This window comes from Cupriavidus agavae (assembly GCF_004217045.1).
Taxonomy (GTDB): domain Bacteria; phylum Pseudomonadota; class Gammaproteobacteria; order Burkholderiales; family Burkholderiaceae; genus Cupriavidus; species Cupriavidus agavae.
In genome coordinates this window covers 1-115,343 of sequence record NZ_SGXM01000003.1, presented here as the reverse complement: position 1 = coordinate 115,343, position 115,343 = coordinate 1, and the positions used below count along the sequence as shown (strand labels likewise).

Sequence of the window (115,343 nt, the reverse complement as noted above, 5' to 3'; positions counted from 1 at the left end):
CGGCGCTGTCGTGCACCTCGCCAAGCAGGACGTAGGATTTGCCCGCGAAACGCTGGCTCATGGCGTCGGGCGACGGTGCGGTTGACGCGCAGGCGCCCAGCAGGGCAGCCGCCGCGAGGCAGGCGAGGGTACGGATCATGGCTTGGGGGACTCCGGTTGCGATGGGGCCTGAGTGGCGGAATGGTTGGGGACGGCGGCGCCGCCGGCACCGGTCTCGGGCACGTACACCATCGACCCGTCCTTCATGCGATACGCGACGCCGGCCTTGATGCCGTCGCCCGAACCCACCTGCCCGCTGGCCTGGTAGCGCACGATCTTCTCGCCCTGGCGCGACACGATTTCCATGTTCGGCTTGCCGGGGTTCGTGATGATCGTCACGTCCTGGTGCGTGAACGGGTTCAGCGGGTTCTGCGCAATGGTGACGAGCAGCGCGGCGATCACCACCAGGAACACGTCGATCAGGTTGACCACCGACAGGATGGGATCGTCGCCCTCGCTTTCGTCGAGGAACTTCATGCGTCGGCCTCCCACGTCGGGCGCGTCTGGCCGAGCCAGACCAGTTCCTCGGCCAGCCAGCGGCGGCGCACGTTGACGACCCAGAACGTGATGCTGGCGGCGATCAGCGCCAGGATCACCGCCGAGAACGCGATGGTCAGGTTCTCGCCCACGTTGGCGAGGTTGCCGCCGGACAGGCTCTTGAGCGCCGGGCCCATCGGGATCATCGTTGCCACCAGCCCGAGCATCGGCGCCACGCGCGTGGCGATGCGCGGCCGTTCCAGCAGCTTGTGCGCGGCCACGTCGAGCGCATCCGCATGGCTGACCTTGTGGCGGCGCGCCCACGCCACCAGCACGTAGCCGCGTCCGGACGCGATCGGATGGCGTCCGCGCAGCCACGCCTGCATCGCAAATTCGCCAAGCGCCCAGAACGCGTAAAGGAACAGCAGGCCAATCAGCGCCAGCGTCGGGTACAGGAACATCTGGCCGACGTCATACATCAGCGTTTCAAGCAGGGTAGGTGTCATGGTCGAGGCAAATCCATACTATATCGATACGATCAATAAATATAGGAATAAAATCAACTTAAGAATCCGTCATATCAATGTCGGCGCAGTCAGCCTGACAGCCGCCGTCGCGCGCTCAGGGCGCCGCCGATCAGCGCGGCAGCCAGGGCAACACCGCCGGCCAGCCAAGATAGCACCGGCACCAGCGCCGCGGCAGGCGACTTTCGCTCCACAAGCTCCATGCCGGTCACCGGCTGCGGCTGAGGCTGTGGCGCGGAAGGGGACGGCGGCGGCGCCTGCGCGGCGGGCGGCCGGGCAGCCGGTGGCGCAGCGGCGGGCGCAGGCGGCGCCGCACGCGGCCGGAGCGGCACGGCAGGGGCCTGCAGCCCGTAGCCGGCCGGCGCCGCCGCCATCGATTGGCGGTAGGTATCGAACTGCCGGTTGCTGCTGCGGATGTCGTGGCGCCGGGCCAGCGTGTCGTAGCGCTGCGCCAGCGTCTTCAGCAGGTCGGCGTCGGCACGCCAGTAGCCCTTGCGCGCCGCCTCCAGCATCCGCTCGATAACCTGCGCCTGGGCCTGCGGCGCGTGGCGCTCGAACCATGCGTCGAGGCCAAGCTGGTGCTTGTCCCTGACGTAGACCTCGGCGAACTCGGTCCACTGGTCGTCGCGCACGATTTCGGGCGCGGTGGCCGTCCAGCCCCAGAAGTTGTTGACCGTATCGAGCACATTCAGCGCACCGCTGTAGCCCTCGGCCTTCATGCCCTCGATCCAGCCCGGGTGGAAGTAGCGCGTGCGCAGTTCGGTCGCCAGGAAGCTGGCGGCGGTTTCGGTCTTCGCGTGGCTCGCGTCGCGGAGGTTCGAGATCAGCAACTCGGGCGCCTTGCCGGTCAGGTGCCGCACCGCCAGGCCGATCCCCCCGAGATACTGGAACGGATCGTCCGTGGTCAGCATGCCGTAGAGGTTCGAACTGCGCGCCAGCAGCGCCCCGTCCACGCCCTTGAGGTTCTCGGCGTAGAGGTTGGCCTGTGGCAGCTTCTCGCCCCAGTGCGCCTCGTCCGGGCCGTACGCGTACTGCATGCGCGACAGGTAGAGGTTGGCCAGCTTCGCGTCGGCGGCCTTGCCGCTGCCGAACGTATCGGTTTCCAGCGCGGCGTCGTTCAGGCCCGTGCCGTAGTTGCCCGACTCGCTGGCGAAGATGCGCGTCACGGCCAGTTCGTCGAGCCGGTCCGGTGCCACGCCGGCCTTCGCCAGCCGCGTGCGCAGCGTGCGCGTGCTGGCCGCCACCGCGTTGTCGGGCTCGGGCTGCGCCGCCGCCAGCTTCACGGCCTCGGCCAGCCACTTCATCAGGTTCGGGAAGTGATCGCGGTACAGGCCCGTGGCCGACAGCACCACATCCACGCGCGGACGGCCCAGCTCGCGGGACGGCATCGCCTCCACGCCCACCACGCGGCCGCCGTTGTCCCACTTCGGCCGGATGCCGAGCGCGGCCAGCGCCTGCGCTTCGAGCATGCCCTGGTGCCGCATCGTCTCCACGCTCCATAGCGAAAACGCCAATTTCTTCGGCCACGCGCCATGGCGCTTGCGCCAGTCGGCGATCATCGCCTCGGCGGCGGCCTGTCCGGCCTGCCATGCCTCGCGGCTCGGCACCTTCGACGGATCGAAGCCATAGAGGTTGCGGCCCGTGGGCAGCGCGTCGGGGTTGCGCACGGGGTCGCCGCCGGTGCCCGTCGCCACATGCCGGCCGGCCAGCGCCGCCAGCAGACCTTCGGTCTCGGGCTGGGCGTCGAGGCTGGCGTAAAGCTGCCGCGCACGCTGCATGTCCTCCCGCTGCCTTGCATCGGGCAGGCCATCGAGCGGCGCGTTCTCCACCACGTAGCGATGCACCATCCGGTAAGGCGCGGTCTGCGAGAGCTGCGCGAAGTCCACCGCGAACAGTTCCTCGGGCTCCTCGGGAAACACGCGCGCGAGCCAGTCGCGGCCGAGCATCGCCATGGTCGTGAACAGCCGCAGGCCATCGTCCTGCGAGCGGCCGAAGGTGTGCAGGCCATACGGCTGCAGCGCGCCGCCCAGGTCGTGCAGGTGGGTATGCAGCGCGCCGAGGTAGCCGACGAAATCCTCGCGGGCGCGCGCCTCGGTCCAGTCCATGTCCTCGAAGACGTGCATCGCCCGGCTGCGCGCCAGGATGTCGGCGCCGAGCCGGTCCTTGACGGCGCCCTCGTCCTGGGTCAGGTAGGCATGCAGCTGGTCGTGCAGGTGCGTGAGTTCGGTATGCAGCCCCGCGGGCCGGAACGGCGGCGTCTGGTGGCTGACGATCACGGCACGGCCGCGCCGCTTGGCCTGGATGGCCTCGCCGACGTCATCGACGATGTACGGATAGACCACGGGCACGTCGCCGAGCACCAGATACGGCGGATCGGTGACGGCCAGCGCGCGTTCCTTGCCGGGCGTCCACTCCTGCGTGCCGTGGGTGCCGTAATGCACCAGCGCGTCGCGATCCTGGCGCGCCCAGAGATAGGCGGCCAGATAGAAGTGGTTCAGCGGCGTCCTGGTCGAGTGGTAGAGCGCCTTCTCGTCCGTGGCGCTGCGCTCGCCGCGTGGCGGCACCGGCATCAGCGTCACGTTGCCCACCTGCAGGCGCGGGATCACGAAGCCCGCCTCGCCGTGCCGCGTGGTGGCCATCGACGATTGCCCGGGCTGTCCCCAGCGCTGCGTCACCGCCGCGCGCAGGTCGCCCGGCAGTGCATCGAACCAGGCGCGGTAGGCCGGCATCGGCAGCCACACCGCCCGATCGGCATCGAGCAGCGCCTGCAGCCGGTCCGTGCGATAGAACGGCGCGAGCAGGGCGCCCAGATCGTGTTGCAGCGTGGTCTCGTCCAATGCCCCGGTGCGGTAGCCCGCCGCCTGCAGCGCGGACAGCGTGCCGGCCAGGCTGCGCGGCAGGTTCAGGAACGAGGCCGACAGGTTCTTCTCGCCGGCCGGATAGTTGTAGAACAGGATGGCCACGCGCTTGTCGGCGTTGGGCGCACGCTGCAGCCGGGTCAGCGCCACGGCCTTGCCGGCCACTGCATCGACCTGCGCCGGGATACCCACGATGGCCCCGTCGCGCTTCGAGGTGGCAGCGGCCAGTACCGGGTCCACCACACCGGCCAGTTCGGGTTGCACGAGATAGAAGGGTGTATCGGTCAGGCTGATGCCGTGCGGATCGGCGGCCCAGTCGTCGGCGTCGCCCTTGCGGTAGGGCATGACCTGCAGCACCGGCACGCCAAGCGCCTCGAACTCGGCCTTGCGGCCCTGCGGGTTCAGCATGATCTGGCCGTTGACGAGCACGTCGACCAGGCGCCTGCCGCCGGGCGCCGCCATGCGCGTGATGCCGTCAGCCTCCATGACCGGGCCGTAGAACACCAGCGCCCGCGCGTGACGCGCCTCGATGCGCGCGATCAGTTCGTCGACGAACGCACTGTCGAGGCCCGATACGTACGCCTGATGGATGGCGACGCCGATCACCGGCGTGCCCTCGGCGCCCGACACCCGCAGCGCCTCGGCCGGCGTGGTCGTGATGACGTCGGGCAGCCGCGGGTGATAGTAGGCGGCCTTCGGAAACAGTACCGGCGCAGGAATCGACGGGTCGCTGCGCAGCCGGAACTGTTCGGCGGCCAGCGTGCGCAGCATCGCGTCGAAGTTGGCGCGCCCGCCGTTCGCGTAGTAGCGCTGCAGCCGCTGCGCCAGCCCATCGTCCACCCCATGCGCCTCGTAGCGCTCGGTGGCCAGCAGCACGCGCGGCGTGTTCGATGCGGTCCACAGCGGCCCCAGTTGCGCGAGCATCGCCGCGACGATGTGGTCGCGCGGCGCGTCGACGATCAGCAGGTCCGCCTGCGTCGTAAAAACGCCAATTTCCTGCGGCGACAACTTCTCGATATAGCGCGCTTCCAGCGCCATGCCGAACCGCTGCGCCATCTCGCGCAGCGGTTCGAACTTGCCGGCCGGCACCGGGGACGTGGTCAGCACGTGCACGGTCGGCGCAGCGTGTGCCGCGTGCGACATCTGCGCGAGCAGCATGGCCAGCAACAGCCCCAGCCAGGCCAGCCATCGCGCCTGCCTCGCCATCGTCGTCGTGATGGTTGTCGTTATGGTTGTCGCTGCCGATTGTGGGGACATCGTAGTTTTCCTAATCCCTCAGAACGCGACCGTGACGCCGGCCGATACCGTGCGCCCCGGCTGCGTATAGAAGTCGACACCGGCCTCCGTGGCACTGACGCCCGTCTTGCGGACATCGCCCCAAAGCCAGTACTTCTTGTCGAACAGGTTGTTGACCGCAAGCGTCAGCGTGGCGCGCTTGCCAAAGCGCCACCACGCCTGCAGGTCGACCACGCCATAGCCACCGGGGCGGAAGTACGTGATGCGCGTGTCGTCGGTGCGCGTCACGGCCCGGGCGCCGCGCCAGCGCAACGCAGCCCCCGGCCCATCGGCGCGTGCCGGCTCCCACGTCAGGCCGGCCGACGCGCGCAGCGGCGAGACGCTGTTGAGCGGCTGGTCGTTCTGCTCGTTGGTGCCGTGCGCATAGGCCACCGCCCCGTCGACGCGCCAGGCGGGCGCCAGTTGCCATGACCCGCGCCACTCGGCGCCGTAGATGCGTACCTTCGACAGATTGCGGTACTGGTATGTCCCGCGCAGCCCCGCAAGGCAGGACGGATCGGACGGGCAGTTCAGCCGCGCCTGCTCGATGAAGTCGGTGTAGCGGTTGTCGAAGATCGCCACGCTGCTCTGCACTGTCTGGCCGGTGTAGCGCACGCCCACCTCGAACGAGCGGCTTTTCTCGGGGTCGAGGTCGGCGTTCGGCGCCGCTCCGTAGCCCTGCACCGGGTTGCGGAAGCCGCCATTGATCTCGCGGTAGTTCGGCGCGCGATAGCCGAAAACATACTGCGCCCAGAGGTTGACGTGCTCCGTGGCCTGCCACAGCGCCGACAGCTTGGGCGACAGGTTGCCGTCGCGCTTGCTGACCGCCGTCTGTCCGGCCGCGTTGCTGTAGAGCGGGTCGTTCTCGGGGCCGAGCGAATAGTGGTCGTAGCGCAGCCCCGGGGTCAGCGTGAAGCGGCCGTCGAGCAAGCGCAGTTCGTCCTGCACGAACACGCCCACCTGGCGCGTCTCGCCCTTCGGGAAGTCGTGCAGCGGGAAGTTCTCGCCCGCCAGCGATTTCGACACCGCGCCCGTGGTGGTGTTGAACGTGGTGACGTCGCGCCCTTCCTCCGAGGTGGTGTTGACGACATCGACCCCGCCGATCACGCGATGCCCGACGCTGCCGGTCTGGAACGCCTTGTCGGCCTGCAGGTTGAAGCCGGCCTGCGCCTGCTCGAAATCGAAGGCGAGCGCCACGTTGCAGGTGTTCGGCCCGCCGCGCGTGCCCGAGCAGCCGCTGCTGGTACGGCTGCGCACCTGGTTGGTGTGCGTGTTCGAGAGGCTTTTCTGGTAGTAGACCGCGGCGGTCAGGCGGTCGAGCAGGCCGTTGCCGGGGCGCCATTCGTAGTCCAGCGAGACACGGTTGCGCTCCATGTCCTCGGTGCCGTCGGCGAAGGGCACGCGCGGCAGGGCGGGCGAGAGCCGCAGCATGTCGGTGCTGCTGCTGGCGTCCCGGTGCTCGAAGGCCAGCCGCAGGCGCTGGCGCGGCGTGACGTCGAACACGAGCTTGCCCAGGTAGGCGTTGCTTTCCGCGTCCTGCGGATTGGGCGTGCTGCGCGCCACCGAGACCGAATCGTCGCCGCCCATGTTCTTCATTGCATGGGCCGTGCGGTGCGCGTACATGAACAGGCCCCTGAGCCGCGCGGTGCCGCCGGCCACGCCCGCGGTCTGGCGGAACCCGTCATCGATGCCGTTCCATTCGAGCCCGACCTCGGCGCCGGCGGACTTGCCGCCCATCAGGTCCTCGGGGTCCCTGGTCGCGTACGACACCACGCCGCCGATGGCGTCGGAGCCGTACAGGCTCGACGCCGGCCCGCGCAACACTTCGACCCGCTTCAGGAACGAGAACTCGGGCGCCTCGCGCGTGGCGGTAGAGATGTTCGACGGCCCGCCGCCGCTGTAGTAGTCGGGCAGCCGGACGCCATCGACCATCTGCAGCACGCGGTTGTCTTCGATGCCGCGGATGTTGATGCTGCCGGCGCCAAAGCGCCGGCGGTCGCGCGGCACGTCGATGTCGGGTTCGTCGGCGAACAGGCCGGTCTCGTCAACGGGCATGGCCTGCCTGATCCTGCGCGCGTCCTCGACGGTGATGGTCGAGGCCACCGCGTCGGCCCGTTCCTCGGTACGCGTGGCCGTGACCACCACCTCCGCAAGCTCGCGCGCCTCCCCCGCCCAGAGCGGCGCGCTCAGCATGGCGCAGACGGCGGCGACCGGTGTCGCCCGGACAGCGGCGCACGAACGCGCCCCCAGCAAACTGCGTGTCATCGGATTTTCCCCCTGATGGAAAGCGATAGCGCTGGCTGGCTGGGATGCCGCGCGGCAGGTGACTGCCGGACGTCAGGGGGCGGATGGCTGGCATGCGTGCACGGCGGGCCCTGTGGTTGAGGTGGGCCATCCGCCGCAAACGAGAATTATTCTCGTTTGTTTCCGAGTCGACAAGCCCCATGGCCGGGGCCTGCCGAAGCGCGATACGGAGGTGTTGCCGGGGAGAGACAGGCCGGGCGGCTCCAGAGGCGAAGCGGCCCGGCCATCCATGCATTACTGCATCAATGTGTGACAGCCGCGGGCTGCTTGACGGCCACCGGGTTGCCCTCGGCGTCGATCTGCAGCGGGCCGGTGCCCGAGTACTTGTCCAGCGCCAGGTAGATCACCGGCGTGATGAACAGCGTGATGACCTGCGAGAACAGCAGGCCGCCCACCACGGCCAGGCCGAGCGGCTGGCGCAGCTCGGCGCCGGCGCCAAGCCCGAGCGCCAGCGGCAGGGCGCCCATCACGGCGGCGAACGTGGTCATCATGATCGGGCGGAAGCGCAGCAGGCACGCCTGCCGGATGGCCCGGGCCGGGTGCATGCCCTGCTCGCGCTGCGCCGCCAGCGCGAAGTCGATCATCATGATCGCGTTCTTCTTGACGATGCCGATCAGCATCAGCACGCCGATTGTTGCAATCAGAGACAGTTCGACGTTGAACAGGTACAACGTAGCCAAAGCGCCAATTGCAGCGGATGGCAGGCCGGCCAGGATCGTCAGCGGGTGGATGTAGCTCTCGTACAGCACGCCCAGCAGGGTGTAGATCACCGCGATGGCCGCCACCAGCAGCACCACCTGCGTGGCCTGCGACGACTGGAACACGGCCGCGTCGCCGCCCCAGCTCGTGAAGATCGACGGCGGCACCTCCAGCTCCTGCTTGTACTTCTCCATCAGCTTCGAGGCGTCCCCGAGCGGGGCGCCCGGCGCCAGGTTGAACGACACCGTGACCGATGGCAGTTGCCCCTGGTGGTTCACGGCAATCGGCCCCACGCGGCGCTCGGTGGTGGCGAAGGCCGAGACCGGCACCATCTGCCCGGTCTTGCTGCGCACGTAGAGCTTGGAGAACGCGGTCTCGTCGACGCGGTCCACATCGGCGGCGGTCAGGATCACGTAGTAGTTGTCGATCGGCGTATAGATCGTGGAGACCTGCCGCTCGCCAAACGCCGTGTACAGCGCGGTGCGCACGTCCTGGATCTGCACGCCCAGCGCGTTGGCCTTGTCGCGGTCGATGGTCAGGTGCGCTTCCAGCCCCGACTGCTGCGAATCGCTGGTCACGTCGCGGAACATCGGCTCGGCGCGCATCCTGGCCATGAGCTTGTCGCTGAACTCCTGCAACTGTCCGGCCTTCACGCTCTGCAGCGTGTACTGGTAGCGGCTCTTGCTCTGGCGGCCGCCCAGGCGCAGGTTCTGCACCGGCGAGAAATACACCTGCAGCCCCGGCACGCCCGCCACGTCGCGGCGCAGCGATTCCACCACCTGCGGCATCTTCGGGCGCTCGTCCAGCGGCTTGAGCTCCACGAACATCCGGCCCGTGTTGATGGCCGGCGACGGCCCGCCGCCAATCGACGCCACCACGCTCTTGACCGATGGATTGGCGCGGATGCGCTCGGCGGCGTCGCGCAGGCGGTCGGACATGGCCTCGAACGAGATGTCCTGCGGCCCCTCGGCATTGACCTGGATCTGGCCAATGTCTTCCTCGGGGAAGAATCCCTTCGGAATCTTGACGAACATCACCGCCGTCAGCACGAAGGTCAGCCCGGCAACGCCGAGTACGACGCGGCGGTGCGCCAGGCACCAGTCCAGCCCGCGTGCGTACTTGTGGAGCGTCCACTCGAAGAGGTCTTCGAACCACTGCGTGGAGCGCATGCCGATGGTCGGCTTCTGCACCACGCGATGCGCGGGCGCGCCGGCGGGGTGGTCGCCGTAGGCGTGCTGGGACTCGTCCACGGGCACGTTCTCGGCCGACAGGAAGCGCGCGCAGAGCATCGGGATCAGCGTCAGCGAGACCAGCGCCGACACCAGGATCGACAGCGACACCACGGCTGCGAACTCGTGGAACAGCAGCCCGATCACGCCCGGCATGAAGAAGATCGGGATGAACACGGCCACCAGCGAGATCGAGATCGACAGGATCGTGAAGCCCATCTCGCGCGAGCCCACCAGCGCGGCCTTGAGCGGCGGCACGCCCTCCTCGATGTGGCGCACGATGTTTTCCAGCATCACGATGGCGTCGTCCACCACCAGGCCCACGGCCAGCGTGATGGCCAGCAGCGACACGTTGTCGAGGCTGTAGCCGAACGCCTTCATCAGCGCCACGGTGCCGATCAGCGAGATCGGCAGCGACACCGTGGGAATCAGCGTGGCCGCCGCGCGGCGCAGGAACAGGAAGATCACCAGCACCACCAGCGCCACGGTCAGCGCCAGCGTGAACTGCACGTCGTGGATCGATTCGCGGATCGACCGGGAGCGGTCGTTGACCACGGCCACGTTGACCGAATCGGGCATCTGCTGGCGCAGGCGCGGCAGCGCATCGCGCACCGCGTCGACCACCGCCACGGTGTTGGCGTCGGGCTGGCGCTGCACGGCCAGCACGATCGAGCGCTCGTTATTGAGCCAGCTGCCGGTCTTGATCGTCTCGACGCTGTCTTCCACCTCGGCCACGTCCGAGAGCCGCACCACCGCGCCGCTGGGCTGGCTGGCCACGATGATGTTGCGGAACGCCTCGGCGCTGGTCATCTGGCGGTTGGCCTGGATCGTCAGCGTCTGGCGGGCGCCGTCGAGCGTGCCGACCGGCGTGTTGGCGTTGGCGCGGTTCAGCGCCACGGCCAGTTCGTCGAGCGTCAGGCCGCGCGCGGCCAGCGCGTCGGGGTGGGCGCGCACGCGCACCGAAAAGCGCTTCTGGCCGTAGATCTGTACCTGGGCCACGCCGGGCAGCGTGGCCAGCGTGGGCGAGATCAGGTTGTCGCCAAAGGCGTTCAGTTCGCCCAGGCTCATCGACGGCGAGTTGATCGCCAGCAGGATCACGGGCGCGTCGGCCGGGTTCACCTTGCGGTACGACGGCGGCACCGTCATCTCGATCGGCAGCGAGCGCTGGGCGCGGAACAGCGCCGCCTGCACGTCCACGGCCGCGTCGTCGATGTTGCGGTCGCTGTTGAATTCGATCGTGATGCTGGAGTTGCCGAGCGTGTTCGACGAACTGATCACGGTCACGCCCGGAATCGTCGCGAACTGCTTCTCCAGCTGCGTGGCCACCGAGGCGGCCATGGTCTCGGGGCTCGCCCCGGGCAGCGTGGCGGTGACCTGGATCACCGGCGAGTTGAAGCTGGGCAGCGCGGCGATCGGAATCGTCGGATACAGCACGATGCCGGTGACGATGACGGCCAGGCACAGCAGCACCGTCATCACGGGCCGGCGGATACAGAGCTCGGACAGCGTCATGGCTTCAGTGTCCGTTGCCGTTGGCGGCCGGGGCGGCCGGCGCCGAGGCACCGCGCGCCGGCGCCTCGCGCACCGGGCTGCCCGGGCGCAGGTTCTGCGCGCCTTCGGTCACCACGCGGGCGCCGGGCTGCACGCCCTCGACCACGGCGGCGGCGGCCGTGGTCACCACCACCTTGACCGGTACGCGGGCCACCTTGCTGTCGGGCTGCACCACATAGACGAAGCGGCCCTCGGGACCAGTCACCACGGCTTGCGGCGGCACGCTCAGCGCACCCTTGAGGGTCTGCACCGTGGCGTTGACGTTGGCATAGGTGCCCGGCCAGAGCCGGTTCTCGGCGTTGTCGAACGTCGCCTTGACGCGGATGCTGCCGTATTGCGGGTCCACCGTGTTGTCGACGAACGTGATCCTGCCCGTGACCGGCGCCTTGTTGCCGTCGTTGGGCTGGGCCGTGACCGCCACCGGGCCGGCGCGCAGCGCATCGCGCAGCGCGGCCAGTTGCCGCTCCGGCAGCGTGAACGTGACCGTGATCGGCGCGATCTGGGCCACGATGACCATCGGCACGGCGTTGGCCGGCGTCACCAGCGAACCCGGGAAGACGTTGATCACGCCGGTCCGCCCGCCAATCGTCGCGCGGATGGTGCCGTAGCTGATAGCCACCTGGCTGGCCTCGATGGCGGCCTGGTCGGCACGCAGCGTGGCCTCGAAGCCGTCCACGCGGGCCTGGGCCGTATCCACGGCGCTGCGCGAGATGAAATTGCGCTGGAGCAGCTCCTGGCTGCGCGAGAGGTTGCGGCGCGCGTCGGAGAGGTCGGCCTGGTCGCGCATCAGCTGGGCGCGCGCCTTGGCCAGGTTGGCCTCGTCCATGCGGGTGTCGAGCGTGAACAGCAGGTCGCCCGGCTTCACGGTCTGGCCTTCCTTGATGTGCACGGTACGCACCGTGCTGGACACCTGCGGGCGCACCTCCACGGTCTGCATGGCCGTGACGGTGCCGTTGGCGTTGACCTCCACCGGCACGTCGCCCTGCTGCACCAGCGCCGTGGTCACGGCGGCGGCGGTCGGGCCCTTGGCCACCGGCTTCGGCGCCAGCCACGTCTTCCAGCCGAACCAGCCGGCGGCAAGCACCGCCAGCACCACGACTGCCACCACCCATGGCGATGTCCGGCCACGGCCCGTGCTGGCGGCCGCGCTCCAGTTCCCATCGACGAAGCCTTTCGGCCGGTCGATCCCGTCTGATTTCATGTGAGGACCCTCGAATGCCGCATGGCGCGCTCCCCAAAACGTGGCACCGGCGTCATGGCACCGGTTTTTGCCCGCGCAAACCGCTACTAGTACCGCGCCTCGCCCTGGCTGGCAAAGCGCGTTGTATTACAAGCCATTACAGCATCGATGGGGACGGATGGCGGGCCAACGGGAAGGCAGGTCCTGAAATGGCCAGAATGCTTGTATCTGACCTAAAACATTAGCAGAAAAGCCTGCGCCAGCCACTGGGGATTAACGAGGGAAATACCGGTTTGGGCGGCGGTGGGCGGCTCTGGCGCGCCCGGATCAGGCGTTTTCGCAGCGGTTCAGGCTGGCCAGCGACACCGTGCGCGGGCCGGGCTGCAGCACCAGGCTGTCGCCGGCGCGGATGACGCCGGGGCGCGCCACGCCCAGGTACACGCCCGAAAAGCCACTGCGCATCATGTCGCGCACGGCCTGCGCGTAGCCCAACGCGGCATTGAACTTGTAGCAGGGTCGACGTGGCGATTTCACCACAAACTCGACATCGCCGATGCACAGGCGGTCGTCCACCCATAGCGCGGTTTCCAGCAGGCCCTGGGTGGTCAGGTTCTCGCCCATCGCCCCGAACGCCAGCGGACGCTCGGATTCCTCCACGCCGGCCTCGCGCCGCCGGGCATTCCACCAGGTGTAATGCTCGATCGGATAGGCATAGACCGCGCGGTCCGGGCCGCCGTGGACGCTGCGGTCCACCTGTTCGTCGCCGGCCATGCCAAGGCGGTGCACGCCGACCGCGATCGGATGGTGCTGGGTACTGAGGGGGTGCTTGCGGATGGCCGACATCACCACGGCCTCGGTGCCGGCGCCGGCCACCACCAGCGGCAGCGCGGTGCCAACGTTGACAGCCAGCACGCGGCCGACGGCTGCGCCGCCGGCGCCCATCGGACTCGGACGCGGATCGGATTCGGCCACGGTACGCCCTCCTTGCGTGTGCGGGGCCCGCGCGGGTGCCCCTTCACGGGTGCCACGCGCTGACGTTGTGAACCGAGTGTACCGGCTCGTCCACGCGTTTGAGGATGGGTAATGTGGGGAAACAGACGCTCCCCGAGCCCCGCACGCGCGCCGCAGAAGGCGCGCCGGGGCAGGGTGCCTCAGCGCGAGAGCGCCGGCGTCAGGGCTTTCGGATTGACGATGCTGTCGTGCTTGCCGCCCAGCACGTCGAGGATGTTCTGGAACGCGGTGCGGAAGTACAGCTCGTAGCTGTCGCGCTCCACATAGCCCAGGTGCGGCGTGCAGATGCAGTTCTCCATGCGCAGCAGCGCGTGGCCCTGCAGGATCGGCTCCGATTCGAACACGTCCACGGCGGCCATGCCGGGCCGCCCCCGGTTCAGCGCCGCCACCAGCGCGTTTTCCTCGATCAGCTCGGCGCGGCTCGTGTTGACGAACAGCGCCGTGGGCTTCATGCGCTGCAGGTCGGCCAGCTTGACGATGCCGCGTGTCTCGTCGTTCAGGCGCAGGTGCAGCGTCAGTACGTCGCTGTCGGCAAACAGCTGGTCAACCGATTCGGCCACGTTCAGGCCGTCCTCGCGCGCGCCCTGCTGCGACGCCTCGCGGCCCCAGACCAGCACGTTCATGCCGAACGCGCGGCCGTAGCCGGCCAGCAGCCTGCCGATCTTGCCGTAGCCCCAGATGCCCAGCGTCTGCCCGCGCAGCACCTGGCCCAGGCCGAAGTTGGGCGGCATCGTGGTCGATTTGAGCCCCGACTGCTGCCACGCGCCATGCTTGAGGCTGGCCACGTACTGCGGAATGCGGCGCTGGGCCGCCATGATCAGCGCCCAGGTCAGTTCGGCCGGCGCCACCGGCGACCCCACGCCCTGCAGCACGGCCACGCCGCGCTCGGTACAGGCGTCGAGGTCCACATGGCTGCCGGCGCGGCCGGTCTGGCTGATGATCTTGAGCTTGGGCAGCTTCTCGAGCAACTGCCGCGTCACACGCGTGCGTTCGCGGATCAGGACCAGTGCTTCCACATCTCCCAGGCGGGCGGCCAACTGGCCCACGCCCTTGACGGTGTTGTTGAACACCTTGACGTCGTGCCCTTCCAGCAGGGAAAAGCAGGGCAGCTTGCGCACGGCGTCCTGGTAATCGTCGAGAACGGCAATCTTCATTGGTGACTCTTTGAACTCGGGGGCTTGGTGCGGGCGGCCACAGAATCAGCGCGCGCCGGACAGTATTGTTGGCTTCCCTGGTGCAACATCGGCCGCAGACAGGACGGCGCGGCAGGCCCGCGCCAACAGCGGCGCGCAGGGATCTCGGACAGCCATTCTGACAGGGGCGACAATGCTGCGCAGCAAAAAACAGGGGGGCCGTACAGTGGTATTCTTGCCCGCTCCCGCGACGCGACAGCGCGGTCGAGCCATGCTCCCGCCTGCTGTCCGCCGCCGGACAATGCCCGACCGGCCCCTGCCGCCCGTCAGAAACGGACGAAGCGCAACTGTATCGCAGCCGCAGGCGCCCCCGCGACCCTTTGCACCCGATTGGTCGCCGCCGAGTTGTAACGGGATGTGACCCGCCCCCCCGCGTACTGCCTTCGCGCAGCGGCGCTGGCCCGGACTTCCCCCCGCGCACTCCGCATCTGGCCCTGCCGGCCGGGCATCGCACGAATTCTTTTTCGCTTTGGAGCACTAGATGAACCACCCCACAATGCAAGGCACCCCCGCACTGAACGTGCCGGCCTGGGTCAAGAACCAGAAACTGGTGGCCTGGGTCGCAGAGATCGCCGCGCTGACCAAGCCCGACCAGATCTACTGGTGCGACGGCTCGCAGGAAGAGTACGACCGCCTGTGCGAGCAGATGGTCGCCGCGGGCACCATGCAGCGCCTGAACCCGGCCAAGCGCAAGAACTCGTTCCTGGCGCTGTCGGACCCCTCCGATGTGGCGCGTGTCGAGGACCGCACCTTCATCTGCTCCGAGAAGAAGGAAGACGCCGGCCCCACCAACAACTGGACGGCCCCGGCCGAGATGCGCCAGACGCTGTCGGGCCTGTTCGACGGCTGCATGCGCGGCCGCACCATGTACGTGGTGCCGTTCTCGATGGGCCCGCTGGGTTCGCCGATCGCGCATATCGGCGTGGAACTGTCCGATTCGCCCTACGTGGCCGTGAACATGCGCATCATGACCCGCATGGGCCGCGCCGTGTATGACGTGCTCGGCGCCGATGGCGAGTTCGTGCCGTGCGTGCACACCGTGGGCAAGCCGCTGGCCGCTGGCGAGCAGGACGTGCCGTGGCCGTGCAACAAGACCAAGTACATCGTCCACTTCCCGGAATCGCGTGAGATCTGGTCGTTCGGCTCGGGCTACGGCGGCAACGCGCTGCTGGGCAAGAAGTGCTTTGCACTGCGCATCGCATCGACCATGGGCCGCGACGAGGGCTGGCTGGCCGAGCACATGCTGATCCTGGGCGTGACCTCGCCCGAGGGCAAGAAGTACCACGTGGCCGCCGCCTTCCCGTCGGCCTGCGGCAAGACCAACTTCGCCATGCTGATTCCGCCCAAGGGCTTCGAGGGCTGGAAGGTCACCACGATCGGCGACGACATCGCCTGGATCAAGCCGGGCCAGGACGGCCGCCTGTATGCGATCAACCCCGAGGCCGGCTACTTCGGCGTGGCCCCGGGCACGAGCGAGAAGACCAACTACAACGCGATGGCGACGCTCAGGGAAAATGTCATCTTCACCAACGTGGCGCTGACCGATGACGGCGACGTGTGGTGGGAAGGCATGACCAAGGAAGCCCCGGCACACCTGATCGACTGGCAAGGCAAGGACTGGACGCCGGCCATCGCGAAGGAAACCGGCGCCAAGGCCGCGCACCCGAACGCCCGCTTCACCGCGCCGGCCTCGCAGTGCCCGTCGATCGACGACAACTGGGACAACCCCGCCGGCGTGGCCATCGATGCATTCATCTTCGGCGGCCGCCGCAGCACCACGGTGCCGCTGGTGACCGAGGCCCGCAACTGGACCGAAGGCGTCTACATGGCTGCCACGATGGGTTCGGAAACCACCGCCGCCGCCGCCGGCCAGCAAGGCGTGGTGCGCCGCGACCCGTTCGCCATGCTGCCGTTCTGCGGCTACAACATGAGCGACTACTTCGGCCACTGGCTGGCCCTCGGCAAGAAGCTGGAGGCATCGGGCGCCCGGCTGCCGAAGTTCTACTGCGTGAACTGGTTCCGCAAGGACGCCGACGGCAACTTCGTCTGGCCGGGCTTCGGCGAGAACATGCGCGTGCTGTCGTGGATGATCGACCGCGTGGAAGGCCGTGGCGAAGGCGTGGATCACGTGTTCGGCACGTCGCCGCGCTACGACGACCTGAACTGGGACGACCTGGCCTTCACGGCCGAGCAGTTCGAACAGGTCACGTCGATCGACCACGCCGCCTGGCAACAGGAACTGGCCCTGCACGACGAACTGTTCACCCAGCTCAAGCACAACCTGCCGCAGGCCCTGGTGGAAACCAAGGACACGCTGGCCAAGCGCCTGGGCTGAGCTTCGCTGCTTGCCTGACAGGAAAGCCGACCGGTGAAAGCCGGTCGGCTTTTTTGTTTGACGCGCTCAGCCTTTCACGGCCTCGCGCTGCCGCTTGAACAGCTTCAGGTCGGCGGCGCCGAACAGCTGGCTGCGTCCCACCTCGGCGCGCGGCGCAACCTTCCCGTCGCGCACCAGACGCCGAAATGTCGCTATCGAAACCTCCAGGCCGGCATCAAGCCGGCCTGAGTGGTGGGGCGGAGGTCATCGCTACCGATACAACACCTGCGGCAGCCACAGCCCGATTCCCGGGAAGATGTACAGCAGCGCCAGCGCCACGATCTGTATCGCCATGAACGGCAGCATGCCGGCGAAGATCTGGTTCAGCGTGACGTGGGGCGGAGCCACGCCCTTGAGGTAGAACGCGGCCATGGCCACGGGTGGGGAGAGGAAGGCCGTCTGCAGGTTCAGCGCCACCAGCAGGCCGAAGAACAGCGGGTCGATGCCGAAGTTGTCGAGCAGGGGGATGAAGATCGGCATGAAGATGATGATGATCTCGGTCCATTCCAGCGGCCAGCCGAGCAGGAAGATGATGACCTGCGCCAGGATCATGAACTGTATCGGCGAGAGGTCCATCGACAGCACCCATTCCTCGACCAGCGCCTGGCCGCCCAGCAGCGCGAACGCGGCCGAGAAGATCGACGAGCCGACGAACAGCCAGCAGACCATGGCGCTGGTCTTCACGGTCAGGAAGACCGAATCGCGCACCACGGTGTAGTTGAGCTGCCCGTACGCCGCGGCCAGCAGCGCGCCGCCGAGCGAACCTACCGCTGCGGCCTCGGTTGGCGTGGCCAGCCCGAACACGATCGAGCCGAGCACGGCCAGGATCATCACCGCGAGCGGGAAGAACGACGCCAGCAGCATCTTGAACACTTCGAGCCGCGCGAAGTTGAAGAACCAGTAGAACACCGCCAGGATGGCGACAAGCACGGCCAGCGTGATCCAGAACCACGCCGGGGCGGGACGGCTGCCCGCTTCGGCCACCTCGGGCACCGCTGGCGCGGCGGTCTGCGCGGCCGGCGCGACATCCTGCGGCGCGGCCGGCTTTGGCGTGACGTTGTCGGCGGGCGGCGGCTGCAGGCTGTCGGTGCTGGCTTCCGAAGGCGGCGCCTGCAGATCGTCGAAGCTGGATTCCGTGCTCTCGGCCACCGCGCCCATTTCCACCAGCCCCGGCCCCTGCGCGGCGCGCGGCGCGGTCACTGCCGCGTACATCAGGCTCATCACCAGCGCGACGAAGATCGCCGGCATCAGCACCACGCCCAGTTGCCGCGCGATGTAGCCGGCCGGCACGCTGGCGTTGCGGCGGCCCTTGATGGCCAGCAGCAGCGCGGGCAGGGCGCGTTCGCTGAAGTTCTCGCGCAGCGTGGTGGCGAAGCCCGACAGCGGGATGCGGCGCTCCTCGGCCGACAGCGGCGGCGCCATCGAGGGCTTCAGCTTGGCGATGATGATCGCGTAGAGGATGTAGAGCCCGGCCAGCATCAGCCCCGGGAAGAACGCGCCGGCATAGAGCTGCACCACCGACACGCCTGCCGTGGCGCCGTAGACGATCAGCAGCACCGAGGGCGGGATCAGGATGCCCAGGCACCCGCCCGCCGTGACGGCGCCGGCCGACAACTGCGTGCTGTACCCGGCGCGCAGCATCGCCGGGAAGGCCAGCAGCCCCATCAGCGTGACCACGGCGCCCACGATGCCGGTGGCCGTGGCAAACACCGCGCACGTGATCAGCGTGGCCACCGCCAGCGAGCCCGGCAGCCAGGCCAGCGCCAGGTGCAGGCTGCGGAACAGCTTCTCGATCAGGTTGGCGCGCTCGACCAGATAGCCCATGAATACGAACAGCGGGATCGAGATCAGCACGTCGTTGGTCATCACCGCGTAGGCGCGCTGCACCATCAGGTCCAGCGTCTGCGCCACGGCGATCTCGGGGTTCGCGTGCCGGTAGGCCAGCCACGAGAACAGCACCCCCATGCCCATCAGCGTGAAGGCCGTGGGAAAGCCGAGCATGATCGCCACGACGATCAGCGCCAGCATCAGCAGCCCGAGATGGCCGTTTGTCCAATCGGCAGGCGAGGGCATGAAAAAGGCCACGGCGCCGACGATCAGGATCATCAGCGATACGCCAAACCACAGTTCCTTTCTCATCGCGCCGGGTCTCCCGCCTTGGTCGGATGGGTGGGGGCCGCGCCGGGGTCTGCCAGCGCGGGGTCCTGTCCCACCATCTGCTTGAGCTTGTCGACGTCCACTTCCTCCACGTCGTCCTCGCGCGCCGGCCAGTGCCCGTTACGCAGGCACAGCACGCAGCGCGCGGCCTCGGCCACGCCCTGCAGCAGCAGCAACGCACCCGCCACCGGGATCACGGCCTTGAACGGGTAGATGGGCGGCCCGTCGGCGGCAATCGACGAGTGCTCGTTCTGCGCGAGCGACACCTCGAAGAAATCGATGCCGGCCCACGCCAGTGCGATCACGCCCGGGAAGAAGAACAGCAGGTACAGCACGAGGTCGATGCCCGCCTGGGCGCGCGGCGCCAGGAAGCCATAGAGGATGTCGCCGCGCACGTGGCCGCGCTTGGCCAGCGTGTAGGCGCCGCCGAGCATGAACAACGCCCCGTAGAGCATGTTGCTGGCGTCGAATACCCAGGCGTGCGGCGCGTCCAGAACGTAGCGCGAGAACACCTCGTAGCTGATCATCAGGGTGAGCCCGATGATCAGCCACGCGGCGGCCTGCCCCACGAACGTGCTGATCCGGTCAATGCCGAGCAGCAGTCTTTGCACAGGAAGGCTCCGTCGAAGTCCTGCCGTGGATTACGCTTTCTTCGCGCCGAAGTAGTGCTGCGAGGCCATGCGGTACTCGACGTTGGTATCGTTCTGCCAGCGCGTGGTGCGCTGGGCGAACGTCCGCATCGAGTCGTTGACCTTCTTGAACATCGGATTCTCCTTCTCCTTGCGCGCCACGATCTCGTCCCAGATCTTGAGCTGCGCCTGGAGCACGCTGTTCGGCGTGGCGTAGAACTTCACGCCCTGCTGCTGCAGCGCCTGGTAATCCTTGGAGTAGCGGTCGATGGCCTTGATCGACATCTCGGCCGAGCTGGCGTCCACCGCGTTGGCGATCAGCGCGCGCAGCTTGGGCGAGAGCGCGTCGTAGCGCTTCTTGTTGAACAGGATCTCGAACTGCTCCGAGCTCTGGTGGAAGCTGCGCAGCATGCAGACCTTCGACACATCCTGGAAGCCCAGCGCGCGGTCCGAGCTGGCATTGTTGAACTCGGCCGCGTCGAGCAGGCCCCGGTCCAGCGCCGGCACGATCTCGGCGCCCGGCAGCGCGTTCACCGCCGCGCCCAGCCCCGTGAAGATGTCGATCGACAAACCCACGGTGCGGAACTTGAGGCCCTTGAAGTCCTCGGGCTTGGTGATCGGCTTCTTGAACCAGCCCAGCGGCTGGGTGGGCATCGGGCCGTACAGGAACGACACCACGTCGAGGTTCAGGCTGCGGTAGATCTCTTCCTGCAGCTCCTTGCCGCCACCGTACTTGTGCCAGGCCAGCACCATGTTCGGGTCCATGCCGAAGCCCGGGCCCGACCCCCACAGCGCCAGCGCCGAGTTCTTGCCGTACCAGTAGGCAATCACGCCGTGGCCGCCGTCGAGCGTGCCCTTGCTGACCGCGTCGATCAGGTCGAACGCCTTGACCACGGCGCCGGCGGGCAGCAGCTCGATCTTGAGCTCGCCGCCGGACATGTCGTTGACCTTCTTGACGAAATCGCCCGCGAACTCGTGAAAGATGTCCTTGGTCGGCCACGTGCTCTGCCACCGCATCGTGACCGGACCCTGGGCCTTCACGATTGACGGAAAGCCCATCGTCGCCGCACCTGCGGCCGCCGCCGTGGCACCGCCGATGAATCCCCGCCGCGAAACCGTCTCCCCGGCACCACTGGTGCCGTCCTTGCGCCTTGCTGCCATGACCGTCTCCCCTTGTGTGTTGGACGAACAACCACTGCGCGGCTGCCGCGCCGGCCGCGCGGGCAGGGGCCCGCAAGGCTGGTGCGACGACTCGATGGAAATGGAGATGCAGTGCGAGGCCAGGGACGCGTCGTATTTTTCTTAATTCCGCACGGACTGCGTGAAGCCTGTCTCAGCAGACAGACATCGGGCCTTCGGTTGTCTTGATCTTAGGCAGTGGAAATCACGTTAACAATGTAGGGAATACCCGATTCGAACCTGTGTTCGCTACGCAGACGGTCCGCCGTCGCCTTCCACGCCCAGTTGCTGCACCGCATACCGCACCAGTCCGGCGCGGCCCTCGATGGCGAGCTTGCGCTTCAGATTGAGCCGGTGCGTCTCGACGGTACGCACCGACACGCCCAGTTGGGCGGCAATTTCCTTGTTGGCCAGGCCCTGCCCGATGCGGTGCAGGATGTCGCGCTCGCGCGGCGTCAGCGCGTCCACCGGGCTGGCGGCCAGTTCCGCCATGCCCCGGGCGATGCGCGCGCTGTAGAACACGCGCCCCGCCAGCACGGCCTGGATGGCGGCCATCAGCTCGTCGGCCGGCGCGTCCTTGAGCACATAGCCGCGCGCACCGGCCCGCACGGCCTGGCGCACGTACTCGAGGTTGTCGTGCATCGACACCACCAGCACGGCCAGTTCCGGATACCGGTCGTGCAACGCCCCGGCCAGCGCAATGCCGCCCATGCCGCGCATGCCGATGTCGGTGATCACGAGTTCGGGCAGGCTGCCCGGCGGCGCGCTGGCCAGCCACGCCAGCGCCCCCTCGCCATCGTCGGCCTCGCCCACCACCTCCAGTCCGGGCTGCAGGGACAGGTGCATGCGCATGCCGTCGCGCACCAGCGCGTGGTCGTCGATCAGCAGCACGCGGGCCGGGGCGCCGGAGGAAACGGTGGCGAGGTCTTCGTGGTGCGAATCGGTCATGACAGCGAAAGTTCGGGCATACGGGAATTCAGGGGCAGCGCGGCCACGAGCCGCGTGCCGGCGGGCGTCGATACCACGTCGAACTGGCCGCCCAGCGCGGCCATGCGTTCGCGCAGGTTGCGCAGGCCGATGCCGCGCAGCGGATCGTGCTGCATGCGGGCGACATCGAAACCGGTGCCGTTGTCGCGCACGGTGAGCCGCGTGGCGGACGCTCCGTATTCGAGCTGCACCGCGACATGCGTGGCGTGGGCGTGCCGCTCCACGTTGGTCAGCGCCTCCTGCGCGATGCGGAACAGCGCCGTGGCTTGCTCGTCGCCAAGCGGGCGCGGCGCGCCGTCCTGCGTGACCGCCACGGTCAGCGTGCTGCCGGCCTGCATCTCGCGCGCCAGATGCTCCAGCGCGGCGAACAGGCCCAGGTCATCGAGCAGGGCAGGGCGGAGGTTGTGCGCCACACGTCGTACTTCATTGAAAACGGAGTCCAGCCGGTTCAGTGCCATGCCGAGGATCGGCGCCACCGCCGCGCCTTCGGACGGCGCCGTGCGGATGCGGTTGGTGGCCGCCTCCAGCACGAGCTTCACCGACACCAGCAACTGGCTGATGCCATCGTGCAGTTCGCGCGAGAGCCGCGCCCGCTCCTCCTCCTGCGACTGCACCACGCGCTGCGCCAGTTGCCGCAGCTTGGCGTCGGCCTCGCGGTGCTCGCTGATATTGAGGGCCAGCCCGCTGGCCGCCACCAGCAGGATGCTGATGGCCGCGATCACGCCGATCCACGCCATGGTTTCGCGGATATCGGTCTCGGCGCGCGCGTCGAGCCGGCGCAGCGTCTGCTCCACATCGTCGAGGTAGATGCCGGTGCCGAGCATCCAGTTCCAGCCCGGCACCGCCACCACGTAGCCGAGCTTGGGCGCCAGTTGCTGCGACGACGGCTTCTGCCACATGTAGCGCACCGAGCCGCCGCCGGCACGGGCCGCCGCAATCAGTTTCTGGATCGTCAGCGCACCCTCGGGGTCGCGCATCAGCCACAGGTCCTGGCCCACCAGTTCGGGCTGGCGCGGGTGCATCAGGTTGCGGCCCTGCAGGTCGTAGAGGAAGAAATAGCCGTCGGGGCCATAGTCGAGCCGGGCCAGCGCCGCCATGGCCGCCGCACGCGTGGCGGCGTCCGTGCGGCCCGATTCCACCATTGGCGCAATCGCGCTCCTGGCCAGGTCAACGTAGTGGCGCAGTTCGGTTTCCTTGCTCTGCAGATAGGCAGATTCCACCAGCGCGCGCTCGTGGCGCGCCAGCGCCGTGGCCTGGAATTTCACGGCCAGCGCGATGCCCATCATCGCAACAGCCAGCGGCGCGACGGCGAGCAAAAGGATCTTTTGGCGGAGTTTCATCTGTACCGGGGGTAAACACCGATGCCGGGAGGCCGCTTGACTTCGTCGGTGTACGTACTACTACGCAAGCTTGTTGCGTAGTTTCGCGCTTGTGCCGACATGGGCGGGTGTCAATACTACACGCCGGTTCGCGCCCGGGCTTGCCCGTTGCGCAAATCGACGCAGTAGGTGCACCGCGGCCCGGGCGACTTCGCCGATCCCGGATGCACTGCCTGCCTGCACGACCAGATCCGGGACCAGACGAGTACAGACCGGGCGCCGCAGACATCCAGGAGACCTCCCTTTTCCGCGCGATCGTCGGCGGCCGCATCCGGCACCGCCCCCGCTGCCCCGAAACGTCTGTCGACGCAGGTACTTTTCAGCCGGTCTGAGGAGACCCTTCAATATGAATCGCATCGGACAACACCTGTTGTGGCTGGCCGTCGCCGTACTCGGCGCGTTTGCCTTCGCCACTGTCGCGCTGGGGCGCGGTGAAGCCGTCAGCGCACTGTGGATCGTGGTTGCCGCGCTCTGCATCTACCTGATCGCCTACCGCTACTACAGCCGCTTCATCGCCGACAAGGTGATGCAGCTCGACCCCAAACGCATGACGCCCGCGTGGCGCCACAACGACGGCCTGGACTACGTGCCGACCAACAAGGCGGTGCTGTTCGGCCACCACTTCGCTGCCATCGCAGGCGCCGGGCCGCTGGTGGGCCCCGTGCTGGCCGCGCAGATGGGCTACCTGCCCGGCATGCTGTGGCTGCTGGCCGGCGTGGTGTTTGCCGGCGCGGTGCAGGACTTCATGGTCCTGTTCATCTCCACGCGCCGCGACGGCCGCAGCCTGGGCGACCTGGTCAAGTCCGAAATGGGCACCGTGCCCGGCATGATCGCGCTGTTCGGCTGCTTCATGATCATGATCATCATCCTGGCGGTGCTGGCATTGATCGTGGTGAAGGCGCTGGCCGATTCGCCGTGGGGCACGTTCACCGTGGCCGTGACGATCCCGATCGCCATCTTCATGGGCATCTACACGCGCTACATCCGCCCGGGCCGCATCGGCGAGGTGTCGGTGATCGGCTTCGTGCTGCTGATGCTGGCCATCATCGGCGGCCAGTACGTGCACGAGAGCGCCACGCTGGCGCCGCTGTTCACGTACGACGGCAAGGCGCTGACCTGGATGCTGATCGGCTACGGTTTCGTGGCCGCCGTGCTGCCGGTGTGGCTGCTGCTCGCGCCGCGTGACTATCTCTCCACCTTCCTGAAGATCGGCACGATCATCGCGCTGGCCATCGGCATCCTGATCGTGGCCCCCGAACTGAAGATGCCGGCGCTGACCCAGTTCGCGGCGGGCGGCGGTCCGGTGTGGTCGGGCAACCTGTTCCCGTTCCTGTTCATCACGATCGCCTGCGGCGCCGTGTCGGGCTTCCACGCCCTGATCTCGTCGGGCACCACGCCCAAGCTGCTGGAGAACGAAACCCACGCGCGCTTCATCGGCTACGGCGCGATGCTGGCCGAGTCGTTCGTCGCCATCATGGCGCTGGTGGCCGCCTCGGTCATCGAGCCGGGCGTCTACTTCGCCATGAACAGCCCGGCCGCCGTGATCGGCACCTCGCCCGAAGCCGTGGCCGCCACGGTCTCTACGTGGGGTTTCGTGATCACGCCTGACGTGCTGATCCAGACCGCCAAGGATGTTGGCGAAAATACGATCATCTCGCGCGCCGGCGGCGCCCCGACGCTGGCCGTGGGCATCGCGCACATCCTGCACCAGGTGGTGGGCGGCCAGGCCATGATGGCGTTCTGGTACCACTTCGCCATCCTGTTCGAGGCGCTGTTCATCCTGACCGCCGTCGACGCAGGCACCCGTGCCGGCCGCTTCATGCTGCAGGATCTGCTGGGCAGCTTCGTGCCGGCGCTCAAGAAGACCGAGTCGCTGACCGCCAACCTGATCGCCACCGGCCTGACCGTGGCGGCCTGGGGCTACTTCCTCTATCAGGGCGTGGTCGATCCGCTGGGCGGCATCAACACGCTGTGGCCGCTGTTCGGTATCTCCAACCAGATGCTGGCCGCCGTGGCGCTGGTGCTGGGCACGTGCGTGCTGGTCAAGATGAAGCGCGGCCAGTACGCGTGGGTGACGCTGGTGCCGACGTGCTGGCTGCTGATCTGCACGCTGACGGCCGGCTGGCAGAAGCTGTTCCATCCGGATCCGAAGGTCAGCTTCCTGACGCACGCCGAGAAGTTCAGCGCAGCCATTGCCGAAGGCAAGGTGCTGGCCCCGGCCAAGTCGATGGAGCAGATGCACCGCATCGTGTTCAACGACTACCTGGACGCCGGCCTGTGCGCGCTGTTCATGTTCGTGGTGCTGTCGATCGTGTTCTACGGCTTCAAGACCGCGCTGCAGGCGCGCGGCGCCTCGAAGCGCACAGACCGCGAGACCCCGTTCGAACCGCTGCCGGCGCAGGCGTCGGCGCAGTCCTGATCCATCCTGACCAAAGGCTCACGGAGGCCACCATCATGCTCGAACAGATCGGAACCATGGGACGTTACCTGGGACAGTCGCTGCGGCTGATGGTCGGCCTGCCCGACTACCAGACCTACGTGGCCCACATGGAGGCCACCCACCCCGACCGGGCACCCATGACGTACGAGGAATTCTTCCGCGAACGCCAGGAAGCCCGCTACGGCGGCGGGCAAGGGAAGTGCTGCTGACGCTGGCGGCCCTTGCCACCATGGAAACGGCTCCCATGCGGGAGCCGTTTTTTTTACCTGGGTCGGCCGGTCAATTTGTGACGCCAGATTGCACCGTGTGGCGCCGTAGCATCAACTTTTAACGCGCCGATACCGTTTCCGGAGCGGGTTACAGGGCCTCACATCTGGTTACAGCAACAGCAGGGCTCCTTCTCTACACTCCGGTTCCAGATACACACCAAATAAGGAAAATACGATGTCGCGTCATCTCCGCAACCTGACTCTGGCCCTTGCGCTCTCGGCAGCAGCTCTGCCGGCGTTCGCAGGCGGCGATCTGAACAACGCACTGGGCGGTGGCCTGGGTGGCGTGGCAGGTGCAGCCGTGGGCGGCGCACTGGGCGGCAGCACCGGCGCCATCCTCGGCGGTGCCGTAGGCGGCGGCGCCGGCGGCGCCCTGACGTCGAGCAAGCGCGAACGCACGGGCGCCATCATCGGCGGCGCGCTCGGCGGCGGCGCCGGCACGGCAGCGGGCAACGCCATGGGCGGCCGCACCGGCGGCCTGATCGGCGCCGGCCTTGGCGGCGCGGCAGGCTCCGCCCTGGGCGGCAACGTCTCGCGCAGCAACTCCTACGACGACGACCGCCGCTACTACAAGCGCAGCAAGCACAAGCACCGTCATCGCCACTACCGTGACTGATTTGCGCGGTGAGGCATGAAAACGGGCTCTTCGGAGCCCGTTTTCGTTTTTGAGAGTCGTCTCATAGCGTAGGCAGAGATCTTCCATTAGACTAGCTAAGTGTATTAGCTAGGAGAAGTGGGATGCTGACCGTCAACATGCACGACGCCAAGACCCAGTTGTCGAAGCTGGTTGAAGCAATCGAGTCCGGAAGTCAGGAAGAAATCATCATCGCCCGGAATGGCAAGCCGGCTGCGCGGCTCATTCCCATGCCGGTGGGTACAGTCTCGCAGCGGATCGGTGGAGGCCGGGCATTGCTCGGATCCCAAGTGGATGACCTTACGTTGGAGCAGTTCAACGAGAGCGATGACGAGATTGCGGCCAGGTTCCTGGGGGATGGACGTTGAAGCTCCTGTTGGATACTCACATTGCGCTATGGGCGGCAAAGGGATCGGCGAATCTTCCGTCCGCCGCGGCCGCGCTGATCGGCGATGCAAGCAATGAGATTTATGTTTCTGTCATTAGTCTCTGGGAAATCGGGGTCAAGGCATCGAACGGCAAGCTAGACGTGACCGCCACGCAAGCGTCGACCGTTTTCGATATTTGCGGATACCGTACGCTGGACATCAACAGATTCCATATACGGACGCTGGACGGCTTGGCCATGTGCCCTGGCCATAAGGACCCGTTCGACCGAATGCTCGTGGCGCAAGCACTGACCGAGGGCATGACCCTCGTGACGGCCGATGCGAAGATGACCGCGTACCGTCCAACAACTCGCGTCGTTTGACCCCAAAAAACAAAAAGCCCGCACCAACCGGTACGGGCTTCTTCTGTCCTGCGGGGGGAAAGCTTACAGCTTGGCGCCGTCCGTGAACACGTCGAACGGGGCCTTGGCGCCGTCGGTGAACGTATCGAACTTGCCCGACTTCGCACCATCGGTGAACGGGTCGAACTTGCCGACCTTGGCGCCGTCCGTGTACGGGTCGAACTTCGTGGCCTTGGCGCCGTCGGTGTAGGGGTCGAAGTTACCGGCCTTGGCAAAGGCGGGCGCAGCCGACAGGGCAACGGTCAGGGCGGCAATCAGGGCAATCTGGCGCTTCATGATATCTTTCCTTCACTTTCACTGTGGATGCCGGATTCACGTGCTGTTGCTGCGCTGCGGCATCGAATGAAGGGATATTAGGCATTTCCCTGATATGCATAAATAGCCCGATCCACAATGATTGATTGTTGTTTCGACAATAAATCATCCCTATCGGGGAAAAGTTCAGGGCGAAGACGGGGGACTGTGCCATGGATCGGTTGCAATCGATGCGCGTGTTCGCCAAGGTCGTGGAGCTGGGAAGCTTTGCCCGTGCGGCGCAGCAACTCGAAATGTCCAATGCCGTGGTCACCCGCTACGTGGCCGATCTCGAAAGCCACCTGGGCACCCGCCTGCTGAACCGCACCACCCGCAGCCTGTCGCTGACCGACGCCGGCGAGACCTACCTCCAGCGCTGCGCCCAGATCCTCGAAGACGTCGAGGAGGCCGAATCGATCGTCACCGCGCGCAGCCAGTCGCTGTCCGGCACGTTACGGCTCATCACCCCGGTGATGTTCGGCTTGCATCTGCTGCCGCAGATCCTGGAACGCTTCCACCGCCTGTACCCCGAGATCGTGTTCGACGTGCAGTTGTCGGACCGCATGGTCGATATCGTCGAAGAAGGGCGCGACGTGGGCGTGATGCTGTCCGACCTCGGCCTCGGCTCCCACCTGGTGGCGCGGCCGCTGATTTCGGCTGAGATCGTGCTCTGCGCGTCGCCGGGATACCTGCGCGAGCACCCGCCGCTGCGCACCGCCCACGACCTGACCAGCCATCGTGCCATTGCCATGCGGCTGCCGACTGCCGAGCACGAGTGGACGCTGTCGGGCCCCGAAGGCGAGGTCACCGTGCCGATCCGGCCCGGCCTGCTCTGCAGCAACGCCGAACTGGCGCACCAGGCGGCGCTGGCCGACATGGGCATTGCGATGCTGTCGTCCTACCTGGCGCGCCCCAACATCGAGGCGGGGCGCCTGATGCACATCCTGCCGCAGTACCAACTGCCGCGCCGCGACGTCAGCGTGGTCTACCCGAGCCGGAAATTCCTGCCGACCAAGGTGCGCGCATTCATCGACTTCCTGCTCGAAGAAGGCAAGCAGCGCGCCGGCGACGCCGAACCCGAGCCGCCCGGCCGGCAATGACTGGCACCCGGAATGGCGAAACGGCGAGGTTCACACCTCGCCGTTCCGTTTTCCGCCACCGGTGAAGGTGAGCGGTTACTCTTCCGCGTCCGCCGTCTGCTTGCTCGATGCGCGCGCCTTCTTGGCGGCAGGCGCCTTGGCGGCGGCAGTCTTCGCAGCCGTCTTGGTCGCAGCCGTCTTGGTCGCCGCCGTCTTGGCCGCGGCCTTCTTCGCAGGCGCCTTCTTGGCCGGCACCTTCCTGGCAGCCGCGGTCTTCACCGGCGCCGCCTCGGCTGCCTCGTCGTGGTCCGCGCCCTTCGTGGCGGCCTTGGCTGCCGTCTTCGCGCCGGGCTTGCCCGCCTTGGGTTCGCGGGCCTCGAACTCGAAGCCGATCTTGCCGTCCGGCTGCTTGACCAGGAACGCCTTGAAGTTGCGACCGGTCCGCGACGACTTGAACCCCGTCAGCAGGTCGGTCCGGCCGGCCGACAGCAGCTTGCCGATCTGCTCGGGCGACACCTCCTGCTGCAGGATGATCTTGCCCGTGGTGAAGTCGCAGGTCTTCTCCGGCCCCACCGCGTGCTCGCAGACGTACTTCATGCCGTGCTCGTAGACCGAGCCATTGCACTTGGGGCAGTGGCCCAGCGGCGTCTGCGCGCTGAAATCGACCGGCTCGCCATCGCTGTCGTCGTCGTTCTGGCCGAAGTCGAACTCCATCTTCCAGTTGCCGTCGTCGTCATGAGCCAGCTTCAGGATGGCGGCGAACGGGCGCCCCATCTTGCTGCGGAAGCCCTGCAGCGGACCGATTTCCTTCTTCAGCAGCAGTTCCTCGACTTCCTCGATCTCGAACTGGCGCCCGCCCGGAATCTTGCTGATCGAGAACTCGCAGTTCGTGCAGGCAAAGCGGCGGTAGTTCTCCTTGACCTGCCCGCCGCACTGCGGGCACGGCGTGTCCAGCGTGGCGTAGTCGCCGGGAATGGTGTCGCTGTCGTATTCCTTGGCGCGCTTGACGATCTGCTGCGTCATCTGCGCGATCTCGCGCATGAACTCGTCGCGCTTGAGCCGGCCGCGCTCGATCTGAGACAGCTTGTGCTCCCACTCGCCGGTCAGCTCGGCCTGCGTCAGTTCCAGCACGCCCAGCCCGCGCAGCAGCGTCATCAGCTGGAACGCCTTGGCCGTCGGAATCAGCTCGCGGCCCTCGCGCACCAGGTATTTCTCGGTCAGCAGCCCTTCGATGATGGCCGCACGCGTGGCCGGCGTGCCCAGGCCCTTGCCGGCCATGGCCTCGCGCAGCGCGTCGTCGTCCACCAGCTTGCCGGCGCCTTCCATGGCCGACAGCAGTGTCGCTTCGTTATAGCGGGCCGGCGGGCGCGTGGTCAGGCCCACGGCGTCCACCTTGTCGGTCTTGACCTTCTCGTCCTTCTGCACCGGAACAAGGTTGGCGTCCTTGTCGTCCTTGCCCTGCGCCTCGCGGCCGTAGATCACTAGCCAGCCGGGATTGACCAGCACCTTGCCCTCGGTCTTGAAGTGGTGGCCGGCCACCTCGGTGATACGCGTGGTGACCTGGAACTCGGCAGCCGGGAAGAACACGGCCAGGAAGCGGCGCACCACCAGGTCGTACAGCTTCTGCTCGGGCTCCGACAGGTTCTTCGGTGCCTGCAGCGTCGGGATGATGGCGAAGTGATCGCTGATCTTGCTGTTGTCGAAGATCTTCTTGTTCGGCTTGACCCAGCCGCTCGACAGGATCTTCTTGGCGTGCGGCAGGTAGTTCGGCGAGCTGTCGGCCAGCATTTCCATGGTCTGCTTGACCGTGTCCAGGTAGTCCTCGGGCAGCGCGCGGGCATCGGTACGCGGGTAGGTCAGCACCTTGTGCTTCTCGTACAGCGCCTGGGCCAGGCCCAGCGTGTTCTTGGCCGAGAAGCCGAAGCGCGAGTTGGCCTCGCGCTGCAGCGTGGTCAGGTCGAACAGCGCCGGCGACTGCTGCGTGGACGGTTTCGATTCCTCGCTGACCGTGCCCGGCTTGTCGCGGCACGCGGCCACGATGCTCTTGGCCTCGGCCTCGCTCCACAGGCGCGATTCGCGCGCCTCGGGGTCGAACTCGTTCTTCTTGAACTTCGGATCGAACCAGCGGCCCTCGTACAGGCCCGCCGCGGCGATGAACTCGGCACGGACCTCCCAGTAGTCGCGCGGCACGAAGTGCTTGATCTTCTCTTCGCGCTCCACCACGATCGACAGCGTCGGGGTCTGCACCCGGCCCACCGTGGTCAGGAAGAACCCGCCGCCCTTGCTGTTGAACGCGGTCATCGCCCGCGTGCCGTTGATGCCCACGAGCCAGTCGGCCTCGGAGCGGCAGCGCGCGGCGTCGGCCAGCGGCATCATTTCCTCGTCGGCGCGCAGCGCGGCAAACCCGTCGCGAATGGCCTGCGGCGTCATCGACTGCAGCCAGAGCCGGCGCACCGGCTGCTTGGCCTTGGCCTGCTGCGCAATCAGGCGGAAGATCAGCTCGCCTTCGCGCCCCGCGTCGCAGGCATTGATCAGACCTGTCACGTCCTTGCGCTTGATCAAGCGGTTCAGCACCTTGAGGCGCGACTCGGTCTTGGCGATCGGGCGCAGGTCGAAGTGCGGCGGAATCACCGGCAGGTTGGCGAAGCTCCACTTGCCGCGCTTGACTTCATATTCGTCAGGCGCCGCGATCTCGACGAGGTGGCCCACGGCCGAGGACAGCACGAAGTCGTCGCTCTCGAAATATTCGTCGTGCTTGGCAAAGCCCCCGAGGGCGCGCGCGATATCGGCGGCAACCGATGGCTTTTCCGCGATGATGAGGGCTTTAGACATTCAACGGGTCCTTGTGGCGCGGCGCTCCGAAATGAGCAGCCTGCACCTCTTGAAATTCACGGCAAACTATGTAAACAGCACGCCTGGGCTTTGAGGCGCCAATAATAAGCGCGGTTTCGACGGGCGTGCAAGCCGCCCCCCTCGCCGCATGGCTCCCGGCCTCAGCCGTTTCCGGTGCCTTGGCCAAGTAGCCAGGGCAGCACTTCAGGAAATTGCGATGCCGCCGCCGGCATGGCGGCGCCTCTGGCGAGCATCCGGTCCAGCACGTCGAGGTGTGGCAACACCGTTCCGTAAAAATGCGGTGCCCCGCCTGCAACAGGCTGAATCAATACAGTAGGAAAATTTTCGATGTCGATGTCCTCACCGAGCGTGTCGGAGTGGGTTTCGACGTCGATCCAGACAAAACAGTCGTTCGGGTAGCGCGCCGCCAGCACGGCAAAGCCATCCTGGTATTGCTTGCAGGTGCCGCACCAGTCGGCGCACAGACAGGCCACCAGCCGGCCGCCGGGGCGCTCGGCCAGCGCCCGGCTGACGGCGCCGGGGTCCTGTTCGGGGTAGTAAACGGCCATTGCAAGAGAAGTATGAGGCGAACGCAATACCGCGGATCATGCCAGACGCCGGTAACGGTTGCCCGGCAGCCGCTCCGCCGCGCCCTCCAGCTCCAACTGGAGAAGTGCCGCAGACACCGCTTCGGCGTCGATCCCACTGCGCTCGCAGAGGGTGTCGAACGTGACAGGATCATAGGACAGCGCGCCGCCGAACAGGTCGGCCGCCGTCTCCGGCGCGGCGCAGGCCCGCGCCGGCATGGCCGGAGCCGGCCGCGTACCCAGATCGGCGAACTCCTCGAACACGTCCTCGGGCGCTTCCACGAGCTTGGCGCCCTGGCGGATCAGCCTGTGGCACCCGCGCGAAAGCTCGGCGTGGATCGATCCCGGAATCGCAAAGACCTCCCGCCCGATCTCGGACGCCAGCCGCGCCGTGATCAGCGACCCCGACCGCTCGGCCGCCTCCACCACCAGCACGCCCCGGGCGAGCGCCGCGATAATGCGGTTGCGGCGCGGAAAGTGGTTCGCCCGCCCCGGCGTACCCAGCGGAAACTCGCTGACGATGGCGCCGCCCGCATCGACGATGCGGTGCGCCAGACCGTGATGCCGGGCCGGATAGACGATATCCACGCCGGTCCCCACCACGGCCACGGTATTGCCCGGCCCTTCGAGCGCCGCGGCGTGGGCGGCCGCGTCGATGCCGAGCGCCAGCCCCGAGACCACGGCCAGGCCAGCCCGCGAAAACGCCTGCGCAAACCCCTGCGCGTTGCGCACGCCCTGTGCCGTGGCGTGCCGTGCGCCGACGATGCCGAGCGCGTGTGCCTGCAGCCTTGCCACATTCCCATTGATATAGAGCGCCAGCGGCGGGTCGGCCAGGTCGAGCAGCCGCGCGGGGTAGCCGGCATCGGCCATCGTCACGAAAGCGTGGTCTGGCGCGTCAAGCCATTGGCAGGTGCGGGCGATGCGGGCAGCCATCGCGTCGTCAGGCGGGCCCAGCAGGGCGCGCACGGCAGCAGGCTCGGCCACTTCGCGCAGGCGCGCGGCGTCCTGGGCCAGCACGGCCTGGGGCAGGCCGAACGCCGCCAGCAGGTTGCGGGCGGTGCGGGCCGGAACGCCGGGGGTCGTGGTCAGGCGGACCCAGGCGGCGACGTCAGCGGGGTCGCAGGTCGATACGGTCATCGGCAAGCGGCAGGACGGCGCACGGGGCGCCATCCCGGCCGGTCACTGCGGCGTCGTGGCGAGGTCGCCCACCTTCATCACGTTGGTGGCATCGGTCACCAGCGCGTAGGCAATGCCCGGGAAGACGCGGTAGACATAGGCCAGCCCGTAGCGGTCATCGGGCAGCGTGATCGTGCGGTTGCGGTCGGTGGAATCCTTGACCTTGCCGCCCGAACGCGACAGCGCCAGCACGTGGCCCGGCTCCAGCCCGGCATTGGCACCCACGTTCAGCACCACCACCTGCTTGGCGCCGCCGTACTCCACGCCGCCATAGACCGCCGCGATGCGGGCCTGGACGTTGGTGTCCGGCGCGTGCGGCACATAGCGCACGGCCTCGCGCGCCGGCTGCGGCAGCAGCAGCGAGCCCGCGCCCATTTCCTGCGGGGACTGCGTGACCTGCACGGTAGACACCGCATCGGGGCCCTCGGGCCCGCGCGTCAGCCGTACGTTGCCCTGGTACTGCGCCTCGTAGCCGAGGACGGCCCTGCTCACCGGGTCGTAGACGGGCTGGGCCGGCTTGAAGGCCTGCCAGTCGCTGCCCACGCTGTCGGTCGGCGCAATGCCGCGCACGTAGCCGGTATCGCCACGGCCCATGTAGACACGGGCGTCGGGCAGCGCCACGATGCGGGCCGAAGTGGCCACGGTCTGCTGGTCCACCACGAGCGGACGCATCAGGAACGGCTCGATATCGGACGCCGGTATGCTCGGAATCGCGTTGCCGCTGTCGCCATCGCCCCGCACGCGCGGCGACAGGCGGACATCGCCGCCCGCCACGCCGCCGGGCGCGGTGGTCGAGAGATAGGCGCGGCCATCGCGCTGGACCAGATACAGGATCTGGCCCGGATAGATCAGGTGCGGATTGCGGATCTGCTGGCGGTTCATGCCCCACAGCGCCGGCCAGCGCCACGGCTGGCGCAGGTATTTGCCCGAAATGCCCCAGAGCGTGTCGCCCGAGCGCACCGTGTACTGGCTCGGCGCGCCGGATGCCAGTTCCGAAACGGGGATACCCTGCTGGGCAGTGACGTCGGCCTCGGCGCGCTGCGCGGGCGAGACGGCCAGTTCCGCAGCCTGGACGGCTGCGGCGGCGCCTGCTGTGACGCATGCAGCACTCAACATGACGAGGGTGAACGCGTGCAGCCTGCGGCCCGACGCCGCCTGTTGTTTGGTAAGATCGCGCATTTTCCTGAACCGGTCGGGAGACCAACCGGATTGACCCTAGGTAGAGCGTGCCTGCTGCGGCGCGCCTTGAATTTTTGTACTAGCGCCCCGATTCTGCATGTAAACCCCGCACGCCGCAACGGCGGCCGGGCAGTGAACAGCACCCGGCGTTGCGCCCGAGCATCATGGCCAAACTCGATATCCTCACCTATCCCGATCCTCGCCTGCACAAGGTGGCAAAGCCCGTGGCGGTGGTGGACGACCGCATCCGCCAACTGGTCGGCGACATGGCGGAAACCATGTACGAAGCGCCCGGCATCGGCCTGGCGGCCACGCAGGTGGACGTGCACGAACGCGTCATCGTGATCGACGTTTCCGAGTCGCGCGACGCGCTGATGGTCTTCATCAATCCCGAGATCGTCTGGGCCAGCGACAACCGCAAGGTCTGGGAAGAGGGCTGCCTGTCGGTGCCCGAGGTCTACGACCGCGTGGAGCGCCCGGACCGCGTCAAGGTGCGCGCGCTCAACGAGCGCGGCGAGACCTGGGAGATCGATGCCGACGACCTGCTCGCCGTATGTATACAGCACGAGATCGACCATCTCGACGGCAAGGTGTTCGTCGAGTACCTGTCGCCGCTCAAGGTCAACCGCATCAAGAGCAAGCTCCAGAAGCGCGTGCGCTCGCGGATGTAAGGATGTAACAGTGGGGCCGCCTCCGCGCGGGCTCTGCTATCGTTACACCGATCCTGAAGACCCCCACGTACCGGCCGCCCTGCGGCCGGTGTCGTTTTTATTTCCGGTTCATTTGCCATGACTCAAGTCCAGCCGCTGCGCGTTGCGTTTGCGGGCACGCCCGAATTTGCGCGCGTCGCCCTCGAGGCCATCCACGCCGCCGGTTTTCCGGTGGTGGCCGTCCTGTCCCAGCCCGACCGTCCGGCCGGACGCGGCATGCAGGTGCAGGCCAGCCCGGTCAAGCAGTTCGCCGTCGAGGCGGGCCTCGGGCCGATCCTGCAGCCGCGCTCGCTGCGCCGCCAGGGCAAGTATCCCGAGGAAGCCGGCGCGGCCGTCGATACCCTCGCGCAAATCGCCCCCGATGTCATGGTGGTGGCCGCCTACGGCCTGATCCTGCCGCGGGAAGTGCTGGAACTGCCGCGCCTGGGGTGCCTGAACATCCACGGTTCGCTGCTGCCGCGCTGGCGCGGCGCCGCTCCGATCCACCGTGCCATCGAGGCCGGCGACACCGAGACCGGCATCACGCTGATGCAGATGGACGAGGGCCTCGACACCGGCGACATGCTCACGCGCGAAGCGGTGCCGATCGGCCCGCAGGACACCACGGCCAGCCTGCATGACACGCTGGCTGCGCTGGGCGGGCGGATGGTGGTGGAGGCGCTGCGCGAGCTGGCCGCCGGCCGCGCGCTGCCCGCCACCGCGCAGCCCGACGCCGGCGTGACCTATGCCGAGAAGATCGCCAAGGACGAGGCGCCGCTCGATCTCACGCGCCCGGCGGAGGAACTTTCCCGCCAGGTACGGGCGTTCAACCCATTCCCGGGCGCCACGATCCAGGTGGGCGAGACCGTCATCAAGTGCTGGCAGGCCATGCCGCTGGCCGCCGCCACGAGCCTGCCCCACCCGCCGGGCACGGTGCTGGCCGCCGACGGCGCCGGCGTGATCATCGCCTGCGGGGGCGGCAGCGCGCTCCAGGTGACCGAGCTGCAGAAGCCGGGCGGACGCCGCCAGCCCGCCCAGCAGTTCCTGCAGGGCCTGCCGCTGCCGGCCGGCACCCGCTGCCGGGTAGACGGCGCCCTCTGAGCGCCGCATCGTCCACATTTAGAGACCGTGGCCCGGCGCCGTAAAACCCTGCGAACAGCATTGAATTTCTGCGCTCCTGCCCCTATCTAACCGTCATCGCGTCCCGCAGGGGCGGGTTACGCGCACTGGACGATTCGGAGACCAACGCCATGTTCAACTGGGTCAAGACCTTCATGCTGATGGCCGCCATCACGGCGCTGTTCATCGTCATCGGCGGCATGATCGGGGGGCGCAGCGGCATGATGTTCGCGCTGCTGATTGCGCTCGGGATGAATTTCTTCTCCTACTGGTTCTCGGACAAGATGGTCCTGCGCATGTACAACGCGCAGGAGGTGGACGCCAGCACCGCGCCGCAGTTCTACAACATGGTGCGTGACCTGGCGCAGCGGGCCGATCTGCCGATGCCGCGCGTGTACCTGATCAACGAGGACGCGCCGAACGCCTTTGCCACGGGCCGCAACCCCGAGCACGCCGCCGTGGCGGCCACCACGGGCATCCTGCGCGTGCTGTCGGACCGCGAACTGCGCGGCGTGATGGCGCACGAACTGGCGCACGTGAAGCACCGTGACATCCTGACCTCGACGATCGCCGCCACCATGGCCGGCGCCATCTCGGCGCTGGCCAACATGGCGATGTTCTTCGGCGGCCGCGACGAGCACGGCAACCGCACCAACCCGATCGCGAGCATCGCCGTGGCCATCCTGGCGCCGCTGGCGGCATCGCTGATCCAGATGGCGATCTCGCGCGCCCGCGAGTTCGAGGCCGACCGGGGTGGCGCCGAGATCAGCGGCGACCCGCAGGCGCTGGCCGCGGCGCTCGACAAGATCCACCGCTACGCGCAGGGCATTCCGTTCCAGGCGGCCGAGCAGCACCCGGCCACCGCGCAGATGATGATCATGAACCCGCTGGCCGGCGGCGGCATTGCCAACCTGTTCTCGACCCATCCGGCCACCGAGGAGCGCATTGCCCGCCTCATGCACATGGCCCAGACCGGCAGCTACCCGGCCTGACGCGCGGGTTTGCCGGTTCCGCCGGCCACAACAGGTAAACTGCCCGCTGTGTTCCCTGCGGAACCGGCGGGCTTTTTCGTATCCGCCGATCCTTGACGTCGTTTTTTCACCGCTTTCCGGTATTTCCCCAATGCGCCTGCCTCATGATTCCCTTGCCTTCCAGATGCTCGGTGCCGCCGCGGCTGTTCGCGGCGTGCACGAAGGCACGGCCTTGCCGCAGGCCATCGAGGACGTGGCCACGCACCTGCGCCTGGACCGCGTGCGCGACGCCGCCACGCGCGGCGCCATCCAGGACCTGGCCTACCGCTCGGTGCGCCAGTTCGGCACCACGCGCGCGCTGGTCACGCAGCTGGTGACGCGTCCGCCCGGCGCGCTGGTCGACTCCCTGCTGGCCGTGGCGCTGGCGCTGCTGCTCGAAGGCGACGATGGCGACGGCAGCAAGGTCGGCCGGGGCGGCTATTCCGCGTTCACCGTGGTGGACCAGGCCGTGAGCGCCGCCGCCTCGGAGCCCAAGACCGCGCATGCGCGCGGCCTCGTCAACGCCGTGCTGCGCCGGTTCCTGCGCGAGCAGAAATCGCTGCTGCCCGCCACGCTCAGGGACGACGAAGCGCGCTGGAACCTGCCGCACTGGTGGCTGGAGCAACTGCGCCGCGCGTACCCGGACCAATGGACCACGCTCGCCGAGACGGTCAATGCGCGCCCGCCCATGACCCTGCGCGTCAACACGCGCCGCATTGCCGTGAAGGACTACCTGACGGCGCTGGCCAATGCCGGCATGGCGGGCACAGCGGTGGGCGACCAGGCCGTGCGGCTGGTGCGCGCGTTCCCGGTCTCGCAGATCCCCGGCTTCGCCGAGGGCGATGTCTCGGTACAGGATGCCGGCGCGCAACTGGCCGCGCCGCTCTGCGAGGTGGCAGACGGCATGCGCGTGCTCGACGCCTGCGCGGCGCCCGGCGGCAAGACCGGCCATCTGCTGGAACTGGCCGATATCCAAGTAACCGCCGTGGAGAGCGACGCCACGCGCGCCGCCCGCATCCATGACAACCTGGCCCGGCTGGCACAGCGCGCCGAGGTCATCGTCGGCGACGCCAGCCGGCCCGCCGACTGGTGGGACGGCCAGCCGTTCGACCGCATCCTGGCCGACGTGCCATGCTCGGCGTCGGGCATCGTGCGCCGCCATCCCGATATCCGCTGGCTGCGCCGCGAATCCGACATCGCCCGGCTGATGACCGAGCAGCGGCGCATCGTCTCGCAGCTCTGGCCGCTGCTGAAGCCGGGCGGCATCCTGGTCTATGTGACCTGTTCTATTTTCCCAACGGAAGGCGAGGAGCAGGCGCTCTGGTTTGGTGCGCAGCTGCCAGATGCGATACGATTGCAGGCGCCGGAGCAGCTCCTGCCCGGCATCGAGGCGCCTGACACGGCCGGCAGCGGGCTGGCCGGCAAGGCAAGCCTGCCATCCGATCACGATGGCTTCTACTACGCCCGCTTCCAGAAACGCGCCTGAATCTTCCACGGATTCTTCCACTGATGCCCAGCCTGCTGCGCCTGTTCGTCCTACGTGCCCCGGGCCGCGCGGTGCGCGGATGCCCGGTGGCGCGCCGGAACGGTGCGCTGCGCCTCTGGGCGATGGCTGCGCTGCTGGTGCTCGCCCTGTTCGCGCAACCGCCGCAGGCCCGCGCCCAGCTGATCGACACCAACGAGGCGCGCATCGAGTACCAGGACGGCGCCTTCGAGCTGGCCGCATCGTTCGATTTCGACCTGCCGCCGGCACTCGAAGACGCGCTCCACAAGGGCATCTCGCTCTATTTCGTGGTCGATTTCCAGCTCTCGCGGCCGCGCTGGTACTGGTTCGACGAGAAGCCGGTCAACACCATGCGCGCAGTGCGTTTGTCGTACCAGCCGCTGACGCGCCAGTACCGGGTGTCCACCGGCGGACTCCAGCTACCGTTCGCCCGCCTCAAGGGCGCGCTGCAGTTCATCCAGCAGGTACGCGGCTGGCGCGTGTTCGAACGCCGCGACGTCAAGCCCGGCGAGACCTACCAGGCCGAGACGCGCATGCGGCTTGACCTCTCGCAACTGCCCAAGCCGTTCCAGGTCAATGCCGTGAATACGCGCGACTGGAACCTGTCGTCCGAGTGGCGGCGTTTCCAGTACACCGTGCCGACCAGCTTCGACGCGCCGCAGCCGCTGCCGGCCCCCGTGGCGCCGCCGCCGGTTGCGCCGCCGGCACCGCCGGCCATGCCGGGATCGGCGCCCGCCGCCGCCTCGGCGCCATCGGCCGAGGCCCGCACGCCGTTCTCGCAGACCGTGTCGAACGTGCTGTCGCCGAACCAACTGGTCCAGCCGGCCAGCCAGCCATGAACGGCAACCCGTGGGACAGCAGATTCCGCCGCGTGCTCTATCGCGTGGTGGTCGGCATCATCGTCTTCCTGGCGCTGGTGCTGGTGGGGCTGCTGGCCGGCGCATCGGCCAACACCGAGTTCTTCGACCGCTATTTCACGCTGCTCTTCAAGGTCAACCTCGTCGTCGGGGTGCTGCTGGTCCTGACTGTGGGGGCGTTGGCGCTGACGCTCTACATCCGCTACCGCCGGGGCAAGTTCGGCACGCGGCTGATGAGCAAGCTCGCCGTGTTCTTCGGCGTGGTGGGCGTGCTGCCCGGCGTGCTGATCTACCTGGTGTCGCTGCAGTTCGTCTCGCGCAGCATCGAGTCGTGGTTCGACGTGCGCGTGGAAACCGCGCTCGAAGCCGGCCTGAACCTGGGCCGCTCGACCATCGACAGCCAGCTGGCCGATCTGCAGGGCAAGGCCCGGCTGATGGCCGACCAGCTGACCGGCGCCTCGGGCATGGCCACGTCGCTGCAGCTGAACCGGCTGCGCGAGCAATACGGCGTGCAGGAAGCGGCCATCTTCACCGGCAGCGGACGCGTGCTGGCCACGGCGTCGAGCAGCTATGCCTCGCTGGTGCCCGACATTCCATCGGGCGTGCTGGCCGAACAGGCGCGCATGGCGGGCGGGTATGCCGCCGTGGAGGGCGGCACCGACCCCTCGGCCGGCGAAAAGCCCGTCAATATCGACAGCAGCCACCTGTACCGCATCCGCGTCATCATCCCGCTCGGCCCGGCGCCGGCCACGGCCGACGAGCCCGCGCCGGCGGCGCCCGGCGCCACGGGTCCTTCCCGGTCGCGCTCGCAGGGATCGATGGGCAGCCGCTGGGCGGGCTCGGGCCTGTCCGTCGAGCGCCGGCCCGAGGACGCGCCGGCAACCGGCTTCGGCCTGATCGGCGACACGGTGCGCGAGGAGCGCTACCTGCAGGTGCTGCACCCGGTGCCGGCCGTGCTGGCGCGCAATGCCGACGAGGTGCAGCGGGCGTACCAGGAGTACCAGGAAAAGGCGCTGGGCCGCACCGGCCTGCGCAAGATGTATATCGGCACGCTCACGCTGACGCTGTTCCTGGCGGTCTTCATCGCCGTGATGCTGGCGCTGCTGCTCGGCGGCCAGCTCGCGCGGCCGCTGCTGATGCTGCTGCAGGGCACGAAGGAGGTGGCCGAGGGCGACCTCTCGCCCAAGCGCGAGCTCAAGAGCCGCGACGAACTGGGCCAGTTGACGCAGCAGTTCAACCAGATGACGCGGCAGCTTTCGGAGGCGCGTATCGCGGTGGAGGAGAACCGCGTGGCGCTGGAGCAATCGAAGGCCTACCTTGAAAGCGTGCTGCAGAATCTGACCGCCGGGGTGCTGGTGTTCGACCGCCGCTTCACGCTGATCACGGCCAATCCGGGCGCGGAACGGATCTTCCGGCAGCCGTTCGCGGGCGTGCTGGGCCAGCCGGTGGAGCAGATTCCGGGCATGGGCGAGTTCGCCGAGATCGTGCGCCAGGCGTTCTCCGAGCAGACCACCAGCGAGGTGCTGGGCGGCGCGCAGCACTGGCAGAAGCAGATCGAACTGCCCCAGGGCGACGAGGAACAGGCGCTGACGCTGCTCGTGCGCGGCGCCCACCTGCCCGGCGCGAGCCGCGACGAGCCCGGCTACGTGGTCGTGTTCGACGATATTTCCGACGTGATCTCGGCCCAGCGCTCGGTAGCCTGGGGCGAGGTGGCGCGCCGCCTGGCCCACGAAATCAAGAATCCGCTGACCCCGATCCAGCTTTCGGCCGAGCGGCTGCAGATGAAACTGTCGCCCAAACTGGAGCATCCGGACGCGGAAGTGCTAAAGCGCGGGGCCGCGACGATCGTTAACCAGGTAGCGGCAATGAAACGCATGGTGGACGATTTCCGCGATTACGCGCGGACACCGCCGGCCGTGATGCAGTCGCTGGCGCTCAACGGGCTGGTGGCGGAGGTGCTGCACCTGTACGGAATCGACGATCCGAACGTGCACGAGCACCCGGTGATTCATCCGACGCTGGCCACGGGGCTGCCTGAAATCAAGGGCGATCCGACGCAGTTGCGGCAGGTCATCCACAACCTGTTGCAGAATGCGCAGGACGCGGCGGCAGACAACGTGGCGGCCGGTAGGGCGGCGCCCCATATCACTCTGCACACCGAGACTGTAGAATACAAAGATTCTGCCGGCGAAGACCGGCGAGCCGTCAAGCTGTCCATTACGGACAATGGTCCCGGATTCGCACCACGCATCCTGAGCCGTGCGTTCGAACCGTACGTGACCACGAAAGCCAAGGGTACGGGTCTCGGACTGGCGATGGTAAAAAAAATCATTGACGAACACGGTGCGCGGATCGAACTGCGCAACCGCATGAACGGCACCGAGATCACCGGAGCGCAGATCTCGATTCTGTTCGTTAAGCTGGCTTAGTCAATCATGCGCGCCGGCGCCTCCGGCAGCGCTGCGGTGGGGTTAAGAGGGGAAGTATGGCAACGATCCTCGTAGTCGATGACGAAATGGGTATCCGGGAACTGCTCTCGGAAATCCTCAGTGACGAAGGACATGTGGTGGAGCTGGCCGAGAACGCCCAGCAGGCCCGCGAGTTTCGCGCGTCCGCCACGCCTGACCTGGTACTGCTCGATATCTGGATGCCGGATACCGATGGCGTGACGCTGCTCAAGGAGTGGTCCGCGCAGGGCTACCTGTCGATGCCGGTCATCATGATGTCCGGGCACGCCACGATCGATACGGCCGTCGAGGCCACCAAGATCGGCGCGCTGAACTTCCTGGAAAAGCCGATCGCGCTGCAGAAGCTGCTGTCGGCCGTGGAAGCCGGCCTGGCCAAGGGCGTCGACCGCCCGCGCACCGCGCCGTCCGCACCCGCCGTCCCGGCCACTCCGACGCACGCGCCGGACGTCGCCGCGCTGGCCGCATCCGCCCCCACGGAAGCCCCGGCCGAGACCTCGGCCAACGGCAACGTGGCACGCGGCATGCCCGAAGGCGAGATGCAGTTCTCGTTCGACATGCCCCTGCGCGAGGCCCGCGACCTCTTCGAGCGCGCCTACTTCGAGTACCACCTGGTGCGCGAACACGGCAGCATGACGCGCGTCGCCGAAAAAACCGGCCTCGAACGTACCCACCTCTACCGCAAGCTCAAGCAGCTCGGCGTGGAACTGGGCCGCAACAAGCCGGAACCCACCGAGCAGTAAGCCGGGCCACAAAACGCTTGACGAGGCCGAATCCCGCAGTTATAGTTTCGCTTCTTTGGCCCGGTAGCTCAGTCGGTAGAGCAGAGGATTGAAAATCCTTGTGTCGGCGGTTCGATTCCGTCCCAGGCCACCAGAATGTCAAGAAAGCCCAAGATCTAATCAGATCTTGGGCTTTTCTATTTTCTGGTCTCTATCCGTTCTGGACCATTTCTGGACCGGGCCACCCCAACGCGGGGTACATCCGCACTTCGAGAGCATCGGGACTATCCGTTAGTCGCTCCGCCGGGCGATATCTACGCGACGAGCCAGGCTTCTCACAAACCTCGCTCAACGGCGGCCGATAGGGGCTCGCCACGACGTTGTCGGCACAGATGCAATACCCCTTGGCCGACCGACCCCAAATCGCCAAACCCTGGGTGTCCTCGCGCAGTTCAGGTCAATTTGCGTCGAAGAATCCTGCACCCCATCCCTGTCACGCGGCTTACGCGGAGAGCGCGGCTTTCAGCCATCTGCGACCGACCTACGTCGAGCAGGCCTACGCACGTCCATCAAACTACGAGGCAAACCACCTTGGAAAGCAATACCAACCTGGTTCGGCGCGCTCATGGATGACCGGGGCCCACTCCCGTCCAACGCGATAGGCTGTAGCCAACCCATCACGACCGTCCGCGCTCTGCTCTGCGAACGGCCGATGTCGACTGTGGATTCAACCGGTCAACACAACGCCTGTTTGCCGCATAGCCGGATGCGATGTCTACTCGTTTCGGTTGCCTGGGAGGACGGATCTGTGGCGGGCTTCGGGCGAGCGCAACGTCTTAGATGGACTGGTCGAGCGACTGGTAAACTCGCAGCCAAAGATTCCGTCTAACTATCCCAGTTCAGAAGTCTGCTACGAGGTGTCACACGTAGCTAGGTCTGCATGCCTATGAGAGACGAATTTTCCCCACGTACCAAAGAGACGCTGGCAAAGCGAGTTGGGCAGCGTTGTTCTAACCCGGATTGTCGACGCGCGACATCTGGACCTCACGAAGAATCTTGCCGGGCGGTGAACATTGGCGTGGCAAGCCATATCACGGCAGCCGCCGTTTGCGGCCCTCGTTACGAAAATTCTCTTTCGCCATCACAGCGTGCGGGAATCTCGAATGGCATTTGGTTGTGCCAGGTATGTGCAAAACTCGTTGATAGCGATGTTATGCGATACACGTCGGAGGTTCTGTACAGTTGGAAGCGAGAGGCTGAGTTCCACGCAAATGCGGAGCTCATGGGACGCCTGGTGACCGACTACTTGCCTCAGCCCGCGTCGGCGCTCCATGCGCCAATTCCCCGAATGGCCGGCCTCACATATCACGAAGCTAGGGCGAGGCTTATCGAGGCAGGCTGGCAACCCAGGATGAGTCATTGGTCTCACGGGAATGATCCGAATCTCCGCACAGGAAACGGCTCGGAATTCTGGTCTGCTGGCTGCTGGGAAATCATCAATGCGTGCCCGACAGGTCTTGCCCAGTGCATGTTCGCGCTCCACGATGCATATGGAAACCACCTTACCGTGTTGACGGAGGGCGAAGAGAACAACGAACAAGGGTGGCGCGCGCGGGTGAGCAACTGGTTCTTTTCAAAAGATAGTTGACTTAGTCATTTACTGGGAAAGATTCTCGATAAATTTGACACTATGGTTCTTGACCAGCGGTTAGAACGTCGCTGGTCCGAAATGATATCCGTATTCCACACGCTTCAGGAGAATTCGATTAATGCATAGAATTTCTACGGTCGCTGTCAGGACGGGCCTTCCGAATAAGGCGAGATTTGGGATAGCCTTTGACTCCTCATGGTCCTGCAGGGATTGAACTCGTCGATGAGATATTCCATACGTTGTCTGAAACGGCATTATTCCGAGTCGAATTAAGCTAAAATATGACGGATAAATTATGCCGTCATAGCCAGCGTTACGCGCTCCGAGTGCAATCTCGCGGATGATCTCATATGCGTGCTTTCCCGCAAGGAACAGCATGTGGATGGCCATATCAAGGCTCTCAAATTCTGTTGTGTCCTCTTCTCGAAGAAGCGCCGCCAAATTCAATAACTTGAGTTCCCGAGTTGGGCGCATCGTTGCAACGAAAGTTTCGTCGTCGGCTGTGATGCGACACTCATGTAGGCATGTCTCGAGATCTGGCGATCCATATAAAATGGGGAGTGCGGCTGAATCGATGCGACCCGTACCCAAAAACTGTTCCGGCGGGCTGTCGTACTGCAACGGATCATCTGGCACTTTCGGCGCTAACCTTACGCGATAAAACGCCTTATCCTGAGCATATGTGACTGATGGATACTCACGAATAATCCGATCGATAATCGTAGATCTCGTACTAGGCTCCTGCAAATCCTTTAATGGAGTTACCTCGCCAATCATCCAAAGTCTCGGCCCATAATGAAAGAATCCGATACCCAAGAGGCGCTCGAATAGCGCAACATCGCTTTTTAGCCAAGACGAAGGATTGATGCTCGTTGATTGCTTATCGTTGAATTGGATTCGCGGAGCGCCGCCGTACTCCGTTCGCCACAAGGATCCCCAAACAAAGAATCGATGTGCGAGGGCTTCCAGCGCCTCTTTGGGAAGCTTCTTGCCTCCCGTAGCATTGCAGTTTGGGCAGGGAAGATCTGCCGTATATTCCGGCTCGAAGCTTTGCGCATCTAGTTGTAAGCCGTGATCGGAAAAACAAAGAGAACACGCTAAAGGTGGGTGTTCGACTGGGTCTAGCAGATTCGGCTTTTTATTATAGGTGATCGTCCAAGTCATATCTGTGCTCAAGGATTTTTGGAGAGCTAACAGTTACGGAAGCGCTCGTCATTCGCAATTCTGGTTGGGAGGTTGGCCTCGCGCTCGCTCATTGGGTCCCTAGCGTCGTGGCTATTGTCCACCCAAACGCCCGCAGAGGACGTTGCGCGTAACGCTGCTAGCCGAATAAGCGGCCTGTTCTGGAAGTCAGTCACTCAAGCACCCGCTATCCGATGACGACGAACCTGATCAGACAATCTCTACGTCCAAGTGAATGGCCGCTCATGGCGCAGCAGGCGACGGACAGGCGAGGTATCGCCGGTCCGCCGGGTTAGAATGAGCCCGCTCGACAACATCTGAACTTCGACATCTCTACGGTGGAGGCTCCTGTGGCTAACGCACCGGTCTTCCATGCGATCGAAACCTGATATACCGTGGCGGCGACGCCAAGAGAAGCTCGAAAAGAGAAGGGCGTCCCGTAGATGGTGGGCGAGGCTATGGGCGTCGCGGCCCGCGTGGTTGCTAGTCGGGGGGGCTTTATCTTTCATTCTGACCCATGGCGTAGAGAGCCTTAATACATTGCGCAAGCTGCCATCGGAGGTTGAGCAAACCTATCGAGTCTTCCAGAGTTGGTACTATGAGGACTCCGAATGGACAGGCACCTGGTCTAGTCGAGAAGAGGGGCATATCGAGGACTACCGTCAGTCCGAGACTCCGATCAAACTCAGCCTTAGCACTGAACAAGGGCGAGTTCGGGGCGAGATGTTCAACCTGTCTGTCTGCAAGCTAAATCCATTGCTACTTCCAGTACTAGTGGAAGGCGAGATATCTCGGGGTAGGCTGCTTGCATTCGCCTTTGCATATGTACAAGGGGAAAAGCGGCGGCTCTACTCTTTTCAGTTGATGCGCAGCCAAGAAGAACCCGTGATCACGTTGACACCGATTCAGGATCCAGGCGGGCTTCTACCGCCAGCGGCACGCTTGGTTCATCGCGTCGAAGCCAATGGCGTCAGCGAAGGCATTCGCGCAAATGAAACGGTGGAGCATCCAGATTTGGAGTGCGAAGAAGACGCGCTAGAATTTCTAAAACGCCTACGCAGCGAAGGGCACGAAAATCAGCAATCAGCGGAACGACCCAAGTAGGATAGATGCAGGATATTCTGAAAGGCGTATCTTCATCACTGAACTCAAATATCGGTACGCGATGCAAAAAGTAGCGCTGTACGGCTGAACGCAAAAGATGTTCGCTTTTGCTGAGATCGCTTGATCATGACCGCGAACGTCAAATGCTTATCCCAAGGTCCCAAGGAAAGCCTTCGATGTTCGAAGTGCTGGACACTGCAGCCCAGTTAATCTTGATTTCTTGCGGTTGACTGATGAGTTCATCCTTCTCCTTATCCCATTCGAAGTCAACAGAAAGTAGAGGCCCTGGGATATGAGGACTTAGCACACCGAAGGCAATGTAATGCCAGGCCCCTCTTGGTCCTTCTCTTCCGGTAATCCGCAGTTCACTATGGCGCAAGGAATCATTGAATTCCAGAGACAGATGATCTGCGGCCAATAGATCTCTAAGTGTCATCTTGCCGAGGGGCGGGCAGTTAAAGTGCCAGGCCGGAAACTCGAATGTCGTTGCTGGATCGACAAGTGCGACAGCGATGCTTTCCACCGAATCGTTCGCGCTAAAGCTCAGTGAGACCAGAGAATCGGAGAATCTGTATCCCCACCACTTCTCTCCCACTTTCGTGGGCGCACCGAGTTGCTGCTGTACCCACTGCGCGGGAGCGCCAAGTTCGATCCCTGTGAAGATGTTCTCCGGCGTCATCCGCCGCTCAATACGCACGCGCGGCCTTTCTAGCTTTGATCGGAGAGAGCGGATTCCGCGAGAACCTATCGCGAGCCACAAAAGCGCGAGGCCACCCAAAAATCCACCTATCCCATTTACAACGATGTCCTTGAACGGGATCAGTGATATAAGTTCAGTCATATTGACAGCCACGGTCATTGGAGTAGCCGGTTGGGTCGAATGCATTTGAACCTGGTGCCGTCGGATTTTACTCTAATGAAGCCGATCCTTCGCCTTCGTGCAAAAGATCAGATGAGAGATGGAGGCTCAAGGTCCCATCGTCGCTCCTGCGTTTGCGATGCTTGGGATGTGGCTTGAAGTGAATAGAGCGTCGGGTCCAGGCTAGCGTTGACAATTGCCGAGCGAGAAGAGATTTCGCGCGCAGTCGTCGCCGGCCGGTCGATTCGCTCAGTAGCGGCGCGATTAGGCCGCGCTCCTTCTACTATCAGCCGCGAGCTCCAGCGAAATGGTGGCCGACGGGACTATCTGGCGAACCAGGCCGACCAACTCGCATGGGAGCGCGCACGGCGCCCAAATACATGTAAGCTCGTCTGGAATCGGACACTCCCCCAAGTGGTAGCGAGCAGGCTTCGATGGCATCGTGTATCCGTCGTACATTAGCCTGCTGCGTACGGGGGCAATTCCCTCCGAATCCGCATATGGGCTCTCGGGTCGGGTGATTGTTGTTCCCGACCTTGCGTTGTTTGGGTACCCGATGGCGGACGGGGCGGTCAACGTCAAAAGCATTAGCCGGGTGCTCAAGACGCGGGTTCAGTACGATCTCAAGTTCGGTTCGGCTGGGGTCGCCTCATGTACGTGGCCTCTGCATCGTGAGGGAATAGCCTGTGAATGACATCTCCAAAATTAGACCTCGGATTTCGGCAGAGGTGCGACGCGCCGTCTTAGTTGAAGCAGGCCACAAATGCGCAATTCCTAGGTGCGGGCACGGTGACGTAGACATCCACCACATCGTCCCATGGGAAATCTGTAGGAAACACGAATACGAGAACCTAATCGCACTTTGCCCCAACTGTCATCGTCGGGCGCACAAGGACGAGATCGATCGGAAATCGCTTCTGCTCTACAAAGCCGCACTAGTTGCCACCTTCCGAGACTCGGGTGAACCGTTTTTTTCGGCACCAGCAATAGAGATCAAACGTCGAATCTACGAGATTGAGCCAGCAAGTTCGGAATGCTCCTTTGACTTCGAGTTTCCAGATTTCGTTGATCCAATGACGCGCATCGTGTCGAAAAACATTGAAGCGTGGGGATTCGAATTGCTAACGGCCTTTCATTGGTCGCAAGACGCTGAGCATCGAAATCATCCCATCAAACCAGACTACCCTATTTGCTGGCTTACTGGCTCGTACCAGGTAATTAGGCGGGACGAGCGGGTGGTCAGCGTTCGCTATGACATCGAAAGGATGGCTTTCGGTGCCGCGCATCGATCGCGCGAAACACGTGTGCAAAACTTCGTTGTTTGCCCTTTTTCACCTATCACTCTTGATAATCTACTTCTTTCTGCCGAGGCAATTGAATCACTGGCAGAGGTCGTGCGTATTAGGCTACTTCGGTCAGATGAAACGCTGGATCCCACGCATGTCAAGCACGGCACCGCTCCTGAGTTGGAACGCTTCGCGCGATTCGTCGTCGAGCGATCTGGCTTCACCTTCATGTTTGATGAGTATGAGGTCGCGTCCTACGCACAGGGCCGGCAACATGTCTACCTATCTTTTTCCGAGCTGAGTGGGATATTCAGGCAAGAATTGCTTGATCTTTTGATGGAGTCGGACTGATCAAGACTATTCAGGGGCGAAGGTCGGCAGCCGACCCCACAGCAGTCTTTAGTCCCATTCGAGGACTACGGTAGGTTGCAATCGGGAACAGCCGTTCGCGCGTCGTCTCAGCTGGCGAGTAGTCGGTCTTTTCTATCATCCGCACCGGCTAGCGGCCACTCAGCGTCCGAGCAGACGGCATCGTATGATGCGGATCTTCTCCCCCATTAGCTGGCAGCAATGCTTCCTAGCGCCTGCGTCTCTCGATGGGCTCCCACCAGTTGGAGTAGGTGACAACATACTCATCGCTTTCGAAATCGGACTTACTCAGATTCAGACGTTGTCCGCATGCAAGCGGCATGACCACAAGGGGATGCACAATTTCGCCCGCGTACGTACGCTGAAAGGCAGGGTTCAAGACCTGCCGGCGACCATGCTCGAACGAAAGTTCGAGGCGCCGTTCGTCGAATGTACATTCCTCTATCTGAAAACGCCGCTTCGTGTCGCTATATCCGTCCGATATTTCACCGCTGCCGCCCACGAAATCCGAGAGGTGGCGTGGCGGTGTGGGGCGATCAATGGAAAGCGTCAAGGTGACTTCGTTGTCCTGGCCTCGGGTTCCATCAAGACATGCATATAGTTTATAGATCATGGTTTGAACCAGTTTATTCTTCCAATGACGTCTCGCTTACGATCCGCGGCTCTCCCCTTAAAGCGCAGACTGCCGAGCGGGTAATGTGAGGCATGGACCTTATATCAGTAGTCTTCGCAATCGGTCTAGCGAAATGCTACCCCAGCATGACTATTTTTTCTGTACGCCAAGACGATCCCTGCACTGTGACCATTGGCAACGACGCCGTGATAGCGCGGGGTATATGGACAGCGTGAGCTACGGGGGGCCCCTGGACTTCGCCTACTGCTGGGGACACGGAGCAGCAGGTACACATGCAGACATTCTGCGAGCGGCGAGTCATGGCCGTACTCCGCATGCCACGGCCCGAAGATCCACGATCGCCCCAAAGCGACCCATCGCGGAACCTTGGTGCTCTAGCCCTTCTGGATCCAATATGCAATGAGGGCGATGAACCATAAGAGAGAGAACCGAATCGGTACTCCATTCACGAATATATTATTTTTATGGCAATCCGCCATGAAAAATATGGAGTGTACCTCGTGAATACGATCGTATTTGCGCTCACGCTTGCACATGAGATTGTGTGTCATAGAGACACTCTCATGAGTTCCGACGTCTCTATCCACGAAAAGATTAAAACGAGCCTCGGCATCGCTACTAAGGTTCTGTAGTCCCAGCTGACGTCACTCTCAACCCTGAGGCCCTGCAATCGCGCAGGGCCTTTTTAATTTGAGCCTCACAAATGAAAGCTAATCAAACCAGCGCCATTCCTGTCGTCGAACTCATGCAATTGAAGCAAGCCACCTGCAAGAAGCTCAGCGTGGGTGCCGATGGCGATATCACCTATCAGATCGCAAGCACCCCGGACAAGAAGCACCTCTACCTTTCTTTGCAGGACAGCGGTAGCAAAGGCTACTTCAGCCACGAATGGGTCGACGCTGAAAAGGTCGCCGCCATTCTTGATGAGGCTGCCGCTACGTTGGCCGGCGTAACCAGCAAAGTCTTTCGGCCAGCCTTTTCCGGCCAGTCGAGTAACAACGCACCGTTCCTGGCTGCTGTCCTGCTTAGCGAAGGCTTGCTGAAGAAAGACGGGGTACATGGCATGAGGCTGCACGCCACCGGTGATATTGACAACTGGCTCAAGAAGCAACTGAGCCAGAAAGGGAAACCCTTCCGGGTTCGCATGGATGGCAAACCTATCGAAGCCGCTGCTGCAAGCGAAAACCAATCGACCGGTAAGGACGCGGCTCATGCTAATCGTCAGACAGCCTGAAGCGATCGCGCAAATTCCCCATGCAGCGATCCGAAGACGGATCGAATGCCGCTTTCAGGAATTGTTCAAGGAGTACGGGCAAGACTGGAGCGCAGACGAGCTAGGCTGGTTCATTGTGTGGGGCATTGGCGACGATCCCTATGATCCAGTCCCCATTCGAGGCTTTCAACCTCTTCTGGTATCCAGCGATGGCCAGCGGCGTTACGGCGAGCCCGGATACCGTCACGGCTTCGAAGCGGTCGAAGATCACGGCGAGTGTTTCGAGATTGTCATGGTCCTCACCGATCTCGTCTCAATCTGCATCTTCGTGCCGAAGGTTCAGGGGATTCACCCTGACGTCATTCGGGCGGCAACTGCGCTTAGCAACCAAGAGGAACAGCAATGATGGACTTAACTTGCCCATTTAATACAGGGAACAGGGTCCACCGGCCCTTCAGTTGCTTCCTGCCATGCTGCCGATGTGTATTGGGACGAAGGATCGATGATTGATCCGATCGACCCCGCGTTGTGCGAGAAAGTACGCAGATTGACCGGAAGCCAAAGGGAGTTCTTCGAGGAGCGCGCTGCAATTGCAGAGTTCTGCGGTGGCCTCGCCCGAGTCGAAGCCGAACGCCAAGCCTGGCAATCAACTTGCCGGTTCTTCCAGCTGACCGGAAATGAACCGGAAGGGGAGGGCTAATCAGCCCGCGTTTCCCTACACCACCAATCTACCAACAATCCACTGCACTGATGACTGTCCCTGGTCGGCCTTACCAGCTGACCCAGGGATAGCTCAAACGCGTGCTGCTTTCGGAGGTCCAATGAGTAAAGCCTTCCGCTTCTCACGTCGCTTGATCGACGCGCTGCCGGCACATCTGGCAGACACGAAGGCGCGGGAAGACGAGTATTCCGATATCGAAGTCTCCGGCCTGAAGTTGCTGGTGAACCGGCAGGGCCGCAAATTCTTCTATCTGCGCTACACCTTCCAAGGTCGGAAGCGCAGCATGAAGCTGGGTGACTACGGTGTTATCGACGTTGCAGAGGCTCGAACAATGGCACTGCAGCACAAGGCCATGTTGTCCAAAGGCGTCGATCCACAGGAGACGGACACCTCAGCCGGCATGACATTCCGTCAGTTCGTTCACGGTCACTACCTTCCGCATGCCAAGGCCAGTAAGCGAAGCGCGAAGGATGATGAATCCAAATTTCGCATTCACCTTTTTCCTCGCTTCGGCAACGCGGTCATGACCAGCATTACACGACAGGAGATCCAACGGTATCACGATGAGTTGCGTACCAGCAAAGCCCCGGCAACCGCCAACCGGCATCTAGCTTTACTTAAGCGTTGTTTCAACCTTGCCATTCTGTGGGGTTACATGGAGGCCAACCCTGCAAAAGGCATTCGCATGCACACTGAGAACAATCAGTCCCAACGCTTCCTCAGCGTTGACGAAGCGCGAAGGCTTTGGGCTGCATTGGACTCGGAGCGCAACCAAACGGCGGCAAATGCTATCAAGTTGATGCTGCTGAGCGGCGTAAGACGCCAAGAAGCACTGGACGCAAAGTGGAGCGACGTCGATCTCGAAGCGAAGCTGTGGCGCCTTCCCATGACCAAGAGCGGGAAGCAGCGTTTTGTGATGCTCAACGACGCTGCTGTGAACCTGCTGTTGGCGCTTCCCAGATCTACTTCCGGATACATCTTTCCTGGCGAGAAGGAGGGTAAGCCGCTCAATAACCCGAGGAGAGCTTTTCGACGCGCTCTAACGGCAGCAGGTGTCGACACCATCCGTATTCACGACCTGCGTCACACGTTCGCCTCATTGGCAATCAACCACGGCGCCAGCCTGTACGAAGTGCAGCACCTTCTTGGCCATGCCAGCAGTCGCACCACACAGCGTTATGCGCATCTCGCCTCCGACAACCTGCGACGGGCATCAGCGCACGTTGCAGAGCTTGTCACACGCTAACCAAGCAACGCCATCCACAATCAACCATAGTTAGACTACCGAACCATGTCATCATCCGACGACCAATGGCTGTTCCCGCTTGGGCAAATCGTGGCTACACCTCGAGCCCTTCACATCCTTCGCATCCAGAAAATACCGTTGGCCCGACTTCTGGATCGTCACCGCTCCGGCGACTGGGGCATCCTGCCTATCCCCGATGCCGCAGCTAACGAGGCCTCCGTTAAGAAGGGGGGGATGATCCTCTCCCGGTATCGGGTTTCCCCGATGGAAATGGTGTGGATCATCACCGAAGCGGATCGATCCACCACAGCTGTACTGCTTCCTGCTGAATACTAAGGAAGCATTTGGGGCCAGATTTACTAGCCCTTTTTTTGGCCGAGTTCGGATCTGCCCGTTACCCTACAGGTTGCCTACTTGACTAGACGGAAGAGCTGCCGTGCTTGGCGAGGCTCCCCGGTCTTTCCGCAAGTGTAGTTCACGAACTTCATTGCGCGCTTACACAAGCTGGGACTTTCCTTGGCGATTGCCGAGCCTACTGCCCGACGTTCCGTTTTAGATATTGGGCGCGGTGATTCGATTTCGTAGTAGTCCGGTGCAAGGCACAGAGTGATGCCGGCTGTCTGGTTGAGGCCAATGCGTAGGCCCGTATGGATCGCCTTACCATAGTTAGTAAGGTCAACGGAGGGAATCAGCTTGCGTTGAACCCATTGGAATTTGTAGCGGTATTTGATTAGCATTTCATGAGTCCTTTCTGGACTGCGCCCATCACGGCACAGTTCCAAGTGATGGTTTTGAAGCCCTATTCGTGCATCCTTGCATTTGCGTCGGGCTTCACGGTGCGGTTACCGGCGTTCACGACCGGCTCCGTTCGGTAATTAAGCTGCGACTTCGCCAGATGCGTCGTCAGATGAAAGCGCCGTTCTTGGCGTCCCAGCGCACACCAAGATCGTTCAACCAGTGCGTACGGAGGTGGTAGTACGGCGGATTCTTGCCCACCGTATTGCGCCCGACATCGTTGCGATGCAGCAGCCCTTCGTCACGCAGACGTTTGCTCACGACAGTGGCATCAAGAGGGGCGACGAGTTGCTCGAACGCTTCCTTCTCGATCATCACCGTAGGCCAGGCAGCGTACATATCGCGATGTAGCTTCATCTCGACATCGTTCTCAGCAAATTCACCGTGCGCCGGAAGCGCGGAACGAAGTGCGACGAGATGCGACCAGCGAAGATTTGCCCATACCAACATGCATTCGAGGAGGCCTTCTGTCAGAGCGTCCTCGTCAACGATAGTGGCGTCAAACACCCCATTGCGCAGAGCGATGCGCCCAGCGAGCAGCCCAAGGGCGAAGCGGTCGAACACGCGCAATGCCCCGTCGCTCGGTACATGGAAGACTTGGTCCGTCAGCGTTTTCCGAATTTCCAGAAGCTCCGCATCCAGCCCCTCTTTTGATAACTCTTGCATGACGGCCGTCGCAAACGCTGGGGCCACCGACCCGTAGTGCTTGCCGAGACCCGCTGCCAAGGCGCGAATCGAAGACGGCTCAAGGAGAGACGCACCGTCGTCCGCCTCAGCCTGCAGTCCGTCCGGGAACGCGGTTGTTGCCCCCCCTACATAGATGTCGACCGTCCGATCCATCACACCTTGCTTGGCGTTGCGGCCCACCAGTTCGACCGACGCGCATTCGCCTGAACTAAACAGGAAGATCGGCCGAGGCGTCTGGGCGATCAGGCCCCCAGTGTTCGTCGCCCTCGGTCTCGCAGCGCCATTGCCGATCAGGTACACGAACTGGTCCAGCGCGCTGAAATTATTCGAGCCTAACTCGTCGACGATGACCGGCGCGATTGTTGCCCGTTGGCTCATGGACTGGATCGCCATCATCGTTGCATTGAAGGTCGTGATCAGCTTCGGCGATGTGTCTGTGCTGGCTCGGCTTGGTCCTGCTGGATTGCCGAACAAGCTGGCGAGAACTGACAGAAGCAATGTCTTGCCGCGTCCCGCACCGCCAAAGAACGTGAACATGCCTCCCGTGACGTTTGGCATCCTTGGCAGGAGCACCCCCGCCAAGGCGAGCTGTAGTGCGCCAAGCATCAGCGGCGATCGCGCCGCATGGCGAAGGACTTCATCGTTCCAACCCTGCAGATGCCCCTTTAATGAGAGCAAGGGCGACTCGACCGACACGACGAGATCATCGGTCTTGGCACCGGCGGCGGAAACCAAGGTGCGACCGAGCACGCAGCCGATCAGCTTCCCATCCGGCCCCGACACAAAACCTTCCCGGCTAATGCCGCGCTTGAGGGGAAGCCGTGGGAATGCATGGGATAGCAGCTCATGCATGAACTTCCCGAACTTGACCTGGTTCACAGCCGTCGGGATGCGGGTGATGATGTATTTCTTAAGGTCCGCAGGAGTCTGGGCGGTCGCGTTGTCGATCATGAGGATTTCGAGCCGCTCCTCGGTCGCCGTTTCCACGATGACGCCCAGCTTGAGGTAGCACGATTGATCTTCATCGTTCCGCTGCATGGCCAGGACCACGACAGGGGGACCGACACGTTGACGTGGCTTGTCTTCCTGGATGTAGTAGACCCCGTCCAGTTCGTGCGCATACTGGTCTAGCTGTGCCACCATGAACAGTTGACTACGTAGCCCGATATCGGCACTGTCCACCAGCTCAAGCGCCTTTCTTAGCGTCAGAATCCCGCTGGACTCCCCGCGAGTCTGAGCATGCCATGTGCCGGCACAGATGGTCTTGGAGAACGCTTCAGAGTTCTGCAACTCCACGCCGACCGAAGCTAGTCCATGCCGATATACCTTCAGTAGCTCGGCGCATTTCACCTTTCCGGGTAGCAGTGGCACGTAGACATCGCTAGCCGCCCGAAAGATCGGACCGTTCGCATTGAAGCGTTGCGCGAGAGCTTCTTGATGCTTGCAGGTACGGGGGATCCGCAGTACTAAGTTGCTGCTGGGTAAATCGATCGTGGTTTGCTCGTAATCGTCCTCGTAGTGCACAGAAGCCGAAATGTCCTCCCCAGCATCGGACAAAACGGTGCAGCCGCCATGAGCGAGCTGCTTGGCAAAAGCACCAGCGATCGAGGTCTTGGAAATAAAGCGGAAGGGCTGACTCTTCATAGCTCCGCTCCTGCAGTTGCAGCTGCAGCTGCAAAAGCAGCGACGCTGCGCCGACTAGCCAGGGCAAGAGCCTCGTGGCTTGCTGCGGCGTATCGCTCGGTCATGCGCAGACTCGAGTGTCCCAAGAGCCCCTTCACCTCGAACGGGGAGGCGCCTGCGCCCACCGCCATCTTGCCGAAGAGATGCCGTAGTGAGTGGAAGCAGAAATCCGCAGGTAAGCCGGCGGCTTGATAGGCGGCCTTCACGCGTCGATGCGGAATCGCCATGGGCTTGCCGCCATCTTTGCCAGGAAAAACAAAGGCCGATGCCACGCCTTGCTGCTGAAGGCTTTGCAGTAGCGCCTGTGCGTTCGGGTTCAGCGGTACAAATCGTGGTTTCGCCTTGGTGCGCTCCAGTCGAACCTGCCCTAGCGTGAAATCCACCTGCTGCCACTGCAGGGTACGAGCCTCGTTCAGCCGCATACCCGTCAACGTAAGAAGCTCGACGAGTGCGCCCGCTAGGGGTGCATCCTTCCGCAGAATCCAAATGGCCTTGGTAACGGCTAGGTACAGATGCGGCGTCGCCTCCGGGATGGTGCGGGGAACCTCCTGTAAAGACTTGAAGGAATGTGCGGGATTCTTCGTCGCATAGCCTCGCTGGACAGCGAAGTTGAAGAGGGCCTTGATTAAGCTGAGGACGCGGTTCCGGGTGGCATCCGCGACGGTCTGTGATGCAGCGACCAGGATGGTCGATACTTGCTCGGAAGTAACCGAGTCAACGCAGACTGAGCCGATGTAGGGCTCCACGTAACGCGCGAACCGAGTGTGATCGAGCTTCTGGCTTCGCTTCCGGTTCGCGATGGCGATGTCTTGCCACTCGCTGAACAGCCTGTTGACCAGGGGAGTGCGAGCGCCGTGCGGATCGCTCAGGATCCGGAGGGCTTCTATGCGGGCTTGATCGATTGTCAGTGCCCGAGAATCGCCTATAGATACACGTTTGCGGCCATATCTACGACCGAGGCGCACACTGTACGATTCAGCGCCGCTTTTGCCGGTAATACGGATGAGTTGACGTAATACGGGGTCACGCCGTTCCTGTTGGCATGAGGGAGAGAGAGCTGTTTTAGCCATGATGCCTTCCATGAGAAGAGCATCAACCGTGGTAAGTGCCTACTGTTTAGGTTTGGGCCTGCGCAAAGCACAGCGTGGCGTGCCGTCTACAGGGCGTTTAGTAAGCTCCTGCGGCGTTGGCATTGGTCGCCATGCCTGCGCCGCTTAGCGCAGGGACAATTTCCGGAATTCTGTTCATATATGAAGCGTACTACCCTAGAAGACTACATTTTGCCGAGGAACGAGTTCGGCGCCGGATCACTACAACTTGGTTGATGTGGTTATTAGGTCACACAACATGTATGAGGGACGAGAGTCTAACAGCCATTCATCCGACTTGTCGTTGCAAGTTCCAATAGCGGACACGCCCTTGACAGGCATCAGGTCCGCGACCCGCACCGGCGACCGGACTTCGCGACTACCTGTGACGAGGTCCCATTTTCTGACGCCCCACCTCGCTAGCATTTCGGATTGTTTGCCCATTTCACACGGTAGTTACGCGGTATGCGCGGAAGTGGCTCCGGTCCCGGTCCGGTCGCTGACGAGTAGGAAAACGGCATCTGGCCCGCTGCTGGCCCGCTTTTTGGCATCACGTACATTGCAGAATCACAGAATTGGCAAGGAAATATAGGCACGAACCAAGCTTGGCCCTCCTCGTCACCTGTTTTGAAAATCCTTGTGTCGGCGGTTCGATTCCGTCCCAGGCCACCAGAACATGAAAACGGACGCTTCGGCGTCCGTTTTTGCGTTTGCGGGGTCGGCCAGGTCCAGGAAAAAATTGGCCACCGCTTTGGCGTCGTATTGCATGGTGCGTGCGTGCGTGCATGGATACTGTACAGATATACAGTCTCAGCTTCGGTCCGATTCCGTAAAGCCCGTCCAATCCACTTAACGCCGCTCCCGAAAACATTCACTTCGCCACTTCGCCGCGCGGACACCGCGCTGCGTTACGCTGGCCCGCATGTATTCCATCGAGAAAAACATGCGGAAAACCTTCGTTTCAGTACTCTTGCTCGCCGGCGTGGCGGCTACGCAGGCGGGCGCCGCCACGGGTTCCCAGAATGACCCGGCGGTGCAGCGGCGGGCCGTCGAGGCGGTGGTCTGGGGCATGCCCGCGGTCAACACCGAGTTGATGGTGCAGGCCATGCTGCGTAGTACTTCGGCCAAGGAGAACGAGGTCGTGTACTGGTCGAAGCCGGTGAACTGGAAGAACCAGACGCTGACGCCGAATCCGGATTCGATCTACTTCATGACGTTCGTCAACACGAAGCTGTCCGGGCCGTTGGTGGTGGAAATTCCGCCAGCCGAGGGCGGGTCGCTGGCGGCGAATATTGTCACCACATGGCAGATGCCGCTTGAGGACGCCGGTCCTGACGGCGCCGACAAGGGCCAGGGCGGCAAGTACCTGATCCTGCCGCCGGACTACCGCGAGAAGCCGCCCGAGGGCTACGTGGTGCTGCAGTCGGACACCTACGGCGGTTTCGCGCTGATGCGCTCGAACCTGGCCAGCCACAGCGATGCCGACGTGATGAAGGCCACCGAGTACGGCAAGCGCATCAAGGTCTATCCGCTGTCGCAAGCTGCGTCGCCGCCACCAACGCGATTCACCGATGCGTACGACGTGCCGTTCGATTCCACGATCCGCTATGACGCGTCGTTCTTCAAGACGCTCAACGACGTGGTGCAGAAGGAGCCCTGGATCCAGCGCGACCGCGTGATGATCGACTACCTCAGGACGCTCGGCATCGAGAAGGGCAAGCCGTACCAGCCCGATGCGGCCATGCAGAAGGCGCTCGACGCCGCGGCGCGCCAGGCCCATAAGGAGCTTTCCGCGCGCTACGACCTGGGCTTCTACCGCATGACGCCCGAGTACCACTGGTTCCCGGCCGCCATGCCCGAGGTGATCCGCGCCGTCTCCACCGGCTACGGCAATCCCGACGAATATCCGGTCGATGCGCGCGGCGTGACCTACACGCTGGGCTTCACGGGCATCAAGCGCATCGGCACCGCGCAGTTCTACCTGATGGTGAACAAGGACAAGGACGGCAAGGCTTTCGACGGCAGCAAGACGTATCGCCTGCGCGTGCCGGCGAATCCGCCGGTCAGGCAATACTGGTCGGTCACGGCCTATGACCGCAAGACGCACGCGCTGATTCCCAACCTGCCGCGCGCCAGCGTGGCGTCCACCACGACCGGCGTCAAGACGGAGTCCGATGGTGTGGTCGAGGTCTACTTCGGGCCAAAGGCGCCGCGCGGCAAGGAGGCGAACTGGGTGGCCACCAGTCCCAAGGGCGAATTCGAGCTGCTGTTCCGGCTCTACGGGCCCGAGAAGCCGTTCTTCGACAAGGCGTGGAAGCTGCCGGACGTCGAGCGCGTGACCGCGCGCTGAGCCGCTGCACCGCCATGCGGCCGACCCACCGGGTCGGCCGTTTTTCGTTTCGGGGCGGCTTATCCGAACAGTTCCTCGGCCACGGTGGGGTGCAGCGGCATCGTGGTTTTCAGGTGCGAAGCCTTCACGCCGAGCCGCAGCGCCACCGCGAAGGTCTGGATGATCTCCGGCGCCGCGCCGTCCATCAGGTGCGCGCCGAGCACGCGCCCGCTCCGGGCGTTGAACACGAGCTTGAAGACCGACTGCTGCGCCAGTCCGCCGAAGCGGTTTTCCAGCGACACGAAGCGCCGGATCTCAGTGCGCACGCGATCGGCCTTGCCGCCGGCGGCCTCGATCGCCTCGGCCTCGGTCAGGCCCACGGCGCCGATGGCCGGCTCGCAGAACACGGCGGTCGGCACCGCGTCGAAATCGGCGATGTCGCCCCGCTTGTCGAACAGCCGGTCAGCGAGCCAGCGGCCCTGCGCGACGGCCACCGGCGTCAGGTGCAGATTGCCGGCCATGCAGTCGCCGATGGCGTGGATCGCGCGCACCGAGCTGCGGAACTGGCGATCCACGCGGATGCCGCCGTGTTCGTCGAGTTTCACGCCCAGCGCTTCCAGTCCCAGCCCCTCGACATTGGGCTGCCGCCCGATGGCCGCCAGCACCGCCTGGGCGCGCACGGTCTGGGTGCGGCCCGGGTTGTTCTCCTGCGTATAGCAGACCTCGTTCGCCCCGTTCGACTGCGACACCATGGTGACCTCGGTGCGGAAGTGGATGCGCACGCCCTTGGCGGTCAGCGCCTCGGCCAGCGCGGCGGCGATGTCGTGGTCGAAGCGCTTGAGCAGCCGGTCCTCGCGCACCAGCAGGTCGACCTTGACGCCGTAGCGCGACAGGATCGACGCCATTTCCACCGCAATGTAGCCGCCGCCGATCACGGCGATCGAGGCCGGCACCGTCTGCCACGTGAACACGTCGTCGGAAGACGTCACGAGTTCGCCACCGGGTACCGGCAGCGGCACCGGGCGGGCGCCCGTGGCCACCAGCACCTTGCGCGGACGAATGACCTCGTTGCCCACCACGATGTCGCCGCGGTCATTGAAGCTGGCCTCGCCGTGCCAGATCTCGACGCCGGCCTCGTTGAGCCGCTGCTTGTACGAGGCGTTGAGCCGCGCCACCTCGGCGTTGACGCGCACGATGGCGTCGCGCCAGTCTTCCTTGCCGCCGGTGTGCGCCAGGCAGGTGGAGAGGATCGACGCCCATCCGGCGCCGTAGGACAGCATCTTCTTGGGCACGCAGCCGCGGTTCACGCAGGTGCCGCCGATGGCGTCGCGCTCCACGAGGATCACGCGGGCGCCATGCGAGGCCGCCCGCCGTGCCGCCGCCACGCCGCCCGAGCCCGCGCCGATCACGACGAAATCGGCCTCGCGCACCTTGGCGCGCACGTCGCGCTTGCGCGGCACGCGCTCCACCACGGGTTCGGCGCTGACCTCGCTGGCGCGGCGGCGGGGCCGGCTGGTTGCCTGGACGGCGGGGGTGGTGGTCTCGGGTGATGCCTGACGCTTCGTCATTCATGCCTCCTTGGCTCGCGCGGCAGCTTGCCGCATACCAAACGATCGACCGGCGCCGTCGCGGCGCGTTCCCCAGAACAGCGGGCTAGGGCGCCGGCAACAGGTCCTTCCGGATATCGGGCCACTCGCGCAGGAACGTCTGCGCGTCGCGGCGGCCCAGGTCGTACGCATGCGTCATCGCCTCGGGCTTCGTATAGTCCCAGCTCGAAATCGGCACGCGCTGCGAGGGTTGCAGGTACAGGCGGCGCTGGCCGCCCGTCTCGATCACGAACCGGCGCGGACGCGGATAGAGCCGCGTCACCAGCACCAGCACGTTGCCCGGCGCGGTGTCGAGCGCGTCCACGGGCACGTTGTCGACCAGGCCGCCATCGAGCACCGCGCGGCCATTGCGGCGCAGTACCGGCGTGAAGGGCGGCGTCGAGGCCGACTGAAGTAGCAGATCCGCCAGATCTTCGGGCGAGCGGCAATCCTGCGCCAGCACGAACTCGGGGTGGAAGCCCAGCGAGCGGCCCAGGCGCGGATGCAGCGTCTTGAGCAGGTGCTTGTCGATGTTGTACGCCAGCAGCCCGGCCGCCACGGCCAGGCGCGGTCCGGTCCAGCGCGGGATATGCGCCACGCCGATGCGGATCTCCGGCGCTTCCTTGAGCCGGTGCAGCCGGTTGTCGGAAAACAGCGAGAGCAGCGCGTTGCGATAGATGCCGTAGTGCGGGAACACGCGCTCACGGCGCAGCAGGTTGCCCCAGTACGCGTTGCGCGAGTTGTTGGCCAGCACGTCGCGGTAGTACGCCATGGTCTGGTGCGAATCGTGCGCATAGACCATGCACGCCGTGGCGGCGCCGGCCGAGATCCCGGCAATCACGCGCGGGCGCAACTGCAGCTCGGGCGCCACGGTATCCCACCATCCGGCCTGCCACCAGCAGCGGTTGCCGCCGCCGGCGAAGACGACCTGATCGAACGGTTGGGAAACTGGAGAAATTGCCATGGCGGAAATCAGAGCAGCGCGTAGGTGGTCGTAGCCTGCACCGCCAGCTTGCCGTCGCGGCCGGTCAGCTCGATCTCCCCGAACACCACGGTCTTGCCGAGCCGCAGCACGTTGGCGCGCACCAGTACGTCGCCGTCGGTCACGGGACGCATGAAGTTGGTGGTGAGGCTGACCGTGGTCATCGGCCGGAACTCGCCGAGTGCCGCCGAGATGGCAACGATCATCGCGGTGTCCGCCGCCGACATCAGCACCTGGCCGCACACCACGCCGCCTGCGTGGCGGAACGACGCCTGGAACGGCAGCCGCAGCGTAACGCCGCCCTCGTCCACCGCTTCGGCCCGCAGGCCAAGCTGGCGTACCCAGGGCGCCAGCACGCGGTCGAGCGTGGCGTCGATATCGGCAAGCGTGAAGTTCGTGGCAGGCACGGTCCGGTCTCCTCGGCGCGCAGCAGTGTTGTTTGCGCCAATGATACAGAATCGCGCCGCAGGCGCCGCGCCGGCCCTGCCACGGGGTCAGGCGGCGTTGTCGGCCTCCGCACGCGCGGTGGAGCGGTTGGCATGCCAGCGCAGCACGCGCGGCACCACCACCACGGCCACGGTCATCGCCAGGATCGTGGCCGAGATCGGCTGCTTCACGAACAGGCTCCAGTCGCCCTGGCCGATCGACAGCGCATTGCGCAACTGCTTCTCGGCCATCGGTCCCAGGATCAGGCCGACGATCACCGGCGCGGTGGGAAAGTCGAAGCGGCGCATCGCCATGCCGAGCAGGCCGATCACGAACAGCAGCAGCAGGTCGAACCACGACTGGCGGATGCCATAGGCGCCCAGCCCCGCGAAGATCAGGATGCCGCCGTACAGCAGCGGCGTGGGGACACGCAGCATGCGCACCCAGAGGCCGATGGCCGGCAGGTTCAGCACCAGCAGCATCACGTTGCCGATGTAGAGCGAGGCCAGCAGGCCCCAGACCAGGTCGCCCGAGGTCTGGAACAGCATCGGTCCCGGCTGCAGGTTGTAGTTCTGGAACGCGGCCAGCAGGATGGCCGTGGTGTTCGACGTGGGAATGCCCAGCGTCAGCAGCGGGGCCAGCGTGGCCGTCACCGCCGCGTTGTTGGCGGCCTCCGGGCCGGCCACACCCTCGATGGCGCCGACCTTGCCGAACTCGGCCTTGTGGTTCGACAGCTTCTTCTCGGTGGCATACGACAGGAACGTCGGGATCTCCGCGCCGCCGGCCGGAATCAGCCCGAACGGAAAGCCGATCAGCGTGCCGCGCAGCCAGGCCGGCACCGACCGCTTCCAGTCGGAGCGGTTCATGTGCACCGAGCTGAGCTTGTTGAAGCTGCCATCGGGCTGCGGGAAGAACGCGTTGAACAGCGCCTCGCCCACCGCGAACAGGCCCACGGCCACCACCACGATGTCCACGCCGTCGTACAGCTCCTGCACGTTCATCGAGTAGCGCGTCTGGCCGGACAGCGAATCCATGCCGATCAGGCCGATGCCGAGCCCGAGGAACAGCGCCGTCATGCCGCGCAGCAGCGACGAGCCGAGCACCGCCGACACCGTGGTGAACGCCAGCAGCATGATCATGAAGTACTCGCCCGGGCCGAACTGCAGCGCCACATCGGCCGCCACCGGCGCGAACATCGACAGCAGCACCGTGGCGATGGTGCCGGCCACGAACGAGCCGATCGCCGCCGTGGCCAGCGCCGGCCCCGCGCGGCCGTTCTTGGCCATCAGGTTGCCTTCCATCGCCGTGACCATGGTCGACGACTCCCCCGGCGTGTTCATCAGGATCGACGTCGTCGATCCGCCATACATGGCGCCGTAGTAGATGCCGGCGAACATGATCAGCGCGGCCGTGGGTTCCACCTTGGTGGTCAGCGGCAGCAGCATCGCCACGGTCAGCGCCGGGCCGATGCCGGGCAGCACGCCGATGGCGGTGCCCAGGAAGCAGCCCACCAGGGCCCACAGCAGGTTGATCGGCGTAATGGCCACGGCAAAGCCGTGCATCAGCTGGTTCAGGGTGTCCATGTCGGATGCCTCCCGTTGTTGCGTTGGCGCTCGGTGGCCGGGCTCAGAAGCCCGCCACCGGCAGCAGCGGCAGGTTGATGCCGAGCAGGAAATCGAACAGCGCCCACATGGGCACCGTCAGCAGCAGGCCGATCAGCGCGTCGCGCACGATGCGCCGGCTGCCGTAGCCGCGCGCCACGCAGACCATCATCAGCGTCGACGAGAACACGAAGCCCAGCGTGCCGATCAGCGCCATGTTGGCCACCAGCCCGACGGCCACCCAGATGAAGCCCTTGAGGTTGTGCGGGGCCGCGGGCAGTTCGGCGTCTTCCTCGGGCATGTTGCGGAAGCCGCCGCGCACGCCCTGCCAGGTCAGCAGCGCGCCGCAGACGGCCAGCCCGATGGCGACGAGCGTGGGCACGAAGCGCGGCGAGAGGCCGGCGTAGCCTTCCTCGCCCGAGATGCCCGGCAGGCCGGCGAAAAAGAACACGGAGAGCGCCAGGACGGCGACGCCGATGCAGACGTGGGATGGTTTCATGAGCGGTCTCCCGGATGGGCGTGCCATCCACGGGAAGAGGGAAGGGGCCCGGGCAGGCCGGCGGCGCGCCCGGACCGGGGTAGGCCAGACAGGTCTTACTTCGCCACGCCGAGTTCGCGCAGCGTGCCGCCGAGGCGGGCGGATTCGGCATCGACGAACTTGCCGAACTCGTCGCCGGTCAGCAGGAACGGCGTCCAGTCGTTCTTCTGCAGCGCGTCCTTCCAGACCTTGTTCTCCGTGCCCTTGACCACGGCGTCGATCATGGCCTTGCGCTGCTCGGCGGAGATGCCGGGCGCGCCGTAGACGCCGCGCCAGTTGTAGATCTCCACGTTGACGCCCTGCTCCTTGAGCGTGGGGATATCGGCAGTGCGGTCCTTCGACGTCACACCCAGCGCGCGCATCTTGCCGCTCTTGATGAACGGCAGGAATTCCGACACGCCGGCGATGCCCACGGTCACGTGGCCGCCCAGGATCGACGCCGAGGCCTCGCCACCGCCCGCGAACGGCACGTAGTTGATCTTCTTCGGGTCCACGCCGATGTCCTTGGCCACCAGGCCCGCCAGGATGTGGTCGATCGAACCCTTCGAGCCGCCGCCCCAGCTCACGCTGCCCGGGTTGGCCTTGAGCTGCGCGGTCAGGTCCTTGAGCGACTTGATCGGCGAATTGGCGGCCACGGTCAGCACCATCGTGTCGGCATAGAGCCGGGCGATCGGCGTGGCATTCTTCAGCGTCACCGGCGGCTTGTTGGTCTCGATGGCGCCAACCATCACGGCGCCGGTCACGATCAACGCATTGGGATTGTTCTTGTCGGTGTTGACGAACTGGGTCAGGCCGATAGTGCCGCCCGCGCCGCCCTTGTTGTCATACGAGGCGCTCTTGGCCGCGCCCGCCGCGATCATCGCCGCGCCGATCGTGCGGCCGGTCTGGTCGTAGCCGCCGCCCGGGTTGGCGCCGATCATCACCTTGAGGTTGTCCACGGCGTAGGCGGGGGCTGCCACGGCGGCGGCGGCCAGCGCGGCCGAGGCGACGAAGGCGTGGGTGAAGCGTGCAAGCGTGCGGGGCATCGCGGGTCTCCTGGATCTTGTTGGAATGATCGCTGGCGCGCCATGCGGACGCACCGGTCATGGCCGGATTCTAGAAGCGCGGAACTGTCAGATTCCTGTCAAAAAGACAGTTTCCTGATCGGGGTTTACGTGGGTATGGCCGGCGGCGGCCAGCCGTGGCGCGTTGCTCCCGGAGGTCGTCGAAAGGGGGGTGGAGAAAGCCGTCTTGTCGTTTTTTCACATCGCCGGAGCCGCCATATCTGATCTGCACATCTTTGACTTGGCGGACGTCCGACATCTCTCTACGATTGACTTCGGTTGCGCGCCGCACCGACAGGGTGGCGCGCAACGACACGGACCGCCGCACGACGATGCGGGGGCCAGGCCGGGCGCCACGGGTAGCCCGGCAGTCGGGTTTTCGGGTAAGTCGGGTGTTTCAAATGCAGGGTGTCACAAGGGGTCAACACACCATGGATACAACGATCAAGGCGTCGGACGGCTGGCCGCCGGAGCTCGACGCGGGGGCCGATCGCGGCCTGTGGAAAAGCACGGTCGCCGCCGCCAACCAGGCGCTGGAAGCCGCCAAGGGCATGCAGGCGGCAGTCGGGCAGACGCTCAAGCTGCAGCACAAGATCATGGCGCTGCGCGACGAGCTGCATCGCGCCGAAGCCGAGCGCGATCTCTATCGGGACCTGCATTCGCGCACGGTCGACGAACTCAACCACACGCTGGACCTGAGCCCCGCCGAATGGCAGCGCCTGCGCGCCGACAACGAGACGCTGCAGATCCGCCACCGCGCCTACAAGCTGCTGGTGCAGCACTACGCGCGCAGCGGCGTGCCGATCGATCCGGCCACGTTCGCCGACCAGCGCAGCCGCGTGCAGCAGCACATCCTGTTCCAGCGCCGCAAGGGGATTCCGGTCTCGGTCATCACGGCCGACGACATCGCCTTCCTGCTGCGCTGACCGCATCGGCTGCCCGTATCGTCGTTTGCCTCGCGTGTTTCCACGGAGTCCGACCATGAATTGCCTTATTCCGGGACAGTCGGCGCCGCTGCACTGCCGTCCGGCGCATCCGCCGCGCACACCCGATTGCGTCCCGCTGCCTTGGCGGCATAAAGACGGCGGTCGGCCGTCGCCAGCATGGCATCGAGTGTCTGGCAATCGTCGGTCCCGGCTTCTGCGACGCCAATCGATACGGTGAAGCGGATGGGCCCGCTGGCCAGTTCGGCCGGCGGGGCATCGGGGGCCGCGGGCACGGCCAGTTGCGCCATGATGCCGCGCAGGCGTTCCGCCGTTTCGCTGGCCTCGGCCAGCGTCGACTCGGGCAGCAGCACGGTGAACTCCTCGCCGCCGATGCGCGCGGGTATGTCCTGCTCGCGCAGGTTGTCGCGCAGCGCGCGCGCCAGGGCCTGCAGCACGCGGTCGCCGCTGGCGTGGCCCCAGCGGTCGTTCACACGTTTGAAGAAGTCGATATCGACCATCAGCATGGCCAGCGGCTCGCCGTCGCGCTGCCGCCGGGCCGCCTCGTGATTGAAACGGTTGCCGAAAGATCGCCGATTCGCCAATTCCGTCAGCGGATCGGTATCGGACAATTCCTGCAGCCGCGCGCCGGCCGCCAGGTAGTGGCTGAACAGGTGGTTGACCACGCGTAGCGTCACCAGCATCAGCAGCGGCAGCGCCAGCCAGATAGCCAGCAGCGGCAGGCTGGTGCGCCGGAAGACCGCCCGGTAGATCGCGCTGTCATCGACGGTGTCCACCATGATCCAGTTCCCGCGTCCGCCGGCCTGCTGAAACAGCAGGTATTGGCCGTCCTTGTGCAGCATGCCGTTGTCCCGCGCGAACAGTTCGACCAGCGGCGTGTGTTTCCAGCGTTCGCCCATGTCATCGGGCCAGCGCAGGTCTGTCCGCTCGGCGCCCCGGCTCGTGGCGAAAATGCTGCCATTGCGATCCACCAGGTAGCGCACCGCGCCCCGATCCTCGGGGGCGCCGATCAGCGTGCGCAGCCGGGGCAGTTCCACGTCGAGCGCCACCACGCCGCGAAAGCGGTCGGCCACGTAGACCGGGATGCTCAGCGTGGTGGTGCGCAGGCGGTTGCTCTCGAACTGTTTGTAGACCGGTGCCACGCGCAGGATGCGTTCGGGATTGCGGTCGGGCAGCTGGTCGCGGTAGTACGGCATCGTGCTGAAGCGCTGCATCAGTTCTGCCGCTGCGCTGCCCGTGCGCGGCGGATAGGTGACGTAGAAGCCGTTGCTCGAAATGAACGTCACGATGTTGTCGGCGTCTTCGTTGGTGCGTTGGCTGATGCCGAGTACGTGGCTGAGCTGGCGTGCAGCGTGGAGATCGGCCCGCAGGTCCGCATCGCGCCGCGTGAAGCCTTCCAGCCCGGCGAGCTTTTCTGGCGAAACGCCGATGACCGAGGCATCGCCATCGGGTACCGCCATGCGCCACACCGGCTGGTTGCGCGCGGCGTAGGTTTGCTCGATGACGGGGTCGGTAGGCAGGGCGTTGGGACCCTGCTGGATGGCGATCAGCTGCTGCGCGTAGTCGCGCACGAATTCGGCCTTGAAACGTTCGGCCGCGATCACCGCCTCGATGCCCAGCGCGCGCAGCGCCAGGTCGTGCTGCCGCGCGGCCAGTACGCGGTCGCGCAGCAGGTACAGGTCGCGCAGGCCCACGCTGATCATCAGCACCATGGCAATACCGAATCCCACTACCACCACGCGCTGCGGGTGCATCAGCGCCTCGCGCGGCAGCCAGCGCGGAGTCGGCAGCAATTTCCGCCATGTCATCGGAGCGTCTCTCCCGGCAAGCCCGCGCGGCGGCGGGAAATGCATTGTGGAATGCAGCGTGCAACAACGATGGCGCGCAGGCAACAGGGCCGGGGCGCAGCCGGCACAGTGTAGTGCAGCGGCTCGCTGCCTGCCATCGTGCACCTTGGCATGATGCAAGGAGAAAGCGGTCCGCCGGAAGGCTCCGGCGGAATGACGGCCAGATTTAAGGAATCAACGACGCTCGGTGCGGAAATAGAGCAGGGCAAGCGCCGGCAGCGCAAACCCGATCCAGCTAGCCAGCGGCCAGCCGCCGCGCGCGAACGCCCAGGCCCCAACCGACGAGCCAATGGCGCCGCCCACGAAGAAGATGGCCATGTAGAGGCCGTTGAGGCGGCTGCGGTGCGCGTCCGACAGCGCGAAGATCGCGCGCTGGCCGATCACCAGGTTGGTGGAGACCGCGAAGTCGAGCAGCACGGCCGCTGCCGTCAGCGCCAGCAGCGAGAGCGTGGAGCCCTCGGCGCCGAGCCGGCTCAGCAGGAACGACCCCGCGCCGAGCACCAGTGCGAGCGCCGTCATCTGGCGGCCGTGGCCCTTGTCCGCATAGCGGCCCGCCATCGGCGCAGCCACGGCACCGGCCACGCCCACGAGGGCGAAGATTGCAATGCCGGTCTGCGACATCTGGAAGGCCGGCCCGGCCAGGTACAGCGGCGTGGTGGTCCAGAACAGGCTGAAGACGCCGAACATGCTGGCCTGGTATGCCGCGCGCCGGCGCAGCACCGGCTCGGTACGCAGCAGGTGCACCATCGAGCCGAGCATGGCGATGTAGTGCACGCCCGGCGCCGGCTGGCGGCGCGGCAGCTTGCGCGCCAGCACCACGCCCAGCAGCACCATGGCCACGGCCGAGATGGCGAAGATGGTGTGCCAGCCGAAGGCGTCGGAGACCAGGCTCGACACCGGCCGCGCCAGCATGATGCCCATCAGCAGCCCGCTGGTGACATTGCCCACGGCCCGGCCGCGCGCGTGTTCGGGCGCGAGGTGCGCCGCGAAGGGCACCAGCACCTGCACGGCCACCGAGCACAGCCCGATCGCGCAGCCCGCCACCAGGAAGACGCTGGCGTGCGTGGCCAGCGAGGCGGCCACTAGCGCCGCCGCGCACCCGGCCACCAGCGCCAGCACGAGCTTGCGGTTCTCGACGATATCGCCCAGCGGCACCAGCAGCAGCAGGCCCACGCAGTAGCCGATCTGGATCAGCGTCACGATCAGCCCGGCCACCTCTGGCGACAGGTGCAGCGCCTGGGCAATCGGCCCGACCAGCGGCTGGGCGTAGTAGAGATTCGCGACGATCATGCCGCAGGCGACGGCCAGCAGCGGAGTCATCCAGGCAGCCGGCGCGGCAGCGCGTTGGGCAGTGGTGGTGGTCATGGGGCGGCTCGTTGACAGCTCTCCGGCAGGGGCGCCGGAGAGCCGCCGATTCTACCGGTAGATAGATAGACGTGCTTGGGAGGGGGACTGCCGGAGGCGGGGGGTACCAGGGTCAGGGCTGGCCGTGCCGGCCGTGTTGTTCGTTGCGTTCGTTGCGTTCGTCGCGTTCGTCGCGTTCCTCGCGCTCCTCGCCCAGGTCATGGTCGCCGGACTCGTCCGCATCGAAGCGGAAGGCCTCCTGCACCGGCGCGGGGTTGTCGCCCTGTTCGGCGGCCGGCATCAGCGCGCTGACGCGCACGCCGAGCAGCCGGATGCGTCGTTCCAGCGGGATGCGCTTGAGGCACTCCGTGGCGCCGCGCCGGATCTCGCCACCATCGGCCGTGTGCGCGGTCATCGTCAGGTCGCGCGTGACCGTGCGGAAATCGTCGAAGCGCAGCTTGATGCCGACCGTACGCCCCACATAACCCTTGCGCCGCAGGTCCTCGCCCACGCGCATGCAGAGTTTGGTGAACTGCTCGGACAGCACGGGCCGGTCGGCACGCGGATGGAGATCGCGTTCGAACGTGGTTTCCCGGCTCATCGACTTCGGCTCGGAGCTGACCACCACCTGGCGCTCGTCGCGCCCGTGCGCCACCTCGACGAGCCAGGCCGCATAGTTGCGTCCGAAATGGGTCTGCAGCAGCGCCAGATCCGCCTCGGCCAACTGCGCCACGGTCTCGATGCCGATTGCCGCCAGCTTCTCGGCCGCCTTGGGGCCAATGCCGTTGACCTTGCGGGCGGGCAGCGGCCAGATGCGCGTGGGGATATCCGCGGGGGTCAGGATGGTCAGGCCGTTGGGCTTGTCCAGTTCCGAGCCGATCTTGGCCAGCAGCTTGTTGGGGGCGACGCAGATCGAGCAGGTCAGGCCAGTGGCCTCGTGAACGGCCGCCTTGATGCCGGACGCCACGTCGCGGGCCTCGCCCTCTATATTCGTGAGATCGATATAAATCTCATCGATACCGCGGTCTTCTATTTGTTCTGTAAATGCTCGCACGGCCGCCTTGAAGAGGCCCGAGTAGCGGCGGTAGGCATCGAAATCCGTGGGAAGCAGGATGGCGTCGGGCGCGAGCTTGGCCGCCTTCATCATGCCCATGGCCGAGAACACGCCCAGGGCGCGGGCCTCGTAGGTGGACGTGGTGACCACGCCCCGTCCCACATAGTCACGCAGCCGTGCGTAACGCCGGCTGCCGTCCGGCAGGGTTTCCGGAATGGCGTTGCGCCCGCCGCCAATCACCACGGCCTGGCCGCGCAGATCCGGGTAACGCAGCAGTTCGACCGACGCGTAGAACGCGTCCATGTCGAGGTGGGCGATGCGTCGGAGAGGCGGGGGCATGGAAGGCGCGCTCAAGCACTGTATAAACGTACAGTATAGTGTGGCGACCCCGTTTTGCGTAACCCCGGCGCGATCTCCGGCGTGGCCATATTATTTATAGATCGAATGTTTAAACCTATTTTTTAAGCCGTTTTATTTTTAACGTCGATGGCGCTCCGGTTTTTCAGCCGGCTTACCAGCAGCCCCTCGAACGCGTAGATCGCCAGCGACACCCAGATCAGCGCATAGCCAATCTGCTTGTCCACCGGGAAGGGCTCGTGCCAGAGCCAGAGGCCAAGCATCAACTGGATCGTCGGGCCGGCATATTGCAGGATGCCAAGCATCGAAAGCGGGATGCGGCGCGCGCCGGCAGCAAAGAACAGCAGCGGCACGGCCGTCACCGGACCTGCCAGCAGCAGCAGTCCCTGCGTCAGCGTGGGCGCGGCGCGTGTGGTGTCGTGGCCGGTCAGGAACAACGCACCCAGCGCAATGGCGGCCACCGGAAACAGCAGCAACGTTTCGAGCGAGAGTCCTTCCAGCGCCCCGAGCGCGCCCGTCTTGCGCAGCAGCCCGTAGCCGCCGAACGACGCCGCCAGGCCCAGCGCAATCCACGGCAGATGGCCGGCGGACCACGTGAGCCACAGCACCCCGGCCCCGGCCACCGCGATCGACACCCACTGGCCCCAGCGCAGCCGCTCGTGCAGCAGCACCACGCCCAGCAGCACGCTGACCAGCGGGTTGATGAAGTAGCCAAGACTGGCATCCACCACGCGGTCGGCGGACACCGCCCAGATATAGAGGAACCAGTTGCAGCACAGCAGCCCGGCACTGGCGGCGAAGTTCAGGATCAGCCGTGGATTGGCCACGACCTCGCGCAGCCAGCCGAAGTGACGTCGCCACAACAGTATCGCGCCCAGGAATACCAGCGACCAGACCATCCGGTGCAGCAGGATCTCCAGCGGCGCCACGCCGTGCAGTGACTTGATGTAGAGGGGCAGCAGGCCCCAGATGATGTACGCCAGCAGGGCGTAGAGAATGCCGAGTTGCATGGAAGGTCAGGCCGGTGATTGCACCGCCATGGGGCGGAGCAGTGCGGCGGATTCTACCCGGGGCGGCCAACCTGCGTGTTGCGCGGCGTATCGGCCCGGACCGCCGTACGGCCGGCCCATGAAAAAACCCGGCCGGAGCCGGGTTTCTTCTGCACGCCAGACGCCTGGCGATGCGCGCCTTACAGCTTGCGCGCGTAGCTGAACTGCGAGAACGACTGCTCGGCCACGTTGAACCAGGCGGCCTCGTTGTTGCGGAACACGCGCCAGTCTTCGAAGATCTTCTTGAACGACGGGTTCTTGGCGCTTTCGTCGGCATACGCTTCCTGCGTGGCCTTGAAGCAAGCCTCCATGATCTCCTTCGAGAACGGGCGCAGCTTGACGCCGTTTTCGAGCAGACGGGCCAGCGCCTGCGGGTTCACGGTGTCGTACTTGGCCATCATGTTGGTATGGGCCTCGATCGTGGCCGTTTCCAGCGCACGCTTGTACAGCGGCGGCAGCTTCTCGAACTCGGGCGCCGAAGCGTAGAACGACAGCTGCGCGCTGCCTTCCCACCATCCCGGGTAGTAGTAGTACGGGGCCACCTTGTAGAAGCCGAGCTTTTCGTCATCGTACGGGCCCACCCACTCGGCCGCGTCGATCGTGCCCTTTTCGAGCGCCGGATAGATGTCGCCGCCGGCGATCTGCTGCGGCACCACGCCCAGGCGCGACAGCACCACGCCGGCAAACCCGGCCACGCGGTACTTCAGGCCCTGCAGGTCCGCCACGGTCTTGATTTCCTTGCGGAACCAGCCGCCCATCTGGGCGCAGGTGTTGCCGCCCATGAAGTTGACGACGTTGTATTCCTTGAAGAATTCGCGCATCAGCTTCATGCCGTTGCCCTGCATCATCCAGGCGTTCTGCTGGCGCGCGGTCAGGCCGAACGGGATCGTCGTGTCGAAGCAAAGCGTCGGATTCTTGCCGAAGTAGTAGTAGCCGGCGGTATGGCCGATCTGCACGGTCTGGTTCTGTACCGCATCGAGCACCTGCAGGCCGGGAACGAGTTCACCGGCGGCAAACACCTTGATGTTGAACTTGCCGTCGGTCAGTTCCTTGACCCGCTGGCTCAGCAGTTCGGCGCCGCCGTAGATGGTGTCGAGCGACTTCGGGAAGCTCGACGCCAGGCGCCATTCCACCGCGGGATTGCTGCCCACCACGGCCGGGGCGGCCGGGGCGCTGGCCGAAGCGGCGGGGGCTGCGGGCTTGTCTTCCTTGCCGCATGCGGCGAGCGCGCCGGTGGCGGCCACGGCCGATGCTTTCAACAGGAAGGAACGGCGTTCCATGGACATCTCCTCTTTTATATAGATATGTGCGTGATGCAGTGCTGCCTCGACCCAAGGCATGGCCCTGAAGACAGGTCGGACGATTATAGCGGTGGCGTTTTGGGCACGGAGCGCCCGCCGGATGGGGGTTTTCGCTAGTCGGTAGCAGTTCTGCAACGGTTTTCCGGCATGCCCGAAAACGGTGCGCGGCGCGCCGCCGGGCGGCTTCCGCGATGTGGGATTTCGCACGCTTTTTGCCGATCCTGATGGATTTTGTAACCCGGCTTGCGGTCAAAAAGTTCGCCTGTTAAAACCGGGAGCCGTCCCTCCCAGCTTCAATCGATGCCGGTTTCGTTCGCATCCGTTGTCTCCATGCCGCCATCCGTCCTGCCTCCCGTCCGTCTCTTCGCCCGTCGTCGCCTGGCTTTTACCGTCTTGGCCGCATGGGGCATGGCGGCCTGCGCGCAGACCGGGAGCCATCCGGTGGAGCCGCCCCCGACCATCGCGGAACGGGCCGTACCCCGGACGGTGTCCGCCCTGGCGACGGCGCCGGCCGAGCCGGCCGTACCCAGTGCTGCGGCCGATCCGCTGGGCGACTTGATCCAGTCTTCGCAGCCTGCCGAAGACACTGCCCCGGCGGCCCCCGCCGAGCCGGCGTCGGCTACCGTGGTCGATGCCAATCCCGATTTCATCGGCCCGCCCGATGCGCTGGCGCCGCCGCCGCCCGCTCCGCCGCCGCTGGTGCTGTTCCCGAGCCGGCTGGGCCAGTTCCCGGCGCAGGTCGAGGCGGCTGCGCAAGCACCTGCCGCAAGTGCAGCAGGTGCCGAAGGCGCTGAGACAGTCACTTCCGAAACGCCCTCCGACGCACCGCCAGTGCTGCGCTCGCAGCTACCGGCGGACGATCCTGCCGGCGACTCGGTCTGGCGCCTCGGCTACAGCGGCCGTGCCGCCGTGGAAGACCGCGCGGGCACCCAGCGGGCCTGCCCCGGTGGGGGCACGCCGTCGGCCGGTTTCGGCCAGGGCCTGGCGTGCACCAGCTCGGGCGAGGTCAAGATCCGCGAATCGCTGGTGGATATGGGCGGCGGTACCCAGGTGCAGCTCGTGGCGCAGGCCAAGGGCACCAATGCCACCTCGGTCAACGGCAGCGCGGCCGCCGTGGACCCGTATGCGCTGGTGCCGAACTTCTACACCTCGGTCAGCGGCCTGTCCGGACTGGCCGTACTCGATGAAGCCAGCGTCTGGGCCGGGCGGCGCGACAGCAATGCCTTCCTGATGTCGTCGGGCCTGCTGCCGCCGAACTCCTCCTCGATGCGATTCGGCATCGACAACGCCAAGGTCGGCGATTTCGGGCTGAGTTATCAATACACCGCACGTAACGACCTAAATGGGGCCAAGCTTCCCAGCTATCACACGGTGCGCACGGCCCCCATCGGCACCAATGACAAGGGTTCGGTCCAACTGGGCTTCACCCGCGTGGAGCCGCTCCAGGAAATCGCCGATACCGGCAGCGCATGGTGGGCATCGGCCATGCACGAGCAGCAAGGGGTGCTGTTCGGCACGAACCGCCTCGGCGTGCAATATGGGCAGGGGTCGCGCGTCGCCATGACCGGCTACACCGGCATGGGTAACGAAGTCTCGCGCGTGCGGGTGGCGGAATCGATGGAGTGGAAGGGCAAGTCCGGCCTGGCCGGATCGGTCGAGTCGAGCCTGCAACTGGACCGTTCGGCGGTGGGCACGCTGCAGTGGGCGGCCACGCGCGTGCGTCCGGCCTATGTGGCCAGCGACCAGTTCAAGCTGACCTTCGAAGTGGCGCACGACCAGATTTCGTCGGGCTTTGGCGTCGGCGGCCAGCGCACGGCCATCACCGTGGCGCCCACGCTGACGCTGGGCAAGTCCACCGGCAACGCCAACCTGCGCGCGTTCTACACCTACAGCCGGGCCAACGATGTGGACGGCATCACGTTCGCCGCCCCGGCGGACGCCTGGGCGACGCAGACCAGCGGCTCTATCTTCGGCGTGCAGCTGAATCGGCGGTGGTAATCACTTTACGAATTTAGTGCGCCGAAAATCCCGCAAAATTATTCGTACCAGGAATTATTGCAGTTTGTTCCGCAGGATCAGCAACCAGGGCAGGTGGGAATTGGTGAAGCCGTCCAACTGGCCCGCGTCGTTGAGATCGATCACATCCATCGAGACCGATTGCTGCACATTGCCGCCGATGGCCTTGACCACGTTGGCCGCGCGGTCCACCTCCACCACGATGTCGCAATGCATCGGCGTAGTGCCGAAACCGATCTCGGCGGGATCGTCGAGGTATTTGTCGCGTCCGCGCCCCGCGCAGATCAGATCGCCAGGACGCGGCACGCCGGGCAGCGGTTCGACATGGAACGCCGGCCGGGGCAGGATGCCGTCGCGCGCATCGACCACATACATCGAATGTGACTGGCCGGTCAGGAACTGGTCGTTATCGAGCCCTGCCTGGCGCATCACCCACGAAATGAACACCGCCGACCAGGCCCAGGCGCCTTGCGTGACCTGGCGGCAGTCCGGCGCCTCGCCGACGATGCCCCAGTAGCGCTGCGCCATGCGGCAGCCTTGCGGCGTAGCCTCCATGCCCGTGCCATCGGGGAAGCGCAGGCAGCTTTCTCCAGCGCCATTCCCGTTCGCTTCGACATCGGCGGACGGCGCGGACCCGCCCGGACCCGTACTCACCTCTGCGGGGGTTTGCAGCAGCGGGGCTGGCAGCGGACTCTGCGTGACGCATGCCGAGTCATCGCGGCCGATGTGCACGACCTGGCTGCCCCACTTGCGCCACTCCTGCAGGGCGATATCGACGATCTTTTCACGCGGCGTGGCGCCAGCCGGAGTGGTCACGCGCCCGTAGTCGGGCAAGGGTACGGCCTGGGGACGCGCGGTACGCGGTGGCGCCGTGGTGCAACCGCACACCAGCGCCACGGCCACGAGGCTGGTCAGCCCGCGCCAGAGCCGCGCACGAGCCTGTGGAGAACGCTGTGGAACCGATTGTGGAAAGCGTTGTGCATAACGCTGTGGAGAATTGCGCATCGACAAGCAGGGCAGTGGCTTTCGCCCGTGTTTCCTGATCTCGCGCAAAGCCTTGTTCAGACAAGCGCGAACGATGTTTCGAGGTTCCTGCGCACGGCGTGCGGGACGACGCTGCGGGCTGTGCAATTCTGCACGGGAACCGGGGGGAATGCTTGTGGATAACGTCCCCCGCGCGCTGCGCACCTGACGCCGCGATGGGGCTTCGGCGGCGGCACGGCGGGGTCATGCGGAGCGGGCCAGCAATGTGCCCGTCGGCATTAGTTGTTGACGGCGTCCTTGAACTTCTGGCCTGCCTTGAACTTCACGGTCTTCGCAGCTTCGACCTTGATTTCTTCGCCGGTGCGCGGGTTGCGGGCCATGCGCTCGCCGCGCTCGCCCTTACTGAAGGTGCCAAAGCCGATCAGGCTCAGGGTGTCGCCCTTGGCCACGGCATCCATGATGGCGTTCAGCGTCACGTTCAGGGCCTGCTCGGCCTTGGCCTTGGTCAGACCGTCCACGCCTGCTGCGATTGCGTCGATCAGTTCGGTTTTCGTCATGCTTCACTCCGTATCGAGTTGGAAAAACTGACGTCCGGCCCGGAGGCTCCCTCGGGGGAAGCCGCCCTGGCAAAGACGCCGCGGGCCACATCATACCGTGTCGGACACGCCTCACCGGGAACAGTTTGTTACGGCCACCCGCCGGGAAGCCGCCTCAGGACAAGGTTCGCGGGTGATCGCAGGGCTCGGGAAGGGGGTCGGCGGAGCCGCCAGGCGGGTGAACAGTGCGACGGAGAAGTGGCAGACAAGTGGCGAAGACGCGATGTATACCGGCGGCCGACCCGCTGAAATCGCTGCAGAGCCTCCCAGAGGCCGTATACGTCGTTTTTGGTTCGTGCACTGACTCGGGGACGTATACGTCGCATCAGGCGATGCAGGGCACCTGTAAACGCGTTGGCGAGGCGGTGCCGGTATACGGCGGCATCTCCGGACGTATACCTCTGCCATGCGGCATTCCATCAGGCGACGGTGCCTGATTTTTCATCAGACCACGAACGATGGCCCGGCGGGTCTGGCGAGAGGTATACCGCGCTCCGGCGCCTCTCCTCCGTACGGTTTACATCTTCTTTTCATGTATACAAATAGTAGTGATAGATAAGCACGGGCCTTTTCTGTGGACAACCACGTATACGTCAATCAGATCAGGCGTTTACGTATACCGAAAGTACAGGGATGAACGTCTGGCTCGCGTGGATGACTCAACCGTCCGGCAGACGGAGGGCAGGTATACCCGCCGACTTGTTCGTATACCGTCCCCAGGCCAGCCCCAGGCAGCCCACACCTAACCCATGCGCTTATCCACAGAAACGGGCCCGGTTATCCACATCGGTATACGTGCCGCAGGCTGACTTCGTGCGTATACCTGCGCATGGCGCACAGGTATCATCCGGTTCGCGCCGGACTGGACCGGTGGCCCATACCCAGGAATCTCAGCACATGTCGGACAAGCCCAAGGACACCAAAGAGAAGAAGGCAGGCAAGAAGAAGACGGCCGGCGATCGCATCGAGGTGCGCCAGTCGGGCGTGCATGGCAAGGGTGTCTACGCGATGGGTGCCATCGCCGAAGGCGAGCGCGTGATCGAGTACAAGGGCGAGCACATTTCCTGGAAGGAAGCGCTGGACCGCCATCCCCACGATCCGTCCGATCCGAACCACACTTTCTACTTCAGCCTCGATGACGGCAACGTGATCGACGCCAAGTTCGGCGGCAACCGGGCACGCTGGATCAACCACGCCTGCGAACCGAACTGCGAGGCGCGCGAAAAGAAGGGCCGCGTGTTCATCCACGCGCTGCGCGACATCGCCATGGGCGAAGAGCTGTTCTATGACTACGGCCTGGTGATCGACGCGCGCTATACCAAGAAGCTGAAGAAGGAATACGAGTGCCGCTGCGGCAGCCCGAAGTGCCGGGGCACGATGCTGGCACCGAAGGACAAGAAGTAAGCCGTTCGGCTCAGGCCATGGCGGTGCCGGGTGCCTCGCAGGGGATCCGGATCACGAAGCGCATCGACGCGCGGCGCTCCTGCGCGTCGCGCACGACGCCTTCGTCGGTCCCGGCCATGACCGGGGTAGCTGCCGGCACGGCGGAGGGATGAGGCGCCGGGGCATCCTCGATGCGAATCGTGCCCTGGTGCAGCGTCACGATTTCATGGACGATGGCCAGCCCCAGGCCCGCGCCGCTCGGCGCCGCCTGCACTGGCTGGGCGCCTGGCGTGTGATCGCCCCGGAAGAAGCGTTTGAAGACTTCCTCACGGCGCGCCAGTGCGATGCCGGGGCCGTTGTCCTCGACCATCACCACGGCCATGCCGCGATGGCCCATCGCCTCGCCGCCCGCCCGTACCGTGATCCGGCCGCCGGCTGGCACGTATTTCACCGCGTTGTCGACCAGATTCGACAGCGCCTCGCGCATCAGGAGCCGGTTGCCGCGCACCATGGCCGGGGCGCCGCCCGTGAAGGTGGGGCCGGGCAGTACCTCGAATCCGAGATCCACGCGCCGCGCCAGCGCCTGCGGCACCCATTCCGCACCTACCTCGAACGCCAGTTCCGCCAGGTCGAAATGTTCCACCGGCCCGAGCCGCTCCAGCGACAGGCCCGGCTCGGCGCGCGCCAGCGACAGCAACTGGTTCGACAGCCGCACGGCGCGATCGGCGGCGGTCTGTACCTCGCGCAGGGCATGGCGGGCCACGTCCAGGGTATCGGCTTCGACGGCCCGGTCCGCGTGCAGCTTGACGGCGGTCAGCGGGGTGCGCAACTGATGGGCCGCGTCGGCAATGAACTTGCGCTGGGCGTCGAGTGCGTCGCGCAGCCGCGACAGCAACGCGTTCAGGCCCCGGATCAGCGGCTCCACCTCGGCTGGCACCTGGGATTCGTCGAGCGGCGCCATCGAGCGCGCGGTCTGGCGGTTCAGCTTGTCGGTCAGGATCTGCAGCGGCACCAGCTCTTCCTTGAGCACGTGCGAGAGGATCAGGCTGCCCACCAGCAGCAGCAGGATCAGCGGCACCGACACCGACAGCAGGATTTCGTTGGCCGCCGTCTCGCGCCGGTCCAGCAACTCGGCCACTTCGACAACGATGGGCCCGCGCGGCAACTGCGGCTCGGCGGTGGTCCCCAGTTCATCGCTGGCGGTGCTCGGCAGGCTGACCGGTAGCCGCACGGCACGCACCTGGCGGCCGCTGAACCATGCGTAGAACAGCCGGGCGTCATGGAGCGAGGTCTGGCCCGTGCCATAGCCGAGCCAGGTATCCATGCCGCCGATCAGCCCGTCAGGGCCATGGATGCGCCAGTAGATGCGATCGGAACCTTCCGCCTCGACCAACGTCTGGGCAATGGCCGGGATATCCTGTTCCAGGCGCGGCCCGGCAATACGGATCTGCTGCGCGATATTGTTCGCCACGCCATACAGCGCCCGGTCGAATACCTGCGTGGTGTAGTGCGCGGCCAGCCAGTAGGATAGCGATCCGCTGGTCAGCACCAGCGCGAACAACGGCGTGGCCAGCGCACGCAGCAGGTGGACCCGCAGACTCGGGTTCGAGGTGCCACGCAGCATGGCATTGCCGCGCCGGTGCCGGCCCCGCGTGGTGGATTCGCCGGGCTGGGCGGAGGAGGAGTGCGAACGCGGCCACATGGCGGGACGTCAGCGGGCGCGCCTGGAGCGGGGCCGGCGCGCCGGAAGGGGCTCAGTGTCCGCCACGGATCTGCAACAGATATCCGAAGCCGCGCACGGTGACGATCTCCACATCGGCCTCTTCGAGCTTCTTGCGCACGCGGTGCACATAAACCTCGATCGCCGTATCGCCGACGGTATCGCCGCCTTCGCCAGCCGGATGCGCAAACGTGGCCAGGTGATCCTGCAGTTGCGCCTTGCTGACCACACGGCCCTGGCGCTGCAGCAGCAGTTCGAGCACCGCGAACTCACGCGGCGACAGTTCAAGCGGTCGGCCGTCGACAAACATCCGGCGGTCGTTGCCCGACAGCCGCAGCCGGCCCAGCCGCACATCGCGCTCGGGCGCCGCCTCGCCATGCTGGCTGCGCCGCAGCAGCACGCGCACGCGTGCTTCCAGCTCGGGCAGCGCGAACGGCTTGACCAGATAATCGTCAGCCCCGGCATTGAGGCCCGACAGCTTGTCTTCAAGTTCGTCCCGCGCGGTCAGGATGATCACCGGGGTGGTGCGATTGCGCGCCCGATAGCGCGCCAGCAGGGTCATGCCGTCGATCCCGGGCAGTCCGAGGTCGAGGATCACGAGGTCATGCTGCTCCTTGAGCAGATGGTCGGTGGCATAGACGCCGTCATGCACCACGCGCACCTGGTGCCCAGCCCGCGACAGGCCAGCCTCCACGCCGCTGGCGATTTGACGGTCATCTTCGATCAGCAGGATACGCATGGCGGACCGTGACTTTGAGCGGTTGTAACAATGTCACGGATTGTACCGAGAGTTTCCCGGCTTGCCTTTCAGTTGGCTGACGGCGGAAGTGCCTGCGTCAGATAAAGGCGCATGAATGGGGCGTCAGGCGGCGCGCGCCTCCCGGAACCGTTCAAGAAAGCCCGGAAGATCGATGCGATAGACGAACGGCTTGCCATTCCTCTCCCCGGAAACCTCCCAGCCGTTCGGACCCCTCCCCAGATAAGTTGGCGCCACTTCCAGCCCCCGTAGCCCGAAGTTCAACTGATGCCGCGTGCGGTACTCGAAAGCCTCGTCGTCCTGCGCATCGAGCGCATCGTCGTCCCTGTAGAACTGCTGCATCGACTCGAAGATCGACGTCCGCCAGCCAATGAACGCCGGCAACCGCTCCTCGATCAGCGCCTCACGGTTCCGCGTGAACCACGCCACCAGCTCCCGGTAGTCCCATTTCACCGTCATGATCTCGCTGAATTCGTACGTCACGGCGTTGTCGACGCGCAGCGTAATCGTCCCGGTCAACGCGTCCTCGGGGAAGCCGAGCACGAGCGGGGAGATCACGGGAAACGGCTGGAATTCGAGGACCAGTCGGTAGATGGTGGTCATGGCGCGCAGAAGTTGGCTGAATGGAAGCGCCAATTTCCTGCGTGTTGCGCAGGCTGTCCATGACGGAGGTCATGAAGTGGGTGGTTTGGCAGGTTTTGTGATGGGGTGCATTCAGTTCCTTTAGCGTCTTCAAGGCATCGCCCCTCACCCCGAGTGAGCTTTAGATCGACCGGAAGCCGTCTGGAATTGTCCGACGGTTACAAAAACCTCGTCCTGTGCTTCTTCTACGATAACTTGTGCCTGAATGGAGTTGGATCCGAACTCGGCTATCAGTTTGTCATTCCACGAATGGCTGACTGCATCCGCTATCCGCTTGGCATCTTTGAGCTCAATGGAGTTGAACAGTGCGGTAATCTCCAACATATTCATCCAGGGCTGTATGGTCAACGAGGTGCGACCTCTGGCAAGGGATTCGTCGTATTCTTTACGAGAGAAGAGTTCCGAAACGAATATAACGCCATCAACTTCTATAAAACGTGGGCGGAATAGCTCAAAGAACGCGAGATATGCGTCGCCTTGAAGATCGAGGTGTGTGCTCGTGGCATGTAAATAGTCAGACCAGGAGAATTTTTTTCGGGGTTGGCTTCGACAAAATTTTCGTATGTCCATTTAGGTTTTTGCATAATCTTTACTATTTGGAACTTCATGTCGAAACGCCTCTCTCACTCGACCTTTATCGAGGAATCTACTTCATCTGGAGAAGTGTTTAAGCCTTTTTCGATTCCCGCCTGCTATTTTCGTTTCCAACCGGGTGCGGCGCTGGCCCGTACTACGAAATCTTCTCGTCCGGCAACGTAGGTTGTCTTTACCCATCCGGGTCGATATACCAAGCCAAAGATTGGAAAACTGAAGAATAGGCAGTCCTCGAGATTGAGTTCAAGCCAAGGGTCGGTTTGGAACTGCTCGACGCCTCTTAGCGAAGCCGAGAAGGCGAACGATTCCACGGGGTACGACGCCCCGACCAGATCGTCGATCTTCGCAACGAAGAATTCAGCAGCCCCTCCTGCGGCAAAGGCATTGCCGATGTTTTCGGCATCTTCATCGAACAATGCTTTGTCATCGAGTTCGGCGATGCCCCACCCCTTATCATTGATCGTCGTTCGATTTAGCTGGCCGTTGTTCTGCAAAAAAAAAAGTAAGATTTGAATCTCGTTGGTATTAAGTATCCGTTTATTATTTTGTTCCATATCTGATCTCCCGTACTGTCATTCGCAGTTTCATTCGTCAGTCTGTAGAAGCTTCTTGCGCGCCTTATCAATCGATTCCAGCAGCCAGGAGAGAGGAATCTTTTCGATTCTGTCGGGACTGTCTGAAAAATTATGTCTAGGTTTTCTTTGCCATTATCCTGGCTCAGCAATGCTAAGAAGACTTCGTTCAAATAGATCCCGGCGACCAATTCATCGAAATCAAGATCACTAGCGATAAGAATTTTTGTTTCGACGTCTTGGGCCATTATTATGTTAGGTACAATTTGTGTAGCGCTCTTGCACACATGACTATGAGGCGGCGCTGCATTCCCCCTGGAAGTTGGCTATGAGACTAATTGATCTGATATCAATCTATTACGAACACGTCTTCGATGGGGCAGTCCGGATAAATCCATTCATCCCAATTGCTGATAGCCCATTTGGTTGATATTCCATTTGCTCCATGCTCAAGGGACGACTCGAGAGGAAGGCGTTCCATAATCAATCCGGCCTTATGGCCAGTGCTTACTACAAGATTGCTTTTCCTATCGCAGCCGGGAGAATACACAAGTAGAAAATCTACGAGGGGTTCGTAAGGCCATTTACCCAGGACACGGAATACGGAGCCGTAGCGAATCGAACGCTCGCGTATGTCCAAGAGTTTCCTAATCTTCATCATTTTACTTTCAGATTGTAAGGCAGGGTATTGAGGCTCTCTAGGAACATGGGGAGATCAACCTGGTAAACGTATGGCGTTCCGTCCCTTACGCCCGAAACTTCCCAACCGTTGGGGCCAGTTCCAAGGTAAATGGCAGGAATCTGGACGCCTCGAAAACCAAAGCACATATGGTGCCGTGTCCTGTATTGGTACGTGCAATCGTCTTCAAAATCCGTGGTGTCTTCTCTCTCCCAGAATTCGAGTATGGATTTATATATCGACCCTTTCCATCCGATGAATGGGGGCAATGGCTCGTTAAGAATTTGATAACCATTCTTTCGAAACCATTCCAAAGGCTCAGCGACATTCCAGTTTAGGTTCAAGATTTCAAAACAGTCTTCGGAAGACAAATGGTCGATCACTAACTTTATCGATCCCAGCTTGGAATCCGGGCTGAAGCCCAAATCCAAAGGTGATGCCGATTTCAATGCTTCGAATATCATGCGTAACCTGTAGATCATTTTCCTCTCCGAATCTTCCCATACTGCGGTTTCGTTAGATCTCCTCTACGCACGAACTCTCGGAGAACTTCCACGGAAGGTTCTATGCCTGAAAACCGGGTATCCGAGCCAACCTCCAACGTTGTCGGGTTGGAACTCATATATTTTTCCATCCTTAACGCCATACCTTTGCTTGCCGTCCTGTATTGATTTCTCTAATACTTGTTGTGCTTCGGGCTGTTGACTCGTCGGAATACCAGACGCGCGTTTTGCTTCTCGGAAAGCACGCCGTCTTCCCGCTCCTGGAGGCGACATGTTGGGAGGAACGTTGATCCCGACCTCAGCCTCCTCTTCGCCCCCCGAGAATATCGCCCCCCACCCCCTCCATCACCTGCAACGGGACACGTGCCTGCACGCCAACATCGGAATCGTCAAAACCGAAGCGTGGGAAAATAACCCTGCTAACCCCAAGTTTCATTCGTCAGTCTGTAGAAGCTTCTTGCGCGCCTTATCAATCGATTCCAGCGGCTCCAACTCCTCCAGTTATCAAGCATTTATTTCGTCGATATCCGATTTGCACCAAAATCAAGTGACGATTCGATGTTTAAGCGCACCAAGATTAACCCCGCCTTGTGGTCGGTGGATACTATGGACAGGCGATGCGCTACAGCTCGGTTTCATTAACTTATGACTAGGTAACGGTTCTCGGGATTGGCCGATAATTTGATGTGCCGACTTATGATTCATATGGATCTCTCTCGTTTCCCCGAATGAGCCTAACCAATGCCGACGATGCGAGTGCCTGCACTCCGACGTTGGTGTCATCGAAGAACCCGAAGCGCCGGAAGATGACGCCACCGCTATCAACAATCGGTGCGACCAACTCATGACAGTTATCCCAGTCTCGTGGAGACGGTACCCCCCGGTTTAGTAGTTCCGTCCAATCAAGTTGTGATGCAGAGGCTACCAAGAAGGAGGATTTGCTTATGTCAAAGAACCAAGTAAGCTCGCCAAGCTTGTCGAAGGTAACGGGGACGGCTATGGAGTATTTAATTCCATCTTGCGTTTCTAACAAGATTTCGAAAGGTTCCTCTGTGTTGCTAGCGCATAGTGCTTTGACTTGCGGATTCTTAAGTAGTCGCTTGTATCGCGCGATGCGATTATTCGGCCGCCAGCCGGGATCTCCATAGACCAGCCAGAATTTAGCGCTGGGAACGGCATGAGTTACGACTCTCCATGCTTTAGCTAGACAGTGGGTGAAATGTGGGGTCTTGTCTTCGATGTAGAAGACCGTGACGAGCCACTCCATTATTCCAATTTTGAGATTGCCGTAGCTGGATTGCGAGTCGAACCTGTATAGCCTGCCGTCGAGAAATGTGTCCTCGACCAAGGAAAACGCGATGCTCCCTTCAGCAGTCATGGTGATTTTCCCTGCTTTATCATGCAAGTTCAAAGAGGTGGTGCGACGGCCCCCTTCTTGACTTCGCTTATTTCGGGTTCCGAAAGTGAAAGAACATTAATAATATCGTTATTGGTCAGTATTATGTAATGTTGCATAACGCGGCTATTGCGAATGGAGAATGTCTCTCTGGAGAACCACCTTAGAAGAGTTGACCCGTCGGCGCGAATCAAAGTGTTTCCCAGAAGGTCAAACTTCTTTAGTTCCTTCAACGTCTTCAAAGCGTCGCCCTCATCCTGTTTGCTGTAGAAGAGATAGTCATCAAATTTGATGGATATTTCGTTGTCGGTCTGCGTCGTTATCGCGATATTAAGCGTTCCATAAAGGTCAGTCAGTTCGCTGAACTCGCATAGGCGCGATGGAAGAAGCGTATGAGTAAGAATGCGATAGTTTTTCATGATTAATATCTTATTTTCAGTCGATTTTTTCCTTTTTGAATTTCCAATGTTGGGCGCCCGTCCTCGCTGTCGGGACGAACAATGACGGTCCGTCCATCGGCTAGTGTCCCAACCCGCATACCGTCGGTATATTCCTTTACGGCGGTGGGAGATAAGCCGTCAAAGTCCTTCTCGGCGGCTTGCATTCCTCCTGATTTTTCCCATATCTTGCTGCGCCCCTTCGTTGCCCCTGCACGTGTAGCCCCTTCCAAGGTCGCCAGCACTCCATCGTCAGATTCCCCACTAAATACCGCCCCCAACCCCTCCACCACCTGTAGCGGAATATAGAGCGGCTTCTTCACCCCTTCGAGCGCTTCTTCCAGCACGTCGGCCACCGGCTGCCCTAACAGCGTCGCGCCGTTCTTGTCCGACTCATCGGGCGTGCCCATCACCGTAGCCTCGCCCGGGTCCGCTGGCTGGCCTGGGGTTCGGAAGGGATCGATCGGTTGGCCTGGCGTCCAGATTGGGCCGGGAGGCGGCGCGGGGGCTGCCAGCTGGTTGTTCTCCCCCTCGAACGTCGCCGCATTTGTCGCGGTACCCGCATCCACCCCGCTGGCGCCGGCGATGCCGGCCACGAGGCTGCGCACCGCGTCGAGCCGTACCTGTTTTTCCGACGCGCTGAGGCCGTCGGTGGGGCCCATCAGGGTGCCGATGAGCGAGCCGGTGGCCGCGCCCATGGCCCCGGCGCCGCAAGCCTGGGTGGCGGATGCCGCACCGGCGCAGCCGACGATGGCGTGCAGCGCGGCGCGGGCCGATTCGGCGCCGGGAGTGCCTTCGCCGAGGCTGTCGGCGAGGCGTTTGACGCCGGTGGCGCCAAGTCCCTGCAGGTAGCCCACGGCGGCGCTCTGGGCGAACTGGGCGGTCGATCCCGTGACGTTGCCGCCGGCGGCGGCGGTCAGTGCCGATGCGATACGGCGGTAGTCGCCGCCGGGGCCCCATTTGGCGGCGTCCTGATATTGCCGGTCGAGCTCGGCGCGGCGGGTCGGGTCGGTTTCGTCGTCGCGCGCCTGCTTGAGGGCGTCCGCTTCCCGGGCCCGATTGTTCAGGAACGCGCCGGTCTCCCGCTGCAGCGCGCCAACGATCTCGAAGCCGGCCTGGATCTTCTTTTCGTCGAAGATCTGGTCAAGGCGGTTGCTGCCGTCCACCTCCGTCGAGACATGGCGGTTCAGGCCGGCGAGGGTGTTGTCGGCGGTCTGTCCGGTCAGCGCCTGCTGGCCGGCGATATCGCGGATCGTGATGTCGGCGTCGCTGATGCCGCTGCGGGTGGTGCTGCGCGCGTTGCCCCGCGCGCCGATGGCGACCGGCGGCGCGACGCTGAAGCCGCCAGACGAGGGCAGGTCAGTACCGGGCACCTTGTCTCCGCCCGTGGCCGCCTGACCCCGCTGGTTGGTACCCACGCCGCCGCCATCGTTGCCCTTCCCGGCCGATCCTTTCGACGAGAACCCGCCGCCGATGCTGACGCTGCTGGCCTTGTAGTCGGCGTGGTTGTCGATGTCGGACGTGGTGAGCGTGGCGGTGTCCAACCGGTTGCGTCCGTCTTCGGCGGCCTGGCGTGTGGACGTGATGACGCCGCCGTCGAGGGCCGTGTTGCCGCCCACCCGGATGTCGAAGCCGCCATCGCCTGCCTTCAGGCCGGACTGTTCGGCCACGCTTGCGTAGCGGCTGTCGATCTTTTGCTGGCCCAGGTTGGCGCTGCCCGAGAAGCCGAAGCCCACCGTGACGCTGCCGCCCGCGCTCTGGTCCTTGCTGCGGTAGTCGTGCGTGTCCTGCAGGCTGCCAACCCTGAGGTTGCCGCCGATATCGGCACTGATCCGCTCGCCGCGCGCCACCGCGCCGTTCAGTTCCGTGTCTCCGCCCGATTCGATCCTGAGCGTCTTGCCGGCGTTGACCTGGGTGTTGGTCCAGGTCGTGTCGGTGCCTTCGCCCTTGCCGCGCGAGCCGCTGGCATTGGCCGTCACGCCGAACGCGGCGCCGCCCTGGCCGAACTGGATCGCCACCCCTACGCCGCCGCTTGTGCTGCTGCTGTCGCGGCGCAGGTCGGACGTGTTCTCGGCGGCGAGCATGCTGATCTTCCCGTCGGCCTTCAGCCCGAGGTTCTCGCCGGCGCTCACGTTGGCGCCACGCAGGGTCAGCGTGGAATCGGCGCCGTCGCCGGTGGCCCGGACGCGCAGGTTGCCGCCCGCCGCGAGCGTCGAACCGGCGGCGCTGTCGCCGCGCGTGGTGGTCTTGCTCTGGCTCTGGCTGCCGCCCACCGTGATGGAGACGCCCACGCCGCCCCCGGTCTGCGGATCGGCCGCGATGGCATCGCCGGCGTTTTTCGCGGCCAGTGCCGTGGTGGCACCGGCCAGCACCTGCATGCGGCCGTCCGAGGTGTTGCCCGCGGCGCGCGTCATCTGCTGCGCGGTTTCGATGGCGGCGATCACCGGCGCGGTCACGGCCACGGTCAGCCCCGACTGCCGGAACCGGCTTTCCTCGACGCTGTGGCTCGCCTCACGCGCCTCCACGACCTCCACCTTTCTGGCGAGGATGTCGATATCGCCCTTCGGCGCCACCACATGGCTGCCGGTCTGGCGGTACGCGCCGCCCGCCACGACCTTCACGTCGCCCTGCGTCGCGCCCACTGTCGAGGCTGCCGCCGTGGTGCGCGTGTTGCGGGCGTCGGCGCTCTGCTGCTGCGTGCCGATCGTGAACGCGGCGCCGCCGTTGTAGAGAAAGCCGGACTTCCGTGTCTCCTTGAAGTGGCTTTCCGAGGTGGTGTTCTGCGCGGCGTCGATGTTGACGTGGCGCCCGGCCATCAGCTTGGTGCCGAAATCGGAAACCGCATTGCTGCCGGTCAGCGCAATATCGCGCCCGGCATGGACGCCGGTCGTTGCGCCGCTGAACGTGGTGGCCTGTGCCGTGGTTTCGGCGAGGGTGTCGCGCGTGATCGTGCGCGATGCGCCCAGCAGGCCGCTGCGCTGGTGGTCGCGGCCCTCGCTCCAGTTGCTGGTGTTCCGGCCGGCGGCCAGCGTGGCGTCGCGGCCGGCGATGGCCAGCAGTGCCCCGGCATCGCTGGTGACCTGAGCGGCGCGCGCGTCGAGGTCCCGTCCGGCGGAGAGCGTCACGTCGCCGGTGGTCCGGATGTCCGTGCCAGTCTCCTGCGTGCTACCCTGGCGCAGGTAGTTGCCTGCGTTGCGCACGCTGTTTTCCTGCACACCCACCTGCACGGTGCCGAGTTTCAGGTCGCGGCCCGCCACGATGGCCGTGCGGCCGTCCTTGCCGGTGTTGGCGATCCGGGCGCCATCGAGTGCGATATCGTTGCCCGCCGTCGCCAGCAGCGTGCCGCCGGGCCGGGTGACATAGAGGCCGGCCATGCGGTCGACGTTGGTGCGGCTGAACGTGCTTGCGCCTGCCTGCTTCGCGTCGCTGCGCGTGGTCGAGGCCAGCCGCAGGTCGCGTCCGGCCTGCACGGCCAGTGCCGAGCCTGCGTCGATCGTCCCGCCGACGTTGTCGATGTCCTGGCGGGCCTGCATGGCGACGATGTCGCCGGTGACGCGCCCGCCGAGGTTCCGCAGCGTCTCGCCTTCGAGCCGCACGGCGCGGCGCCCGGCGATGGTGCCGGCATTGTCGAGATCGCCGCGCAGGCGCAGATCCACCACATCGGCGGCAATCAGCGTGCTGTCGCCCCTGAGGTCGTCCGGCTTCGCGCGCACGTACACCTGCGGCACGAGCGCCCGGGCCGTGGCGCCGTTGGGTAGCGTCACCGTCTGCTCCACGAGCCAGACGATGTCGCTTGTCAGCTGGGCCATCTGCGCCGCCGTGAGTGCCACGCCGGGCCGCAGTTGCAGCGTCTGCGCGGCCGTCGCGCCATTGGCGAGCAGCGCGCGGTACTGGGCTTCGTCGCTGGCATGGCCGTCGAGGAAGCGGCGGCCGGTCAGTTGGCCGATCTGCTCGCGTACGAGCTTCTGTTCGTGGAAGCCGTCGCCCAGGCGCTTCTGCAGCGTCGCCGGATCGATACCGAGCTGGCCGAGCAGGTAGTCCGACGACAGCCATTGGCGATAGTCGGCAAAGCGCGGATCGGTCTCGATCAGGTAGCTGCCCGAGGCCGGGGCAGGGCGGAACAGGCTGCCGGCCGGGACATCGGGCCGGAAGTCGAGGGTGCGCACCTGCATGGGATCGCCGCCGGCCGTGTCGACTTGGACGGCGCGCATGCCGGTGTCGCCGCCGGCTTCGCGCTCGCCGATGCCGTGGCCTGTGGCGTCACCCCGGTAGTGGCCGCCTGCCACCGCGACGCCGAGGTCGATCGAGCGGATCTCGTCGGCGGGGGTGTAGGCGACCCTGGGGTCCCACAGGCGCTGGGTGTAGCGCCGCAGTCCGCCGCGCCACTTGCCATAGGTGTACTGGCTCGTGCCCACGCGCCGGATGACCTCTTCGCCTTTGGCGTCGAGATTGCGGAGCTGGTCCGCCGCACCGGTCAGCGCTCCACCGGCGAGGATCTGGCTGCGGTCGTTCAGCAGGTCGTCGCCGTCGAGATCGATCGAGCCGCCCGCGCGGATGATGGCGGGCGCGCTTTCCTTCACGCGGTCGGCGAAGCGCGTCGTGGAGATGTCGTAATCGGTGAAGTCCTGGATCGGCTGGCCGGCGATGGCGGGGTCGGCATCGGCCTTGCCCCGATAGCGGCCGGCGCGGCTCCACGACTCCCACTGCAGGTCATTCACGTCATACCGGTTCGGGTCGCCCTTGGGCTGGATGTAGCGCCCGTTGACCGTCTCGCCCACCTGCACCCGCTCGATGGCGAAATGCTCGTTGGTGTTGCGCAGCACGGCCGTGGCGAGCGACATGTCGCCGAGCGATTCGATCGTGGCGCTCGCGTTGCGCACGAGCGTGGCGCGGCCGGTGGCGTAGCCGTCCTCGTCGAGGCTGCCGCCGACGCCGAGGCCGCCCGCGCTGAAGATCAGCGCCCGTTCGCGGTTCAGGATGTCGCGCGCGCCGATATCGAGCTGTTCCCGGGCGGCGATGGTGGCGGCGTGCGTCTCGCCGTCGACGGTTTCCTCGCGGTTGGCCAGTGTGCCGGCCTCGATCGCCAGCACGTCGCCGTACAGCCGCCCGGTGCCGAGGTTGACGAGGTCCGCTGCCTCCACGCGCGTTGCAGCGCCATCGATCAGGCCCCGATTGACGAGCGCGCCGCGCGCTGCGACGCCGGTGGTGGCGCCGTGGATCGAGCCGGTCGCCCTGTTGTCGATAGCGTCGGCGTTGAGCGCCAGGTCCTGCGCCTGCAGCGTGCCGCTGTTGGTCAGCGTACCGCCGATGCCGATGCGCGCGGCGGCATCCGTGACGATCGTGCCCGCATTGCCGAGATCGCCGGCGCTCACCGACAGGTCGCCGGCGCTGCCGATATGGCCGTCTGCGCCATTGGCCAGCGTCTGGCCCCCGGTGTCGATCCGTACGGCCTCGGCGCCCTGCAGCAGCCCGCCGGTGTTGTCGAGCGCACCGCTGCGCAGGTCGAGCGTCCCGTCGAGCGCGGCGATCGTGCCGCTGGTGTTGTCCAGCGCCTTGCCGCGCGTATCGATGCCGATGCTCGCGGCGGCCAGGGTGCCTTCGGTGTTGTCGAGCCCTTCACTGGCCAGTTCGATGCGGCCGCCGGTGGCCTGGATCGTGCCGCCGGCGTTGTCGAGCGCGCCCGTGGTGGCGATATCGATGCCGCCTGTCTGTGACGCGATCAGTCCGTCATCGCCGTTGGTCAGCGTGGCGGCGCGCATGGTTGCGTTGGCGCCGGCCAGCAGCACGCCGCCATTGTTGTGGAGCGCACCGGATGCGGAGGCAGCCAGCGTGCCGCCGGCCGTCACGGTGCCGCCCGCGTTGTCGAGCGTGGCGGCGGAAAGCGTTACCGCCCGGGCACCCTGCACGGTGCCGTTGATATTGCCGAACGTGCCGGTCCGGATCTCCAGCGTTGCCGCGTTGCTGGCGAACTGGCTCTCGGTGTTGTCGAAGGCGCCCGCGACGTCGATGCGGGCGTGGCCGCCGCCGTGTTCAACCGTGCCGCCGTATTGCCCGAAGGATTCGGCGTCGAGGCGCAGGTCGCCGCCAATCGCCATGTCGCCGCGATGGTTCGTCACCACGCCGGCGCGCAGTGTGGCGTTGCCGGCCACGGCGAGGTCGCCGTCGGTGTTGTCGAGGTCGCCGCCGGAGGTGGACAGGTCGCGCAGCGCGAGCCGTCCGCCGTTGTTGTCGAGCCCGCCGTGGGTGGTCAGGTCGATGGCGCCGCCGGCGCTGATCGTGCCACCTTCGTTGTCGATCGTGCCGCCGATGCGCAGTACGCCGTCCGCAAGCGGGGCGGCAGGCTGCGTGGGCGTGGCGGGCGTGCCGATGGCTCCCCCATCAGGCGTGGACGGGCCGGCGGTGCCGCCCGCGCCGGCGTTGGGCATGTGGCCATCGGCGGGGCCGCTGTCCACCGCTTCGGTCGATGCGGCGGCCCCCACGCGCCCCTCCCGGTTCGACAGCATCCCTGCATCGATGGCCAGCGCCTGCAGGCCGGTCTGGGCGATCGTGCCGCCGCGGTTGTCGAGCGACCGCGCCGCGACGGAGACGCGCGCCGCGTTCAGCGTGCCGCCCCGGTTGTCGATGTCGTCGCCCGCTGCCATGTCCAGCGTGCGCGCCGCGCTGGCGGTGCCGGTATTGCGGAGGCCGGCCGCCGTGATCCGGAGGTCTGACGTGGCCTGCATCGTGCCGGTGTTTTCGAGCCGGCCATCGGCGGTCACCACGAGGTCGCCCGCCTGCGCGCCGAGGTGTCCGGCGTTGCGCATGCCAAGCCCGTGCTCGGTGCCGACGAGCCTGATCTTGCCGGCGTACATGCCGCCCAGTGCGCTGACATCGAGCGCATAGGCCGGGGCCGCACCGGTGCCTGTGGCGGGCGTGAAGCCCGCGCCTGCCACAGGTGCGTCCTGCGCGCCGGCGGACACGTTCAGTTCCCGGGCCCAGACGCCGGCGTTGACGCGCACGGCTCGCGCGATGATGTCGGTATAGCCGACCCGGCTCGCATCCATCCCGGCGCCGGTGATGTCGATCGCACCGCGCCGCACGCGGTAGCCCTCCAGGCTGCCGCCATTGAGCACGGGCGTGCCGGTGGTCATCGTCACGCGGTTGGCGTTGAGGAAGCCGCAGCCGTCGCACGTGATGCCGGCCGGATTGGCGATGATGACCTGTGCGCGGTCGCCGGCCACTTCCACGTAGCCGCGCAGCTGGCTCGGGTGGCTGCTGTTGACCTCGTTGAGGATCACGCGCGCGGTGCCGCCGCCGAGCCACGGATTGCCCTGGACCCAGCCGCCCAGTTCGGTCTGCGCGCTTCTGCGTGCGTTGTTGAGGATGGCGCCGTTCGCGCTGACATCGAACTGGCTGTACGCGTTGCGCGAGACGCCGCCGGCGCTGGGCGCCTGGATGTTGACCAGCGGCGTGCCGTTCGGCGCGTTGAGCACCGTGGGGCGCTGGTTGCCGGGCGCGTTCGGGTCGGCCACGATCTGCGCCGAGACCGGCGCGGCGAAGGCCACGTGCCCGAGCGCCACGGCCAGCGCGAACGCCAGTGGCCGGAGCGTGGCGAAGCGCGCTGGCGTGGCTCCCGATGCGTTGGCGTCGCCCGGCGCCTTGCCGGCGCTGGCCGCATGCTCGGCCACGGCCATCAGCAGCCCCCGGTGCCGGTTGAAGATGATGCGATGCAGATGCTTGTTCATTGACCTGTTCCCCAGTGTCCCGATCCCGATTTGCCGGGCCGCATGCCGGCTCAGTACGACCAGCTCACGTTGAAGCCCGCCGTGTTGCCGGCCGTGACGAAGCCCGCCGGCTTGTAGAGGGGCTTGCCGACGAACAGGTCGGCGTACAGGCCCCGGTAGCCCCCGCGCACGCCGAGCACCGCGCCGGCCAGCCGCGTGCCGGCGAGGTAGGCCGCGCTGCCGCCACCCACCTGCCCGTAGTCCGCGCCCGCGTATAGCTCGAAGCCGGTCGCGCCCATCGCCAGCGCCAGTTCGTTGCGCACGAACCAGCCGCGGTCGCCGATCAGCGTGGTTTCGCCGTCGAAGCCGCGCACCGTGTAGCGGTTGCCGATCGAGAAGCGGTCCTGCGGCACGAGCGGGGTGAAGTTCCATTGGCCGCGCACCGCGCCCGTGTAGCGCAGCCGTTGGGCGGCCAGCGCGAAGGGCAGGGTCAGCTGGGCGTCGGCCAGCAGGATTTCGGGCCGCGAGGTGCCCTCGGCGAATCTCTCCTCCGGCGCGTGTAGTGCGGCCAGCGCGCCGGTGCCGCGCCGGTACGCCAGGCTGGTGTCGAGCGACGCGGCGCCGAGGTATTCGCGGTGGGTGAGGCCAAGCTCCCAGCCGGCCATGCGGCGGCGCTGGTTCTGCACCTCGGTGTCGTCGATGTGGTTGCTCGATGCGCGCGTCCAGCCGCGTATGTAGGCGGTGGTGCGGCGCCCGGCGTCGCGGTGCAGCAGGCGCGCGAGGCGGACTTCGGCGTTCTGGCTGTCGCCGCTGTAGCGGTGCGTCTGGTTGGCGCCGGCCACCGACTGGTGGTACTGGCTGCCGCTGGCGGTCAGGCCGAGCAGCCAGTAGTCGTAGGGCACCGAGTAGTGCACCGTGTAGCCGCGCGTGCCCTTGCCGCCGCCGCCGTTGCCTCCGCCAAGGTCGTGGTTCAGGCTCGCGTAGAACAGGTCGTTGAGCGTCCACCAGTGATCGAACGAGACCGTGACGCTGCCCTGGTACTTGCCGGTCTGCCGGCTGCCGGCGTCGTCCACGGTGGCGCTGAGCCGGAACGGCATGCCCTGGTGCCAGCGGATCACGAGGTCGCTGTCGCCGGGCCGCGCGCCGGGGCCTTCGGCGGGGGTGATCTGGATATCGGCCTCGGCGGTTGGCACGCGCTTGAAGTTCTCCAGCGCCTGCTCGATGTCGCGCAGGTTCAGCAGGTCGCCCGGCTGCGCCGGCACGGCGTTCCAGCGCGTGGCGCGCGCATCCGAATCCTCGCTGAAGCGGATGCTGCGGATGCGGCCGGCAATCACGGTCAGCGTCAGCGTGCCGGTCTTGAGATCCTGCGGCGCGGCCAGCACGCGCGTGGTGACGTAGCCGCGTTGCACAATGGCGTCCTGCACGCGCGCCATGACCGTGTTGATGCCCTGCGTGCCGAGGCAGCGGCCAAGGGCTGGATCGCCGGGCGCGTCGGCCGCGCCGAGCGCCCACCGGAACTGACCGGCAGCCTCGCCGGCCAGTTCGACCTGGTCGATCCGGAAGCAGGGGGCTTCGTCCTGCGGCAGGCGCCGGGCGGCGGTGGCCGCGGGCGTATCGAGCCGCACATCGGGCTCGGCTTCCTCACGCTCGCGCAGTGCGCGTTCGCGCTCCTGCTGGCGCAGTTGCTGCTGGGCGTCGCGTTCGGGGAGGGTGAGTGCGGAGGGCGGGGGAGCGGGCTGCGCCGTGGCGGGCAGCGCCGGGGAAAGCGCGAGCGGGAATGCAAGCGGTAGTGCAAGGGCGGACAGCGCGCGTGGCGCCCGCTGCCGGAGATCGTAAAACCGCCAGTTTCTATCGTTGCCGCCGCCGCGCACCATCCCGCTCCTGTCGAGGATCGGCGCGAATCCGGAAGGTGTGGCGCCGACTCAGGACCGGGACGTTATCGGCGCGGCAATGCCATGAAAATCGTAGCTTTCCGAAAAGTGCGAATGCCGGGCGGCAGCGGTCAGCGCGCCGTGCCGGCGGCGGCCTTCTCGATGAACTGCGCGAGGTCGATATCGCGCTGGGTCAGGCCATTGGCGTCGTGGGTGGACAGCGTGATGTCCACGCGGTTGTACACGTTGAACCATTCGGGGTGGTGATCCACCTTGTCGGCGCGCAGTGCCACACGTGTCATGAAACCGAACGCGGCGTTGAAATCGGCGAACGTGAACGATTTCTGGATGGCATCGCGGCCCTGCACCGGCGTCCAGCCGGGCAGGTCGGCCAGCAGCGGCTGGCGTGCCTCTTGGGATAGGGGAGTCATGTCGGGCTCGATCGATGGAAAACAGAAAATTGGCGAAAGTGCGACGTCCTAGATGTCGTCGCTGTCAGCCCAGCCTTCGCGGTTGCCGGCATGGATCACCTGGTCGCCCGCCACGATATCGCCGGCGCCCAGCGTGGGCAGCGCGGCCAGTTCGGGGTAGAGCGGCGTGAAATCGGGGCCGGTGGCGTCGAACAGCTGTTCGAAGCTGTCGATCACGAAGTACGTCTTCTGGAACGTATCGATCCTATACCGGGTCCGCATGATGCGCTTGAGATCGAAGCCGATGCGGTTCGGGCTGGCCGAATCGAGGCTGTAGATCGACTCGCCCTGGCTCGACACGATACCCGCGCCAAAGATGCGCAGGCCCTGCGGCGTGCGGATCAGGCCGAACTCCACCGTGTACCAGTACAGGCGGGCCAGCATGTCCAGCGCCCCCAGCCGCGCGGCCTTGAGTCCGCCCTTGCCGTACGCCTCCATGTAGTCGGCGAACACCGGGTTGATCAGCAGCGGCACGTGGCCGAACACGTCGTGGAAGCAGTCGGGCTCCTGCAGGTAGTCGAGCTGCTCGGGCTTGCGCATCCACCAGCTGGCCGGGAAGCGGCGGTTGGCCAGGTGCTCGAAGAAGACCTCGTCGGGCACCAGCCCCGGCACGGCCACGATCTGCCAGCCGGTGGCCCGCATCAGCATCTCGTTGAGCTGGTCGAACTCGGGCACGCGGTCGCGTTCCATGCCCAGTGTCACCAGGCCCTGCAGGAATTCGTCGCAGACCCGGCCCTGCAGCATCGACGCCTGGCGGTCGTAGAGCTTGCGCCAGATCGCGTGGTCGGTCTCGGTATAGCGGTGGACCGGCTGGGCGATGGTGAAATCGGGGCGCAGTTCCTGGCCCGACAGCAGGCCGGCGTCGAACTGTTCCTTGAGTTTCGCGGTCATGGTGCCGGCGAAGCTGGCTTCCGTGGCTTCTGGCGTGGCGGCCGACAGGTTCATGAGGTGTCTCCGATGCGGGTTTCATGCATAGTCTAGCGATGCCGGCGCGCAAGAAGGCCGCAATATCGGCGCCGTTTGCGATCGGGATGCATATAATCCGCATATCTGTAATCCGCCATGCGGGATTCCTGCGCCCATGAACCCTTCTGACCTCGACCCCTACGACCTGGCCCTGCTGGCCGCCCTGCAGGCCGATGGCCGTTCCACCCACCAGCAGCTGGCCGAGCGGGTTCACCTCTCGCCCAGCCAGGTGGGCCGCCGGCTGGCCCGGCTGGAGTCTGACGGCGTCATCACCGGCTACCGCGTCAATCTGTCGCCGCAGGCGCTGGGGCTGGGCGTGCTGGTCTTCATCAGTGTGAAGCTGGCGCACCACGGCGACACCATCATCGAGCGGTTCAAGGAGGAAATCCTGCTGCTGGAAGAGGTGCAGGAGTGCTATTCGGTGGCCGGCGAGGCCGACTACCTGGTGCGCGTGGTCGTGCCGGACCTGCCCACGCTGGCGGAATTCACGATGAAGCGGCTGATGCGCGTGCCCGGCGTGGAAAGCGTGCGTTCGAATATCGTCCTGACGGCGCTCAAGCGGGAGGGGGCGCTGCCGCTGTCGCATTTGCGCTGAACCATGGTTTGGTAGCGGGCAAATGTGCAGAGGCTTGCGCTTGGCATCGGCCCATGTCACGCTCGCCCGGAGCCAAAAATCCGGAGAAGGCAGCATGGGGAAGATCGCCACGGTGGCACGCGCCACCGCCGCAGGTCTGGTATGGGGAGCGCTGGCATGGACGTCGGCGGCCACGGCAGCGCAGGTCACGCGTTTCTCGCCCGAAGGGGTGAATCCGCAGGTGCGCCAGGTGGCGATCCGCTTCGACGAACCCATGGTGCCGATGGGCGACCTCAAGGCCGCGCCGCCCGCCGCGGTGTCATGCACGGGCGGCAGCGTGGGCGGTTCGGGGCGCTGGATCAACGCCACCAACTGGGTGCATGACTTCGAGCGCGACCTGCCGCCCGGCGTGCGTTGCACGGTACGGATGGCCGGCGGGCTCAAGAGCGTGGCGGGCAAGGCGTATGCCGGCAAGCCCGAGTACCGCTTCGAGACCGGTGGCCCGATCGTGGTGTCGGCCCGGCCCTCGGGCGGCGAGGTCGAGGAAGACCAGGTCTTCGCGCTGCGCTTCAATGGCGCCGCCACGGCGGGGTCGATCCGCGAACACGCGTGGTGCCAGGCCGAAGGGCTCGGCGAGCGGATTCCGGTCAGGCTGCTGGCCGGCAAGGACCGTGACGCCGTGATCGAGGCGTTGCACTGGAAAGAGGTGGCGAAGCGCGAGGCCGATGCCATCCACCTGCTGGCCTGCCAGCAGCGGCTGCCCGGCGGCGCCCGGATGCAGCTCGTGCTCGATGCCGGTATTGCCACCCCCTCGGGGCTGGCCACCACCGCGGCGCGCCGCTTTGACTACACGGTGCGCGAACCCTTCACCGCCGGCTTCACCTGCGAGCGCGAGCGCGCCGAGGCGCCCTGCACGCCGCTGCGGCCCATGACCGTGACGTTCTCGGCGCCGGTCGCGCGCAAGCTCGCCGAAGGGCTGGTGCTCAAGACGCCATCCGGTCCACAGAAGCCGGTCTTCGATCCGGACGAGGCGGCCGATGCGCCGGTCTCGTCGGTCCAGTTCAAGGGGCCGTTCCCCGAGAAGGCCAGCCTGACGATCGAGGCCCCGAAGGATCTCAAGGACGAAAGCGGCCGGGCGCTCGCCAATGCCGACCTGTTCCCGATCAGGCTGACCACGGCCACGCTGCCGCCGCTGGCCAAGTTCGCCGCCGCGCCGTTCGGCGTGGTCGAGCGCTTTGCCGACGTGCCGCGCGGCAAATCGGCAAACGACTATCCGCCGCTGCTGCCCGTGACGCTGCGCAACGTCGAGGCCGACCTGCCCACGCTGGCCGTGCGTGCCGAGGCCGGCACCGTGGCGCGGCTCAAGGTCGATGACGATGGTGCCATCCTGCGCTGGTTCGGCATGGTCAAGCGCATGCACGAGAACACCTGGACGCGCGAGCAGATCGCGGCCATCCGCGCGGGCCAGCCGCCGTACAGCGTGCGTACGCCGCGTGACGCGCCCGCCGTGGAAACCCGCTCGGTCTCGCTGCTCAACGGCGTCAGCGGCGCGAAGACGCTGGCCATTCCCAAATCCTCCGACACCACGCCGCGCCCGTTCGAGGTCGTCGGCATTCCGCTGCCCGAACCGGGCTTCCATGTCGTGGAAATTGCCTCGCCGATGCTGGGCGAGGCGCTGCTCGGCAGGAAGGCGCCGATGTACGTGCGCACCGCCGTGCTGGTGACCAACCTCGGCGTGCACTTCAAGCTGGCGCGCGGCGAGGCCGAGGGCGACATGAGCGGCATGGCCTGGGTGACCTCGCTCGACGACGGCAAGCCCGTGGCCAACGCGAAGCTGGCCGTGCGCAGCTGTGACGGCGAGCTGCTGGCCGAAGGGGTCAGTGACGCCACCGGCGTGGCGCGCTTCGGCAAGCTGCCCGACAACCGCTACAAGGACTGCCGCAACGGCATGGACGGCTACTTCGTGTCCGCCCGCATTGCCGCCGATCATCCGCAGGCGCGCGGCAAGGCCGACATGGCGTTCGTGATGTCGGACTGGCACCGGGGCATCGAGACGTGGCGCTTCAACGTGCCGACCGACCTGAGCCCGAAGCAGACCGTGCGCGCACACACGATCTTCGACCGCACGCTGCTGCGCGCCGGCGAGACGGTGTCGATGAAGCACCTGATCCGCAACGAGACCGCGCAGGGCTTTGCGCTGCCGGCCGCGCTGCCCGCCAGGCTGGTCATCACGCACGAGGGCAGCGGCCAGAAGTACGAGATGCCGCTGGCGTGGCGCAATACGGCCACGGGCGGCCGCAGCGCCGAGAACACCTTCCAGGTGCCCCCGGCGGCCAAGCTTGGCGTTTATGACGTGACGCTGGTCTACGACAACGACCGCACGCTCGGCAGCGGCAGCTTCCGCGTGGAGGCGTTTCGCCTGCCGGTGATGTCCGGTTCGCTGTCGGTGGCCAAGGACCCCAAGGTCAAGGGCAATGCGCTCGTGGCGCCGGCCGAGGTGCCGGTGAATGTCGGCATCCACTACCTGAACGGGGGCGGGGCGGCCGGACTGCCGGTGCGCGTGTCGGCGCTGCTGCGCGGCAAGTCGGTCAACTTCGCCGACTACGACGAATTCTCGTTCGAGCCGCCGCGCACGCCGCAGCAGTCGCCGGCCGGCGACGAGGAGCAGGACGAGGACAGCGAGAACCCGCGCGAGAGCGAAAAACTCGTGGCCGACAAGCTGCCCGTCACGCTGGACAAGGACGGTAACGGCAAGGTCACGGTCAAGGACCTGCCTAAGGTGACCACGCCGGGCGATCTTGTGCTGGAGGCCGGTTTTGCCGATCCGAACGGCGAGATCCAGACGCTGCGCCAGACCGTGTCGCTGTGGCCGTCGGCCGTGGTGGTGGGCATCCGCGCCGCGAACTGGGTATCGGTCAGCCAGAAGCTGGCGGTGCAGGCCGTGGTGGTGGATACGCAGGGCAAGCCGGTGGCCGATTCGCCGGTGCAGGTCAAGGCGCGGGCCCGCATCACGACGTCCGCCCGCAAGCGCGTGGTGGGCGGCTTCTACCGCTATGACAACCGCAGCGAGACCAGGGACCTCGGGGTGGTCTGCGAGGCGCGTACCGACGCGCAGGGCCGCGCGCGCTGCGACGTGGCGCTCGCCCAGGCCGGCGAGATCGAGCTGGTCGCCAATGCCCGCGACGCCGATGGCCGCGTGGCGCAGGCTGCCACCACCGTGTGGGTGACGCGGCAGGGCGAACTCTGGTTCGGCGGCGAGAACCACGACCGCATGGATGTGCTGCCCGAGAAGAAGAGCTACGCGCCCGGCGAGACCGCCGTGTTCCAGGTGCGCATGCCGTTCCGCCGCGCCACCGCGCTGGTGGCCGTCGAGCGCGAAGGCATCATCGAGACGCAGGTCATCGAACTGAACGGCACCGATCCGACCATCAGGCTCAAGGTCAGGCCCGAGTGGGGTCCGAACGCCTACGTGTCGGTGCTGAGCGTGCGGGGCCGTCTGCGCGAGGTGCCGTGGTACTCGTTCTTCACGTGGGGCTGGCGCCAGCCGCTGGGCTGGTGGCAGGCGTTCCGCAGCGAGGGCAAGGAGTACGTGGCGCCGTCGCCGCTGGTGGACCTGTCGAAGCCGGCCTTCCGTCTTGGGCTGGCGGAGATCCGCGTGGGCAGCGAGGCGTACCGGCTCGACGTCTCGGTCACGCCCGACAAGGCAACCTACCCGGTGCGCGGCAAGGCGCGCGTGGTGGTGCAGGTCAAGCTGCCCGATGGCAAGCCGGCGGCCAATGGCGAGGTGGCGCTGGCCGCTGTGGACCAGGCGCTGCTGGAGCTGATGCCGAACGGCAGCTGGAACCTGCTCGACGCGATGGTGCAGCGGCGCAGCTACGGCGTGGAGACGTCCACGGCGCAGATGGAGATCATCGGGCGGCGCCACTATGGCCGCAAGGCGCTGCCGGCAGGCGGGGGCGGCGGCAAGAGCCCGACGCGCGAACTGTTCGACACGCTGCTGCTGTGGAACCCGCGTGTGCAGCTTGACGCCGAGGGCAAGGCCACGCTGGAGGTGCCGCTCAACGATTCGCTGACGAGCTTCCGCATCGTCGCGGTGGCGGACCTTGGCGTGAACCGGTTCGGCTCCGGCAGCGCGACGATCGCGGCGACGCAGGACCTGCAGATGATCTCGGGCCTGCCGCTGCTGGTGCGCGAGGACGACCGGTACCGCGCGATGTTCACGCTGCGCAACACCACGCAGCGTGCGATGACGGTCGAAGCCACTGCGCGCGCCACGCTGGTCGACGCGCAGACGCTGCCGGCCCAGACCGTGCAGATTCCGGCCGGCGAGTCGCGCGAGGTCAACTGGGATGTCACCGCCCCGGGGCTGCTGGCCTTCACGCGCAGCGGGACCATCGTGTGGGAAGTGGCGGCCACCGAGAAGGGCGGGGCCGGCGCCAGCGACAAGCTCAAGGTCTCGCAGCAGATCGTGCCGGCCGTGCCCGTCACGGTGCAGCAGGCCATGCTCGCGCAGCTAGTGCCGAACCTGTCGGTGCCGGTGCAGGCACCTGCCGGGGCGCTGGCCGATCCGGCGGGCCGTCTGCGCGGCGGCATGCAGGTCTCGTTGCAGTCGTCGCTGGCCGGCGGCATGCCGGGCGTGCGCGAGTGGTTCCGCAACTATCCGTTCAGTTGCCTGGAGCAACGCACGTCGAAGTCTCTCGGCCTGGCCGACACGGCGGCGTGGGACGCGCTGATGGCGCAGTTGCCGTCGTACCTCGACAGCAACGGGCTGGCATCGTACTTCCCGCTGCGTGACGGGCAATCGGGCAGCGAGGTGCTGACCGCGTATCTGCTGACGATTGCCGACGAGGCGTCGCGCGCCGGCCTGCCGATGCGCATCCCCGACGCGCAGCGTGAGCAGATGGCGCGCGGGCTGACCGCGTTCGTCGAAGGCCGCATCACGCCGCCGCGCTGGGCGCCGGCCTCGGCCACGATGGATCTCGACGTGCGCAAGCTGGCGGCCATCGAGGCGCTCTCGCGCAGCGGCCGCGCGCAGGCCCGCATGCTCGGCTCGATCCAGATCCTGCCGGACCAGTGGCCCACCGCCGCGCTGATCGACTGGCTGTCGATCCTCTCGCGCGTGCAGGACATCCCCGAGCGCGACAAGCGCATGGCCGACGCCACGCAGTTGCTGCGCAGCCGCCTGACCGTGCAGGGCACGCGGCTGGTGTTCTCGACCGAGCGCAGCGACAACTGGTGGTGGCTGATGCAGGGCGGTGACGTCAACGCGGCCAAGCTGCTGGCGGTGGCGTCCGAACTGCCGGCGTGGAAGGACGATGTGCCGCAACTGGTGACCGGGCTGCTGGGCCGCCAGACGCGCGGCGCGTGGATGACCACCACGGCCAACGCCTGGGGTGTGCTGGCGATCAAGCGCTACGCGCAGGTCTACGAGAAGACCCCGGTGGCCGGCACGGTGCGCGCCACGCTTGGCGATGCCACGCGTACGTTCGACTGGTCGAAGGCGACCCAGAGCGAAGGCGTGGCCAGCGGCACGGTGGACCTGCCGTGGCCGGCGGCGTCGGGCACACCGGCGCCCGGCGCGCTCCAGGTGGAGCAGCAGGGCACGGGCCGGCCGTGGGCCACGGTGCGCGCGCTGGCAGCCGTGCCGCTGCGCGAGCCGGTGTCGGCGGGCTACCGTGTGCGGCGCACCGTGACGCCGGTGGAGCAGGCCGTGGCGGGCAAGTGGTCGCGCGGCGACAGCTACCGCGTGCGGCTCGACATCGACGCGCAGGCCGACATGACCTGGGTCGTTGTCAGCGATCCGGTGCCGACTGGTGCGACGATCCTCGGCAGCGGCCTGGGCCGGGATTCGGTGATCGCCACGCGCGACGAGAAGAAGGCATGGTCCGACTTCACCGAGCGCACGCCCGAGGCGTACCGCGAGTATTTCAGCTACGTGCCCAAGGGCGCGCTGCAGGTGGAGTACACGGTACGGCTCAACAACGTGGGCGAGTTCGCACTGCCGCCGTCGCGCGTCGAGGCGATGTACGCGCCCGATGTCTTTGGCGAAACGCCTAACCCGAAGGTCAGCGTAGGAGCCGGCAAGTGAGCTGGATCGCCATGCGAATGCCCCCGCGCGTGCGTGAATGGTGGGTGGCCGGCGCGCTTGCCGGCATCACCTACGGCGTGTTGCTGTTCCAGGTCTGGCTCGAAGTGCCGGCGGGCACCCCGCTGACCGGCCAGATCGCCTACCAGCCGCTCTGGAAGGCCGCCATGGCGTTGCTGCTGGCGCGTGCCGCCTGGTTTCACCAGCCGCGCGTGGAACGGCGCTGGCTGGTGACCGCGCTGCTGTTTTCGGCGCTGGGCGACCTGCTGCTGGCGCTGCCGGGCCTGCGGATCTCGTTCGTTGGCGGCCTGGCTGCGTTCCTGATGGCGCATCTGGCCTACCTGCGGCTGTTCGTGCCGCTGGGCGCGGACCTGCGCGCGTCGCGGCTGGTGGGCTGCGGCATCGTGCTCGGCGCGGCCGGGGCGTTGCTGGGCCGCTTCTGGCCGAACCTCGGCGCCCTGGTGTGGCCGGTGACCGGCTACATCGGCGTGCTGGCGGCGATGGCCTGCGCCGCGCTGCTGGCGCGGCTGCCTACGCCGTGGGCAGCCATCGGGGCGCTGTGCTTCGTGGTGTCGGACGCGCTGATCGGCACCGCCCGGTTCCTGTCGCCGTTCGAGACGTACCAGTTGGCCATCTGGTGGACCTACGCCATCGCGCAGGTGCTGCTGGTGGCCGGGCTCGTCGCGGGGCGCGAGGCGTGAGGGCGGCATGACCATCCGGCAAACCCGGCGCGCGCTGGCTGTCGGACTGCTGCTGTGCGCGGCGGCGGCACAGGCCGTGCCGGCCTTCCGCGAGGTACGCGACAACTGGCGCAGCGCCGATATCGTCGTGGCCGACCGCCACGGCGAGACCGTGGCGCGCGTGCGCGACGACTTCCAGGCGCGGCGCGGTGACTGGGTGACGCTGGCCGACACGTCTCCGGCGCTGCGCACCGCCATCGTGCTGTCCGAGGACCGGCGCTTCTATGCGCACAGCGGCGTGGACTGGCAGGGCGTGGCCGCCGCCGCGTGGGCCAACCTCTGGAACACGCGCACGCGCGGCGCGTCAACGCTGACGATGCAGCTGGCCGGCCTGCTCGACGAAGACCTGCGCGCGCGCCGTGGCCGGAGCTTCGGCCAGAAGGTGGGGCAGGCGGTCAGCGCGGCCTCGCTCGAACGTGGCTGGAGCAAGGACCAGATCCTGGAGGCCTATCTGAACCTCGTGCCATTCCGGGGCGAGCTGGTGGGGCTCTCGGCGATGTCGCAGACGCTGTTCGGCAAGGTGCCGGGTGGCCTCGACGCACGCGAGGCCGCCGTGGCCGTGGCGCTGGTGCGCAGCCCCAATGCCACGCCGCTGCAGGTGTCGAAGCGCGCGTGCGGCATCCTGCGCGACATGAAGCAGCCGGGCGAGTGCGACGGGCTCGACGGCTTCACGGCCCTGGCGCTGGCCAAATCGGTCAGCCTGCCCGGCGACGGCCTGGCCGCGCGGCGCGGCGCCAACCTGGCGCCGCATCTGGCGCGTGCGGTGCTGGCGCAGGCGCGTGCCGCCGCACCCGGCAAGCCGTTGCCACCGCGCATTGCCACCACGCTGGACGCCGGCGTGCAGCGCGTGGCCGTGGACAGCCTCGACCGGCACCTGCGCGAACTGGCGGGCCGCAATGTCGAGGATGGCGCGGTGGTGGTGCTCGACAACGCGAGCGGCGATGTGGTGGCCTACGTGGGTTCGTCGGGCGCACTGTCCGGCGCGGCCGAAGTCGATCACGCCGCGGCGCTGCGGCAGGCCGGCTCCACGCTGAAGCCGTTCCTGTACGCGCAGGCCATCGAGGAACGGCGGCTGACGGCCGCCTCGCTGCTCGACGACCGGCCCGTCAACCTGCCTACCGGCGGCGGGCTCTACATTCCGCAGAATTACGATCACCGCTACGCCGGCTGGGTCAGCCTGCGCGCGGCGCTCGGCTCGTCGCTGAACGTGCCGGCGGTGCGCACGCTAGTCATGGTGACGCCGCACCGCTTCCATCGCCGGCTGGTGGCGCTGGGGCTGCCGCTCACGCAGTCGGGCGACTACTACGGCTACAGCCTGGCGCTGGGCAGTGCCGATGTCTCGCTCCTGTCGCTGACCAATGCGTATCGTAGTTTCGCCAATTCCGGTGCCTATGCGCCGGCGCGCATGACTGCGGTGGCAACCTCTGCGCCGCGTGCCGTCATGACGCCCGCCTCGGCGTACGTGATCGGTGACGTGCTCGCCGATCGCCACGCCCGGGCGCGCACGTTCGGACTCGACAGCCCGCTGACCACGCGGTTCTGGACGGCCGTGAAGACCGGCACGAGCAAGGACATGCGCGACAACTGGGCGGTGGGCTGGTCGCAGCGCTATACGGTGGGTGTCTGGGTCGGCAATGCCAGCGGGGCGAGCATGCACGATGTGTCAGGCGTCTCGGGCGCGGCGCCGGTCTGGCACGAGGTCATGGAAGCGTTGCATGCCGGCACGCCGAGCCGTGCCCCGGCGATGCCGGCCGGCGTGGAACGTGTGGCGCTGACGTTCGACGGCAACCTCGAACCGGCACGCGACGAGGTGTTCGTGGCGGGAACGGCGGTGCGGTACATCCGCGTGGGGTCCACGGGCCAGGCGCAGGGCGCGCCGGCCATCGCCAGTCCGGCGAACGGCACCATCTTCGCGCTCGATCCCGACATCCCGCCTGCCGCGCAGCGCGTCTGGTTCCATGCCGATGGGCTGACCGGCCAGACCGCCAACGCCGTGAGCTGGCGTCTGGACGGCAAGCCGCTCGGCAAGGGCGGGCAGGTGGCATGGCTGCCGTGGCCGGGCCGGCATCGCGTGCAACTGCTGGATGCCGGCGGCAAGGTCGTCCACGAAATTGGCATCGAGGTGCGCGGCGCCAGCGTGCGGGAGGCGGGGCCGCAGAAGGTGTCGGTGCGGCGCTGAGCGGCGCGTCGGCGACAATGGCGATCCTGCTGTCCACCCGAATCATCCGATGACTGCCTCGTTCCAGCCGCTCGACGCCGCCGCCACCGCGGCCCGCCTGCCTTATCCCGAACTGGCACGCGCCATTGCCGCGATGCTCGGCGAGCTGCGCGACGGCACCGCCATGGCGCCGCCGCGCATCGCGCTGCCGATCGGCGACGCCGAACGCGGCGCCGGTACGTTGCTGGTGATGCCGGCCCGCAACCGCGACCTTGTGATGACCAAGAACATCACCGTGCATCCGGGCAATCCGCAGCGCGGGCTGGCGACGATCCTCGGCGAGGTGCTGGTGGCGAATGCCCACACGGGCGAGCGCGTGGCCATGCTCGACGGTCCGACCGTCACGGGGCGCCGCACGGCGGCGGTTTCGCTGCTGGCGGCGCAATCGTTTGCACCGGTGCCCGATGGCGAGCTGCTGATCGTCGGCGCCGGGGTGCAGGCCGAGACGCATCTCGAAGCCTTCGTGGACGGGCTGCCGGTGCGCAAGGTGTGGTTCCAGTCGCGCACGCGCGCCAAGGCCGAGGCGCTGGCGGCGCGGGCGCGTGAACTCGGCGTGGCAGCCGAGGTGGTGGACGAGGTGGCGCACGTGCTGCCGCGCGTGTCGATGGTGGTGACCGTGACGTCGAGCCGCACGGCGGTATTGCCGGACCTCGACAGCGGCCTGTGGACGGAGCGCCACTTCATCGCCGCCGTGGGCGCCTTTCGTCCCGACATGTGCGAGCTGCCCCCCCGTCTCTGCCACGCCGCCGCCGCCAGCGGCCGGCTGCTGGCCGATACCCTGTTCGGCATCGAGGACGAGGCTGGCGATCTGCTCCAGGCGGGTATCGACTGGGCCGACGTGCAGCCGTTCGAATCGGCCATCCTGGAAGCAGACGCGCTGCGCGCCCGTACCCGCAGCCCGCTGGTGTTCAAGAGCGTGGGCTATGCGCTGTGGGATCTGGCGGCCTGTGTACTGGCCAGCACCCGCCGTGGCTGATGCAGCACGGCGTTTTGGCACCGTTGATACATCAATAAAGCCATGTCGGCGCAAAGGTCTTTCAGGGTTGTAACCGAACCGTTGCGCCCACGCGTCGTTTTAGTTCAGAAAACTCCTAAATCCGGGCAGCTTATTCTGGGTTAACCCTGCCTTTAGGGCATTTCTTCTATGATCCCGTTCCATGTTTGAAACAGTCTGCGCAGGCCGCGCTGGATAATGCCTGCAGCAGTGTCGTATTCAAAGAGGATGGAGCAGAGGAACAATGAACAAGATCTATAAGAAGATGCTGGTGGCAGGCGCCGCCATGGCACTGGCTGGTGTCGCACAGGCCCAGTCCGCGGGTAGCAACATCGTCAGCCTGGGCTGGATGCGCGTGATGCCGCAAGGGCACTCGGAATTCCTGACGATCGACTCGATCGCCGGCCGTCCCGCCGGCGTGCAGCGGCCGAACACCGGCGCCACGATCGATTCCGTCGATACGGTCGGCCTGACCTTCTCGCATTTCTTCACCGACAACATTTCGGCCGAATTCGTGCTGGGCGTGCCGCCCGAGCATGACGTCAGCGGCGACCGTGGCTACGAGAAGTACGGCAAGCTCGGCAAGGTCCGCCAGTGGAGCCCGGCCGTGGTGGCCAAGTGGCACTTCTTTGACGCCAAGACCAAGCTGCGCCCGTACGTGGGTATCGGTGTGAACTACACGTGGTTCACGGGCGAAAGCGTGACCAACCAGACGTTCGTGCAGAGCGAGTTCGGTCCGGGCTCGACGATGACCGGCACGGCCAAGTCGTCGTGGAACCCGGTCTTCAACGTCGGCGCCAACTATGCCATCACGGACCGCTGGTTCGTGGGCCTGTCGGTCTCGTACGTGCCGATCTCCACGACGGCCCGTTTCACGACCACGCTGGCCAACGGCGCCAAGGTCGAGTCGCACACGAAGATCAAGATCGATCCGATCGTGACCTTCCTGAACGTCGGCTACCGCTTCTGATCCATTGCCGGATCATTCGTAACGAAGGGCACCCCGCGGGGTGCCCTTTGTGCTTTATGCGGCGCTCTTGACCGGATAGCCGGCCGCTTCGATTGCCTGCTGGAGCACGGTGCGGTCGGCAGCCGATTCGACCTTGACCGACTGCGTGGGGACATCGGCAGCCACCTGGGCGGCCGGGTCCACCGCCTGCACGGCCTTGGTGATGGCGCCAACGCAATGGCCGCAGGACATGCCTTCAACCTGGAACTGGATCATGGGAAAAAACTCCTTGTCGTAAAGAGGGAGGATGGATCACGCCAGAAGTATGAACCTTCCCACCGTGGGAACCGCAAGTCTGTCGCGCGTCGCGTGAAAACCTTGACCTTCCAATGATGGTAAGGTCCACAGTGCAGTTATCGCGCGCCGTGCGCCTGGCCGAACCGATCCCATGACTTCATCCGCCTCGACTCCGAGTTCTTCCGAATGGCGCCTTCCCGTGGAAGGCATGACCTGCGCGTCGTGCGTGCGGCGCGTGGAAACGGCGCTGGCCAGGGTGCCAGGCGTCCGCGAGGTGGCCGTGAACCTGGCGACCGAGCAGGCCACGCTCCAAGCCGAGTCCGGCGCCGCGCTGGCAGCGGCGGCGCAGGCGGTCAGTGCGGCCGGGTACGAGGTGCCGCGCGCCGAGATTGCGCTCGACATCGCCGACATGACCTGCGCCTCGTGCGTGGGCCGCGTGGAGCGTGCCTTGCGTGCCGTACCGGGCGTGGCCGATGCCCAGGTGAACCTGGCAACCGAGCGTGCCACGGTGACCGTGCTGCGTGGGGCGGTGGACGCTGCCGCGCTGGCCGAGGTTGTCACGCGTGCGGGCTATGGGGCGACCCCGGTCGCCGACGCCGCAGCGGTGGGTACGGCCACGACGCACCACGATTTCTGGTCGGGTCCGTGGCCGGTGGCGATCTCGGCGGCGCTGTCGCTGCCACTGGTGGCGCCGATGGTGCTCGAATGGTTCGGCATCCACGCGATGCTGCCGGGCTGGGTGCAGTGGCTGCTGGCCACGCCGGTGCAGTTCGTGTTCGGCTGGCGCTTCTACAAGGCCGGCTACAAGGCCGTGCGCGCCGGGGCCGGCAACATGGACCTGCTGGTGGCGCTGGGCACCTCGGCGGCCTACGGGCTGTCCATCTGGCAGATGTTCGCGGCGGGCGAGGCCATGCCGCATCTCTATTTCGAAAGCGCGGCGGTGGTCATCACGCTGGTGCGGCTCGGCAAGTGGCTGGAGACGCGCGCCAAGCGGCAGACCGCCGAGGCCATCCGCGCGCTGGCGGCGCTGCGGCCCGACACCGCGCAGGTACGCCGCAACGGCGCGGAGCAGACCGTGCCGCTGGTGCAGGTACGCGTGGGCGACGACATCGTGGTGCGTCCGGGCGAGCGGATTCCGGTCGATGCCGAGGTCATCGAAGGCGGCAGCCACGCCGACGAGTCGATGCTGACCGGCGAGCCCGTGCCCGTGCCGAAGCAGCCCGGCGACCGGCTCACCGGCGGGTCGATCAACCAGGAAGGACTGCTGGTGGCGCGCACCGTGGCCGTGGGGGCAGAAACCGTGCTCGCCAGGATCATCCGCATGGTCGAGCACGCCCAGGCGGCCAAGGCGCCGATCCAGCGGCTGGTGGATCGCGTCAGCGCGGTCTTCGTGCCGGTGGTGCTGGGCATCGCGCTGGCCACGCTGCTGGGCTGGGGGCTGCTGGGGCACGACTGGAGCGCGGCGCTGCTCAACGCGGTGGCCGTGCTGGTGATCGCCTGCCCGTGCGCGCTGGGGCTGGCCACGCCCACGGCGATCATGGCCGGCACCGGCGCCGGCGCGCGCGCCGGCATCCTGATCAAGGACGCCGAGGCGCTGGAACTGGCGCATCGTGTCTCGGTGGTCGCCTTCGACAAGACCGGCACGCTGACGGTCGGCAAGCCCGAGGTGGTGGCGCTGCTTGCGGCGGATGGCGACGAGGGCGCGCTGCTGGCCAGGCTGGCGGCGCTGCAGGCGGGCAGCGAGCATCCGCTGGCGCGCGCCGTGACGACATTGGCTGCGGCGCGCGGGATCGGGGTTCCGGCCGCGAGCAACGTGCACGCGTTGCCGGGTCGCGGCATCGCCGGGCTGGTGCAGGCGCAGAGCCTGCAACTGGGCAGCGAAGGGCTGCGTGTCTCGCTGCAGGCCGACGCGGGCGCGCTGGCTGGCGACGCCGAACGGCTGCGGCAGCAGGGGCGCACGGTGTCGTGGCTGATCGATGTCGGGCGCAAACAGGTGCTGGGGCTGGTGGCCTTCGGCGATGCCGTGAAGCCGGGCGCCGCCGTTGCCATCGCCCGGCTGCGCGGCGCTGGCATCCGCACCGTGATGCTGACCGGCGACAACGCCGGTGCCGCCGCGCAGGTGGCCGGACAGCTGGGACTCGACGATGTGCAGGCCGAGGTGCTGCCGCAGGACAAGGCGGCGCGGGTGGCGGCGCTGAAGCAGGACGGTGCGGTGGTGGCGATGGTCGGCGACGGCATCAACGATGCCCCCGCGCTGGCCGCGGCCGATGTGGGCGTGGCGATGTCCACCGGCACCGATGTGGCGATGCACGCGGCCGGCATCACCGTGATGCGCGGCGATCCGTCGCTCGTGGCCGATGCGCTGGCGCTGTCGCACCGCACCGTGCGCAAGATTCGTCAGAATCTGTTCTGGGCCTTTGTCTACAACGTGGTGGGCATTCCGCTGGCGGCGGCGGGCCTGCTGAACCCCGTGGTGGCTGGCGCGGCGATGGCGTTCTCCAGCGTCAGCGTGGTGGGCAACGCGCTGTTGCTGCGCCGCTGGCAGCCGCAGGCCGGCAAGGAGGCAACGCGATGAATATCGGCGAAGCGGCCCAGGCATCGGGCGTGTCGGCCAAGATGATCCGGCACTATGAATCGATCGGGCTGGTCGATGCGCCGCCGCGCAGCGAAGGCGGTTACCGCCGCTACGACGACCGCGCGGTGCACACCTTGCGCTTCGTGCGGCGCGCCCGTAATCTCGGCTTCTCGCTCGACGAGATCCGCGGACTGCTGTCGCTCTGGCACGACCGGGCGCGCGCCAGCGCCGACGTCAAGGCGCTGACGCTGAAGCATGTGGCCGACCTCGAAGTCCGGATCTCGGAACTGGCCGCCATGCGCGACACGCTGCGATCTCTGGCCGAAGCGTGTTCTGGTGATGACAGACCCGATTGCCCGATTTTGTCGGACATGGCGCGGATGGATGGGGACGATTGCGCGGGGTGTCATTCGTAGCGGATCAATTGCTGTCGGACAACAAGAAGCAGAAAAACAGGACCGGGAGACCCACGCATGACCGCCACTCAGACCCACCAACGCATGCGCGACGGCACCGAGCTGCTGGTCCGTACCTGGCTGCCCGGTATCGAACCCCTCGGCACCGTGCTGCTCGTCCACGGCCTGGCCGAACACAGCGGGCGCTACGATCACGTTGCCGCTGCCCTGTGCGAAAGGGGCCTGCGCGTACGTGCCTACGATCATCGTGGCCACGGTGCCAGCGGTGGTCCCCGCATGGTGGTGCCGGGTCCCACCGCCTATGTCGATGATTTTTCAGAAATCTACGATGCCGCCGTGCGCCAGTGGCCAGGGTTGCCGATCGTGCTGGGTCACAGCATGGGTGGTCTCGTGGCCGCGCAGTTCGCCACGGCGCGGGTGCGGCCGGTCCGGGCGTTGATCCTGTCGTCGCCGGCGCTGGCATTGAAGCTGTCCGGCACCATGCTGACGCTGCAACGGGTACTGCTGGCGCTGGCGCCACGTCTGCGCGTGCCGAATCCGATCGATGCGCGGATGCTGTCGCATGATCCCGAAGTGGCGCGTGCCTATCGCACCGATCCGCTCGTGCAGGGCACCATCAGCGCCAGCGTGCTCGAATCGTTCCTGCGCGGCATGGCGCAGGTGCAGGCCGATGCCCCCCTGCTGGAGGCGCCCACGCTGCTGCTGGTGGGCGGCGCGGACGGCATCGTCGACGCGCAGGGTAGCCGTACCTTCGCGGACCGCGCGCCGGACGGGCTGCGCGAACTGGTCTGGTTCGAGACCGGTTACCACGAGATCTTCAACGAGGCGCAGCCGCTGCGCGGCGAGGTATTCGCCGCATTGGACGCCTGGCTGCGGCGCCACCTGGCGGCTCCGGCAAACCCCTGACGCCGGCGTGGCGCAAGTCGTGCGATGATCTCCGGCATTCCGACAATAACAGCCGCAGCCCTCAGGGCCGGCAAGGATGCAAGGGGACATGGAGACGTACGACTACATCATCGTGGGGGCGGGGTCCGCCGGCTGCGTGCTGGCCAACCGCCTGACGCAGGACCCGGACGTGAAGGTGCTGCTGCTCGAGGCGGGCGGCAAGGACGACTATCACTGGATCCATATCCCGGTCGGCTATCTCTATTGCATCGGCAATCCGCGCACCGACTGGCTCTACCGTACCGTGGAGGAGGCCGGGCTCAACGGCCGCTCGCTGGGGTATCCGCGCGGGCGCGTGCTGGGCGGCTCGTCCTCGATCAACGGCATGATCTACATGCGCGGCCAGCGCGAGGACTACGACGACTGGGCCCGCATCACCGGCGATGACGGCTGGCGCTGGGACAACGTGCTGCCGCTGTTCCGCCGCAGCGAGGATCACTACCGTGGCGCCAGCGAATTCCACGGCGCCGGCGGCGAGTGGCGCGTAGAGGCGCAGCGGCTGCACTGGGACATCCTCGAAAGGTTCATCGACGCCGCCGAACAGGCCGGCATTCCGCGCACCGACGATTTCAACCGGGGCGACAACTTCGGCGTGGGCTATTTCGAGGTGAACCAGCGGCGCGGTATCCGCTGGAACACGGCCAAGGCCTTCCTGCGCCGGGCCTCCGAGCGGCCCAACCTGACCATCGTGACCGGCGCGCAGGTCAGCGCCCTGACCTTCGACACGCCCGACGGCCGCCGCTGCACTGGCGTGCAATACCTGGGCGGCGGCCAGCCGGCCGAGGCGCGCGCTGCCGAGGAAGTGATCCTGGCCGCCGGCGCCGTGAATTCTCCACAACTGCTGGAATTGTCCGGCATCGGCCAGCCCGGGCGGCTGCAGGCGCTGGGTATCCGCGTGCGCCACAGCCTGCCCGGCGTGGGCGAGAATCTGCAGGATCACCTCCAGCTGCGTACCGTGGTCAAGGTCGATGGGGTGCGCACGCTGAACACCCGTGCGGCGCGGTGGTGGGGCAAGCTCGGCATCGGCCTGCAGTACGCGTTCAACCAGAGCGGGCCGATGAGCATGGCGCCGTCGCAACTGGGCGCGTTCGCGCGGTCTGACCCGGGGCAGGTGCGTGCCAACGTGGAATATCACGTCCAGCCGCTGTCGCTCGACAAGTTCGGCGATCCGCTCCATGCGTTCAACGCGTTCACCGCCAGCGTCTGCAACCTGCGGCCTACCTCGCGCGGGAGTGTCCATATCGAGGATGCCGATTTTCGGCGCGCGCCGCGCATCGCGCCCAACTATCTCTCCACCGACGAGGACCGGAAGGTGGCGGCCGATTCGATCCGGCTCACGCGCCGCATCGTGGCGTCGCCGGCGCTTGCGCCTTACAAGCCACAGGAGTGGCTGCCGGGGCCGGCCTTCCAGACCGACGAGCAACTGGCCGAGGCGGCTGGCGCCATCGGCACCACGATCTTCCATCCGGTGGGTACCTGCCGCATGGGGGCCGCCGACGATGCCGCCGCCGTGGTGGACAACCGGCTGCGCGTGCGCGGCATAGCCGGGCTGCGCGTGGTCGATGCCTCGGTCATGCCGCTGATCACGTCGGGCAATACCAACTCGCCAACGATCATGATCGCGGAGCGCGCCAGCGAGATGATCCGTGCCGACCGCAAGGCACGCGCGAGCGGCGCAGCAATTTCGCCAGAAATCGTGGCGCCCGTCTCGGCATGACGGCAGCGAAAAGGGCCCGATAAGGGTCTTCCACGAGACATCGGACGACGCAGGCGGCGGCCCCCGGAGCGGCTGTCCGTGCGCGTCCGCACGCCACCGATGCGCCATGTGGCTAATGTATTACGCCTAGTGCAAACCCCGATGTTTTGCGACGCAGCAGGCGCACACAATAGTTGCCGGTATACGGTGCCTGAGTCTTCACTTCGCACGCGGATACCAGCGGCAGCCGCGCCGCCATAAAACACACGACAACGCGGCAAACATGGCGACAGCGCCGGAGTTCGAACCATTGTCAGTTGCCGGGCACAAGCCGGCAAACGCAGCAAGAGGGCGGGCAGGAGACTATGACTCAGGAAATCATCCTGGAAACAAGGAACCTCACGAAGGAATTCAAGGGGTTCACCGCAGTGAGCGACGTCAACCTGCGCGTGCGTCGCGGCTCGATCCATGCATTGATCGGGCCCAACGGCGCGGGCAAGACCACCTGCTTCAACCTGCTCACGAAGTTCCTGGAGCCCACCACGGGCACCATCCTTTTCAACGGCATCGACATCACGCGCGAGAAGCCCGCCCAGATTGCGCGGCGCGGCGTGATCCGCTCGTTCCAGATCTCCGCCGTGTTCCCGCACCTGACCGTGCGCGAGAACGTGCGCATCGGCCTGCAGCGCCAGCTTGGCACCGCGTTCCAGTTCTGGCGCTCCGAGCGCTCGCTCGACGTGCTCGATGCCCGCGCGATGGACCTGCTCGACCAGGTGGGCCTGACCGAGTTCGCCGAGACCGTCACGGTCAACCTGCCCTATGGCCGCAAGCGCGCGCTGGAGATCGCCACCACGCTGGCGATGGAGCCCGAGCTGATGCTGCTCGACGAGCCCACGCAGGGCATGGGCCACGAAGACGTGGACCGCGTGACGCAGCTGATCAAGAAGGTCTCCGC

At 65.7% G+C, this 115,343-nt stretch carries 88 protein-coding genes, 1 tRNA gene and 1 pseudogene (1 of these 90 running past the window's edge); 38 read left to right on the top strand and 52 right to left on the bottom strand.

Features of this window, described 5'->3' with window-relative positions:
* The 9 genes from EV147_RS14380 to EV147_RS14340 all read right to left on the bottom strand — a co-directional run.
* A protein-coding gene (locus tag EV147_RS14380) for a ChaN family lipoprotein (RefSeq protein ID WP_130391898.1) crosses the window boundary here: on the bottom strand, positions 1–139 show its 5' portion. It extends 689 nt beyond the left edge of the window; the window shows 139 of its 828 coding nt (coding positions 1–139); the start codon lies at positions 137–139; its stop codon lies off the left edge, out of view.
* Positions 136–516 (bottom strand): DUF2149 domain-containing protein, encoded by a 381-nt coding sequence (locus EV147_RS14375; protein ID WP_130391897.1) that lies wholly within the window; start codon positions 514–516, stop codon positions 136–138. The genes EV147_RS14380 and EV147_RS14375 overlap by 4 nt, the downstream gene beginning before the upstream one ends.
* A complete protein-coding gene (locus EV147_RS14370) occupies positions 513–1,022 on the bottom strand; it encodes a MotA/TolQ/ExbB proton channel family protein (RefSeq protein WP_130391896.1) in 510 nt (169 codons plus the stop codon). Before EV147_RS14370 ends, EV147_RS14375 begins: the two co-directional genes overlap by 4 nt.
* A gap of 89 nt (positions 1,023–1,111) precedes the next feature.
* Positions 1,112–5,155, bottom strand: coding sequence for a cobaltochelatase subunit CobN (gene cobN / locus EV147_RS14365; RefSeq protein ID WP_235844755.1), 4,044 nt, complete (start codon positions 5,153–5,155; stop codon positions 1,112–1,114).
* Between the two features lie 18 nt (positions 5,156–5,173).
* Positions 5,174–7,438: a TonB-dependent hemoglobin/transferrin/lactoferrin family receptor gene (locus EV147_RS14360; RefSeq protein WP_130391895.1), complete on the bottom strand. Its 2,265-nt coding sequence runs from the start codon at positions 7,436–7,438 to the stop codon at positions 5,174–5,176.
* 281 nt (positions 7,439–7,719) lie between these two features.
* Complete coding sequence (locus tag EV147_RS14355; protein WP_130391894.1) at positions 7,720–10,917, bottom strand: efflux RND transporter permease subunit; 3,198 nt, start codon at positions 10,915–10,917, stop codon at positions 7,720–7,722.
* 4 nt (positions 10,918–10,921) lie between these two features.
* Positions 10,922–12,157: an efflux RND transporter periplasmic adaptor subunit gene (locus EV147_RS14350; RefSeq protein ID WP_130391893.1), complete on the bottom strand. Its 1,236-nt coding sequence runs from the start codon at positions 12,155–12,157 to the stop codon at positions 10,922–10,924.
* Between the two features lie 306 nt (positions 12,158–12,463).
* A complete protein-coding gene (locus EV147_RS14345) occupies positions 12,464–13,108 on the bottom strand; it encodes an MOSC domain-containing protein (RefSeq protein ID WP_130391892.1) in 645 nt (214 codons plus the stop codon).
* Between the two features lie 179 nt (positions 13,109–13,287).
* Complete coding sequence (locus tag EV147_RS14340) at positions 13,288–14,301, bottom strand: D-2-hydroxyacid dehydrogenase family protein (RefSeq protein ID WP_130391891.1); 1,014 nt, start codon at positions 14,299–14,301, stop codon at positions 13,288–13,290.
* Between the two features lie 520 nt (positions 14,302–14,821).
* On the opposite strand from EV147_RS14340, the gene EV147_RS14335 reads away from it, so the two are divergent.
* Positions 14,822–16,675 (top strand): phosphoenolpyruvate carboxykinase (GTP), encoded by a 1,854-nt coding sequence (locus tag EV147_RS14335; RefSeq protein ID WP_130391890.1) that lies wholly within the window; start codon positions 14,822–14,824, stop codon positions 16,673–16,675.
* Between the two features lie 249 nt (positions 16,676–16,924).
* Here EV147_RS14335 and EV147_RS14325 read toward each other — a convergent pair whose 3' ends face one another.
* The 5 genes from EV147_RS14325 to EV147_RS14305 form a co-directional block, all read right to left on the bottom strand.
* On the bottom strand, positions 16,925–18,853 hold the full coding sequence (locus EV147_RS14325; RefSeq protein ID WP_130391889.1) for a TRAP transporter large permease: 1,929 nt from the start codon (positions 18,851–18,853) through the stop codon (positions 16,925–16,927).
* On the bottom strand, positions 18,850–19,482 hold the full coding sequence (locus EV147_RS14320; protein ID WP_130391888.1) for a TRAP transporter small permease subunit: 633 nt from the start codon (positions 19,480–19,482) through the stop codon (positions 18,850–18,852). Before EV147_RS14320 ends, EV147_RS14325 begins: the two co-directional genes overlap by 4 nt.
* Positions 19,483–19,512: 30 nt before the next feature.
* Entirely contained in the window at positions 19,513–20,661 is a 1,149-nt protein-coding gene (locus EV147_RS14315) for a TRAP transporter substrate-binding protein (RefSeq protein ID WP_130391887.1), read from the bottom strand.
* A gap of 267 nt (positions 20,662–20,928) precedes the next feature.
* Positions 20,929–21,627 carry a response regulator gene (locus EV147_RS14310; protein WP_130391886.1) on the bottom strand — a complete coding sequence of 233 codons (699 nt, stop codon included), beginning with the start codon at positions 21,625–21,627 and terminating at the stop codon, positions 20,929–20,931.
* Positions 21,624–23,006: a cache domain-containing protein gene (locus EV147_RS14305; RefSeq protein WP_130391885.1), complete on the bottom strand. Its 1,383-nt coding sequence runs from the start codon at positions 23,004–23,006 to the stop codon at positions 21,624–21,626. Before EV147_RS14305 ends, EV147_RS14310 begins: the two co-directional genes overlap by 4 nt.
* Before the next feature lie 385 nt (positions 23,007–23,391).
* Between EV147_RS14305 and EV147_RS14300 the strand changes: the two genes are divergently transcribed.
* The 5 genes from EV147_RS14300 to EV147_RS14280 all read left to right on the top strand — a co-directional run bounded on the left by EV147_RS14300 (position 23,392) and on the right by EV147_RS14280 (position 27,139).
* Entirely contained in the window at positions 23,392–25,464 is a 2,073-nt protein-coding gene (locus EV147_RS14300; RefSeq protein ID WP_130391884.1) for a carbon starvation CstA family protein, read from the top strand.
* A 35-nt stretch (positions 25,465–25,499) separates the two neighbouring features.
* Positions 25,500–25,694 carry a YbdD/YjiX family protein gene (locus EV147_RS14295; RefSeq protein ID WP_130391883.1) on the top strand — a complete coding sequence of 65 codons (195 nt, stop codon included), beginning with the start codon at positions 25,500–25,502 and terminating at the stop codon, positions 25,692–25,694.
* A 235-nt stretch (positions 25,695–25,929) separates the two neighbouring features.
* The gene (locus EV147_RS14290; RefSeq protein ID WP_130391882.1) at positions 25,930–26,370 is read left to right on the top strand and encodes a hypothetical protein; all 441 of its coding nucleotides are present in this window, start codon (positions 25,930–25,932) and stop codon (positions 26,368–26,370) included.
* Between the two features lie 122 nt (positions 26,371–26,492).
* On the top strand, positions 26,493–26,756 hold the full coding sequence (locus EV147_RS14285; protein WP_130391881.1) for a type II toxin-antitoxin system Phd/YefM family antitoxin: 264 nt from the start codon (positions 26,493–26,495) through the stop codon (positions 26,754–26,756).
* Entirely contained in the window at positions 26,753–27,139 is a 387-nt protein-coding gene (locus tag EV147_RS14280; RefSeq protein ID WP_130391880.1) for a type II toxin-antitoxin system VapC family toxin, read from the top strand. Before EV147_RS14285 ends, EV147_RS14280 begins: the two co-directional genes overlap by 4 nt.
* Positions 27,140–27,202: 63 nt before the next feature.
* Here the strand turns inward: EV147_RS14280 and EV147_RS14275 are convergent, their stop codons facing one another.
* Positions 27,203–27,454 carry a hypothetical protein gene (locus tag EV147_RS14275; RefSeq protein WP_130391879.1) on the bottom strand — a complete coding sequence of 84 codons (252 nt, stop codon included), beginning with the start codon at positions 27,452–27,454 and terminating at the stop codon, positions 27,203–27,205.
* Between the two features lie 191 nt (positions 27,455–27,645).
* On the opposite strand from EV147_RS14275, the gene EV147_RS14270 reads away from it, so the two are divergent.
* Entirely contained in the window at positions 27,646–28,572 is a 927-nt protein-coding gene (locus EV147_RS14270) for a LysR family transcriptional regulator (RefSeq protein WP_130391878.1), read from the top strand.
* 75 nt (positions 28,573–28,647) lie between these two features.
* Here the strand turns inward: EV147_RS14270 and EV147_RS14265 are convergent, their stop codons facing one another.
* From EV147_RS14265 to EV147_RS14250, 4 genes are all read right to left on the bottom strand, one after another.
* Positions 28,648–31,383 carry a DNA topoisomerase III gene (locus tag EV147_RS14265; RefSeq protein ID WP_130391877.1) on the bottom strand — a complete coding sequence of 912 codons (2,736 nt, stop codon included), beginning with the start codon at positions 31,381–31,383 and terminating at the stop codon, positions 28,648–28,650.
* 161 nt (positions 31,384–31,544) lie between these two features.
* Positions 31,545–31,952 (bottom strand): thioredoxin family protein, encoded by a 408-nt coding sequence (locus EV147_RS14260; RefSeq protein ID WP_130391876.1) that lies wholly within the window; start codon positions 31,950–31,952, stop codon positions 31,545–31,547.
* Between the two features lie 36 nt (positions 31,953–31,988).
* Positions 31,989–33,107: a DNA-processing protein DprA gene (gene dprA / locus EV147_RS14255; protein ID WP_130391875.1), complete on the bottom strand. Its 1,119-nt coding sequence runs from the start codon at positions 33,105–33,107 to the stop codon at positions 31,989–31,991.
* Between the two features lie 42 nt (positions 33,108–33,149).
* The gene (locus EV147_RS14250; RefSeq protein WP_130391874.1) at positions 33,150–34,325 is read right to left on the bottom strand and encodes a LysM peptidoglycan-binding domain-containing protein; all 1,176 of its coding nucleotides are present in this window, start codon (positions 34,323–34,325) and stop codon (positions 33,150–33,152) included.
* Between the two features lie 164 nt (positions 34,326–34,489).
* Between EV147_RS14250 and def the strand changes: the two genes are divergently transcribed.
* From def to EV147_RS14210, 8 genes are all read left to right on the top strand, one after another.
* Positions 34,490–34,996: a peptide deformylase gene (def, locus tag EV147_RS14245; RefSeq protein ID WP_130391873.1), complete on the top strand. Its 507-nt coding sequence runs from the start codon at positions 34,490–34,492 to the stop codon at positions 34,994–34,996.
* Between the two features lie 117 nt (positions 34,997–35,113).
* Positions 35,114–36,115 (top strand): methionyl-tRNA formyltransferase, encoded by a 1,002-nt coding sequence (gene fmt, locus EV147_RS14240; RefSeq protein ID WP_130391872.1) that lies wholly within the window; start codon positions 35,114–35,116, stop codon positions 36,113–36,115.
* Positions 36,116–36,264: 149 nt separating this feature from the next.
* On the top strand, positions 36,265–37,125 hold the full coding sequence (gene htpX / locus EV147_RS14235; RefSeq protein ID WP_130391871.1) for a zinc metalloprotease HtpX: 861 nt from the start codon (positions 36,265–36,267) through the stop codon (positions 37,123–37,125).
* Between the two features lie 130 nt (positions 37,126–37,255).
* Positions 37,256–38,629 (top strand): 16S rRNA (cytosine(967)-C(5))-methyltransferase RsmB, encoded by a 1,374-nt coding sequence (gene rsmB, locus EV147_RS14230; RefSeq protein WP_130391870.1) that lies wholly within the window; start codon positions 37,256–37,258, stop codon positions 38,627–38,629.
* A gap of 23 nt (positions 38,630–38,652) precedes the next feature.
* Entirely contained in the window at positions 38,653–39,486 is an 834-nt protein-coding gene (locus EV147_RS14225) for a DUF4390 domain-containing protein (RefSeq protein WP_130391869.1), read from the top strand.
* Complete coding sequence (locus tag EV147_RS14220; RefSeq protein ID WP_130391868.1) at positions 39,483–41,933, top strand: sensor histidine kinase; 2,451 nt, start codon at positions 39,483–39,485, stop codon at positions 41,931–41,933. Before EV147_RS14225 ends, EV147_RS14220 begins: the two co-directional genes overlap by 4 nt.
* A 56-nt stretch (positions 41,934–41,989) precedes the next feature.
* Positions 41,990–42,712 (top strand): response regulator, encoded by a 723-nt coding sequence (locus EV147_RS14215; protein WP_130391867.1) that lies wholly within the window; start codon positions 41,990–41,992, stop codon positions 42,710–42,712.
* A 57-nt stretch (positions 42,713–42,769) separates the two neighbouring features.
* Positions 42,770–42,845 (top strand) — tRNA-Phe (locus EV147_RS14210).
* 1,554 nt (positions 42,846–44,399) lie between these two features.
* Here EV147_RS14210 and EV147_RS14205 read toward each other — a convergent pair.
* Positions 44,400–45,506, bottom strand: a complete 1,107-nt coding sequence (locus EV147_RS14205) for an RES family NAD+ phosphorylase (RefSeq protein WP_130391866.1) — start codon at positions 45,504–45,506, stop codon at positions 44,400–44,402.
* Between the two features lie 741 nt (positions 45,507–46,247).
* Here EV147_RS14205 and EV147_RS14200 point away from each other — a divergent pair.
* The gene (locus EV147_RS14200) at positions 46,248–46,628 is read left to right on the top strand and encodes a hypothetical protein (RefSeq protein WP_130391865.1); all 381 of its coding nucleotides are present in this window, start codon (positions 46,248–46,250) and stop codon (positions 46,626–46,628) included.
* A gap of 139 nt (positions 46,629–46,767) precedes the next feature.
* Here the strand turns inward: EV147_RS14200 and EV147_RS14195 are convergent, their stop codons facing one another.
* Complete coding sequence (locus EV147_RS14195) at positions 46,768–47,514, bottom strand: hypothetical protein (protein WP_206751185.1); 747 nt, start codon at positions 47,512–47,514, stop codon at positions 46,768–46,770.
* Positions 47,515–47,664: 150 nt separating this feature from the next.
* Between EV147_RS14195 and EV147_RS14190 the strand changes: the two are divergent.
* Positions 47,665–47,922 (top strand): annotated as a pseudogene (locus EV147_RS14190) (transposase); the annotation flags it as partial.
* Between the two features lie 251 nt (positions 47,923–48,173).
* Complete coding sequence (locus EV147_RS14180; protein WP_130391863.1) at positions 48,174–49,124, top strand: HNH endonuclease; 951 nt, start codon at positions 48,174–48,176, stop codon at positions 49,122–49,124.
* Between the two features lie 226 nt (positions 49,125–49,350).
* Here EV147_RS14180 and EV147_RS14175 read toward each other — a convergent pair whose 3' ends face one another.
* Entirely contained in the window at positions 49,351–49,695 is a 345-nt protein-coding gene (locus EV147_RS14175; protein ID WP_206751184.1) for a hypothetical protein, read from the bottom strand.
* Between the two features lie 784 nt (positions 49,696–50,479).
* Between EV147_RS14175 and EV147_RS14170 the strand changes: the two genes are divergently transcribed.
* From EV147_RS14170 to EV147_RS14150, 5 genes are all read left to right on the top strand, one after another.
* Positions 50,480–51,010: a hypothetical protein gene (locus EV147_RS14170; RefSeq protein ID WP_130391861.1), complete on the top strand. Its 531-nt coding sequence runs from the start codon at positions 50,480–50,482 to the stop codon at positions 51,008–51,010.
* Complete coding sequence (locus EV147_RS14165) at positions 50,988–51,395, top strand: hypothetical protein (RefSeq protein ID WP_130391860.1); 408 nt, start codon at positions 50,988–50,990, stop codon at positions 51,393–51,395. Before EV147_RS14170 ends, EV147_RS14165 begins: the two co-directional genes overlap by 23 nt.
* A gap of 96 nt (positions 51,396–51,491) precedes the next feature.
* Positions 51,492–51,689: a hypothetical protein gene (locus EV147_RS14160; protein ID WP_130391859.1), complete on the top strand. Its 198-nt coding sequence runs from the start codon at positions 51,492–51,494 to the stop codon at positions 51,687–51,689.
* Between the two features lie 121 nt (positions 51,690–51,810).
* Positions 51,811–52,956: a tyrosine-type recombinase/integrase gene (locus EV147_RS14155; protein ID WP_198680252.1), complete on the top strand. Its 1,146-nt coding sequence runs from the start codon at positions 51,811–51,813 to the stop codon at positions 52,954–52,956.
* 45 nt (positions 52,957–53,001) lie between these two features.
* Positions 53,002–53,292: a hypothetical protein gene (locus EV147_RS14150; RefSeq protein ID WP_130391857.1), complete on the top strand. Its 291-nt coding sequence runs from the start codon at positions 53,002–53,004 to the stop codon at positions 53,290–53,292.
* A 567-nt stretch (positions 53,293–53,859) separates the two neighbouring features.
* Here EV147_RS14150 and EV147_RS14145 read toward each other — a convergent pair.
* The 3 genes from EV147_RS14145 to EV147_RS25970 form a co-directional block, all read right to left on the bottom strand.
* Complete coding sequence (locus EV147_RS14145) at positions 53,860–56,082, bottom strand: DUF927 domain-containing protein (RefSeq protein WP_130391856.1); 2,223 nt, start codon at positions 56,080–56,082, stop codon at positions 53,860–53,862.
* Positions 56,079–57,203: a tyrosine-type recombinase/integrase gene (locus EV147_RS14140; RefSeq protein ID WP_130391855.1), complete on the bottom strand. Its 1,125-nt coding sequence runs from the start codon at positions 57,201–57,203 to the stop codon at positions 56,079–56,081. The genes EV147_RS14145 and EV147_RS14140 overlap by 4 nt, the downstream gene beginning before the upstream one ends.
* Positions 57,204–57,827: 624 nt before the next feature.
* Positions 57,828–57,977, bottom strand: a complete 150-nt coding sequence (locus tag EV147_RS25970; protein ID WP_157994692.1) for a hypothetical protein — start codon at positions 57,975–57,977, stop codon at positions 57,828–57,830.
* A 175-nt stretch (positions 57,978–58,152) separates the two neighbouring features.
* On the opposite strand from EV147_RS25970, the gene EV147_RS14135 reads away from it, so the two are divergent.
* Positions 58,153–59,559: a DUF1254 domain-containing protein gene (locus EV147_RS14135; RefSeq protein ID WP_130391854.1), complete on the top strand. Its 1,407-nt coding sequence runs from the start codon at positions 58,153–58,155 to the stop codon at positions 59,557–59,559.
* A gap of 59 nt (positions 59,560–59,618) precedes the next feature.
* On the opposite strand, the gene EV147_RS14130 is transcribed toward EV147_RS14135, so the two are convergent.
* The 6 genes from EV147_RS14130 to EV147_RS14105 form a co-directional block, all read right to left on the bottom strand.
* Positions 59,619–61,106 (bottom strand): dihydrolipoyl dehydrogenase family protein, encoded by a 1,488-nt coding sequence (locus tag EV147_RS14130; protein ID WP_130391853.1) that lies wholly within the window; start codon positions 61,104–61,106, stop codon positions 59,619–59,621.
* A gap of 85 nt (positions 61,107–61,191) precedes the next feature.
* Positions 61,192–62,088: a patatin-like phospholipase family protein gene (locus EV147_RS14125; protein WP_130391852.1), complete on the bottom strand. Its 897-nt coding sequence runs from the start codon at positions 62,086–62,088 to the stop codon at positions 61,192–61,194.
* Between the two features lie 8 nt (positions 62,089–62,096).
* Complete coding sequence (locus EV147_RS14120; protein ID WP_130391851.1) at positions 62,097–62,513, bottom strand: PaaI family thioesterase; 417 nt, start codon at positions 62,511–62,513, stop codon at positions 62,097–62,099.
* 87 nt (positions 62,514–62,600) lie between these two features.
* On the bottom strand, positions 62,601–64,115 hold the full coding sequence (locus EV147_RS14115) for a tripartite tricarboxylate transporter permease (RefSeq protein ID WP_130391850.1): 1,515 nt from the start codon (positions 64,113–64,115) through the stop codon (positions 62,601–62,603).
* A gap of 43 nt (positions 64,116–64,158) precedes the next feature.
* The gene (locus EV147_RS14110) at positions 64,159–64,632 is read right to left on the bottom strand and encodes a tripartite tricarboxylate transporter TctB family protein (protein WP_130391849.1); all 474 of its coding nucleotides are present in this window, start codon (positions 64,630–64,632) and stop codon (positions 64,159–64,161) included.
* 95 nt (positions 64,633–64,727) lie between these two features.
* Complete coding sequence (locus EV147_RS14105; RefSeq protein ID WP_130391848.1) at positions 64,728–65,696, bottom strand: Bug family tripartite tricarboxylate transporter substrate binding protein; 969 nt, start codon at positions 65,694–65,696, stop codon at positions 64,728–64,730.
* Positions 65,697–66,145: 449 nt separating this feature from the next.
* Between EV147_RS14105 and EV147_RS14100 the strand changes: the two genes are divergently transcribed.
* On the top strand, positions 66,146–66,640 hold the full coding sequence (locus EV147_RS14100) for a hypothetical protein (RefSeq protein ID WP_130391847.1): 495 nt from the start codon (positions 66,146–66,148) through the stop codon (positions 66,638–66,640).
* Positions 66,641–66,705: 65 nt separating this feature from the next.
* On the opposite strand, the gene EV147_RS14095 is transcribed toward EV147_RS14100, so the two are convergent.
* The 5 genes from EV147_RS14095 to EV147_RS14075 form a co-directional block, all read right to left on the bottom strand.
* On the bottom strand, positions 66,706–68,466 hold the full coding sequence (locus EV147_RS14095) for a diguanylate cyclase (protein ID WP_130391846.1): 1,761 nt from the start codon (positions 68,464–68,466) through the stop codon (positions 66,706–66,708).
* A gap of 213 nt (positions 68,467–68,679) precedes the next feature.
* Positions 68,680–69,870, bottom strand: a complete 1,191-nt coding sequence (locus tag EV147_RS14090) for an MFS transporter (RefSeq protein ID WP_130391845.1) — start codon at positions 69,868–69,870, stop codon at positions 68,680–68,682.
* Between the two features lie 112 nt (positions 69,871–69,982).
* Positions 69,983–71,242, bottom strand: coding sequence for a DNA polymerase IV (gene dinB, locus EV147_RS14085; RefSeq protein ID WP_130391844.1), 1,260 nt, complete (start codon positions 71,240–71,242; stop codon positions 69,983–69,985).
* A 122-nt stretch (positions 71,243–71,364) separates the two neighbouring features.
* Positions 71,365–72,270, bottom strand: coding sequence for an EamA family transporter RarD (gene rarD / locus EV147_RS14080; protein WP_130391843.1), 906 nt, complete (start codon positions 72,268–72,270; stop codon positions 71,365–71,367).
* 179 nt (positions 72,271–72,449) lie between these two features.
* A complete protein-coding gene (locus EV147_RS14075; protein ID WP_130391842.1) occupies positions 72,450–73,589 on the bottom strand; it encodes a TRAP transporter substrate-binding protein in 1,140 nt (379 codons plus the stop codon).
* 351 nt (positions 73,590–73,940) lie between these two features.
* On the opposite strand from EV147_RS14075, the gene EV147_RS14070 reads away from it, so the two are divergent.
* Positions 73,941–75,608 carry a carbohydrate porin gene (locus EV147_RS14070; protein ID WP_130391841.1) on the top strand — a complete coding sequence of 556 codons (1,668 nt, stop codon included), beginning with the start codon at positions 73,941–73,943 and terminating at the stop codon, positions 75,606–75,608.
* Between the two features lie 54 nt (positions 75,609–75,662).
* Here EV147_RS14070 and EV147_RS14065 read toward each other — a convergent pair whose 3' ends face one another.
* Together EV147_RS14065 and EV147_RS14060 are read right to left on the bottom strand one after the other, a co-directional pair.
* Positions 75,663–76,631, bottom strand: coding sequence for a DUF2272 domain-containing protein (locus EV147_RS14065; RefSeq protein ID WP_130391840.1), 969 nt, complete (start codon positions 76,629–76,631; stop codon positions 75,663–75,665).
* 257 nt (positions 76,632–76,888) lie between these two features.
* Positions 76,889–77,167, bottom strand: coding sequence for an HU family DNA-binding protein (locus tag EV147_RS14060; RefSeq protein WP_130391839.1), 279 nt, complete (start codon positions 77,165–77,167; stop codon positions 76,889–76,891).
* A gap of 936 nt (positions 77,168–78,103) precedes the next feature.
* Between EV147_RS14060 and EV147_RS14055 the strand changes: the two genes are divergently transcribed.
* Positions 78,104–78,610 carry an SET domain-containing protein gene (locus tag EV147_RS14055; RefSeq protein ID WP_130391838.1) on the top strand — a complete coding sequence of 169 codons (507 nt, stop codon included), beginning with the start codon at positions 78,104–78,106 and terminating at the stop codon, positions 78,608–78,610.
* Between the two features lie 10 nt (positions 78,611–78,620).
* Here EV147_RS14055 and EV147_RS14050 read toward each other — a convergent pair whose 3' ends face one another.
* From EV147_RS14050 to phhA, 13 genes are all read right to left on the bottom strand, one after another.
* A complete protein-coding gene (locus EV147_RS14050; protein ID WP_130391837.1) occupies positions 78,621–80,291 on the bottom strand; it encodes a sensor histidine kinase in 1,671 nt (556 codons plus the stop codon).
* 52 nt (positions 80,292–80,343) lie between these two features.
* On the bottom strand, positions 80,344–81,048 hold the full coding sequence (locus EV147_RS14045) for a response regulator transcription factor (RefSeq protein WP_130391836.1): 705 nt from the start codon (positions 81,046–81,048) through the stop codon (positions 80,344–80,346).
* Positions 81,049–81,171: 123 nt separating this feature from the next.
* A complete protein-coding gene (locus EV147_RS14040; RefSeq protein ID WP_130391835.1) occupies positions 81,172–81,669 on the bottom strand; it encodes a hypothetical protein in 498 nt (165 codons plus the stop codon).
* Positions 81,670–81,813: 144 nt separating this feature from the next.
* On the bottom strand, positions 81,814–82,278 hold the full coding sequence (locus tag EV147_RS14035) for a hypothetical protein (RefSeq protein WP_130391834.1): 465 nt from the start codon (positions 82,276–82,278) through the stop codon (positions 81,814–81,816).
* A 122-nt stretch (positions 82,279–82,400) separates the two neighbouring features.
* Positions 82,401–82,856, bottom strand: coding sequence for a hypothetical protein (locus tag EV147_RS14030; RefSeq protein WP_130391833.1), 456 nt, complete (start codon positions 82,854–82,856; stop codon positions 82,401–82,403).
* 367 nt (positions 82,857–83,223) lie between these two features.
* Entirely contained in the window at positions 83,224–83,532 is a 309-nt protein-coding gene (gene imm45 / locus EV147_RS26470; RefSeq protein WP_407923242.1) for an Imm45 family immunity protein, read from the bottom strand.
* Entirely contained in the window at positions 83,532–84,035 is a 504-nt protein-coding gene (locus EV147_RS14020; protein ID WP_130391831.1) for a hypothetical protein, read from the bottom strand. The genes imm45 and EV147_RS14020 overlap by 1 nt, the downstream gene beginning before the upstream one ends.
* Positions 84,036–84,750: 715 nt before the next feature.
* On the bottom strand, positions 84,751–85,434 hold the full coding sequence (locus tag EV147_RS14015; protein WP_130391830.1) for a hypothetical protein: 684 nt from the start codon (positions 85,432–85,434) through the stop codon (positions 84,751–84,753).
* Positions 85,435–85,463: 29 nt separating this feature from the next.
* Positions 85,464–85,871 carry a hypothetical protein gene (locus EV147_RS14010; RefSeq protein ID WP_130391829.1) on the bottom strand — a complete coding sequence of 136 codons (408 nt, stop codon included), beginning with the start codon at positions 85,869–85,871 and terminating at the stop codon, positions 85,464–85,466.
* A 2-nt stretch (positions 85,872–85,873) separates the two neighbouring features.
* Positions 85,874–93,613: a two-partner secretion domain-containing protein gene (locus EV147_RS14005; RefSeq protein ID WP_130391828.1), complete on the bottom strand. Its 7,740-nt coding sequence runs from the start codon at positions 93,611–93,613 to the stop codon at positions 85,874–85,876.
* Positions 93,614–93,663: 50 nt separating this feature from the next.
* The gene (locus EV147_RS14000) at positions 93,664–95,466 is read right to left on the bottom strand and encodes a ShlB/FhaC/HecB family hemolysin secretion/activation protein (RefSeq protein ID WP_130391827.1); all 1,803 of its coding nucleotides are present in this window, start codon (positions 95,464–95,466) and stop codon (positions 93,664–93,666) included.
* Positions 95,467–95,594: 128 nt separating this feature from the next.
* On the bottom strand, positions 95,595–95,894 hold the full coding sequence (locus tag EV147_RS13995) for a 4a-hydroxytetrahydrobiopterin dehydratase (RefSeq protein WP_130391826.1): 300 nt from the start codon (positions 95,892–95,894) through the stop codon (positions 95,595–95,597).
* A gap of 48 nt (positions 95,895–95,942) precedes the next feature.
* Positions 95,943–96,878: a phenylalanine 4-monooxygenase gene (gene phhA / locus EV147_RS13990; RefSeq protein WP_130391825.1), complete on the bottom strand. Its 936-nt coding sequence runs from the start codon at positions 96,876–96,878 to the stop codon at positions 95,943–95,945.
* A gap of 136 nt (positions 96,879–97,014) precedes the next feature.
* Between phhA and EV147_RS13985 the strand changes: the two genes are divergently transcribed.
* The 6 genes from EV147_RS13985 (at position 97,015) to EV147_RS13960 (ending at position 108,480) form a co-directional block, all read left to right on the top strand.
* On the top strand, positions 97,015–97,494 hold the full coding sequence (locus tag EV147_RS13985) for an Lrp/AsnC family transcriptional regulator (protein ID WP_130391824.1): 480 nt from the start codon (positions 97,015–97,017) through the stop codon (positions 97,492–97,494).
* 94 nt (positions 97,495–97,588) lie between these two features.
* Complete coding sequence (locus tag EV147_RS13980) at positions 97,589–103,561, top strand: alpha-2-macroglobulin family protein (RefSeq protein WP_130391823.1); 5,973 nt, start codon at positions 97,589–97,591, stop codon at positions 103,559–103,561.
* Positions 103,558–104,259 (top strand): lysoplasmalogenase, encoded by a 702-nt coding sequence (locus EV147_RS13975; protein WP_130391822.1) that lies wholly within the window; start codon positions 103,558–103,560, stop codon positions 104,257–104,259. Before EV147_RS13980 ends, EV147_RS13975 begins: the two co-directional genes overlap by 4 nt.
* Positions 104,260–104,266: 7 nt before the next feature.
* Complete coding sequence (gene pbpC / locus EV147_RS13970; protein ID WP_130391821.1) at positions 104,267–106,477, top strand: penicillin-binding protein 1C; 2,211 nt, start codon at positions 104,267–104,269, stop codon at positions 106,475–106,477.
* A gap of 49 nt (positions 106,478–106,526) precedes the next feature.
* Positions 106,527–107,492 (top strand): delta(1)-pyrroline-2-carboxylate reductase family protein, encoded by a 966-nt coding sequence (locus EV147_RS13965; protein WP_130391820.1) that lies wholly within the window; start codon positions 106,527–106,529, stop codon positions 107,490–107,492.
* A gap of 262 nt (positions 107,493–107,754) precedes the next feature.
* A complete protein-coding gene (locus EV147_RS13960; RefSeq protein ID WP_130391819.1) occupies positions 107,755–108,480 on the top strand; it encodes an OmpW/AlkL family protein in 726 nt (241 codons plus the stop codon).
* Between the two features lie 54 nt (positions 108,481–108,534).
* Here the strand turns inward: EV147_RS13960 and EV147_RS13955 are convergent, their stop codons facing one another.
* Positions 108,535–108,735: a heavy-metal-associated domain-containing protein gene (locus EV147_RS13955; RefSeq protein ID WP_130391818.1), complete on the bottom strand. Its 201-nt coding sequence runs from the start codon at positions 108,733–108,735 to the stop codon at positions 108,535–108,537.
* 172 nt (positions 108,736–108,907) lie between these two features.
* Here EV147_RS13955 and EV147_RS13950 point away from each other — a divergent pair, with 172 nt between their 5' ends.
* From EV147_RS13950 to EV147_RS13930, 5 genes are all read left to right on the top strand, one after another.
* Positions 108,908–111,331, top strand: coding sequence for a heavy metal translocating P-type ATPase (locus EV147_RS13950; protein WP_130391817.1), 2,424 nt, complete (start codon positions 108,908–108,910; stop codon positions 111,329–111,331).
* Positions 111,328–111,747: a Cu(I)-responsive transcriptional regulator gene (cueR, locus tag EV147_RS13945; RefSeq protein ID WP_130391816.1), complete on the top strand. Its 420-nt coding sequence runs from the start codon at positions 111,328–111,330 to the stop codon at positions 111,745–111,747. Before EV147_RS13950 ends, cueR begins: the two co-directional genes overlap by 4 nt.
* 57 nt (positions 111,748–111,804) lie before the next feature.
* Entirely contained in the window at positions 111,805–112,653 is an 849-nt protein-coding gene (locus EV147_RS13940) for an alpha/beta hydrolase (RefSeq protein ID WP_130391815.1), read from the top strand.
* Between the two features lie 88 nt (positions 112,654–112,741).
* Positions 112,742–114,409, top strand: a complete 1,668-nt coding sequence (locus EV147_RS13935; protein ID WP_130391814.1) for a GMC family oxidoreductase — start codon at positions 112,742–112,744, stop codon at positions 114,407–114,409.
* Positions 114,410–114,753: 344 nt separating this feature from the next.
* The coding region (locus tag EV147_RS13930; RefSeq protein ID WP_130391813.1) for an ABC transporter ATP-binding protein at positions 114,754–115,343 on the top strand (590 nt) is incomplete at its 3' end.

Excerpts from the sequence above, each read along its gene's own strand:
- EV147_RS14375 (WP_130391897.1), bottom strand. The coding sequence starts at position 516 with ATGAAGTTCCTCGACGAAAGCGAGGGCGACGATCCCATCCTGTCGGTG.
- EV147_RS14370 (WP_130391896.1), bottom strand. The coding sequence starts at position 1,022 with ATGACACCTACCCTGCTTGAAACGCTGATGTATGACGTCGGCCAGATG.
- cobN (WP_235844755.1), bottom strand. The coding sequence starts at position 5,155 with ATGTCCCCACAATCGGCAGCGACAACCATAACGACAACCATCACGACG.
- EV147_RS14360 (WP_130391895.1), bottom strand. The coding sequence starts at position 7,438 with ATGACACGCAGTTTGCTGGGGGCGCGTTCGTGCGCCGCTGTCCGGGCG.
- EV147_RS14355 (WP_130391894.1), bottom strand. The coding sequence starts at position 10,917 with ATGACGCTGTCCGAGCTCTGTATCCGCCGGCCCGTGATGACGGTGCTG.
- EV147_RS14350 (WP_130391893.1), bottom strand. The coding sequence starts at position 12,157 with ATGAAATCAGACGGGATCGACCGGCCGAAAGGCTTCGTCGATGGGAAC.
- EV147_RS14340 (WP_130391891.1), bottom strand. The coding sequence starts at position 14,301 with ATGAAGATTGCCGTTCTCGACGATTACCAGGACGCCGTGCGCAAGCTG.
- EV147_RS14335 (WP_130391890.1), top strand. The coding sequence starts at position 14,822 with ATGAACCACCCCACAATGCAAGGCACCCCCGCACTGAACGTGCCGGCC.
- EV147_RS14325 (WP_130391889.1), bottom strand. The coding sequence starts at position 18,853 with ATGAGAAAGGAACTGTGGTTTGGCGTATCGCTGATGATCCTGATCGTC.
- EV147_RS14315 (WP_130391887.1), bottom strand. The coding sequence starts at position 20,661 with ATGGCAGCAAGGCGCAAGGACGGCACCAGTGGTGCCGGGGAGACGGTT.
- EV147_RS14310 (WP_130391886.1), bottom strand. The coding sequence starts at position 21,627 with ATGACCGATTCGCACCACGAAGACCTCGCCACCGTTTCCTCCGGCGCC.
- EV147_RS14305 (WP_130391885.1), bottom strand. The coding sequence starts at position 23,006 with ATGAAACTCCGCCAAAAGATCCTTTTGCTCGCCGTCGCGCCGCTGGCT.
- EV147_RS14300 (WP_130391884.1), top strand. The coding sequence starts at position 23,392 with ATGAATCGCATCGGACAACACCTGTTGTGGCTGGCCGTCGCCGTACTC.
- EV147_RS14295 (WP_130391883.1), top strand. The coding sequence starts at position 25,500 with ATGCTCGAACAGATCGGAACCATGGGACGTTACCTGGGACAGTCGCTG.
- EV147_RS14290 (WP_130391882.1), top strand. The coding sequence starts at position 25,930 with ATGTCGCGTCATCTCCGCAACCTGACTCTGGCCCTTGCGCTCTCGGCA.
- EV147_RS14285 (WP_130391881.1), top strand. The coding sequence starts at position 26,493 with ATGCTGACCGTCAACATGCACGACGCCAAGACCCAGTTGTCGAAGCTG.
- EV147_RS14275 (WP_130391879.1), bottom strand. The coding sequence starts at position 27,454 with ATGAAGCGCCAGATTGCCCTGATTGCCGCCCTGACCGTTGCCCTGTCG.
- EV147_RS14270 (WP_130391878.1), top strand. The coding sequence starts at position 27,646 with ATGGATCGGTTGCAATCGATGCGCGTGTTCGCCAAGGTCGTGGAGCTG.
- EV147_RS14265 (WP_130391877.1), bottom strand. The coding sequence starts at position 31,383 with ATGTCTAAAGCCCTCATCATCGCGGAAAAGCCATCGGTTGCCGCCGAT.
- EV147_RS14260 (WP_130391876.1), bottom strand. The coding sequence starts at position 31,952 with ATGGCCGTTTACTACCCCGAACAGGACCCCGGCGCCGTCAGCCGGGCG.
- dprA (WP_130391875.1), bottom strand. The coding sequence starts at position 33,107 with ATGACCGTATCGACCTGCGACCCCGCTGACGTCGCCGCCTGGGTCCGC.
- EV147_RS14250 (WP_130391874.1), bottom strand. The coding sequence starts at position 34,325 with ATGCGCGATCTTACCAAACAACAGGCGGCGTCGGGCCGCAGGCTGCAC.
- def (WP_130391873.1), top strand. The coding sequence starts at position 34,490 with ATGGCCAAACTCGATATCCTCACCTATCCCGATCCTCGCCTGCACAAG.
- fmt (WP_130391872.1), top strand. The coding sequence starts at position 35,114 with ATGACTCAAGTCCAGCCGCTGCGCGTTGCGTTTGCGGGCACGCCCGAA.
- htpX (WP_130391871.1), top strand. The coding sequence starts at position 36,265 with ATGTTCAACTGGGTCAAGACCTTCATGCTGATGGCCGCCATCACGGCG.
- rsmB (WP_130391870.1), top strand. The coding sequence starts at position 37,256 with ATGCGCCTGCCTCATGATTCCCTTGCCTTCCAGATGCTCGGTGCCGCC.
- EV147_RS14225 (WP_130391869.1), top strand. The coding sequence starts at position 38,653 with ATGCCCAGCCTGCTGCGCCTGTTCGTCCTACGTGCCCCGGGCCGCGCG.
- EV147_RS14220 (WP_130391868.1), top strand. The coding sequence starts at position 39,483 with ATGAACGGCAACCCGTGGGACAGCAGATTCCGCCGCGTGCTCTATCGC.
- EV147_RS14215 (WP_130391867.1), top strand. The coding sequence starts at position 41,990 with ATGGCAACGATCCTCGTAGTCGATGACGAAATGGGTATCCGGGAACTG.
- EV147_RS14205 (WP_130391866.1), bottom strand. The coding sequence starts at position 45,506 with ATGACTTGGACGATCACCTATAATAAAAAGCCGAATCTGCTAGACCCA.
- EV147_RS14200 (WP_130391865.1), top strand. The coding sequence starts at position 46,248 with ATGTTCAACCTGTCTGTCTGCAAGCTAAATCCATTGCTACTTCCAGTA.
- EV147_RS14195 (WP_206751185.1), bottom strand. The coding sequence starts at position 47,514 with ATGCATTCGACCCAACCGGCTACTCCAATGACCGTGGCTGTCAATATG.
- EV147_RS14170 (WP_130391861.1), top strand. The coding sequence starts at position 50,480 with ATGAAAGCTAATCAAACCAGCGCCATTCCTGTCGTCGAACTCATGCAA.
- EV147_RS14165 (WP_130391860.1), top strand. The coding sequence starts at position 50,988 with ATGCTAATCGTCAGACAGCCTGAAGCGATCGCGCAAATTCCCCATGCA.
- EV147_RS14160 (WP_130391859.1), top strand. The coding sequence starts at position 51,492 with ATGATTGATCCGATCGACCCCGCGTTGTGCGAGAAAGTACGCAGATTG.
- EV147_RS14155 (WP_198680252.1), top strand. The coding sequence starts at position 51,811 with ATGAGTAAAGCCTTCCGCTTCTCACGTCGCTTGATCGACGCGCTGCCG.
- EV147_RS14150 (WP_130391857.1), top strand. The coding sequence starts at position 53,002 with ATGTCATCATCCGACGACCAATGGCTGTTCCCGCTTGGGCAAATCGTG.
- EV147_RS14145 (WP_130391856.1), bottom strand. The coding sequence starts at position 56,082 with ATGAAGAGTCAGCCCTTCCGCTTTATTTCCAAGACCTCGATCGCTGGT.
- EV147_RS14140 (WP_130391855.1), bottom strand. The coding sequence starts at position 57,203 with ATGGAAGGCATCATGGCTAAAACAGCTCTCTCTCCCTCATGCCAACAG.
- EV147_RS25970 (WP_157994692.1), bottom strand. The coding sequence starts at position 57,977 with ATGCAATACGACGCCAAAGCGGTGGCCAATTTTTTCCTGGACCTGGCC.
- EV147_RS14135 (WP_130391854.1), top strand. The coding sequence starts at position 58,153 with ATGCGGAAAACCTTCGTTTCAGTACTCTTGCTCGCCGGCGTGGCGGCT.
- EV147_RS14130 (WP_130391853.1), bottom strand. The coding sequence starts at position 61,106 with ATGACGAAGCGTCAGGCATCACCCGAGACCACCACCCCCGCCGTCCAG.
- EV147_RS14125 (WP_130391852.1), bottom strand. The coding sequence starts at position 62,088 with ATGGCAATTTCTCCAGTTTCCCAACCGTTCGATCAGGTCGTCTTCGCC.
- EV147_RS14115 (WP_130391850.1), bottom strand. The coding sequence starts at position 64,115 with ATGGACACCCTGAACCAGCTGATGCACGGCTTTGCCGTGGCCATTACG.
- EV147_RS14110 (WP_130391849.1), bottom strand. The coding sequence starts at position 64,632 with ATGAAACCATCCCACGTCTGCATCGGCGTCGCCGTCCTGGCGCTCTCC.
- EV147_RS14105 (WP_130391848.1), bottom strand. The coding sequence starts at position 65,696 with ATGCCCCGCACGCTTGCACGCTTCACCCACGCCTTCGTCGCCTCGGCC.
- EV147_RS14100 (WP_130391847.1), top strand. The coding sequence starts at position 66,146 with ATGGATACAACGATCAAGGCGTCGGACGGCTGGCCGCCGGAGCTCGAC.
- EV147_RS14095 (WP_130391846.1), bottom strand. The coding sequence starts at position 68,466 with ATGACATGGCGGAAATTGCTGCCGACTCCGCGCTGGCTGCCGCGCGAG.
- EV147_RS14090 (WP_130391845.1), bottom strand. The coding sequence starts at position 69,870 with ATGACCACCACCACTGCCCAACGCGCTGCCGCGCCGGCTGCCTGGATG.
- dinB (WP_130391844.1), bottom strand. The coding sequence starts at position 71,242 with ATGCCCCCGCCTCTCCGACGCATCGCCCACCTCGACATGGACGCGTTC.
- rarD (WP_130391843.1), bottom strand. The coding sequence starts at position 72,270 with ATGCAACTCGGCATTCTCTACGCCCTGCTGGCGTACATCATCTGGGGC.
- EV147_RS14075 (WP_130391842.1), bottom strand. The coding sequence starts at position 73,589 with ATGGAACGCCGTTCCTTCCTGTTGAAAGCATCGGCCGTGGCCGCCACC.
- EV147_RS14070 (WP_130391841.1), top strand. The coding sequence starts at position 73,941 with ATGCCGCCATCCGTCCTGCCTCCCGTCCGTCTCTTCGCCCGTCGTCGC.
- EV147_RS14065 (WP_130391840.1), bottom strand. The coding sequence starts at position 76,631 with ATGCGCAATTCTCCACAGCGTTATGCACAACGCTTTCCACAATCGGTT.
- EV147_RS14060 (WP_130391839.1), bottom strand. The coding sequence starts at position 77,167 with ATGACGAAAACCGAACTGATCGACGCAATCGCAGCAGGCGTGGACGGT.
- EV147_RS14055 (WP_130391838.1), top strand. The coding sequence starts at position 78,104 with ATGTCGGACAAGCCCAAGGACACCAAAGAGAAGAAGGCAGGCAAGAAG.
- EV147_RS14050 (WP_130391837.1), bottom strand. The coding sequence starts at position 80,291 with ATGTGGCCGCGTTCGCACTCCTCCTCCGCCCAGCCCGGCGAATCCACC.
- EV147_RS14045 (WP_130391836.1), bottom strand. The coding sequence starts at position 81,048 with ATGCGTATCCTGCTGATCGAAGATGACCGTCAAATCGCCAGCGGCGTG.
- EV147_RS14040 (WP_130391835.1), bottom strand. The coding sequence starts at position 81,669 with ATGACCACCATCTACCGACTGGTCCTCGAATTCCAGCCGTTTCCCGTG.
- EV147_RS14035 (WP_130391834.1), bottom strand. The coding sequence starts at position 82,278 with ATGGACATACGAAAATTTTGTCGAAGCCAACCCCGAAAAAAATTCTCC.
- EV147_RS14030 (WP_130391833.1), bottom strand. The coding sequence starts at position 82,856 with ATGGAACAAAATAATAAACGGATACTTAATACCAACGAGATTCAAATC.
- imm45 (WP_407923242.1), bottom strand. The coding sequence starts at position 83,532 with ATGAAGATTAGGAAACTCTTGGACATACGCGAGCGTTCGATTCGCTAC.
- EV147_RS14020 (WP_130391831.1), bottom strand. The coding sequence starts at position 84,035 with ATGATCTACAGGTTACGCATGATATTCGAAGCATTGAAATCGGCATCA.
- EV147_RS14015 (WP_130391830.1), bottom strand. The coding sequence starts at position 85,434 with ATGACTGCTGAAGGGAGCATCGCGTTTTCCTTGGTCGAGGACACATTT.
- EV147_RS14010 (WP_130391829.1), bottom strand. The coding sequence starts at position 85,871 with ATGAAAAACTATCGCATTCTTACTCATACGCTTCTTCCATCGCGCCTA.
- EV147_RS14005 (WP_130391828.1), bottom strand. The coding sequence starts at position 93,613 with ATGAACAAGCATCTGCATCGCATCATCTTCAACCGGCACCGGGGGCTG.
- EV147_RS14000 (WP_130391827.1), bottom strand. The coding sequence starts at position 95,466 with ATGGTGCGCGGCGGCGGCAACGATAGAAACTGGCGGTTTTACGATCTC.
- EV147_RS13995 (WP_130391826.1), bottom strand. The coding sequence starts at position 95,894 with ATGACTCCCCTATCCCAAGAGGCACGCCAGCCGCTGCTGGCCGACCTG.
- phhA (WP_130391825.1), bottom strand. The coding sequence starts at position 96,878 with ATGAACCTGTCGGCCGCCACGCCAGAAGCCACGGAAGCCAGCTTCGCC.
- EV147_RS13985 (WP_130391824.1), top strand. The coding sequence starts at position 97,015 with ATGAACCCTTCTGACCTCGACCCCTACGACCTGGCCCTGCTGGCCGCC.
- EV147_RS13980 (WP_130391823.1), top strand. The coding sequence starts at position 97,589 with ATGGGGAAGATCGCCACGGTGGCACGCGCCACCGCCGCAGGTCTGGTA.
- pbpC (WP_130391821.1), top strand. The coding sequence starts at position 104,267 with ATGACCATCCGGCAAACCCGGCGCGCGCTGGCTGTCGGACTGCTGCTG.
- EV147_RS13965 (WP_130391820.1), top strand. The coding sequence starts at position 106,527 with ATGACTGCCTCGTTCCAGCCGCTCGACGCCGCCGCCACCGCGGCCCGC.
- EV147_RS13960 (WP_130391819.1), top strand. The coding sequence starts at position 107,755 with ATGAACAAGATCTATAAGAAGATGCTGGTGGCAGGCGCCGCCATGGCA.
- EV147_RS13955 (WP_130391818.1), bottom strand. The coding sequence starts at position 108,735 with ATGATCCAGTTCCAGGTTGAAGGCATGTCCTGCGGCCATTGCGTTGGC.
- EV147_RS13950 (WP_130391817.1), top strand. The coding sequence starts at position 108,908 with ATGACTTCATCCGCCTCGACTCCGAGTTCTTCCGAATGGCGCCTTCCC.
- cueR (WP_130391816.1), top strand. The coding sequence starts at position 111,328 with ATGAATATCGGCGAAGCGGCCCAGGCATCGGGCGTGTCGGCCAAGATG.
- EV147_RS13940 (WP_130391815.1), top strand. The coding sequence starts at position 111,805 with ATGACCGCCACTCAGACCCACCAACGCATGCGCGACGGCACCGAGCTG.
- EV147_RS13935 (WP_130391814.1), top strand. The coding sequence starts at position 112,742 with ATGGAGACGTACGACTACATCATCGTGGGGGCGGGGTCCGCCGGCTGC.